At 61.5% G+C, this 115,343-nt stretch carries 99 protein-coding genes, 1 tRNA gene and 7 pseudogenes (2 of these 107 cut by a window edge); 46 read left to right on the top strand and 61 right to left on the bottom strand.

From position 1 onward, the window contains the following. From F758_RS0102340 to F758_RS0102235, 21 genes are all read right to left on the bottom strand, one after another. A protein-coding gene (locus F758_RS0102340) for a putative porin (protein ID WP_024506332.1) crosses the window boundary here: on the bottom strand, window positions 1-231 show its 5' portion. Its footprint begins 1,635 nt before the window's first position; only the first 231 of its 1,866 coding nucleotides appear in the window; it begins with the start codon at window positions 229-231; the stop codon falls past the left edge of the window. A 44-nt stretch (window positions 232-275) separates the two neighbouring features. Beyond that, on the bottom strand, window positions 276-1,076 hold the full coding sequence (locus F758_RS0102335; RefSeq protein ID WP_024506331.1) for a TonB C-terminal domain-containing protein: 801 nt from the start codon (window positions 1,074-1,076) through the stop codon (window positions 276-278). Next, window positions 1,073-1,582: a hypothetical protein gene (locus F758_RS51535; RefSeq protein ID WP_245286396.1), complete on the bottom strand. Its 510-nt coding sequence runs from the start codon at window positions 1,580-1,582 to the stop codon at window positions 1,073-1,075. The genes F758_RS0102335 and F758_RS51535 overlap by 4 nt, the downstream gene beginning before the upstream one ends. Window positions 1,583-1,590: 8 nt before the next feature. After that, the gene (locus F758_RS0102325; protein WP_024506329.1) at window positions 1,591-1,995 is read right to left on the bottom strand and encodes an ExbD/TolR family protein; all 405 of its coding nucleotides are present in this window, start codon (window positions 1,993-1,995) and stop codon (window positions 1,591-1,593) included. Window positions 1,996-1,999: 4 nt separating this feature from the next. Further along, window positions 2,000-4,036 carry a DUF2341 domain-containing protein gene (locus F758_RS0102320; RefSeq protein ID WP_024506328.1) on the bottom strand — a complete coding sequence of 679 codons (2,037 nt, stop codon included), beginning with the start codon at window positions 4,034-4,036 and terminating at the stop codon, window positions 2,000-2,002. Next, entirely contained in the window at window positions 4,036-5,709 is a 1,674-nt protein-coding gene (locus tag F758_RS0102315) for a ShlB/FhaC/HecB family hemolysin secretion/activation protein (RefSeq protein ID WP_024506327.1), read from the bottom strand. The genes F758_RS0102320 and F758_RS0102315 overlap by 1 nt, the downstream gene beginning before the upstream one ends. A 252-nt stretch (window positions 5,710-5,961) precedes the next feature. Beyond that, complete coding sequence (locus F758_RS0102310) at window positions 5,962-6,936, bottom strand: FecR family protein (RefSeq protein WP_084305020.1); 975 nt, start codon at window positions 6,934-6,936, stop codon at window positions 5,962-5,964. A 75-nt stretch (window positions 6,937-7,011) separates the two neighbouring features. After that, window positions 7,012-7,326 carry a hypothetical protein gene (locus F758_RS43165; RefSeq protein WP_035720438.1) on the bottom strand — a complete coding sequence of 105 codons (315 nt, stop codon included), beginning with the start codon at window positions 7,324-7,326 and terminating at the stop codon, window positions 7,012-7,014. A gap of 89 nt (window positions 7,327-7,415) precedes the next feature. Continuing rightward, window positions 7,416-7,958 carry an RNA polymerase sigma factor gene (locus F758_RS0102300; RefSeq protein ID WP_024506324.1) on the bottom strand — a complete coding sequence of 181 codons (543 nt, stop codon included), beginning with the start codon at window positions 7,956-7,958 and terminating at the stop codon, window positions 7,416-7,418. Window positions 7,959-8,116: 158 nt separating this feature from the next. Further along, window positions 8,117-8,839, bottom strand: a complete 723-nt coding sequence (locus tag F758_RS0102295; protein ID WP_024506323.1) for an energy transducer TonB — start codon at window positions 8,837-8,839, stop codon at window positions 8,117-8,119. Continuing rightward, window positions 8,836-9,621 (bottom strand): STN domain-containing protein, encoded by a 786-nt coding sequence (locus F758_RS0102290; RefSeq protein ID WP_245286395.1) that lies wholly within the window; start codon window positions 9,619-9,621, stop codon window positions 8,836-8,838. The genes F758_RS0102295 and F758_RS0102290 overlap by 4 nt, the downstream gene beginning before the upstream one ends. A gap of 142 nt (window positions 9,622-9,763) precedes the next feature. Next, window positions 9,764-10,216: a hypothetical protein gene (locus F758_RS0102280; protein WP_245286394.1), complete on the bottom strand. Its 453-nt coding sequence runs from the start codon at window positions 10,214-10,216 to the stop codon at window positions 9,764-9,766. Between the two features lie 64 nt (window positions 10,217-10,280). Further along, complete coding sequence (locus F758_RS0102275; protein ID WP_245286393.1) at window positions 10,281-10,883, bottom strand: S1 family peptidase; 603 nt, start codon at window positions 10,881-10,883, stop codon at window positions 10,281-10,283. Window positions 10,884-11,209: 326 nt separating this feature from the next. Further along, complete coding sequence (gene rpe, locus F758_RS0102270) at window positions 11,210-11,917, bottom strand: ribulose-phosphate 3-epimerase (RefSeq protein ID WP_024506319.1); 708 nt, start codon at window positions 11,915-11,917, stop codon at window positions 11,210-11,212. Beyond that, window positions 11,914-12,879 (bottom strand): CbbX protein, encoded by a 966-nt coding sequence (gene cbbX / locus F758_RS0102265; RefSeq protein WP_024506318.1) that lies wholly within the window; start codon window positions 12,877-12,879, stop codon window positions 11,914-11,916. The genes rpe and cbbX overlap by 4 nt, the downstream gene beginning before the upstream one ends. Window positions 12,880-13,113: 234 nt before the next feature. Beyond that, a complete protein-coding gene (locus F758_RS0102260; protein ID WP_024506317.1) occupies window positions 13,114-13,524 on the bottom strand; it encodes a ribulose bisphosphate carboxylase small subunit in 411 nt (136 codons plus the stop codon). Between the two features lie 86 nt (window positions 13,525-13,610). Continuing rightward, window positions 13,611-15,071, bottom strand: coding sequence for a form I ribulose bisphosphate carboxylase large subunit (locus F758_RS0102255; RefSeq protein WP_024506316.1), 1,461 nt, complete (start codon window positions 15,069-15,071; stop codon window positions 13,611-13,613). 54 nt (window positions 15,072-15,125) lie between these two features. Further along, on the bottom strand, window positions 15,126-16,211 hold the full coding sequence (fba, locus tag F758_RS0102250; protein ID WP_024506315.1) for a class II fructose-bisphosphate aldolase: 1,086 nt from the start codon (window positions 16,209-16,211) through the stop codon (window positions 15,126-15,128). Window positions 16,212-16,246: 35 nt separating this feature from the next. Beyond that, window positions 16,247-18,271 (bottom strand): transketolase, encoded by a 2,025-nt coding sequence (gene tkt / locus F758_RS0102245; RefSeq protein ID WP_024506314.1) that lies wholly within the window; start codon window positions 18,269-18,271, stop codon window positions 16,247-16,249. A gap of 43 nt (window positions 18,272-18,314) precedes the next feature. Continuing rightward, complete coding sequence (locus F758_RS0102240) at window positions 18,315-19,190, bottom strand: phosphoribulokinase (RefSeq protein WP_024506313.1); 876 nt, start codon at window positions 19,188-19,190, stop codon at window positions 18,315-18,317. Between the two features lie 14 nt (window positions 19,191-19,204). Further along, window positions 19,205-20,242 (bottom strand): class 1 fructose-bisphosphatase, encoded by a 1,038-nt coding sequence (locus F758_RS0102235; RefSeq protein WP_024506312.1) that lies wholly within the window; start codon window positions 20,240-20,242, stop codon window positions 19,205-19,207. A 109-nt stretch (window positions 20,243-20,351) separates the two neighbouring features. On the opposite strand from F758_RS0102235, the gene F758_RS0102230 reads away from it, so the two are divergent. Further along, window positions 20,352-21,311 carry a LysR family transcriptional regulator gene (locus F758_RS0102230; protein ID WP_502689114.1) on the top strand — a complete coding sequence of 320 codons (960 nt, stop codon included), beginning with the start codon at window positions 20,352-20,354 and terminating at the stop codon, window positions 21,309-21,311. 71 nt (window positions 21,312-21,382) lie between these two features. Here the strand turns inward: F758_RS0102230 and F758_RS0102225 are convergent, their stop codons facing one another. Then, window positions 21,383-21,970, bottom strand: a complete 588-nt coding sequence (locus F758_RS0102225) for a DUF3124 domain-containing protein (RefSeq protein ID WP_084305044.1) — start codon at window positions 21,968-21,970, stop codon at window positions 21,383-21,385. 963 nt (window positions 21,971-22,933) lie between these two features. Between F758_RS0102225 and F758_RS0102215 the strand changes: the two genes are divergently transcribed. Then, window positions 22,934-25,495, top strand: coding sequence for an ATP-binding protein (locus tag F758_RS0102215; protein WP_024506309.1), 2,562 nt, complete (start codon window positions 22,934-22,936; stop codon window positions 25,493-25,495). A 123-nt stretch (window positions 25,496-25,618) separates the two neighbouring features. Here F758_RS0102215 and F758_RS0102210 read toward each other — a convergent pair. Then, window positions 25,619-25,828 (bottom strand): annotated as a pseudogene (locus tag F758_RS0102210) (DUF2249 domain-containing protein); the annotation flags it as partial. A 363-nt stretch (window positions 25,829-26,191) separates the two neighbouring features. Here F758_RS0102210 and F758_RS0102205 point away from each other — a divergent pair. After that, complete coding sequence (locus F758_RS0102205; RefSeq protein ID WP_157449822.1) at window positions 26,192-26,422, top strand: hypothetical protein; 231 nt, start codon at window positions 26,192-26,194, stop codon at window positions 26,420-26,422. A gap of 210 nt (window positions 26,423-26,632) precedes the next feature. Here F758_RS0102205 and F758_RS0102200 read toward each other — a convergent pair whose 3' ends face one another. From F758_RS0102200 to F758_RS0102185, 4 genes are all read right to left on the bottom strand, one after another. Then, window positions 26,633-26,896 carry a hypothetical protein gene (locus F758_RS0102200; RefSeq protein WP_024506306.1) on the bottom strand — a complete coding sequence of 88 codons (264 nt, stop codon included), beginning with the start codon at window positions 26,894-26,896 and terminating at the stop codon, window positions 26,633-26,635. A 36-nt stretch (window positions 26,897-26,932) separates the two neighbouring features. Then, on the bottom strand, window positions 26,933-28,033 hold the full coding sequence (locus tag F758_RS0102195) for a glycosyltransferase family 2 protein (RefSeq protein ID WP_024506305.1): 1,101 nt from the start codon (window positions 28,031-28,033) through the stop codon (window positions 26,933-26,935). After that, window positions 28,020-29,090: a glycosyltransferase family 4 protein gene (locus F758_RS0102190; RefSeq protein ID WP_024506304.1), complete on the bottom strand. Its 1,071-nt coding sequence runs from the start codon at window positions 29,088-29,090 to the stop codon at window positions 28,020-28,022. The genes F758_RS0102195 and F758_RS0102190 overlap by 14 nt, the downstream gene beginning before the upstream one ends. 189 nt (window positions 29,091-29,279) lie before the next feature. Then, window positions 29,280-30,317, bottom strand: a complete 1,038-nt coding sequence (locus F758_RS0102185; protein ID WP_245286392.1) for a polysaccharide biosynthesis/export family protein — start codon at window positions 30,315-30,317, stop codon at window positions 29,280-29,282. Window positions 30,318-31,101: 784 nt separating this feature from the next. Between F758_RS0102185 and F758_RS43160 the strand changes: the two genes are divergently transcribed. Next, window positions 31,102-31,377: a hypothetical protein gene (locus tag F758_RS43160; protein WP_024506302.1), complete on the top strand. Its 276-nt coding sequence runs from the start codon at window positions 31,102-31,104 to the stop codon at window positions 31,375-31,377. Window positions 31,378-31,435: 58 nt separating this feature from the next. Here the strand turns inward: F758_RS43160 and F758_RS0102175 are convergent, their stop codons facing one another. The 3 genes from F758_RS0102175 to F758_RS0102165 form a co-directional block, all read right to left on the bottom strand. Next, the gene (locus tag F758_RS0102175; RefSeq protein WP_349542113.1) at window positions 31,436-32,119 is read right to left on the bottom strand and encodes a class I SAM-dependent methyltransferase; all 684 of its coding nucleotides are present in this window, start codon (window positions 32,117-32,119) and stop codon (window positions 31,436-31,438) included. A gap of 45 nt (window positions 32,120-32,164) precedes the next feature. Further along, on the bottom strand, window positions 32,165-33,334 hold the full coding sequence (locus tag F758_RS46275; RefSeq protein ID WP_024506300.1) for a glycosyltransferase family 4 protein: 1,170 nt from the start codon (window positions 33,332-33,334) through the stop codon (window positions 32,165-32,167). Window positions 33,335-33,520: 186 nt separating this feature from the next. Next, entirely contained in the window at window positions 33,521-34,339 is an 819-nt protein-coding gene (locus tag F758_RS0102165) for an FkbM family methyltransferase (protein ID WP_024506299.1), read from the bottom strand. Window positions 34,340-34,654: 315 nt separating this feature from the next. Here F758_RS0102165 and F758_RS0102155 point away from each other — a divergent pair, with 315 nt between their 5' ends. From F758_RS0102155 to galE, 8 genes are all read left to right on the top strand, one after another. Beyond that, the gene (locus F758_RS0102155; RefSeq protein ID WP_349542111.1) at window positions 34,655-36,571 is read left to right on the top strand and encodes a hydrolase; all 1,917 of its coding nucleotides are present in this window, start codon (window positions 34,655-34,657) and stop codon (window positions 36,569-36,571) included. A gap of 172 nt (window positions 36,572-36,743) precedes the next feature. Further along, window positions 36,744-38,150 (top strand): hypothetical protein, encoded by a 1,407-nt coding sequence (locus tag F758_RS0102150; protein ID WP_024506297.1) that lies wholly within the window; start codon window positions 36,744-36,746, stop codon window positions 38,148-38,150. After that, on the top strand, window positions 38,147-40,207 hold the full coding sequence (locus F758_RS0102145) for a glycosyltransferase (RefSeq protein WP_024506296.1): 2,061 nt from the start codon (window positions 38,147-38,149) through the stop codon (window positions 40,205-40,207). Before F758_RS0102150 ends, F758_RS0102145 begins: the two co-directional genes overlap by 4 nt. Window positions 40,208-40,335: 128 nt before the next feature. Further along, on the top strand, window positions 40,336-41,205 hold the full coding sequence (locus F758_RS0102135; protein ID WP_024506295.1) for a glycoside hydrolase family 16 protein: 870 nt from the start codon (window positions 40,336-40,338) through the stop codon (window positions 41,203-41,205). A 38-nt stretch (window positions 41,206-41,243) separates the two neighbouring features. Then, complete coding sequence (locus F758_RS0102130) at window positions 41,244-42,368, top strand: glycosyltransferase (protein ID WP_024506294.1); 1,125 nt, start codon at window positions 41,244-41,246, stop codon at window positions 42,366-42,368. Between the two features lie 333 nt (window positions 42,369-42,701). Next, the gene (locus tag F758_RS0102125) at window positions 42,702-44,963 is read left to right on the top strand and encodes an AAA family ATPase (RefSeq protein WP_024506293.1); all 2,262 of its coding nucleotides are present in this window, start codon (window positions 42,702-42,704) and stop codon (window positions 44,961-44,963) included. A gap of 441 nt (window positions 44,964-45,404) precedes the next feature. Continuing rightward, a complete protein-coding gene (locus F758_RS0102120; protein WP_051386609.1) occupies window positions 45,405-46,076 on the top strand; it encodes a sugar transferase in 672 nt (223 codons plus the stop codon). A 538-nt stretch (window positions 46,077-46,614) separates the two neighbouring features. After that, window positions 46,615-47,610 carry a UDP-glucose 4-epimerase GalE gene (gene galE, locus F758_RS0102110; protein ID WP_024506290.1) on the top strand — a complete coding sequence of 332 codons (996 nt, stop codon included), beginning with the start codon at window positions 46,615-46,617 and terminating at the stop codon, window positions 47,608-47,610. 31 nt (window positions 47,611-47,641) lie between these two features. Here galE and F758_RS0102105 read toward each other — a convergent pair whose 3' ends face one another. Next, entirely contained in the window at window positions 47,642-48,961 is a 1,320-nt protein-coding gene (locus tag F758_RS0102105; RefSeq protein WP_024506289.1) for an NAD(P)-binding protein, read from the bottom strand. A gap of 214 nt (window positions 48,962-49,175) precedes the next feature. Continuing rightward, window positions 49,176-50,129: a glucosamine inositolphosphorylceramide transferase family protein gene (locus tag F758_RS53140; protein ID WP_157449821.1), complete on the bottom strand. Its 954-nt coding sequence runs from the start codon at window positions 50,127-50,129 to the stop codon at window positions 49,176-49,178. A gap of 49 nt (window positions 50,130-50,178) precedes the next feature. Between F758_RS53140 and F758_RS0102095 the strand changes: the two genes are divergently transcribed. The 3 genes from F758_RS0102095 (at window position 50,179) to F758_RS49220 (ending at window position 52,785) form a co-directional block, all read left to right on the top strand. Beyond that, window positions 50,179-51,267: a glycosyltransferase family 4 protein gene (locus F758_RS0102095; RefSeq protein WP_210200093.1), complete on the top strand. Its 1,089-nt coding sequence runs from the start codon at window positions 50,179-50,181 to the stop codon at window positions 51,265-51,267. Between the two features lie 259 nt (window positions 51,268-51,526). Next, window positions 51,527-52,306, top strand: a complete 780-nt coding sequence (locus tag F758_RS0102090) for a TylF/MycF/NovP-related O-methyltransferase (protein WP_245286391.1) — start codon at window positions 51,527-51,529, stop codon at window positions 52,304-52,306. A gap of 302 nt (window positions 52,307-52,608) precedes the next feature. Continuing rightward, window positions 52,609-52,785, top strand: coding sequence for a hypothetical protein (locus F758_RS49220; RefSeq protein ID WP_157449820.1), 177 nt, complete (start codon window positions 52,609-52,611; stop codon window positions 52,783-52,785). Between the two features lie 332 nt (window positions 52,786-53,117). Here F758_RS49220 and F758_RS47310 read toward each other — a convergent pair whose 3' ends face one another. The 6 genes and pseudogenes from F758_RS47310 to F758_RS51530 form a co-directional block, all read right to left on the bottom strand. Next, complete coding sequence (locus F758_RS47310) at window positions 53,118-53,351, bottom strand: DUF3551 domain-containing protein (RefSeq protein WP_084305016.1); 234 nt, start codon at window positions 53,349-53,351, stop codon at window positions 53,118-53,120. Between the two features lie 162 nt (window positions 53,352-53,513). Beyond that, window positions 53,514-53,720, bottom strand: coding sequence for a DUF3551 domain-containing protein (locus F758_RS47305; RefSeq protein ID WP_084305014.1), 207 nt, complete (start codon window positions 53,718-53,720; stop codon window positions 53,514-53,516). Window positions 53,721-54,248: 528 nt separating this feature from the next. Further along, the gene (locus F758_RS0102075) at window positions 54,249-54,884 is read right to left on the bottom strand and encodes a response regulator (protein WP_024506285.1); all 636 of its coding nucleotides are present in this window, start codon (window positions 54,882-54,884) and stop codon (window positions 54,249-54,251) included. Between the two features lie 253 nt (window positions 54,885-55,137). Beyond that, window positions 55,138-55,767: a response regulator gene (locus F758_RS0102070; RefSeq protein ID WP_024506284.1), complete on the bottom strand. Its 630-nt coding sequence runs from the start codon at window positions 55,765-55,767 to the stop codon at window positions 55,138-55,140. A 45-nt stretch (window positions 55,768-55,812) separates the two neighbouring features. Further along, a complete protein-coding gene (locus F758_RS0102065; protein WP_157449819.1) occupies window positions 55,813-56,793 on the bottom strand; it encodes a sensor histidine kinase in 981 nt (326 codons plus the stop codon). A 775-nt stretch (window positions 56,794-57,568) separates the two neighbouring features. Further along, a pseudogene (locus F758_RS51530) lies at window positions 57,569-58,111 on the bottom strand (arginine deiminase family protein); the annotation flags it as partial. Between the two features lie 315 nt (window positions 58,112-58,426). Between F758_RS51530 and F758_RS53135 the strand changes: the two are divergent. From F758_RS53135 to F758_RS0102020, 7 genes and pseudogenes are all read left to right on the top strand, one after another. After that, window positions 58,427-58,837, top strand: a pseudogene (locus tag F758_RS53135) (amino acid permease); the annotation flags it as partial. A gap of 381 nt (window positions 58,838-59,218) precedes the next feature. Further along, window positions 59,219-59,461, top strand: a complete 243-nt coding sequence (locus F758_RS43150) for a hypothetical protein (RefSeq protein WP_035720432.1) — start codon at window positions 59,219-59,221, stop codon at window positions 59,459-59,461. A gap of 350 nt (window positions 59,462-59,811) precedes the next feature. Then, entirely contained in the window at window positions 59,812-60,369 is a 558-nt protein-coding gene (locus F758_RS0102040; RefSeq protein ID WP_024506278.1) for an HdeD family acid-resistance protein, read from the top strand. A gap of 537 nt (window positions 60,370-60,906) precedes the next feature. Continuing rightward, entirely contained in the window at window positions 60,907-61,254 is a 348-nt protein-coding gene (locus F758_RS0102035; protein WP_024506277.1) for an efflux RND transporter permease subunit, read from the top strand. Further along, window positions 61,251-62,321 (top strand): HlyD family secretion protein, encoded by a 1,071-nt coding sequence (locus tag F758_RS0102030; protein ID WP_024506276.1) that lies wholly within the window; start codon window positions 61,251-61,253, stop codon window positions 62,319-62,321. Before F758_RS0102035 ends, F758_RS0102030 begins: the two co-directional genes overlap by 4 nt. Next, window positions 62,318-65,104 (top strand): ribosome-associated ATPase/putative transporter RbbA, encoded by a 2,787-nt coding sequence (rbbA, locus tag F758_RS0102025; protein WP_035720430.1) that lies wholly within the window; start codon window positions 62,318-62,320, stop codon window positions 65,102-65,104. Before F758_RS0102030 ends, rbbA begins: the two co-directional genes overlap by 4 nt. A gap of 2 nt (window positions 65,105-65,106) precedes the next feature. Next, window positions 65,107-66,219: an ABC transporter permease gene (locus F758_RS0102020; protein WP_024506274.1), complete on the top strand. Its 1,113-nt coding sequence runs from the start codon at window positions 65,107-65,109 to the stop codon at window positions 66,217-66,219. 156 nt (window positions 66,220-66,375) lie between these two features. Here the strand turns inward: F758_RS0102020 and F758_RS47290 are convergent, their stop codons facing one another. Then, window positions 66,376-66,747 carry a hypothetical protein gene (locus tag F758_RS47290; protein ID WP_084305012.1) on the bottom strand — a complete coding sequence of 124 codons (372 nt, stop codon included), beginning with the start codon at window positions 66,745-66,747 and terminating at the stop codon, window positions 66,376-66,378. Window positions 66,748-67,042: 295 nt separating this feature from the next. Here F758_RS47290 and F758_RS0102010 point away from each other — a divergent pair, with 295 nt between their 5' ends. Continuing rightward, window positions 67,043-68,326, top strand: a complete 1,284-nt coding sequence (locus tag F758_RS0102010) for a cystathionine gamma-synthase family protein (protein WP_024506273.1) — start codon at window positions 67,043-67,045, stop codon at window positions 68,324-68,326. Window positions 68,327-68,390: 64 nt separating this feature from the next. Here the strand turns inward: F758_RS0102010 and F758_RS0102005 are convergent, their stop codons facing one another. Then, entirely contained in the window at window positions 68,391-69,389 is a 999-nt protein-coding gene (locus F758_RS0102005; RefSeq protein ID WP_198026392.1) for a LacI family DNA-binding transcriptional regulator, read from the bottom strand. Between the two features lie 121 nt (window positions 69,390-69,510). Here F758_RS0102005 and F758_RS0102000 point away from each other — a divergent pair, with 121 nt between their 5' ends. Together F758_RS0102000 and F758_RS0101995 are read left to right on the top strand one after the other, a co-directional pair. Beyond that, on the top strand, window positions 69,511-70,380 hold the full coding sequence (locus tag F758_RS0102000; RefSeq protein ID WP_024506271.1) for a phytanoyl-CoA dioxygenase family protein: 870 nt from the start codon (window positions 69,511-69,513) through the stop codon (window positions 70,378-70,380). 82 nt (window positions 70,381-70,462) lie between these two features. Continuing rightward, window positions 70,463-71,893, top strand: a complete 1,431-nt coding sequence (locus F758_RS0101995) for an MFS transporter (protein WP_024506270.1) — start codon at window positions 70,463-70,465, stop codon at window positions 71,891-71,893. A gap of 221 nt (window positions 71,894-72,114) precedes the next feature. On the opposite strand, the pseudogene F758_RS51525 reads toward F758_RS0101995, so the two are convergent. Beyond that, a pseudogene (locus F758_RS51525) lies at window positions 72,115-72,678 on the bottom strand (class I SAM-dependent methyltransferase); the annotation flags it as partial. Between the two features lie 470 nt (window positions 72,679-73,148). Here F758_RS51525 and F758_RS0101985 point away from each other — a divergent pair. The 4 genes from F758_RS0101985 to F758_RS0101970 all read left to right on the top strand — a co-directional run bounded on the left by F758_RS0101985 (window position 73,149) and on the right by F758_RS0101970 (window position 78,351). Further along, window positions 73,149-74,663: a lipopolysaccharide biosynthesis protein gene (locus tag F758_RS0101985; protein WP_035720428.1), complete on the top strand. Its 1,515-nt coding sequence runs from the start codon at window positions 73,149-73,151 to the stop codon at window positions 74,661-74,663. A gap of 10 nt (window positions 74,664-74,673) precedes the next feature. Then, window positions 74,674-75,729, top strand: a complete 1,056-nt coding sequence (locus F758_RS0101980) for an acyltransferase family protein (protein WP_024506268.1) — start codon at window positions 74,674-74,676, stop codon at window positions 75,727-75,729. Between the two features lie 400 nt (window positions 75,730-76,129). Beyond that, complete coding sequence (locus F758_RS0101975) at window positions 76,130-77,518, top strand: MmgE/PrpD family protein (protein ID WP_024506267.1); 1,389 nt, start codon at window positions 76,130-76,132, stop codon at window positions 77,516-77,518. An 11-nt stretch (window positions 77,519-77,529) separates the two neighbouring features. Continuing rightward, a complete protein-coding gene (locus F758_RS0101970; protein ID WP_024506266.1) occupies window positions 77,530-78,351 on the top strand; it encodes a phosphosulfolactate synthase in 822 nt (273 codons plus the stop codon). Window positions 78,352-78,444: 93 nt separating this feature from the next. Here the strand turns inward: F758_RS0101970 and F758_RS0101965 are convergent, their stop codons facing one another. Beyond that, on the bottom strand, window positions 78,445-79,416 hold the full coding sequence (locus F758_RS0101965) for an amidohydrolase family protein (protein ID WP_024506265.1): 972 nt from the start codon (window positions 79,414-79,416) through the stop codon (window positions 78,445-78,447). 74 nt (window positions 79,417-79,490) lie between these two features. Next, the gene (locus F758_RS0101960) at window positions 79,491-80,435 is read right to left on the bottom strand and encodes a complex I NDUFA9 subunit family protein (RefSeq protein WP_024506264.1); all 945 of its coding nucleotides are present in this window, start codon (window positions 80,433-80,435) and stop codon (window positions 79,491-79,493) included. Window positions 80,436-80,899: 464 nt separating this feature from the next. Here F758_RS0101960 and F758_RS0101950 point away from each other — a divergent pair, with 464 nt between their 5' ends. Next, window positions 80,900-82,135 carry a YeeE/YedE family protein gene (locus tag F758_RS0101950; RefSeq protein WP_024506262.1) on the top strand — a complete coding sequence of 412 codons (1,236 nt, stop codon included), beginning with the start codon at window positions 80,900-80,902 and terminating at the stop codon, window positions 82,133-82,135. Between the two features lie 116 nt (window positions 82,136-82,251). Here the strand turns inward: F758_RS0101950 and F758_RS0101945 are convergent, their stop codons facing one another. Beyond that, a complete protein-coding gene (locus F758_RS0101945; RefSeq protein WP_024506261.1) occupies window positions 82,252-82,965 on the bottom strand; it encodes a dihydrofolate reductase family protein in 714 nt (237 codons plus the stop codon). A gap of 240 nt (window positions 82,966-83,205) precedes the next feature. Further along, window positions 83,206-83,355 (bottom strand): annotated as a pseudogene (locus F758_RS51520) (cupin domain-containing protein); the annotation flags it as partial. Between the two features lie 2 nt (window positions 83,356-83,357). On the opposite strand from F758_RS51520, the pseudogene F758_RS46270 reads away from it, so the two are divergent. Then, a pseudogene (locus tag F758_RS46270) lies at window positions 83,358-84,137 on the top strand (LysR family transcriptional regulator); the annotation flags it as partial. A gap of 196 nt (window positions 84,138-84,333) precedes the next feature. Here F758_RS46270 and F758_RS0101925 read toward each other — a convergent pair. The 4 genes and pseudogenes from F758_RS0101925 to mnmA all read right to left on the bottom strand — a co-directional run bounded on the left by F758_RS0101925 (window position 84,334) and on the right by mnmA (window position 86,775). Next, window positions 84,334-84,410, bottom strand: a tRNA-Met gene (locus F758_RS0101925). A 115-nt stretch (window positions 84,411-84,525) separates the two neighbouring features. After that, window positions 84,526-84,886: pseudogene (locus F758_RS51515) on the bottom strand (hypothetical protein). A gap of 45 nt (window positions 84,887-84,931) precedes the next feature. Beyond that, window positions 84,932-85,570: a class I SAM-dependent methyltransferase gene (locus F758_RS0101920; RefSeq protein ID WP_024506259.1), complete on the bottom strand. Its 639-nt coding sequence runs from the start codon at window positions 85,568-85,570 to the stop codon at window positions 84,932-84,934. A 20-nt stretch (window positions 85,571-85,590) separates the two neighbouring features. Continuing rightward, window positions 85,591-86,775 (bottom strand): tRNA 2-thiouridine(34) synthase MnmA, encoded by a 1,185-nt coding sequence (gene mnmA, locus F758_RS0101915; protein ID WP_024506258.1) that lies wholly within the window; start codon window positions 86,773-86,775, stop codon window positions 85,591-85,593. A 414-nt stretch (window positions 86,776-87,189) separates the two neighbouring features. On the opposite strand from mnmA, the gene F758_RS0101910 reads away from it, so the two are divergent. From F758_RS0101910 to F758_RS0101855, 10 genes are all read left to right on the top strand, one after another. Beyond that, the gene (locus F758_RS0101910; protein WP_051386605.1) at window positions 87,190-88,755 is read left to right on the top strand and encodes a flagellar hook-length control protein FliK; all 1,566 of its coding nucleotides are present in this window, start codon (window positions 87,190-87,192) and stop codon (window positions 88,753-88,755) included. An 11-nt stretch (window positions 88,756-88,766) separates the two neighbouring features. Further along, window positions 88,767-89,471, top strand: coding sequence for a flagellar hook assembly protein FlgD (locus F758_RS0101905; RefSeq protein ID WP_024506256.1), 705 nt, complete (start codon window positions 88,767-88,769; stop codon window positions 89,469-89,471). 197 nt (window positions 89,472-89,668) lie between these two features. Beyond that, window positions 89,669-89,944: a CtrA inhibitor SciP gene (gene sciP / locus F758_RS0101900; protein WP_002714638.1), complete on the top strand. Its 276-nt coding sequence runs from the start codon at window positions 89,669-89,671 to the stop codon at window positions 89,942-89,944. 170 nt (window positions 89,945-90,114) lie between these two features. Further along, window positions 90,115-91,743 carry a flagellar basal-body MS-ring/collar protein FliF gene (gene fliF, locus F758_RS0101895; RefSeq protein ID WP_024506255.1) on the top strand — a complete coding sequence of 543 codons (1,629 nt, stop codon included), beginning with the start codon at window positions 90,115-90,117 and terminating at the stop codon, window positions 91,741-91,743. Window positions 91,744-91,749: 6 nt separating this feature from the next. Continuing rightward, complete coding sequence (gene fliG, locus F758_RS0101890; protein WP_024506254.1) at window positions 91,750-92,829, top strand: flagellar motor switch protein FliG; 1,080 nt, start codon at window positions 91,750-91,752, stop codon at window positions 92,827-92,829. After that, window positions 92,829-93,440, top strand: a complete 612-nt coding sequence (locus F758_RS0101885; protein WP_024506253.1) for a FliH/SctL family protein — start codon at window positions 92,829-92,831, stop codon at window positions 93,438-93,440. Before fliG ends, F758_RS0101885 begins: the two co-directional genes overlap by 1 nt. An 18-nt stretch (window positions 93,441-93,458) precedes the next feature. Beyond that, window positions 93,459-93,809, top strand: coding sequence for a flagellar motor switch protein FliN (gene fliN, locus F758_RS0101880; protein ID WP_024506252.1), 351 nt, complete (start codon window positions 93,459-93,461; stop codon window positions 93,807-93,809). Between the two features lie 111 nt (window positions 93,810-93,920). Beyond that, window positions 93,921-95,300, top strand: a complete 1,380-nt coding sequence (gene flbD, locus F758_RS0101875; protein ID WP_024506251.1) for a sigma-54-dependent transcriptional regulator FlbD — start codon at window positions 93,921-93,923, stop codon at window positions 95,298-95,300. Between the two features lie 1,169 nt (window positions 95,301-96,469). Beyond that, complete coding sequence (locus F758_RS0101860; RefSeq protein ID WP_024506250.1) at window positions 96,470-97,807, top strand: ABC transporter substrate-binding protein; 1,338 nt, start codon at window positions 96,470-96,472, stop codon at window positions 97,805-97,807. A gap of 339 nt (window positions 97,808-98,146) precedes the next feature. Next, complete coding sequence (locus F758_RS0101855; RefSeq protein WP_024506249.1) at window positions 98,147-99,655, top strand: amidohydrolase family protein; 1,509 nt, start codon at window positions 98,147-98,149, stop codon at window positions 99,653-99,655. A 240-nt stretch (window positions 99,656-99,895) separates the two neighbouring features. On the opposite strand, the gene F758_RS0101850 is transcribed toward F758_RS0101855, so the two are convergent. The 9 genes from F758_RS0101850 to F758_RS0101805 all read right to left on the bottom strand — a co-directional run bounded on the left by F758_RS0101850 (window position 99,896) and on the right by F758_RS0101805 (window position 108,584). Further along, the gene (locus F758_RS0101850; protein ID WP_024506248.1) at window positions 99,896-101,065 is read right to left on the bottom strand and encodes a cytochrome P450; all 1,170 of its coding nucleotides are present in this window, start codon (window positions 101,063-101,065) and stop codon (window positions 99,896-99,898) included. A 237-nt stretch (window positions 101,066-101,302) separates the two neighbouring features. Continuing rightward, window positions 101,303-101,461 carry a hypothetical protein gene (locus tag F758_RS49215; RefSeq protein WP_157449817.1) on the bottom strand — a complete coding sequence of 53 codons (159 nt, stop codon included), beginning with the start codon at window positions 101,459-101,461 and terminating at the stop codon, window positions 101,303-101,305. Between the two features lie 106 nt (window positions 101,462-101,567). Beyond that, window positions 101,568-102,146: a flavin reductase family protein gene (locus F758_RS0101835; protein WP_024506246.1), complete on the bottom strand. Its 579-nt coding sequence runs from the start codon at window positions 102,144-102,146 to the stop codon at window positions 101,568-101,570. Between the two features lie 7 nt (window positions 102,147-102,153). Next, complete coding sequence (locus tag F758_RS0101830) at window positions 102,154-103,014, bottom strand: ATP-binding cassette domain-containing protein (protein ID WP_024506245.1); 861 nt, start codon at window positions 103,012-103,014, stop codon at window positions 102,154-102,156. 10 nt (window positions 103,015-103,024) lie between these two features. After that, on the bottom strand, window positions 103,025-103,831 hold the full coding sequence (ssuC, locus tag F758_RS0101825) for an aliphatic sulfonate ABC transporter permease SsuC (RefSeq protein ID WP_024506244.1): 807 nt from the start codon (window positions 103,829-103,831) through the stop codon (window positions 103,025-103,027). Beyond that, window positions 103,828-105,000: an FMNH2-dependent alkanesulfonate monooxygenase gene (ssuD, locus tag F758_RS0101820; RefSeq protein ID WP_024506243.1), complete on the bottom strand. Its 1,173-nt coding sequence runs from the start codon at window positions 104,998-105,000 to the stop codon at window positions 103,828-103,830. Before ssuD ends, ssuC begins: the two co-directional genes overlap by 4 nt. Before the next feature lie 2 nt (window positions 105,001-105,002). Continuing rightward, window positions 105,003-105,956 (bottom strand): sulfonate ABC transporter substrate-binding protein, encoded by a 954-nt coding sequence (locus F758_RS0101815; protein WP_024506242.1) that lies wholly within the window; start codon window positions 105,954-105,956, stop codon window positions 105,003-105,005. Window positions 105,957-105,988: 32 nt separating this feature from the next. Then, window positions 105,989-106,939, bottom strand: a complete 951-nt coding sequence (locus F758_RS0101810; RefSeq protein ID WP_024506241.1) for a sulfonate ABC transporter substrate-binding protein — start codon at window positions 106,937-106,939, stop codon at window positions 105,989-105,991. Window positions 106,940-107,369: 430 nt separating this feature from the next. After that, a complete protein-coding gene (locus F758_RS0101805) occupies window positions 107,370-108,584 on the bottom strand; it encodes an LLM class flavin-dependent oxidoreductase (protein WP_024506240.1) in 1,215 nt (404 codons plus the stop codon). Window positions 108,585-108,773: 189 nt separating this feature from the next. Here F758_RS0101805 and F758_RS0101800 point away from each other — a divergent pair, with 189 nt between their 5' ends. The 5 genes from F758_RS0101800 to F758_RS0101780 all read left to right on the top strand — a co-directional run bounded on the left by F758_RS0101800 (window position 108,774) and on the right by F758_RS0101780 (window position 112,391). Further along, window positions 108,774-109,889 (top strand): ATP-dependent DNA helicase, encoded by a 1,116-nt coding sequence (locus tag F758_RS0101800; RefSeq protein ID WP_024506239.1) that lies wholly within the window; start codon window positions 108,774-108,776, stop codon window positions 109,887-109,889. 302 nt (window positions 109,890-110,191) lie between these two features. Beyond that, entirely contained in the window at window positions 110,192-110,902 is a 711-nt protein-coding gene (gene msrA / locus F758_RS0101795) for a peptide-methionine (S)-S-oxide reductase MsrA (RefSeq protein ID WP_024506238.1), read from the top strand. A gap of 214 nt (window positions 110,903-111,116) precedes the next feature. Next, the gene (msrB, locus tag F758_RS0101790) at window positions 111,117-111,527 is read left to right on the top strand and encodes a peptide-methionine (R)-S-oxide reductase MsrB (RefSeq protein WP_024506237.1); all 411 of its coding nucleotides are present in this window, start codon (window positions 111,117-111,119) and stop codon (window positions 111,525-111,527) included. 196 nt (window positions 111,528-111,723) lie between these two features. Continuing rightward, the gene (locus F758_RS43140; protein WP_084305040.1) at window positions 111,724-111,888 is read left to right on the top strand and encodes a DUF3309 family protein; all 165 of its coding nucleotides are present in this window, start codon (window positions 111,724-111,726) and stop codon (window positions 111,886-111,888) included. A 209-nt stretch (window positions 111,889-112,097) separates the two neighbouring features. After that, complete coding sequence (locus F758_RS0101780) at window positions 112,098-112,391, top strand: hypothetical protein (RefSeq protein WP_024506236.1); 294 nt, start codon at window positions 112,098-112,100, stop codon at window positions 112,389-112,391. A 174-nt stretch (window positions 112,392-112,565) separates the two neighbouring features. Here the strand turns inward: F758_RS0101780 and F758_RS0101775 are convergent, their stop codons facing one another. The 3 genes from F758_RS0101775 to F758_RS0101765 form a co-directional block, all read right to left on the bottom strand. Next, entirely contained in the window at window positions 112,566-113,105 is a 540-nt protein-coding gene (locus F758_RS0101775; protein ID WP_024506235.1) for a DUF4112 domain-containing protein, read from the bottom strand. Between the two features lie 167 nt (window positions 113,106-113,272). Further along, the gene (locus F758_RS0101770; protein ID WP_024506234.1) at window positions 113,273-113,695 is read right to left on the bottom strand and encodes a DUF5413 family protein; all 423 of its coding nucleotides are present in this window, start codon (window positions 113,693-113,695) and stop codon (window positions 113,273-113,275) included. A gap of 53 nt (window positions 113,696-113,748) precedes the next feature. Next, window positions 113,749-115,343: the 3' portion of a hypothetical protein gene (locus F758_RS0101765; RefSeq protein WP_024506233.1), read on the bottom strand. Its footprint extends 16 nt past the window's final position; only the last 1,595 of its 1,611 coding nucleotides appear in the window; its start codon lies beyond the right edge, outside the window; it ends in the stop codon at window positions 113,749-113,751.

Raw genomic sequence — 115,343 nt, 5'->3', positions numbered from 1 at the left:
GTCCTGCTTCAACACGCCTTGCTTGACCAGCAGGTTGACCAGATTGACCGTCGCATTGGGCGAAGTCGGCTTGGTGCTCGACACTTTCGGCCGCTTCGAATCGGCCTGTTTCGCGGGCGCGTCAGGATCCTTCGCGCTTTGGCCTAACGCCGGCGACACGCAGGTGAGTGCACAGAGCGAGACCGCGACCGGAATTGCGCGCCAATCAGCGTCTGCCTTAGTCTTGAACATAGAACCCCCAGTTATCACGACTTGTCTTGTTGGATTGCCCCAGGTCAGCCCTGCCGCCGCGCCGTGACGCGGGTGTTGATCGGCATCGGCATATCTTTCGGCGGCGGCTCGCGCAGCGTGAGGCCAGCGAACACATCGTTGCGGATCACGGCATCCAGTTCGGCATCGCCGGTTGAAGAGACCAACTGGATTTTGCTGACGCGCCCCGAACCGTCGGCCCACAATCGGATCTGCACTTGCATCACCGCATTGCGGGTCTTTGGATTGGCACGCAATGCCGCCTCGATTTGCGTTTGCACCATGGAGGCGTACCAGCCGAAGCGGCTGCCGCCGCCTCCGCCCCCATAGGGACTGCCGCCCGGCTTGCCGCCGAGGTTGAACAGATCACCCGGCCCGACCGCCTTTGCATCGAGCGACAACGGTCCCGGCGGCTCCTCGTTCTTGGCGTCCTTGACCGGTTCGTCCTTCGGCTTTTCGAGCGGCTTGTCTTCCTTGAACTCCTGCTCCGCCATCTTGGGCTGCTCGATCATCTTCTGCTCGGGCGGCGGCGGTGGTGGTGGCGGAGGTGGCGGCGGCACGATGTTGACGATGGTCAGCTCGCGCACTTGGCGTGGTGGCGGCATGTCGTCATGGCCGAAGAAGAAGTAACCGGCACCACCAAATAAAACGGCGAGCACCGCCAACGCGGCGCCGTAACGCAGGTACGAGCGTCGCTCGCGCCCCGCCCGCGGCGGATTTGGCGCCACGCCGGAATCAGGCTCGGCCTGCGGGTTGCCGGGCACGGCCGTTGAGGCGGCGTCGCGGCGCGCCATCAAATGCTCTTGGTCCCTGGCCAAGCGGCTCATGATGCGGCCTCAAGCATTGCAGGCGTGCCGAGCTTCTCGCCGAGATAGTGCAGCACGAAACCGACGACGATATCGAAATCGGCGGTCTTGAGAGACACCGTCGTGCTCGGCGCCGCTTCGATCGCCACATGAAAGCCGGGCCACTCCCGGCAGAATTCCACATAGGCGGCCTGATCGATCGTCAGGCGACACTGCGCGCCGCGGGCGATCGTGAGCAGCAGTGGATCGCCATCCTGGTCGGCGTCGCCAAAGCGGCTGCGCAGAGTATGTGCCAATCTGACCAGCACCGCTTCGCCGCGAATCGGAAACGGGAGCACCGCGGTGCCACACCGTTCTGGAGTATCAGACTGAGCGGAATGACCGAATGCAGCGGATGCGGCATATTCATTGCGACGCCCAACACACGTTGTGCCGAATGCAAGCACAATCTCGCGCAGCCGCGACCACAGGGTCCGGCGGGGCGCGCGAGAATGGAGCGGCAATTGCATGATCTCGGCGGTCGGCATCGGTTCGGTCATTTCACAAGCGGTTTTGTTGCAAGCCCGACCTGGGTGAGACCGATGCGCCCCAGAAGGTCCAGCACATCCATCACGCTCTGGTACTGCGCCTGCGCATCGCCGCGCAGCACGACCGGGAATTCGGGCGTGAGCGCCTTCTGCTGGATCAGCCGCTGTTCGAGCTCGGGCAGGGTGACTGGAATGGTGTCCAGGAAGATCTTGCCGTCGTTGGCAACCGTGATCGCCTTGGTGGTCTGAGTTGCGAGGCTCGGTGCGGCGGATGCCTTGGGCAAGTTGACCTTCTGGCCTTGCACGGTTGCCGTGGTCATGATGATGAAGATCACCAAGAGCACATAGGCGAGGTCCAACATCGGCGTGATGTTGATGTCGTCATACGGCTTGGCTTCGCTCTGGATCTGCATCGCGCTACTCCGCCGCCATCTGATGCGGCATCGGATCCGGCCGATCGGCGGAGTAGTACTCGGCCATCTTCGTCACGAACTCGTCGACGAAGACCTGAATGTCGGAGGTCAGGTCCTTGATGCGGGAGATCAGGTAGTTGTAGCCGAACAGCGCCGGGATAGCGACGCCGAGGCCCGCGACGGTGGCGACCAGCGCGGCCGCGATGCCCGGGGCGATGGCGTTGACGTTGACGTCCCCGCTGGCCGCAATCGCCGCGAAGGTGATCATGACGCCCACCACGGTGCCGAGCAGGCCGAGAAACGGGCCGCCGGAGATCGCGATCGTCAGGACCACCATGAGGCGGTTGAGGCGCTGCATCTCCTTGACCACGCCGCTGTCGAGCGCGGCGCGGATGGCTGCGATCGAAGCGGCCGAGAGCACCAGCGGCCGTCCGCCGCGTCCATCGAAGCGGTGGCGCAGTTCGGCGGCGCCGATGTGATAGATGCGGTAGAGCGAGGAAGCGCGCATCATCTTGGCATCTGCCTCGGTCAGTCGTCCGCCAAGAGTTGAAACCTCGTCCGCATCGCCGCGATCAAGCATGGTGAGATCGGCCGCGATCTCGCGAAAACCCTTCATGAATTGCGCGTTCGCCTTCGCCTGCTTGTTCAGGTAAGAGGCCTTGTCGACCATCACGACCCAGCTAATCGCGGCCATGACGAGGAGCAGGCCGATGACCACCCAGCCGTCGAGGGTGACCGATTTCAGGATCACCGCGAAATAGCCCGACAGCCAGCTCGCGGTTTCCTCATCGACGCTGAAGGACATCAGCTTCGAGGATTCGGGGCCTTGTTCGAGGGCAGCGAACCTGATGAAGCCCGCCGGACGCGCGGCCTTGCTGATCTGCAGTTCATCGACGTCGCCGACGTAGCCGGCCATCTGCGCCGCAGCGGGGGCAGCAGCCGCCGCATCGGGCGCGGGCGCAGGGCTGGCGCCCCCGTCCGCGGCCGCCGCCCCGGGGCTGTCAGGTTGGGCGGCCGCGGCAGGCGCCGTCGCCGGCGAGGTCGGGGCAGCGCTGGAGGTCGACGTGTCCCCCCCGACCAATGCGACAGTGTTGAGCGCGGGTATGGCTGCATTCAGCGACGCACAAGGCGCGCCGTCGAGATAGACCGTGATCTGCCCGTTGCTCGCGAGCACAGCGAGATGATGCCATCCATTCGGCGCGACCGGTGCACCGGCCCCGCTCCGCTGCACGCTGCCCGCATTGGTGACCTCGACGAACGGAGCGCCGTTGTCGAGCCCGATCACGAGGGCATTGGCGCCATCACGGCGGCTGTAGAGGGCCGCATTGGGCTGCAGCGCCGCCGGCTTGATCCAGGCGGACCAGGTGAGGGCGGAATTGTCGGCAAGCGCGAGCGACGGCGAGCCGGGCAAGGTCAGCGGCTTGGTCCCATCCAGACGCAACCCGGTGCCGATCAGCGCGCCTTCAGCCGGCTGTCCCGCACTTTGCGCATTGTTGGTCCATACCGAAGAGTCGAGGGCCGGCGTGCCCCGCTCGTTGAAGTGATAGACCAGCAGCATGTCGGGATCATACGTTCCCTTCGCGTCAGCGACGGACACCGCTTTCTTGTTGCCGTAGTACAGCCAGATGTCTGTCTTGGCGCCCGGCGCAAGATTGGGGACCGCGACCCAGACCAGGCCCTCCGCGAGCAGCGGGTCGTAGCGTTCGATGTGAAATTTCAACGGCGTCTTGTCGTCGCCAGCCACGAAGCGCAGATCGCTGCCGTCATCCTTGGTGGCAGCGAAGCGAAAATTGCCGGCATGCAGCCGCACCAGCACGGCCGTGCTACCGATCTGATCCGTGATGTTGCCGCCGGCGGCGCTGGTATCGATGGTGATCTTCTTGCGAAGCTGCCACTCGTCGTTCCACCAGGCCTTTGCCGGCGACGGCGACAACATCGTCGCGGCCACAAGCCCGAACAGCAAGCCAGATACAACCCTTGCAGTCTTCCGTCGAAGCGAGGCGCGGCACGCGCGCAACACGATATCCCAGCCCATTGTCATCAGAATTCACCCCAGATCCGGAAATTCACGCGCGGGTTGTTGGCGCGGGTATAAGCTTGGCTGATCATCGGCAGCGAGCCGACGACCATGCCGTTGACGTGATCAAAGAACTTGAAGCGCGTGCCGAGCCCGTAGCTCCACTCCTCGAAGTGCGACACCTGATCGGGAAGAGGCTTAAGCACTGTCGCCTGGCCCGCATCAGTGAATACGAAGAAGCGCCATTCGTTGAAGGGGTTGAAACGCGGCGCTCCCTGGCCGGTCTCATTCTTGAGATTCTTCTGCAGGATGTCGCCGACGTCGGGGCTGCGCAGCTCAATCGTGCCGGCCACGCCGTTATCACCGAGCACTTCGGATTCCAGATAGCCGCGAACGGTGTCGAGACCGCCGAGGCTGAACTGCTCGCTCGATACCAGCGGCCCGTCGGCCAACTGGCCCTGCACCTTGCCGTAGAGCTGGACGCCTTCGGGCAGTTCCTGGGTATGTGAAACGTCGAGGTTGAAGTGCGTGAAGTTGGGCGAGGCGTTGAAGCGCTTGTTATCGAATTCCTGGAGCGAGCTGCTAGGCGTCCGCAGATTGTAGGTGAGCGACGCGTTCATTTGCGTTGTTGATTTGTCGAGCTGAAACGTCGCACTGTAGCTCGCGACCATCGGGTAGTAGGTGACCGGCGACGAGAAACCGTCGGTGCCCAGGCTGACCGTCTGATCAAAATGCTTGAAATCGGCGCCGATCGAGAGCGTATGGAACAGGTGATCGCGCGTCGGCAGCGTGATGACCGCACGCTCGCCGACGATCTCGCCGGGGCCGACCACGTTGGTGCCGCCGACGGTCGCGACGCTGCTGTCCGATTTCACGCCGTAGGTCAGGAAACTCAGCCAATCGACGCCAGGCACGCGCGCCAGATAAGAGGCGGAAAAGACCTCGGCATCCTTCCGCCGCTCCGGTGCGACCTGGTAGGTGAAGCTGAAGGAGTGCCCGAGTTGCCAGAGATTGTCGTAATGCACCGTTCCAACGATGCGCTCAGCCGTGGTGCTCGGCGACTGCCGATTGTTGACTTCGAGGCTGCCATGAATGGGCGCAGTGTCCTCGACGTTGAGATCAACGTCGACCGTCCCCGGGGTCACGCCGGCGTGCAGTGCCGGGGTCACCCGGCGGTCGGGCCACTGATTGAGCGAGACGATGTCCTTCGTGACATCGCCGAAATTGGGCACAGTCCCCTCTTTCAGCGAAGGCGCGCCCTGCTTGATTTTGTCGAGATCGAAATAACGCGAGTTCTTGACTCGCAGCCGGCCAACCTTCAGCTCCGTCACCTTGAGGATCACCGTGCCGCCGGCCACGTTCTGTTGCGGCACCGCGACGCTGACCGTTTGGAGACCCTTGTCGTGATAGGCTTTTTCGAGGGCCGCGCGAGCCTTCTCGACATCATCAGCGCTCCTGTTGGGGCCGAGGAATGGATAGATCGCCTTCTCGATCTCGATCTGCGGTAGCGCGTCCGCTCCCTGCACCGCGAAATCGTCGATATCGAAATGTTGGGCCGGAGCAGCCTTTGTCGACGCGCCGCTTTTCTGGGCAGGGGCAGCCGGCTTTTGCGTATCCGCCGTATCCGCCGCAGGAGTAGCGGCTTCGGCAACCCGCTTTGCGGCAGCCGGAGCGGTCGCCGCGAGACAGCCCATCATGGTCGCCGCAGCCAGATGCAGCGAAGGCCGGTTTTGACGCCGCGGATTACTGTTATTGCCAGTTCGAATTCGCACTTGCAGTCGCTCGTTTTCGCAGGGCGCGCGCAAGCACGGCAGGAACGCCGCCTTCGCGTGGCCTCATTCCAAAGACGACCGGCAGGGTGCTAACCCGCAAAATTTTTTTGCAGGACGCGGAAAAATTTAATGGCCTTTTAGGAAGTTGCTGGAACGCGGGCGCATCGCCCCTGCCGCTCAGCTCAGGAGTACGACGCCGCCCGGCAGGTGGGTGATCCTGGCGCCAAAGAGCTGCTCGACCTGGCCGACGAAATTATCGAGCTTATCGAGCTGAAAAGTGCCGTTGACGAGCCGGCTCTTGAGATCGGAGCTGGTGATGATGATTTTTCCAGGCCGGTAGCGATTGATCTCGTCGACAACGCTGGCCAGCGGACGATCGCGAAAGATCAATAGCCCCGTCTGCCATGCCGAGACCTGGCCGACGTCGACGGCTCTCGAGGGCTGTAATCCGGCATCCGAATAGCTGACTTGTTGCTTCGGCTGAAGCTGCACGGACTTGCCGCCCTGCTCGACGGACACTATGCCGGCGATGCAGGTAACCGAGACGACCCGATCGAAACACCGCGCGTTGAAGCTGGCCTGGGAGGCCGTCATCTGGCCCGTCCCAGCCAGCATCACCAGCGGCTTCGACGAAGAGGTCTTCGCGGCGACCGAAGCCTCCCCTGAGATCAGCTCGATCCGGGTCTCATTCGGCACGGGCCGCAAGGCGATGCTGGTTTGCGTGTTCAATTCCAGCGAGATGTCGGGCGTCACCAGGACCTTGCGCTGCTCGCCCTTCCCAGTCCGGTAGTCGGCCGACAACTCCTCGAACGAAGGCCACAGCCCAAGTGGAGGCCGCACGATGACGTAGCCGGCCGCTGCGGCAACCGCTCCGGTCAGGATGGCGCGACGCGCGAGCAGTCGGGGAGTGCGCTGGACCAGCACCGCACCGCGGGCCTGCTCGGCCTTGAGCTCTTGCGCCGCGGTCCCCGCATGACGGTAAAGCCGCGCCGCCGCCCTGAAAGCCTCCTCATGCGCCTCGCTTTGCTGGCGCCAGCGTTGCAGCGCGTCCAGATCAGCCTGCGTGGGCGCGCCGGTCTTGAGCCGCACGATCCAGCCGAGCGCTTCCTCGATCAGCGGATCGCGCGCCGATGTAGGGGGCATGATCATCATTGAATGCTCATTGCCTTATGCGCCAAACGAAAGCCCCGCGCCGAGGAGTGCATGAGGATTGGACCGACGATCGTGTCAATTCGGGATATCAATTGCAGGCAGCCGCTGCCCAACGGCCGCAGCGGGCGGCGCCGACAAGATATCTTCCGGTTCGCCGCGCTTCACCTCAAGGACCAAATTGATGGTTGCGCTTTTGCTGCCCATAGCAATTGCCTTCCCGATATCGCCGCAATCTATGTTGCCGCTCCATTCAAATGCCTGCAGAGCCTCCACGCCCGTCGAGTCATCGCAAGCCCTCTTCTGATAGACGATCGAACGCTGCTGATCCCGCAGAAAAACCCCTACACCAGTGGAAAAATCCAGCACGACTTGAGCCGCGACTTCGGCCAAACAGCCTGCGTCGCGGTCCTTGCCTGGGATCGGCCGCAAGGCCGGCAGACGCGGAGCCAGACCGCCACGTCGCCTCGTCGCCAATTTGGCTATGAACGGGGGCGCGGGCCCCCAAGCCGGCGGATCAATTTGTAATCAAGACAATCCGCACAATGGTTCAGTGCCAGCTTCAGGTCGCTCTCGACGGTGCGGAGGCTGACGCCGAGGCGCGCGGCGACCTGCTGCGCCGACTGCCCCTCCACTGAGATGCTGTACAGAACCTCGCGCGGGCGCGCCGGCAGCCCGGCAAGCGCCCGCTTGAAGGCTTCGATCTCGGAGCGCGCCTCGACGACCCGGGCCGGGTCCGGCTTTTCATCGGAGATGTCGAGCAACGCATCGACTTCCGCGGGGCTCACGCGGCGGTTTTGCGCCTTCCGGCGGTCCTTTGCGATGTTGATCGCGATCCGGAAAATGTAGTCGGCCGGGCTGCGGACCGGCGCAGCGTCCGTTACCCGATCAAGCCGCAGGAACGTCTCGTGCAGCGCCTCGTAGGCGAAATCCGACGACCCTAAGCGCCTGGTCAGCTTCCTGACGAGATTCCCGTAGTTCTCGACAAGCTGGCCGCGCAATCGCACGCGGTTGATATCAGCCACGTCTTGCTAACCCCCACACGCCGTCCCCGCGAAGCTTAGGCCTCGTCCCCCGGACGGATTTGTTCGTAACCAGCGTGCACAACACATTTATGACGGTACGCTGCAACCGCGAAATATGCCACGGCGCGGTCGTGAGCCGTATCAGTGTCGGGCAGGCCTCAGGACGGTTCGAACACCAGCGTGGTTTCGACAGTCAATGGATCCGGCAGGTCGGAGGGAACGGCGGGCAGCGGTTGCGCTCGCCAGATCGTATCGACGGCTTCCTTATCAAAGATCGGCTGTCCCGAACTGCTTCTGACCCAGACTCCGAGAACCGTCCCATCCCGTCGCATCGAGAATATCGTATCGACCGCTCCGTAGAGCCGGTCGCGGCGAGCCGCCCTGGGATAACGCTGATAGCGCGCGACGTGGCGCAGCAGGTCCTGCCTGAACTTGATGGCGGCGACATTGGGCGGACCATCGGACGGGACCGAACGACTGATCACCGCCGGAGCTTCCGCGGCAGCGGGCGCCGAGGGCACCGGCGTGACGGCGGCATCCTCGGCGGGCTTGTCCGGCTGGTCCGCCGCATCATCGGTTCGCGCGGCAACGCGCGCGATACTGGGCGGCGAGATTTCCGATACCGGAACGGGCTCGGGGCCCGGACGCGGCAGCAGACGGACCTGAACCATCGAAGCCTGATCGTGCCCGGATCGGCCCGACGGCATCTGCCATTTGATCCAATAAATCCCGCCAACGAAGAGCATGGTGACGATAATCGGCGCGAGCAGCAGACGAAGCACCTCGCCCCAGGCCCAGGCGCTGGGATCATCAGGATAAAAAGGTGAGGCTGTCGAGATCACCCGGGCGGCCTGCTCTCCGCCGGGCTCGCCGGATTTCATTGTGCGGACCTCACGACAATGGCCACCCGCACAGGCTGCGGCATGTTGGCCGGCGCCGGACGGCTGATGACAACACCGCGCAGCGCCGCCGCCACAGCGGCGTCGCGATCCGCATCGCCTGTCGACTGGAAGAGCTGGGTGCGCTGAATGGTCCGCGACGGATCGATCCAGAGATCGAGAACGGCCCGATAGGTCCCCCCGCGGGTCCTGGCGTTCTTCTGCAGTGCTCTTTGAATATCGGCCTGAATGCTCTCGCTATAATCGCGCAGCGAGCTTCGGTCATCTTCCTCACCGCTCGCACGCACGTGGAGTGTACCCAGCGACAGGTCCGCGCTGGCAAACGGGCTCGCTGGAGGGATGTCCCGCTCGGAGACCCGGGGCGCAAGCGTAATGGCATCCGGCCGCGTGTAACGGACACTCAGGTCGGTGCCGGTCAGCAGCCGGTTCAGCGCCTCTTCGCGCGTGAAGCTTCCGTCCACCGCAATCGACCGCTGGCCGGCGGCGGCGCGGCTTTCGTAGAGAACCTGCACGCCGGCTTGCTCGCCATAGCTTTGCAGCGCGTTCGCCAAGGGCTGCGAGGGGATGTGGAACACAATCGGCGCGGGGCCTTCGATTGGCTGGCGCTCCTGCGCGGCCGCCGCGTATGCTCCGGCGATCGCCAGCGCAGCACAGGCGCCGATCAGCCGTCGCCGCTTCCGGTCGTGGCTCTCCCGGGCGATTCGGACGGGATCCCCGCCGAGACAACCACCTGGACCATATATCAATGTGTCGACCGTCGTCATCATCGCGCGTGGATGGCTTGGCCGGCGATCATTATCGGATCGAAAGACCGGATGGAAGAGACCTCCAGAGCACGCGCCCGCCGCGGCGCACCGACGCGATCGTCGCGCGAGGGATGACCATCGAGCGAGGCACACACACTGCTCACTTCTTGAGATTGAGCGAGAAGCGCAGGTTGAGAGGCTGCAACATTTCGGGCGGCGGTGCTTCGCCGATATTGCCGCGGGTGAGAATGGTCCGCAGATCGGCGTCTGCCTGCGCGTCCGTCAGCGGCGCGAACGAGACCCGCTCCACCGTGCCGTCCGGATTGAGCCAGGCTTTGACGACCATCGAAGGCGGCAGGCCATCTTCCTGCCCGGCGTGCTCCTTGACGTAAGCGCGAAAGCGATTTGCCACCTGGTCGTCGGCCCCGATCCAGCTCTCGAAGCGATACTGCACGAGCTTGGCAAATTGCGCCCAGGATGGTGGCGCCTTGCCCGGTTCACGGTAATCGAGGCTTTGCCCAAGTGCGCTGACCGAAGCGAGCCCGCACAGGCACAGCAGCAAAATTCTCAGCGCCGCTGCCGATTTTTGCGGCAGCATCAATGAACCAAACACGAACATCTCAGGAAGGGCCCCGCCTATACCGCCTCACGGCGATGATATCAGCCAGATTGCCTGCTCAATTTTGCAGACAAGTGACACGCGCCGAAATCGAAGCGGCGCGGTTGGCGCGCGGCGAGCTGCCGGCCATCTGCGGCCTGTCATCCTCCGCGAAACGGATGCCGTTACTGGCAAGGAACGCCTTGGCCTCGGCCGCGCCGACCGCCAGGACGCGGTTGACTCCCGTGCGCCGGCTGATCACGCCCTCAACCAGGCCGCGGCTATCAAGCACGGGCGCGCCGCTGGCGCCGAATGTGGCGTCGGAATCGATCGCGATGTAGCCGCTTTCACCTCCGCCGGAACTCGGGCTGATAGTGGCATTGCCGAGCATCCCGCCATGGCTCAGCATCTGCGGCAGCCTGTCGTAGGCGGATACGAACACCATCTCGTTCGCGGCCGTCGTGACGGTGCGAGGAAAGGTGGCAGAAAGTCCGAGCGTCTTGGGCACTTTGATCAAGCCCAGATCGACGCGGTCGGAAAGTGCGACGACGCGAGCCGCAACCCCCCGTCCCTCCTTGGTGACGACGACGCGCGTGCAATCGTCGACCGCGTGTCGCACCGTCAGGAGCGCGCCAGAATCATCGACAAAGAAGGCCGTGCCGCTCTTTTCGCGACGAACCATGTCCGGCTCCGGCGGACGCGACAGCGGCTGGGGCGCCATCCGCTCATGATTTTGCGCGGGCATCCAGAGTTGCGCTTGGGCCGGTGCGCCAAACGCCGCCAAGGCAGCCAAAATGTGGACGATTCGAACCATGGCACGCGTTGCATACGAATAGCTCGGATTGGTCAAACCATTTGTTGTGACCAGCGCGTGACACATATGCGACAAGCGGCTGGTCAATACGGGGCTCTCAGGCGCGGAGTAAATAAAGGCTTAGCGCCCACGACTGAGGGACCGCAGCCGCCGACGAGCGGCTCGTCGGCGCCAAACCTCGCTGAGCGAGCGAGTCAGCCTGCAGCGGAACGGAGGCGCGCGGCCGGGGCGCGACCGACTTTCGCAGCATTTCGGATGGCAGCGATGTTGTTCGCGTAGTCCAATCCGCCATGCCCACGAAAAACGGCGGATCCGGCGACCAGGACGTCCGCCCCGGCCGCGACCGCGGAGGCCGCGTTATCCGGAGTGATGCCGCCGTCGACCTCAAGATGAATCGGCCTGTCGCCGATCATGTTGCGGATGCGAGCGATCTTCTCGATTTGCGAGCCGAGGAAGGATTGCCCGCCAAAACCGGGGTTGACGGTCATCACCAAAATGAGGTCGACACGATCGATCACATATTGGATCGCACTTTCCGGCGTCGCCGGACACAGGCTGACGCCGGCCTTCTTCCCCATCGCCCGGATGCTCTGCAGCGAGCGGTCGAGATGCGGACCGGCCTCGGCATGCACCGTGATGATGTCGGCGCCCGCCTTCGCAAACACCTCCAGATATGGCTCGACCGGCGCGATCATCAGGTGCACGTCTAATGGCTTCGCCGTCAGCGGACGAATGGCCTTGATGACATCGGCGCCGAAGCTGATGTTCGGCACGAAATGTCCATCCATGACATCGCAATGGATCCAATCTGCGCCGGCCGCGGCAGCAGCCGCGACTTCCTCGCCAAGCCGGGCAAAGTCAGCGGCGAGAAGCGAGGGAGAGATCACGATGTCGTCAGTCATTGCGGGGCGCTCGTCCCATCCGTCCGCACTTCAGCAGCGGGAAACGCGAAGACGCGGCTTGCCAGAATATCGGAGGCATCAATCGTCTCGAGATCTGCAACGCTTAGCATTCGATCGAGATCCGAGACCAGGCGATCGGCTTGGCGAAGGCGAATGCGGTCGACGGCGTTGCGGATCGAGCGCGCGTTCGAGAAGAAGGGCTGTTGGCTGCGCAAGGCAATGTACTTGACAAAGGCCTCGCGCGCCGCAGCGCTGAAGCGATAGCCGCGTTCCTGCAACATCAACTCCGATATCGCGAGCAATTCCTGCTCGGAATAGTCGGGGAACTCGATGTGATGCGCGATTCGCGAACGGAAGCCCGGATTGCTCGCGAAAAAGCTCGTCATCCGCTCGCCATAGCCGGCAAGAATGACGACAAGATCGTCGCGCTGGTTCTCCATCACCTGCAGCAGGATCTCGATCGCCTCCTGACCGTAGTCTCGCTCATTGTCGGGGCGATGCAGGTAATAGGCCTCGTCGATGAACAGCACGCCGCCCATCGCCTTCTTGAGAATCTCCTTCGTCTTCGGCGCGGTATGACCGATATATTGGCCGACGAGGTCATCGCGGGTCACGGAGATCACATGCCCGCGCCGCACAAAGGCGAGGCCGTGCAGGATCTTGGCCATCCGCAAGGCAACGGTCGTCTTGCCGGTTCCTGGATTGCCGGTGAACGACATGTGCAGCGTGGGCGGCGAGGCGACCAGACCCGCCTGCTGCCGGATCCGCTCAATCAGCAGCAGCGATGCGATCTGGCGCACTCTGCTCTTGACCGGCTTCAGCCCGATCAGCTCGCGATCGAGTTCGCGGAGCGTTGCGGTGATGCCGGCCGCTTCGGCTTCCTTTCTTAGATCGAAGCTCGACGGGAACGGCGCCTTGGCCGGGTCCTCGTCCGAGCTTGGCTGATGCGGGCGATCAAGCATTGGCACCTCGAAAAGAAGAGCTCCGCCGCAAGCGGCGAAGCAGTTGGTCCGCGGAGGAGCAAGGGGAGCAAACTCCGATCCGACGGAATTCAAATTCCTGGATCGCGATCCGGAATCGCATCATGATCTCATCTCGTTGCTTGAGCATGCTGCGTGCAAACGCTTCGCGCTTGTTAGCTAGGGGAAAACCGGCTTCCGCTTGTGCTTGCCGGCTCTCCGCCTCCGGATCTTGCCCTAGGACAAGGCGTCCTGCTGGGCCGGGCGGCGCTTGGTTGTGTAACGCAGCCCCCGTCCAGCAACCTCTTGCCGCGACAATTCGAACTGCGCCTCCTTCGGCGGTCGATTGACCAGGAAAGAGATCCGAACCGACTCCCAACCATGGCTCGCATCAAAGCCGCTGAGGCGGATGTAACGGTCGCCATAGACCTTACGGCATTCGGCGAGCTCCATCATGACGCCGGCCGCATCCGCCAGATCAAACATCGGCAACCCCCACATTTCCCAATAGGTGTTGCGCGGATGCGGATCGTCGGTGAACTCGATATTCACCGCCCAGCCGTTCGCCAGGCAATACTGTACCTGCTTGTAGATCTGATCGTCGGTCAGATCGGGCAGAAATGAGAAGCAGCCTTGGGTCAATCTCATCTTGTCTCTCCTTTATCTGAGCATGAGCTTTTCGGAAAACCACTACACGCTTTGCGCTGACGCGGCCTCCGGGTCCGGATCATGCTCTAGACCGCAGCGAGGACCTGCGGCACGAAGTCCGGCGTATCGGTCGATTGATAGTTGAACGTCACATCCTTCCAGACCTCGAGCGCCGCTTTTAGCGGCGTGCAGCTCGCAGCCGCCTTGGCGAGGATCTCGGGGCCTTCGTGGACGTAGTCGCGCCCCTCATTGCGAGCGAGGATTATCGCCTCCAACGCCACGCGATTGGCGGTCGCGCCCGCTGCAATGCCCATGGGATGGCCGATGGTGCCGCCGCCGAACTGCAGCACGACGTCTTCGCCCAACAGATCCAAAAGCTGGTGCATCTGTCCGGCATGAATACCGCCCGATGCCACCGGCATCAGCTTGTTCAGGCTCGCCCAGGACTGGTCGAAGAACAGGCCATGCTCCAGCTTCATCGGATTGAAGTCCTCGCGGCAGACGTCGTAATAGCCGCGCGTGGTGTTCGGATCGCCTTCCAGCTTGCCGACCACCGTGCCGGCATGAATATGATCAACGCCCGCGAGCCGCATCCACTTCGCGATGACGCGGAACGACACACCGTGCGATTTCTGCCGCGTATAGGTCGAGTGGCCCGCGCGATGCAGATGCAGGATCATGTCGTTACGGCGCGCCCATTTGGCCATCGACTGGATCGCGGTGTATCCGATCACGAGATCGATCATGATCACCACCGAGCCGAGTTCCTTGGCGAATTCCGCGCGCTCGTACATGTCCTCCATCGTCGCACCGGTCACGTTGAGATAGGTGCCCTTGACCTCGCCGGACGCCGCCTGCGCGCGGTTGACGGCCTCCATGCAATACAGGAAGCGGTCGCGCCAATGCATGAAGGGCTGCGAGTTGATGTTCTCGTCATCCTTGGTGAAGTCGAGTCCGCCTTTCAGCGCCTCGTAGACAACGCGGCCGTAGTTGCGGCCCGAAAGCCCGAGCTTCGGCTTGACGGTGGCACCGAGCAGCGGGCGGCCGAATTTGTCGAGCCGCTCCCGTTCGACCACGATGCCGGTGGCCGGCCCCTGGAAGGTTTTGACGTAGGCGACCGGCAGCCGCATGTCTTCGAGCCGTAGCGCCTTCAGCGGCTTGAAGCCGAAGACGTTACCGATGATCGAGGCCGACAGATTGGCGATCGACCCCGGCTCGAACAAATCGAGATCGTAGGCGATATAGGCGAAATATTGACCCGGCGTACCCGGCACTTCGTCGACGCGGTAGCACTTGGCGCGATACTTTTCGCATGCGGTGAGGCGATCGGTCCACACCACCGTCCAAGTCGCGGTCGAGGATTCGCCGGCAACGGCCGCCGCAGCCTCGATCGGGTCGACGCCCTCCTGCGGAGTCACCCGGAACAGCGCGATGACGTCGGTGTCCTTGGGGACATAATCGGGCTCCCAATAGCCCATGCGCTTGTATTCCATGACGCCGGACCGATAGCGCTCTTTGCCGCGTAACGTGCCTGTATGTGCGTTCATGCTGCTCTCCTAAGGTTCTGGGGTCCCGGTTCGGCTCACTCTTCGACGTGCTGGTCAGGCCGCGGCTGACGCCAGGCTGTCGATGCGCGGGTCCAGCTCGCCCGCCCGATAGCGCAGCGCCATTTCGCTCATGGGGATGACCTTGAGCTTGCCGGCGTTGCCCGCGGCGCCGAACTGCTCAAGCCGCTCGCGGCAGAGGTCGCGCATCGCATCCATTGCCGGTTTGAGGAATTTCCGCGGATCGAACTCGGCGCGGTTCTGCTCGGCGACCTTGCGGAATACGGCCGTCATCGCCAGGCGGCAATCGGTATCGATATTGACCTTGCGCACGCCGCTCTTGATGCCGCGGACGATCTCTTCGACGGGCACGCCCCAGGTCTGCGGCATCTGCCCGCCGAATTCGTTGAACATATCCTGCAGCGCCTGCGGCACGGACGATGATCCATGCATCACCAGATGGGTGTTCGGGAGGCGCCGGTGAATTTCCTCGACCACGCGCATCGCCAGGATCGCACCATCAGGCTTGCGGCTGAATTTGTAGGCGCCATGCGATGTCCCCATCGCGATCGCCAGCGCATCTACCTTGGTGGCGCGGACGAAATCGACGGCCTGGTCGGGATCGGTCAGGAGCTGATCATGGCTCACCTTGCCCTCGACGCCGTGGCCATCCTCCTGCTCGCCGCCGCCATGTTCCAGCGAGCCGAGCACGCCGAGCTCGCCTTCGACCGAGGCGCCGACCCAATGAGCGAGATCGACGACACGCCCGGTGATCGCGACGTTGTAGTCGTAATCGGCCGCCGTCTTCGCGTCGGCTTTCAGCGACCCGTCCATCATGACGGAGGTGAAGCCGTGCGCGATCGCGCTCGCGCAGGTCGCCTCGTCGTTACCGTGGTCCTGATGCATGCAGAGCGGAATATCGGGATACATTCGCTCCAGCGCGTCGATCATGTGCGAGAGCATAAGGTCACCGGCATAGCTGCGTGCACCACGGGAGGCCTGGATGATGACCGGCGCATCCACCGCGGCTGCGGCCTGCATGATCGCGAGCCCCTGCTCCATATTGTTGATGTTGAACGCCGGCACCGCGTAGCCGCGATCGGCCGCGTGATCGAGCAGTTGTCGAAGGGTAATGCGTGCCACAGGTTTCTCCGTTCAATGATGTTTCATTGCGGCGGTTACTGTCGGCCTTGGCGCCGCGCAATCGTGCGTCGCGCGGCCTCTGCAACCGCGTCGGCCGTGATGTTGAATTCGCGGTAGAGAACAGGCGCCGGCGCCGAAGCTCCGAAGCCGGTCATGCCAACATATTCGCCGCCAGCGCCGATCCAGCGCGCCCAGTCACCTGCGACCGCGGCTTCGACACCGACCCGCGGCGCCGAACCCAGGACCAGCGCGCGGTAATCGGCCGGCTGCTCATCGAACAGCGCGAAACAGGGCGCGGACACCACCGCCGCGCGGATGTGTTCGGTCGCGAGCAGACGGGCCGCATCGAGCGCAATCGCCACCTCCGATCCCGTCGCGATCAAGGTGACGTCACGGCCGCCCTCGGGGGCGACAACGAGATAGGCGCCTCGTGCGACCCTGTTCTTGCCGCGCGCGTCACTGCGGAAGGTGGGCAAAGCCTGGCGTGACAGACAAAGCACCGACGGGCGATCGATCGCCTGCAAGGCGCAGTCCCACGCTTCCAGCGTTTCCACCGCGTCGGCGGGCCTGAAGACAAGCAGGTTCGGAATCACCCGCAGTGCCGCCAGATGCTCGACCGGCTGATGCGTCGGCCCATCTTCGCCGAGCCCGATGGAATCATGAGTCATGACATGAATGACACGGATGCGCATCAAGGCCGCGAGGCGGATCGCCGGCCGGCTGTAATCGGAGAAGGCGAGGAACGTGCCGCCGTAGGGAATGAAGCCACCGTGCAACGCAATCCCGTTCATCGCCGCAGCCATGCCGTGCTCGCGAATGCCATAGTGGACGTAATCGCCGGCGAACTGGCCGGGACGCACCGGATGTTGCGCCTTGCTCTGGGTGAGGTTCGAATGCGTCAGATCGGCCGACCCGCCGATCAGGCCGGGGATCGTCGACGCGATGCTCTCGAGGACGAGCTGGGATGCCTGGCGCGTCGCGAGTTTCGGACGCTCTGTCGCCAACCGGTCACGCAACTTCACGAGCGCGCGCTCATAGGCACAAGGCAGGCTCGCTGCCCGTCGCTGCTCAAAGCGTTCCCGCTCCGCAGAATCCATCCGCGCGCAACGATCGAGCCAGGCAAGCCGTGCGGATCGGCCGCGTTGGCCAATCATCCGCCAGGCATCGGCGATGGCCTGCGGGACAATGAAGGGCGGGTGATCCCAGCCCAGTTGCTTTCGGGCGGCCGCCGTCTGCTCGGCACCGAGCGGAGCGCCATGAACCTTCTCCGTGCCCTGGCGGCCGGGCGCGCCGTAGCCGATGATGGTGCGGCAGGCGATGAGCGAAGGCTGTGCCGTCTTGCGTTCTTCGGCAATCGCCTGCGCGATCGCTTCCGGGTCATGCCCCTCGACCCGGCGCACCGACCAGCCCGACGCGGCAAAGCGCTTGAGCTGGTCATCCGAGGTGGCAAGCGACGTCGGGCCATCGATGGAAATGCCGTTGTCGTCGAAGAGCACGATCAGCCGGCTCAATTGCAGATGGCCGGCGAGCGAAATTGCTTCCTGGCTGAGCCCTTCCATCAGGCAGCCGTCGCCGGCGATCACATAGGTGAAGTGATCGACAAGATCGTCGCCGTGTCGCGCGTTCGCCAGACGCTCGGCGAGCGCCATGCCGACCGCGGTCGCAATTCCCTGCCCGAGCGGGCCTGTGGTGGTCTCCACACCCGACGTATGGCCATATTCGGGATGGCCCGGAGTCTTCGAGCCCCACTGGCGGAACGAGCGGATATCGTCCAGGCTGACGTCACCGCCGGTCAGATGCAGCAGCGCGTAGAGCAGCATCGAGCCGTGGCCGGCAGAGAGTACAAAACGGTCACGGTCCGGCCAGGTCGGATGCGCGGCATCGAACTTCAGAAAGCGCGAGAACAAAACGGTGGCGACATCAGCCATGCCCATCGGCATGCCGGGATGCCCCGACTGAGATTTCTCGATTGCGTCGACCGCAAGAAAGCGCACCGCATTGGCGAGATCGCGATGGGTGACCGCATTCAGGTCAGCTTCGGCATGAACCGAGATGTTCATGACACCTCCCTTTGTCTCTTGTTTTCGGAATACCAGCGGCCCATCACTTCAGGCTTTTCTTGCGTTCCATCAGCTGCATGATCAGCGGCGTCAGGATCAGTTGCATCGCCAGATCGAGCTTCGAGCCGTGACAGACGATCGAGTTTGCGCGCGACATGAAGCTGTTCGGCAACATCGCAAGCAGATAGGGAAAATCGATTCCCCGCGGGTTCTTGAAGCGGATCACCACCATCGATTCGTCGGGCGTCGGGATCCACCGCGCGATGAAGGGGTTCGACGTATCCACGGTGGGGACGCGCTGGAAGTTGATGTCGGTCTCGGTGAATTGCGGACAGATGTAATGGATATAGTCCGGCATGCGCCGCAGGATCGTGTCGGTGACTGCCTCGGTCGAATAGCCGCGCGCGCTGCGATCGCGATGCAGCTTTTGGATCCATTCCAGATTGATGACGGGGACGACGCCGATCTTCAGATCGGCATAGCGCGCGACATTGACCTTGTCCGTGACGACGGCGCCATGCAGCCCTTCATAGAACAACAGGTCCGAATTCTCAGGCAGCCGCTTCCAAGTGGTGAAGGTGCCGGGGGGAACGCCATGAAGCGCGGCCTCCTGCTCGTCGTGAACATAATGGCGCGTGATCGCGGTACCCGTTTCGCCGTATTCACGAAACGCCTGCTCGAGCTCCTCGAACAGATTGGTCTGCGGGCTGAAATGGCTGAAATGCCTGTTGCCGCGTTCCGCCTCTTGGGCCATTTGAACGCGCATCTCGGCACGGTCGTAGCGGTGAAAGGCATCGCCTTCGATATAGACGGCGTTGACCTTCTCGCGATGGAAGATCTGCTCGAAAGTGCGCTTGACCGAAGTCGTGCCCGCGCCGGAGGAGCCTGTGATCGAGATGATCGGATGCTTTCTGGACATCGCGCGCTCCTTCTTTAGAGGCGGAAGAAGCCGCGCCGCGCGAACAGGGGCGCAGTGGTGCTCGCTATGAGCAGGGGATCGCAATGCAGCTCCTCGATTCGGCGCACGTCGTGCGAGGCACCCATCATCAGGGGCACGCGCTGATGCAGGCTCTGTGCCGAAAGATCGAGGATACGCTGATAGCCTGTGGAAGCCAGGCCGCCCGCCTGCTCGATAATGAAGCCGATCGGGTGCGCTTCGTAGACCAGCCGCAGCCGGCCATCGCCGTAACCGGGCCGTGCGTCGGAAGGATAGAGAAACACCCCGCCCCGCGTCAGGATCCGGAACGTCTCGGCGACCAGCGATCCGATCCAGCGCATGTTGAGGTCGCGATTGGCGGGGCCGTCGACCCCGGCGAGGCATTCATCGACGAAGGTCCGCACCGGCGCATCCCAATGCCGCCGGTTCGAGGCATTGATGGCAAACTCCTCCGCGTGCGTTGATATCTGTAGGCCAACGCGCACCAGGCGGAAGCAGGCTGCGGCGCGATCCAGCGTAAACACGTCGACGCCTTCGCCGACGCTCAGAACCAGCGACGTCTGAGGTCCGTAGGTGACGAAGCCGGCCGCGACCTGCGCGGTGCCGGGCTGGCGGAAGCAGCCGGCAAGATCGTCAGGTGTGGGCAGGATCGAAAAGATCGTGCCGACCGTCATGTTGATGTCGATGTTGGATGAGCCGTCGAGCGGATCGATCGCGACGCAAATCCTTCCCTGGGGATCGCAGATTTCCGCTTCGCGCGCCTCCTCGGAGGCCAGCGCTGCGATCGGAATTCTGCCGAGGCAGCGGCGGATGATGGCATCCGCCCGGATGTCGAGATGCCGCTGCAGATCGCCGTCGCTGTTGCGGCCGGTGGCAACACCCAAGATCCCCGCCAACTGGCCCTTGCCGGTCAGGTCCGCGATTTCCACCGCAGCCGACGCAACCGCATCAATCGCCCCGGCGACAGCAAGCGCAAGCGGCCCGGTTTCCGCGTAGCGCTGAAGATAGTCCTCAAGCGTGCGTTGCCCTGTCATTTGCGTCCATCCCTCGCCGCCGCTGCCGTTGCTCCCGACTTGGGTCGGCGCGGTCAGAGCCTGCACACAGAAATTGACAGAAGGCATGAAATAAGGAAAATTTCTAATTATGATAAAGGCCAGAGATTTTTCTTATAATGCCGGCCGGCTCCGGCACTTGACCATCCGGCAATTGCGGGCGCTGGCGGCCCTTTCAGCCCGCGGCAGCGTCACCGCGGCATCGGAGCAGCTCGGCTTGACCCAGCCGGCAGTAACCCAGCAACTTCGTCAACTTCAGGGGCTCGCCGGGCTGCCGCTGGTGCAACGGACCGGGGACGGTATGCTGCTGACGGCTGCGGGGCGGGAAGTGCTGGCGCTCGCCGGGCGGATCGAAGCCGCCATCATGGATTGCCAGGGTGCGCTTGACCTGCTCGCGGGCCGGACCGGCGGCGTGGTCTCCATCGGCGCCGTCAGCACCGCCAAATATTTCGTGCCGCATGCGATCGCCGCCTTCTCCAAGCGCTACCCCAAGATCGAAATCAAACTGACAATCGGCAACCGTGAAGAAATCCGCGCGGCGATGCATGGCTACGATCTCGACTTCGCGGTGATGGGTCGGCCGCCGGCCGACATCAGCGTCGATGTCAGACAGCTCGGCAAGAACCCGCACATCATCGTCGCACGCAAGGGACACTGGTTGGAGAAGGACCGCGGCCTCAACCTGACCGATCTCGTGCACGAGACCTTTCTCACCCGCGAGCAAGGGTCGGGCACACGGATCCTGATGGAGGGTCTATTTCAGAAGTCCGATCTCGAGCCGACGATCGGCATGGAAATGAGCAGCAACGAAACCATCAAGCAGGCGGTGATGGCCGGGCTTGGCATCGCGTTCATTTCCGCGCACACGGTCGCCAATGAATTGGTCGATGAGCGCCTCGTCATGCTCGACGTCGCAGGGCTTCCGATCGTGCGTCAGTGGTACGTGATCCGCCGCAGCGACAAGGTGTTGCTGCCGCCCGCGCAGGCAATGTTCGACTTCATGGGATCGGAGGGAGCGAATTATCTGCCCGAGGTCCCGCTCACGCAGTGACCGTATTCTCTGCGGCCGGTCAGCCGAAGCGGCGACAGAATCGCCGTCAACTCGCATACGATTCGCGTTGACTAATTCTTCCCGATCGTCCTGGCGGGCCGCCCCTGACTGATGAACGCATAATGCGCATTGCCGACCCCGCCGACCATCAATGCCTCGACCACGGGCTCGGCGATCTCGCCTGCGGCGGCCCAATCGACAATGAAGTTTGCGCCAGTCCCGCCGCGCACGTCATTGGTAGGAACGAAAATCTCGACCGTCGCCAGCGGTTTCAGCGCCACCGGGGCCTTCAAATAGGTCTGAACCATTTTTCCCGCAGTATCGAAATAGTCGATGCGTTTGACGATCAATGGCTTGGTTTCGGACGCGTTGTGCACACTCAGAGTGACGGAGAAGTCGACCCGCAGCTTGCCCTCGCTCATTGAGACACTGGAATAGGCCGGCACATAAAATCCGCCCGATACCGACAGGTTTTCGTTCGGAACCGCAGTCAACGAGCTAGCGAACTTCTGTTCGATCTCGGCTCCGCCCTGCTCCGCCGCCGACGCCAGCGGGTGCGTCAGGCATACGATGAGTGCGACGGCGAATCGATTGCGGTACGCTGTTCGTTTGCGACCGCCGGGCTTATCGTTGGGGCACCCGCTACGGGCATCCTTCATGCATGCGGTCGTTCGCGACATCGCTCTCTGCATCCTTCCTACGGAAAACTGGCCGTCGGGCCCTCTTCCCGACCACTCATTCCCAACTACCTTATCGCTCGCTTTTGTGTTGGTCCATTCGGAGCCGGTTGGGTCAGATCACGGAATTGAACCACCGTCGTCTGCGCGGATTGCTCGAGACCAGTGCCTCGCTTGATCTCGGCGGCGTGCACCTGCCCCCAACCGACATCCGTTGTCTATCGACGCGGCGGCGCCCCTTCTGGAAGCGCGCCGCGCGTGTCGGCTCTCTCCGCACATAGTTGCGGCTATCGATTACAATTGTAACCTCATTTTCCAGCAACTGTGATTATCCGGTAACTGAGATGCAGGAACGTCTCTTGCGTCAAACTTACTGGGATTGCGATCTTGCCCAAACCTCTATCTTTTCTATCCGCTCCGCCCTTCCCATTGAGCTTACGAGCGAGGCTGCGTTCGAACATCTCGCCCGCACCTGCAATCAGCAGGTCACATGAAGCCGGCCGCCCGCGCGAACCGTTGGACGAGACCGCAGATCAATGCGATGGACGACTTGACGACCACAAATTCAAGAGAGCTGTCGCCGGCTTGGAGAAACTCGACGACCAGACGCTTCGGAAGCTCGGCATTCCCAATCGATTCCAAATCGAGCACGTTGTCCGCTTCTGCCTGGATTGCTGAGTCTGGTGATCAAAGGATCTGTTCGGCAGTTCCCGTCAGAACCGATCAAGATGGACTTGTTGCGAGAGTTGTCACGCCGAAGCCGCCGATTGGCAGAGCCGCCTCCTCTTCGGATCGAAAGAGAAAGGCGCAAGATGACGCCAGTCCTCGCATGATTTGGCGGCGCTTGTAACGAGCCGCTTCGCATAGCGGCCGTTACCGACCATCTCAACAACATGGCAGGCTCAACTTGCCGGCCTGTGGATCTTTAATCCTGGAAGACGAGCCTTGGCCCTACTCTCGCGCCTATTCCTGTTGGTGGCGGTCGCGCTGGTGCCAACGATCGCTATCCAATTGTATAACGAATTTGACTTCTCCCGCTCTCGTCAAATCGAAGTGCAGGAAGAGGCGACCGGTCTCGCCAAGATTGCTGCGGCACAACAGGAGGAGATAGTCCAGGGAATTCACCAGGTCCTGATTGCGCTTTCGGAGCTGCCCGCGATCAAGACAAGGCAGCCCGAAGCATGCAGTTCATATCTTTCAACGATCAAGCGGAGCTTTCCAGCCTTTCTCACCTTTGTGGCCGTCGACATGAACGGCGCTGCCTTTTGCGCCACCCATGGCGAGGTCGTGAATGTCGCCGGCCGCACCTATTTTGCCAAGGCTACGCGAACCGGAAAGTTCACAGTCGGGGAATTTTCGATCGGACTGTCGACGGGTCGTCAAGTCATTCAATTCGCCTTACCATTCTATGGCGACCAAGGCGGCATGGCGGGGATCATCATAGCGACCCTTAGCCTCGATTGGCTCGGCCAATTCATCGCCCAGATGGATGTCCCGCCGGGCACGGCGATGGCTATCGCTGACCGGAACGGCACCTATCTTGCGCGCCATCCCAATGGCGATCGATTCGTTGGTCGGAAAATGCCCCTGGAACGGTACCCACGCGGCGAGCACTGGAGCACAAATGACACCCGCGACATCGATGGCGTAGAGCGGATCGTGGGCCACGCCGCTTTGCCAGATGAATCGGGAGGGCTCCTTGTCAGTGTCGCCCTCGACAAGGCACAAGCATTCGCGAGTATCCATCGCCGCACGCGCCGCGGCATCCTGTTGATCGCCTTGAGTACGTCGCTGGCGCTGATGTTGACGTGGTTGGGCGCCCGCCGGTTTATTCGTCACCCGCTGCAATTATTGGCCAATGCCGCGGATCGATGGCGGCTCGGAGATTATACCCCTCGCGTGCAGATCCAGGACAATCGCTCGGAAATTGCCGCAGTGGCTCATGCCTTCAATTCCATGGCCGATGCGCTCGAGCAGCGCGAACGCGAGCTGTCCGGCGCCAAGGAGGCGGCCGAGGAAGCCGCGGCCCGGATCACGACGATATTTGAGAGCACGGCGGATTGCGTGCTCATCCTCGATCGAGACTGGCACATCACTTATCTCAACGAGCATGCGAAGGCGCATTTTGCCGACGAACGCAACCTCGTCGGCATGGATTTCTGGCAAGCGCTTTCGGATTTCATCGAAGGCGACCTCTCCGATCGACTTCGCGAGGCAATGTCGGAACAGCACCTGGCCCGCTTTGAAATATTCTGCCATTACCGGGCGCAATGGTACGAAGTTAATGCATTCCCTTCCGGCGAAGGCCTCGCCGTCCAATTCCGCGACATCACCGAACAAAGGCACGCTATCAAGGCACGCCGGCAGATGGAGGATCAGCTTCATCAGAGCCAAAAGATGGAAGCTGTCGGCCAGCTCACGGGAGGCGTGGCCCACGACTTCAACAATCTGCTGATGGTGATCACCGGAAATCTCGAACTCATCGAGGAACGTGCGGGAGATAACGACAGCATCCGGCAGCTTGCGGCCTCGGCGCGGAATGCCGCTTATCGAGGCGCAAGCCTGACCACGCAGTTGCTCGCTTTTTCCCGCCGACAGAAACTGAATCCGAAGCCGATCTATGTGGGACATCTCGTTCGAGACTTTCAGGAGCTGATCCGTCGTGCCCTCGGAGAAAGCTGCGAGCTCAAGCTGATCATCGACGACCAATTATGGCCGTGCCAAGTTGACCCCGCCCAGCTCGAGACTGCCCTCCTCAATCTGATCTTGAATGGGCGCGATGCCATGCCAAACGGCGGTACGCTGCAGATCGAAGCACGAAACGTCCATATGGAGGAAAATGCCGTGACCGGCATTGCGTCGGGGTCGTACGTCAGGATCTCGGTCAGTGACACTGGCTGCGGAATGTCTCCTGAAACCCTGGATCGCGTATTTGAGCCTTTCTTCACCACAAAGGACATCGGCAGCGGGACCGGACTTGGTCTCAGCATGGTCTATGGATTTGTCCGACAATCCTGCGGCCATGTCGCAATCGAGAGCGCGCTCGGAGCGGGGACTACGGTCAGCCTCTACCTGCCCAGATCCTCCCAAACGCCCGACACGGAGACAGAGATTGCCCCAAGCCAGGACGCACCGCCAGGGTCGGGGCGGGTGCTCGTGGTCGAGGATGATGACGATGTCCTGGACGTCACATCTGCGATGTTGCGCAAGCTTGGCTATCAGGTTCTTTGCGCCCGTAATGGCATTGACGCCATCCGGCTGCTCAAGGACGACAAGAAATTCGATCTCCTGTTCACCGACGTCGTCATGCCCCAGGGAATCAACGGCGTTGAACTTGCACGGGAAGCGAAGCGATTATGCGCCGGCATCAAGATCCTGCTCACCTCCGGGAATGCGGCAGATGTACTCGCGCGATACGGCGCGGTGGACGAGTTTACAATCATCGGCAAGCCCTTCCGCCGCGCCGAGCTGGCACACTACCTCCAACTGGTGATGCATGACGCGTGACGACCGACACGCCGTCAATCAAATCGACACGTCGTAGACGAAGCAAGGTCAACAATATTGTGGCCGAGCTCAGGATCGATCACGACCCGCAGTGCCTCCCTCACCCGCGCAGCGAGATTCTCGTCATTGGTCGTCATGTGCGCACACCCTGACGGTCAGTTCGTAGCTATCTCCTCCAGGCACCAAGCCGCCGCGCCATCGATGCCCGCGTTTGGTGAGCTCCCGAAACAGGAAGATCGGTTCGCGCCGTAGCAGGGCGACGAGCGTTTGTCCCGGCGCCAATTTCTCGACGGCGGCGAGGATCCTGACCATCGGTTCAGGTGGACCGAGCTCGCCCGGCGGCGACGATTGGCCCAAGACCGACGAAGAAGATGCGATTGCAAAAGTCAGTCCCAACAGCAGTGCGGGGACCGATACCGAACGCAGGCGAGATATAGCAGCCGCACGTTGCCTGAGCCCCTCCCGGTCGCCGTCCCGATCCTTTGCACGCCACGGGCGGCACTAAAACTCCATCGTCGGGGCGGCAGCGACGCTGCTTTCCTGTCGCCATGACGAGCTTACCGATCACGCCAGACCGTAATTGCCCAATATAACGATTTGACGACAACGCAATTCAACGACTGGGCCACAATCGCGCCCCACGAAAAGCTAAATCATAAATGTATATTCATTTTCCGAAAATTGGGGGACGTCACAATGCGCCACGAGCAGCAGCCGCTTGCGTTTGTCCAAGACGCAGCCGATTTCAGAATCAACTTCCAGATGACGAGTGGCGGTGCGCGGCATGCCTGCAGCGTCATCATTCGGGCAAGCAGCAAGGCGGGGGCAGCGACCATCTTTCAGGAGAACTGGTCGGCAATCGAGAAACTTGCTCGGGAAAATCTGCTGGCCAGTGCCGAGAAGGCAATCAGGTTGCAAGTGGAGTAGAGGCGCTTATCGGTTAGCGACGAGTCATGGACCGCGCGTCGGGATTTATCCTGGATTCAACGCGCGAAAAATCCTCGGTGTCATCAAATCCAGCTTTCATTGGCGCCTGGCCACCCCGTGCACTGGGTTGCCGTGCGCTGGGTCGAGTTCAAGCTCGCGGCCCGGCGGACGCGCAGCATTTGCTCGAGCCGTCGGCAGTCTTATTCCGGATCAACCGCAAACCAGAACCAGCCGGCGCCGGATCCCGCGCGGCGTTTCGACACGCTCCGTCCGCAAGCAGCCCGGGTAAACTGCGAGGTTGTAGTGGAACGGCACGGAATCGAAATAGCCGTGGATGGGACAGAGGTCGGCAAGGTCCGGGCCGCATGGGGTCAGCGGATACAGCCGTGAACGCGCCAGCGCTGACGAAGATGCCCCGCTGAGGACAACCGCCGCAACGGCGGCGGCAACTGCGATCCGAAACGTTTTTGACATGCCCCGTCCCTTTGTTTGCTCACGGCAATTGCGCAGCTATCGCCTGGCTGGCGCACGGAAACGAAAGAACTCCCTGGCGAAGCCCAGCGCAGACCGCTCTCCACTCTTCGATCGATAGGCGAGCAACGTTTTCGCCGCCTCGCTCGGCAGCACCGAGCCCAGCACGAAGAAGACCATCATAGCAAGCTTTACCCTGAGGGAATAGGGTTCGGCCGCGAGCCCGGCGAGCAACATAGGCAGGACCGTCACGCGCGGCCGATGACCGGATACGATATCGAGGCAGAACTTGCGCTCGCGATAATAGAATGCGTCGCGGCACTGTACGAGCTGACGCCCGGGCGCAAGCCGCTGCACAACGCGCCGCAGATGCTCCGTCCGCACCACAAACCGGTTGATGTCGCGTTCAAGTATTGCCGCCGTCGGAATCTGACCGAAGCGTGAATCGTTGCGGCCGTGGACGCGATAATATCCCAGTTCCTCAGACAGGCTTACAACGTCTCCGAACAGAGGTGCGGCAAATAGGATAATGCCGTCCACCGCTTTGTCATAGTCCACTTCTCGCAACAATTCGCAGACGTCGCGACGAAGGACGTTCCCTGAGGTTGGAGGGGTCTTGTAGACGCCGCGCCTGAGCACCTCGTCCAGCAGGCCCTCGCGATCCCGGAATGCGTCCAGCGAGGAAAATGCTCCCATTGGACGATCATCGGCATCGATCAACGTAAGTGCGAACTGAATCTTCGCGACCCGCTCGTCCAGTTTATCGATCAGCGTAGCAAGCGAACCGGGCTTCAACTCATCGTCCGCGTCGAGGAATAGTACGAATGGCGCCTGCGTCCGCTCAAGGCCATAGATGCAAGCGCCCAACTGGCCTCGATTATCGATCCGGAACGCTCTGGCGCCGGAGCGTCCAATCGCCTGCCACGAGCCGTCGGTTGACCCGTCATCGACGACAACAAGTTCGCAGTCGTCGCGCTTCTGATCCAGCACGCTATTGATCGCCCGCCCGACAAAGGCCTCGTAATTGTAGCAGGTGATGATGACGGCGAGCTTCGCAGCGTCGCGGCTGGCGCTTTCCGAACGGCCCCGCCGGATCTCAGGCTCTGGTCCGATCACTTCGCTGGTTTCAGGCGCGTCCATGGATTTGGCGAGACGCCTCCTCATAAATATCGAGCGTCCGACGGGCAACGCGCTCGATGGTCAGATAGTCCAGATTGAACTGGCTCTTGCTCCTCCACTCCGTAAGCGTATCCGCGTTCTCGATCAGTGAGCCCAGCGCCTGCGCGAGCGCGGCCGGATTCCGGGACGGAACCAGAATGCCAGCCTTGCCGTGCTCCAGCAACTCGGGAATTCCATCGACATTGGTGGCGACGATCGCGCAGCCGGCTTCGCGTGCCTCCGACAACACCAGAGGGGCGGGGTCGGCGTGAGACGGCAGCACGAAAATATCTGCGCCGAGCAGAAACGGAAAAGGATCGTCCTGAGCGCCCATGAAAGTCACGGCCTGAGCGCAACCTAAGGAGTTCACTTGGGCCATATATTCCTCGCGGTGCGGACCATCGCCCAGGACATATAAGCGGGCCGCTGGGTGGCTCTTATAGAGCAGGTCGAACGCGGCAAAGAGATCCGGCAGACCCTTCCGCGGATGCTGGCCGCCGACAAAGATGATCGATGGGGACTGAAGGGGGCGCGGAGCACGATCTTTCCCTTCGAAGCGGGCCGCACCGATGGTTCCGTTCAGAACCACGCGGATGCGGGATTTGTCGATCCCGCGCTTTTGCATGGACTCGCCGACGGCTGCGCTCACGGTGATAACCCGCGTGCCAAGACCCATCAGGATCGCGCTCTTCTCGAATTCGTTATGAACCGTCGTCACCAGAGGGATGCCAAGCAGTTTGCATACCGGCCAGGCCAACACGGCGCTCGTCATCATATGGGCATGCACGACCTCTGCACGCCAGCGGCGCGCCGACCGATACAGCGTCGCGACTGACTTCAAGAGCTCCGTCGGCCGGCGCTCATGGCTCACCAACATCGTCTCGACATTGTTGGCCGCAAGCAGTTCGTCAAAGTCGCCGCCGCCGCTTGCGATCGCGACCTGATGGCCCAGCTTGGACTGGGCGCATGCCAGATCGACGGCCGCATGGACATGTCCATTCAGACGTCGCGTGTGGTTGAGCAGCTGCAAAATACGCATGACGAGCCCGCCGCACCGAAATGGCCAAGGATAGGAATGTCCCATCCATCTTCGCAAGCCCGATCTTTGGCGCGATGCATTTGCCGTTAGCAAACGCAGAACGCCATTTCCGGGCAGCGGCTTCCGACCGTCAGAAAAAGATCAGGCCGGAAGCCTAGTCGCGCCCGATGCTTTCGAGCCTAACGACCTCTAGTTAAGCGGCGTAGCGATTTCATGCACCGCGGAGTTAACATTCCGCACGGTCGTCGTCGTATTGTTTATGAGCGTCAGCAATTTGTAGTAATCCACGACCCGGGCATTGGCGACATACATCACGTCTTTCGTTCGCATCTGGAAGCCAGACGCAAGCAGCATTCCGGATGGGTCACGCAAATTGAGCCGGTAGATCGTCGGTATTCTGTCGTAGATGAAACGCGTGGTATCGACGCCGAGCTTGTTCAGGAACGGACGGTCCTCGTACCTGTAGACGTAGACCTCGCTCGGGTCGGACTGCTGATCGTTAAGTCCGCCCGACTTACCCAGCGCCTGGGCAAGCGTCAGCGTTTCAACATCGAACGGGATTTCGGAATTGAAGCCAAAAACGTTCTGATTCAATGCGCCCAGCGCGGTGAAGGTCGGCGATTCACGCGTAACAAAGACCACATCCCTCGCACGGACAAAAATGTTCTCGCTCGGATCGTGGACAACGCGGCTCAACAGGACCTTTGCACGCCTGCCGTCCCGCTGCAGGGTGACGTAACTTTCGATCGCCTCGAACTTCGGGCCGCCTGCACGCGCAATCACCTGCAGCAAGCGCTCGCCCGAGCTGTTCAGCGGCAACGCGCCCGGTGCGTTCACGTCGCCCAGAACGCTGACGATGTTTGAATGCTGCTGGTTCAGGCTGACGACCACTTGCGGTTCGATCGCGCGGTTGCGCAAGCGCTCGACGATAGTGTCCTGGATGGCAGGTATCGTGCGTCCTGCCGCAGGGATCGATCCCGCGTAGGGGACGTGAATATTGCCTTCCTGATCGACCTCTTGGACCGGCACGTCGACGAAATTGCCCGGGCGCGCACCTGACGCCGTCCCGGGAGTGAACAAGCCGCCGGGCTGAGCCTCAAAGATTGAAATATTTAGGAAATCGCCGACGCCGACCACCTGAAGCTGCTTGGGCCGCCTGTCGCTAAAAGTTCCCTTGAAGGTCACGAGGTTCGGCTGGGATAGAAAGCCGATCGTATCAGCACTCACGTCGACCAAGGCGTAAGGCAGCGAGGCCGTGGACCTGATCCCAGCGGTCGCGTTTGCATTAACATCGTCGCTTCGCGGGCCGGTTCCCGGCAACAGCGAGCAGGCGGGCAAAGAGCCCGCGAGAATAATAGCTAAGAATCGGACACTCAGTCCTTTGGCCATCAAATAAATCTCGCCACAACTACTACTCATCCTGGGTTCCATTGCCCGAATACAAACGCAAATCACGGGTCAACGGACTCTCAGGTCGAAAAAACCTGAGATTCACCATGGGATTACAAAGCTGATCCCTTCCGAAACCCTTAAAGGCTGAGTCCCCTCCGCGATAAAGTTACAGATACACGCCCTCGACCGGAAGCGAAGTGAGGCGGGTGGATGGTCTTTCTGCGGCTCCGTTGCATCTAAACCACAGGCGAGCCGGCACACCGCACAGAAAATAGGCAGTCCGCCCATTTGACGTCAGAGCGTCCAGCCTTCGGACGCCGGAGCATCGTTGCTATCGGATTGCAGGCTCAAATTTACCCAGCGCTGAAGGTCGTCGGGGGGATGATTTCCACCATTTCACATCGCCGATCCCAAAAAATGCGCTGTCCTCTCGTTGGCAGGTGTGATTCACTGTGGCCGACGATGTCATTTTTTGGGGCAAATTGCGGCAGGGCGCCGCTTCAGGCGTTGCCCCCAAACCGGAGGGCGTTCATCTTCGGTCGGTATTATGTTATTCTCATTCTTCTTCGCGTTCGAGACTTGATGTGGGCGCCGTTTTGGTGCCGACGAAGGAGCGGGAATGGAATACGCCGCAGGTGCATTGGCAGTTTTCGGAGCGATCCTCGGTCTCAGATTCCGGTTTCGCGTCTTACTGCCGTTCGTGATGCTGCTTTTCCTGGCTTGCGTGCTGTTCTCCTTCGCCCGTGGCCTCGGTTGGCTCGAGACATTGCTGATAATTCTCGTCTCGGAGGCCATCTTGCAGGGTTGTTATTTCGGCGGACTGCTGATCCGCCGCGGCTTCAAATTCGCTCAACGCAAGCTGCCGCGGTCCTGGTCGGAAAGAGTCCGGCTCTAGTTGATGCCCGCCCGGCGCTCGTGCTGTCAGTCCATGACACGGCTTCGGCGTTTCGCCGTTACTTCGCAACAACCATCAGCGAGTAACCCCCGAGCAGCCGCACGGCCAGATCGGGCTCAAGTGCGAACATCAGGCGCCGCGGCAACCGCATCAGACGGCTTGTAAAAGCCTGGTTCGGCAATTCCAGACGGCTTGCCGTATAGCAATGATCGACGATCGTATACCCGCAATCTTCCAGCGTCGCCAACGCCGATTGCTTGAAGAAATAGTGGATGTGCCCCACGTTGCGCCTGAGCTCAGCAATAGGCCAAGCGCGCAAGATCGACTGCGCGGAAAGATCCAGGGGGATGTGAAATATCTTGAACGTCGCGATCGGCTGCAGCTTTTTGATGAACGATATGTAGTCCTCAACGTGCTCGATCACGTCGATAACAAGAAGGAGATCGAAGTTTACGTCAGTCTCGGCCAAGAGATCCTTCAAATAAAACTTCGTATTCGGCGTCTCTTTCCGCATTGCCCGATCGAACGCCGCCGGAGAAATTTCATAACCTGACAGACGGGCGGCGGGGAACGCCTTTTCAAGGTTCAGCAGGATCTCGCCGGTGCCACAGCCTACCTCGCAGATCCGTTCGTGCGGAAGGCTATTGCGCTTGATCATCCGCTCGATATGACCGGCTTTCCAGGGCGAGTCTTCCTCATGCCAGGTCGGATTTTTCTCCGCATAGGCCTCGCCCTCGTACATCTCCTTCATCTCTCGTCCTCTTCGGTAAGCCGAAACTCAACTCGATCATTTACAAGCATGATGCTCAAGAACGGATTGTCGGAGCGACTCCGCCAGTTCTGAATAGAGTATCCGCGTGTCGTAGCGGCTTCGCACGGTTTCTACCGCGGCCTCTCCCAGCCGCTCCCGATGCGCCCACGCATCCAGGATTCCGGCGGCCAATGCCTTGACGTCGCCGACCGGGACAAGCCTGCCATTTGTACCGTCCGTGACGAGTTGTTCGAACGCTCGAATCCGGCTGAGCACCACCGCTGCGCCGCACGCCATCGCCTCCAACACCGCCAAAGCCACGGCTTCGTTGGAGGAAGGCATGGCGTATACGCCGCAGCGACGAAGAAGATCGCGTACCTCCGAGCGTCCCAGGAATCCATGAAATCTCACGCGGCCCGCCAAATGCAGGTCGGTCGCGAGCCGCTGCAGCATGTCTTTATCGGGTCCGGTCCCGACGATATCCAGGCTCCACTCCTCCGGCAGTTCGGCCATCGCCCGGATCAGGTCACTGGTACGCTTCTGCTTGTTTGTTAGTCGCGCCACCGTGAGGACGGTCTTGCCGCGCTTTGCCGCGGAATCCGGAAAAAACTCCGAGACGTCGCATCCGTTAGGCTGCAGCTTCGGCCGCCCTCCATACCGATGGACGATGCGGCATTCATCCTCGGTTTGGCCGTAGCAAAGCCCTGCTCTGCTAAACGCGCTCCGCTTGAAGAGCTTCACAACGCGATCCGACAGACCGCCGTGATCGGCGCCGACCACAGGCACTCCGACGCGATGCACGAGATGGTCAAACCTCCCGCTCCAATACTCCTGGATGTAGAGCAGATCGATCTTGTCCGCGATCATCGCCTCGCGAAGAGGTCGCATGAACGCGATGGTGTTGAGGCGCTCTTCCGCGTACAAAGACCATCGCGTGAGCCGGCTCAGCCGCTTCACCCATACCTGTTCGATCAGCCTGTAGGAGGGATGGAGCGGAAGAAAGCGAACCGCAACTCCGGCGTCTGTCTCATGCCTTCCGCTTTCGCGCAGCGCGGGAATGTAGATGATCGGCGTAACGCCGTTCTCAAGCAGACCTCGGGCGTAGTACCAGGCCCAATCGTTTCGATAGCTCGCCAGATAGCTTGACCGCGTCTGGCCTTGAATCCCGCCGAAGAAACCCTCGAACGAGCCGCAGCTCAACAGCATCGCTACTTTGAGGGATTCTCTTCCGGTATCCGCCGGTACGTCTGCCAATCGAGCCAAAGAATGCATCACTCTTCCTTTGGTGGAAGCCCTCAATCATGAGAGCCAATTCGGAAAAAGAACTTCCGCCGACCTCGTCTTCAAATCGAAATGCGCTCGCGCACTGCCTGAAATGCCATCGGGCTCGTTTCAAATATTCCCATCGGACAACCGGCGCTCGGAGCGCACATACCAACCGTCCCATTGCGAAAACTCCTCAAACACGCGTTGGTATCCCTGGCGGACCAACAGAGCGGCAATGGCGGCTTCGGTTTTCCTATTCTGCTCGACAGAAATCAGCTCGATGACATGGCGCGAGAAATCAAAGCTCTGCAAAATATCGTATTCGCTTCCCTCGGTGTCGATCGACATATAGTCGATCCTGGTGGGAGCATGATGGTCCAAGAGTAGCTGGTTGAGCGATACGGTCTCGACCTCGATCTCTGCTCCGCCGGAACGCACTTCCGCAAAATGGTCTCCGCCAGCAAATTCCGCTACTCCGCTTAGCTCGGGGTCGACGGCATCCGTGGTCAAGAATCGAACTTTCTTGCCCGACGTCGAACTTACGCAGCGATGATCGATAGCCGAATTGCGGTTCTCAGCAAGTGCCGAGTGCCAAAACGGATTGGGCTCCGCCAGAATGCCTTGCCAGCCGTATTCTTTCTCGAGCAACCACGTATTGCTGTTCACATATCCGTTCGTAGCCCCGAACTCGACAAAGAAGCCCCCTCGTCTTTCGCCGAGTTCATAAGCCACCCACAAATCCTGCAGGATTTGCGATCGCGATTGATGGCGGTTCAGGAAGCAATAAGCAAGGAACCGAAACTGCTCCATCTGACTGAAGCGTTCGGTTTCGACTCGCTTCAGGCGGATCGAATTGAAAAGCATTCTGCGCAGAGAGGTGCTCTCCGCGGCCTTATGGGCTCCATAAGCAAGAGCGGAAATGCCGCGCTTCGTGAGCTGGAGCATTCCTAATCTCCCCGGTCGAGCCAGTCTCGGGAGAGACCGGCATGACACTGACGTGACAATTAAGTATAGGCTTGGTGCAATTTCCCAGTGGCCGCAAAGACCTATGCGGCTGGCACGCAAAATGCTATTAGAACAGCCGGAACTAGGCAATCGGTCATTTTTGATTTCTATAGGCTTGGGGTTAATTCTCAGGTGTTCGGAAGAAAGGAAAAGCAAGCGCACATCTGAGTGGAGAATTGTAAGTCATAGGAGAGTGGAGCTTCCGCGGCTACCATGACACTCGATAGATTTTCTGATTTGGCGGTTGGAGCTGATTTGATCTCCACCGACGTATTTGACACACTTTTGCTACGCCGGATTCGTTCAGAGCGCTCACGAATTGCGCGAGGTGAGCGTCTATTCGGCAAGCTGCTCGCTTCTCGCGGCTGGCGAATTGATCATGACCTGCTCATAAGCGCCAGACTGGATGCTCAGCGGCTTGCATTTCGAGCACTGGATATTCGTGGAGCGGGCGAGGTGCGGCTGACCGACATCATTGTCCGGCAATTGCATGTGCTGGGCCTCCCCAGCTCATTGCTCGACGAACGCCTGAACATTGAGCTGCAGGTTGAGAAAGCCTCTCTCGTCGCCAATAGACCACTGGCTGCGATCTTGCGCGCGCGCCGTCACGCCGGCGCAAAGATCATCGCGGTCAGTGACACCACGCTTTCCGCCCAGGCGCTTGCGGAACTCATACGGCACTTCCACGGGCCGAACCTGATCGACCGCGTCTACAGCAGCGCCGATCACGGGCGCACCAAGCGAGATGGCGACCTGTTCCTCACGGTGGCGGAGATGGAGAACACGCGCTTCGACAGGATCCTGCATATCGGCGATGATCTGCGAGCCGACGTGCGGACGCCATCAAACCACGGGATTTCCGTCGTTCACCTGCCTCGTCCTCCTCATCTTCGCTACGGACGAATGGCGGATGCGGCGCTCGCCGAAGCCCGACGTATCGGGGCACGACGAGCACGCGTTGCGAGAGCTGCTATTCCCAAGTTGGAGAACGCATTCGATTTCGGAAAGTTCGTTCTCGGACCGATCGTAACGCAGTTCTGCCTGCGTATTTGGCTATACGCCGCGCAGGTCGAGACGTGCGACCGGGCAAGCCTGCTGTTCTGTGCGAGAGGCGGGATCGGGATAAGGGAGGTCTTCGAACGCGTATTGGCAAGACTCGGTTTGCCTCTTTCGATCGCACGCGAAAACGTCATGATCTCGCGGCTGATCGCCGCCCGCGCCGCGCTGCTGGTCCAGAGCAGATCGGCACTTGAAGAGCTGGGGCGCGAATTTAGAGGAGGCTCGTTTGCGGACGTCGCAAAGGCCTTGGGTGGGAGAACGTATCAACTTTCGCCGGAATGGCAGCAGCCGTTCGCGGCGAATCGCTTCGCAATGCTGCTGTTCGGCAGGTCGGGGAGCGAGGTACTAGCTGACATTGAGCAGCAGAACGCATTATTCGTTCGGCATTTTGCCAAGCTCCGTGGTGACGCCGCGCGCATCGTGTTATGCGATACCGGCCTTTACGGCAGTACACAACGACTGCTGGCCCATGCCTTCCCGGCGCTCAGGATCGAGACGATTCAGTTCGCCCGCGCAAATTACAAAGGCCACGGTGAAGAGCACTTCCCGAAAGTCGCCGGCCTCTTGGTCGAGCAGAACTATTACAGTCCCTTCGATGTGCATTCATGCGTTTTGCGCTATTGGCATCTGATCGAAAGCTTGTTCGAGCCGAAAATTCCGTCTGTGCGTACCTTCGCGGAGGGCGGACCGAACACGGTGACAGCCAACTGCGGCGAGATCGGATACGGTTCAATTGATCCCAGCCGGGGCAATAGTCTTCTCTCCGGCGCCCTCAGCTACGTTGACAGTCTTGCGATCGGTGGCGGCACCATCGCTTTGCGGGACGCGGAAGCGGCTTGGTTCTGCCTGAAAAGGGCTATCACGCGACCGACACCTGACGAGTTGCGATGCTTGGAAGTTGGCGGCCGGTCCGTCGATTTTGGCCGCTCCGATATGCTTCGCGTCCTGTCGGTGGCATCGCCGAGGTCGTGGCTGAGCAGGCTGGCATCGGTGCGAACCCAATTGTGGCGCGAGGGCGCCATAGCGCGCGAATTTCCCGTGCTGAGATACGCTCTCCTGCCAATGCTCGAGTCTGCTTATTCCCTGCGGGGAATGTTCGCCCGCCAACGTTAACGGACACGCAGGTGGAGCGGTCTTGTGCGAATTGGAAGCAAGTTCAAATCTGTATGTCCCCTGCTTTTCGTAGCACGGCCAGCACAGCGAAGCCGTATTCCGCGGCCAATGATGATCAAATGAGACGATCACGATTGCACGGGTTGAGACGAGAACTCGCGGAGCATGTCCGATGGGTATAGAGCCGATCGGGTTCCTGACGATCTTGGTCGGCCTGCTGGCGATGCGGCTGGGATATCGCGCCGCGTTTGTCAGCGTGATCGTTGCTGCTTTGTTTGGGGCCGCTGCGGCCATTCTGATCGGCGGAGCAAACATACAGCCGGCACATCTGCTTCTGGGCTTTGCGATCGCCTCAATGCTCGCGCGGCCGTCCGAAACCGCTGCCGCGGTTGCCGCCGTGCGCGCCGGCCAACCGGGCTTCTGGCTCTTGTGCCTGGTGGTCTATGGAGTGGCGAGTGCGATCATGATCCCGCGTCTGCTCGCAGGCGGTCCGCAGATCGTCCCGTTGGGAACCTCGGAATATGCCAACACCGGCACGACGGTGCCCCTTGGCCCGGTGTCCAGCAACTTTACCCAATCCGTCTACATGATCGCCGATCTCATTTGTTTCGCACTGACGGTCGCGATCGCATCTACGCAGGCCGGCTTTCGCACGGTGACTTCCGCGGTACTGGCCTTTGCCGCGGGAAACGTTCTGCTCGCAGTGCTGGACATCGGCACCTACACGACAGGGACACAGGCCCTGTTGGATTTCATTCGTAACGCCCAGTACACGCTTCACCTGGATGACGAGGTTTACGGCTTGAAACGCATTGTCGGCTCCTATCCGGAAGCATCCGCCTTTGCCCGCGCGACGCTCGGCGCGCTTGCCTTCACCGGCACGCTGTGGCTCTGCGGCAGATATTCGCCATGGACCGGTCCTCTCGCCGTGGCCTCGCTGGTCCTCGTCGTGCTCTCTACATCATCAACCGGGCTTGCAGGCACGCCCGTGGTCGTCCTGATGCTGTACCTGACGTTGATGCTGCGTGGCGGCTTTCACCCAAGCCGTCCGCTCAGCTCGGCCGTCGCGCTGTGCGCGCCAATTGTCATTGCCGCCGTGACGCTTGCCGTGCTTCTCAACGACGCGGCCGCGGAAACGATACGCAGCTATTTCGATCTGTTGATCTTCAGTAAATCGTCGTCGGATTCCGGTATCGAGCGCAGCTCCTGGAATGCTTATGCGATCCAGAATTTTTTTGATTCGCTCGGGATCGGTGTCGGGCTCGGCACCGTACGCACGTCAAGCTTTCCTGTCGCGCTCATATCGAGCGTTGGCGTCCTTGGAACCGCTTTTTACCTGCTCTTTATCGCATCAGCACTGCTGCGACGACGAGGCGTACCAGGATCGTTCCCTGCGGACGTTCGCATGGCTGCCCGCAATGCCTGCTTGGCGCTCATCATCGGAGATACTCTCGCGGCCCCGAGTATCGAACAGGGGCTGCTGTTCTATGTCCTTGCCGGGCTCGCTTGCGCCGAACCCGAGCGCGAATTTCAGGAGATCGAAGTGGCGGCCCATCGACCAGTAGGATTAAGAGCATGAGCTCCCCGGTAAGCTTCGGCGTGAACGGCCGCTATTTGACCCAACCGGTGACGGGCGTTCAGCGCTACGCAATGAACGTGATTGCGGCCATGAACGAAGCCCTTGCCGATACTGCCGAGCAAGTGCCAATCATTGCGCCCGTTTCGGCCCGCGATCCGGGACTGCCGGCCATGCCGCTCATCACCGCGAGGCCGCTGAACGGGCACCTCTGGGAGCAGCTCGTGCTTCCTGCACGGTGGCCGGGACGTCTGCTCAACCTCTGCAATACGGCGCCGGCCATCAAGGCGGATCAGGTCGTCTGTATCCACGACACCAACGTCTTTGCGGCACCCGAAAGCTACGGAACGGCCTTTCGTACGACATACCGTCTGCTACAGCCGCTGCTTGCGCGGCGAGCGGCGAGGATCACAACGGTCTCGGCCGATTCCGCTCGCCAGATCGCGCGGCATCTGCCGATCCGCGCCGCGGACATCGTCGTTCTTCCCGACGGCCACGAACATGCCCTTGCCTGGGATCCGTCGCTTGCACGCGCGGCGCCCTCGATCGTGTCAGAAGCGGGACGCCGCTTCGTATTCGCGCTGGGGTCGCGGGCTCGGCACAAGAACCTGCAGTTGGTTCTCGACATCGCTCCCGAGCTTGCCGCGATGGGGCTTGACGTGATCGTTGCGGGCGGAGGCGCCGGCATCTACGCCGCGGAGAAACTGTCCGCTGCACCGACGGTGAAGATGCTGGGCTATGTCACGGACCACGACATAGCCTACCTGATGGATCACGCGCTTTGTCTGCTGTTTCCCTCCTGGACCGAGGGATTCGGGCTTCCGATCGTCGAGGCGATGGCGCGGGGCTGCCCCGTCGTCTCGTCCGACCGTGCAAGCATGGCCGAAGTCTGCGGGGACGCGACCCTTCTGGCCGCCCCAGACGATCCCGCCAACTGGGTCGGCCAGGTCCGCCGGCTCGCAACATCGACAGAGCTGCAGAACGATCTCGCCGGGCGCGGCCGCGAGCGAGTCCAAAGGTTCTCCTGGAATAAGACCGCTGCGGGATATCTCGACCTCATGCGTGCGCCAAGAACCTATCGTCCACCGCAGGTCGCTGAAGATCGGCCTTTGCCCAGCATCGCCGTGGTGATCGCAACGCGGGGGCGCGGCGAGATCGTTACAGCCACGCTCACTCACCTGCTCAAGACCCAGACGTTGAAACCGGCTGCCGTCATCCTGTCATGCGTCCTCCCGGAAGATGCGGGCACCGCCGCCGATCTGCCCGGCGTCACCGTTGTGCTGGGGGCACCCGGGCTTCCGACCCAACGAAACACCGGATTGGCCGCGCTAAAATCTTCAGTGGACCTCGTGGCCTTCTTTGACGATGATTTCGTGGCCGACGCCCGTTGGCTGGAGGCTGCCGCGCGAGCCTTTCGCGACGAACCGGATGTGGCCGGTTTCACCGGACATGTTGTCGCCGACGGCATCCTCGGACCGGGTCTAAGCTTTGAAGATGCACTGGAAATTCTTGCGACCGAGAGGCATCCGGCCTCTCCATCTCGGATCGAGCCCTTCAGTCCGTATGGCTGCAACATGGCTTTCCGTCTATCCGCCATTGCCGGGCTACGATTCGACGAGCGGCTCGTGCTGTACGGCTGGCAGGAGGATCGCGACTTCGGGGGGTCTGTCGCAAAGCGCGGCGGAAGGCTCATCAAATGCGCGAGCGCGCGCGGAGTCCATATGGGAGTGAAAGGCGGAAGGGTCGCAGGAGATCGGCTCGGTTACTCGCAAATCGTGAACCCGATTTACCTGCTGCGCAAGGGCACGATGACCGGCGCACAGGTCGCAAGGCACATCTTCGGGAATGTGGCCAAAAATCTGATGCGCGCGCCCAAGCCCGAGCCCTTCATTGATCGACGGGGTCGGCTCAGAGGAAATCTCCGAGGATTCGCCGACGTGCTGAGGGGGCATATTGAACCGGAGCGCGCGGCCGCAATCATGCCTGTCGCTCGAGAGAAACGGAAATCTGCCCGGACCGCGCTGTCACCATCGGAAAGCAGAGGCGATGGTGTCAGCTAGGATCGCTGATGGATCTTGGGATCCGCCTCAACGGCCATGTCGAGGCAATAGGAGCGGGCAAGCGAGAGATGGCTCGCGCCGATCCAGCGCTCGGCCATGTCATACCCAGTTCTCATGAGGAGCGTCGGATGAACAGCTCGATCCTCGGAATACACGCGTGCCTCGTTGCGTTGAGCATTTCAGTCGCGCATGCGGCTCAAGCCGAGCCCCCCCGATCCTGCCAGCTTCATCCTGTGCTGCTTGAGGATTTCAACGACTTCAGCATCGCATCCAGCCGGATCGGTCCCGCGCGATGGACAGCCCACACGCCTTGGGGTGGCGATTTCGGCGATGCGAGGTTCGCGGATCCGGGACTGGGAGGACCGTTCAAGGTTGAGAACGGAATGCTCTCAATCACGGCTTGGAAAGATCGGGAGGGCCGGTGGACGTCCGGCCTGATCGCCGCGGCCGATGCTTCCGGCGCGGGCAGCGGGACACGTTACGGCTATTTCGAAGCGCGGATGAAGATGCCGCCAGGCCCTGGCACGTGGCCTGCATTCTGGCTCGCCGCGCTGAAGCCCGCGAACGTTTCTGACGGCAACGTCGAAATCGACGTCATCGAATATTATGGGCAGTTCACGTCCGTTTATCAGTCCGTCCTGCACATTTGGTACAAGGACCCGCAAAAGCACCGCGGCAATGCCGAGAAGATCGCCGTGCCGGACGGCTCATTGGTGCAAGACTTTCACACATATGGTGTCGATATCTCGCCGCAGGCGATCGTGTTCTTTCTCGACCGCAAGCCTGTCTGGAGCCAGCCAACGCCTCCCGAACTCGATGGACCGCTCTACCCCCTGGTAAATCTCGCGCTTGGAAGCGGCTGGCCGATCGACAAGACACCCAACCCCTCCACGCTGCTCGTCGACTATGTCCATGTCTACGGGCGCGACGCCGGCCCTCCGGAAGGGTGTCCTCCGGGGCCCACTGTTTTGCCGCCGGATGTCCCGAACAAACACTAACTCTTTCGGACCGAGGCCATACGCATGAAAGCAATGCTATGAAAGTCGCCATCGTTCATTACTGGCTCGTCGGCATGCGAGGCGGCGAGAAGGTGATCGAAGCTCTCTGCGAAATGTACCCGCAGGCGGACATCTACACGCATGTCTATGTTCCGGAGATGGTCTCGGAACGGATCCGCCGTCATCGCATCATTCCCACCTTCATCAATCGACTGCCGCGCGCTGCGCGTATGTACAAGACCTATCTGCCCCTGATGCCGCTGGCTCTCGAGCAGCTTGATCTCCGCGACTACGATCTCATCATCAGCAGTGAATCAGGCCCGGCCAAAGGCATCATTGCCCCATCTAGCGCGGTCCATGTCTGCTATTGCCACACGCCCATGCGCTACATCTGGAACATGTATCACGACTACCGAGCAGGTGCTGGCCTCTTGGCGCGATGCATGATGCCCACCCTCACGCATTACCTGCGGATGTGGGATGTCGCTTCGGCCGCGCGCGTCGACAGCTTCGTGGCGAACTCCGCCACCGTCGCGGACCGCATCCGCCGCTACTACGGCGCTGCCTCGACGGTTATTTACCCCCCGGTCGATACGGAAGCGTTCTCGACAGCGGCCTCATCCGAAATCGGCGACTACTATCTCATGGCTGGCGAGCTGGTTTCCTACAAGCGACCAGACCTTGCCGTGCAGGCCTTCAATGAACTCAAAATGAAGCTCGTTGTGATCGGAGGCGGCGAAATGCTCGGCGAGCTGCACCGCCTCGCAGGTCCGACCGTTTCGGTATTGGGACCGCAACCGTTTGACGTGCTCAAGGAGCACTATGCCCGATGCCGCGCGCTGATCTTCCCCGGTGAGGAAGACTTTGGAATGGTGCCGGTCGAGGCGATGGCGAGCGGACGTCCTGTTGTTGCGTTCGGACGCGGAGGTGCGAAGGAGACGGTGGCAAAAGGCCACACAGGCGTATTCTTCGAAAAACAAACGGTCGAGGCAGTGATACAAGCCGTCAGGAGCCTCGCTCACATGGATATCAACTCCGAAAGGATAGCAGCCCACGCCAGACAATTCGGCCGCGAACAATTCTTTCGCAAGATGCGCATCCACATCGATTCCCTGCTGGCCCAACGGTCGGATGCCGCCGAGCCGAAGCTGGCCAGGATCTGACCGGTCGAATGACACCAGAGAGGACCAATTGAGCCCCATTTCCGGTCATGTGCGCGAGTACTTCTTGAGCAGAGCCGCCGCAAATATGTGCTCAGTCAGGCTGGACCACCAAGCCTTGTCGGGTCTGGGCCGAATTCGTAATCTTGTACAAGGTCTTGCAGCAATCTAAGGTTCTTCGCTGATTGATCTTGGCGGATCGACCAAAGGGTGAATTCGCGCTATCGTCTGACATCCTGCCGTCAAATTGGACCGTAAGATACCGCTGACGGTCATCGAAAGTATGTTAGGCTTATTGACTTATACTTGTTTATAAACTCGAGTTGAGGGCCGTGCATGAACATTGCCGGTGGGTTTCGATCCTTTACAGCCGCTGCCGACGCGCCCGATCTCGGAACACGATCTCTCGTGCATCTGCGCGATTTCCTAAGCCGCGAATGGCGAGTCATCGCGCTGGCGACCGCTTTGTCCTTGGCTGTCGGCGCAGCCTACGTCGCGACCGCACCGCGCAAATACACCGCGCAAACGGACATGATCATCGACACCAAGAAGATTACTTGGACCCACAGTGACATGTCCGCGGAAACACGCACTGTCGATGATGCCACCGTGGAAACCGAACTGGAGACGACCAGATCTGAAAGAGTCGCCAATGCTGTCGTTCGCCAGCTTAATCTGACCAAAGATCCGGAGTTCGTCGGGCCTGGGCACGGAATCAAGGCCCGCATTCTCGCCCTGTTCAGGCGCGGTCCCGAGCAGACGCCATCAAGCGACGAGCTCACGCGGCGCGCACTTTCCGTGATCAAGGAAAATCTGCGCGTGACCCGATTGGGGCGCAGTTACGTCGAGCAGATTGCGTACACATCCCTCGATCCGGAAAAGGCCGCCAAGATCGCGAACACGTTTGCAGAGGCCTACATCGAGGACCAGTTGCAAGCGAAGTATGAACAGACCCGGCGGGCGAGTGAATGGCTCGAGAAACGGATCGGCGAGCTCCGCCAGCAGGCCAGCGACGCGTACAAGGCGGTTCAGGACTTCAAGGCCGAGAACAGCATCATCATCGGCGTGGACGGCAAGCTGGCAAGCGACGTCGAGTTGGACCAGCTTGGGATTGCCCTGGCCAAGGCTCGTGCCGACACCAGCCAGGCCAGAGCAAAGCTCGAGCGCATCCAACGTGTTCTCGAGCAGCGCCCAAACAATACCGATGACTTCAGCATTCCCGACCCGGTCGTCACGGATGCGTTGAGCAGCCCCGTCATCACAAAGCTGCGTCAGCAATTCCTCGATGACCAGAACAAGCAGGCGGAATGGAGCGCCAAGTATGGCGCCAATCACATTGCGGTCAAAAATCTGCGCGCGGAAATGGCCGCGCTGCAGAACTCGATCTGGGACGAGATTTCTCGCATAGCGGAGAGCTACAAGAGCGAGCTCCAGATCGCCAAGAGCCAGGAAGAAGCCATCGACAAGCGGATGCTCGAGGTCTTCCAGAAGTCCGGCGCGACGAGGCAGGCACAGGTCCGTCTGCGCGAGCTGGAAACCGGTGCCAATACCTATCGCGGAATCTACGAGACGTTCCTGTCGAGATTCACGCAATCCGTGCAGCAGCAGTCATTTCCTTCGACTGAAGCCCGCGTGGTGACCGATGCGCCTGTTCCGCGCGCCCCGAGTTCGCCAAAGATCGCCATAACTCTCGCGTTTGCGGCCCTCTGCGGACTGGGCTTAGGGGTGATGTCTGCGATCGCCCGCGAGCAACTGCTCAACCGCCAGATTCACACCCGCGATCAACTGGAAAAACTGCTCGGCACGAGCTGCCTCGCGGTCTTGCCGGCGATAAACAAGCCGATCGGCAAAGCCTGGGGCAAAAATTCGAACGCACTTACCCAGATCAGCGAGGCCCCGCCATTCTCGGCGACCGCTGAAGCCTTGCGGTACATCAAGGTCGCTATTGATCTTCACCCGACTGGAGCCAAGGTCATAGGCATCACATCGGCGCTTCCCGGTGAGGGCAAAACGACAATCGCGGCTGCGTTTGCGGCTTTCCTGGCAAAGGCAGGCGCGCGCACTCTGCTGATCGACGCCGACTTGCGCAGATCGTCCCTATCTCGCGTGCTCGGCCATAATGAGGGACCGGGACTGATCAACATCATCGGGGATGGCTTGGACTTCGCAGATGTCGTAATCGCAGATCCGAAGTTCAAGTTCGACGTATTGCCGTCTCCCAGCGCACTCAGGGCTCCCAACAGCGCCGATACGCTGAATGCGCCGGCCATGAGGAACCTGCTGAAAAAGGCTGCCGGTTACTATGACTATGTCATTTGCGACCTGCCCTCAGTCCTGCCCGTCGTAGACGTCAAGGCAACTGCACATCTTTTCGACGCGTTCGTTCTGGTCGTGGAATGGGGCAACACATCCACCAATGAGATACTGAACGCGGTACGCTCGTCTCCGCTCGTCTCCGAACGCCTGCTGGGGGCTGTTCTTAACAAGGCCGACGAGACGTTCATGCACCGCTTCGAGGGCCATTCAGACCGGCGCTACGCCTACTACATGGAAGAGGTGACTGGCGCAGATGAAATAAGCGCCACTGCCCGCAATTAACGATAATCTGGTGCTCTCGACCTGGCCCCTCGCGGTCATCGGCTGGCCCTTGCGCGGCGAGAACCACGTCTGGATCGCAGCACCCAACTGCAAATTGTGGCCTCTCAACGCCTCACGGAATATTTATGCGGCCGCACACTGAAGTTTTTGGCAGTGCGCCAATATGGACCGCCCCGGACGCCTTCAAATTAAGCAAATTGGCTGGAGGCACGACAGAATCATGACGCAGCCAATTCAACATTATGTCGAATTCCTGGTGGGATTAACATACGTGATGCTTTCGGTTGCACTGATCGGAAAACCGCGGTCGCTTGCCAAAAATTTAAACTTGTGTAAATTGTGCACCGCGCACTAACCTGTAATTGAGGAAGACGTTGAAAATTTTTTGGCGTGCTGGGCGGGGCGTAAATTAGTTTGTGATTTTGCCTGTGGAGTACCGCTATGGCCGATTTGGTCGATACTCGTGGCATATTGCGTTTTATTTCGGCGGATACGCCACATCCGATTGGTTCAGTACCGAAGAGATTGATTGATATTGTTTTGGCGCTGTTAGGAATTTTTTTATTGGCGCCACTCTTGGTGATTTGTTTCGCTGCCACGGTCCTCTCTTCTCCGGGGCCCGCACTCTTTCGTCATCGCCGTATCGGCTTCAACGGCAAGACTTTCGAGTGCCTGAAATTCCGGACAATGCGACCGGACGCGGCTGAACGCCTGCAGCGGCTGCTCGATTCCGATCCAACCGCCGCCGCCGAGTGGGAAGCGAGTCATAAGCTGCGCTGCGATCCGCGTGTCACGATGATCGGAGCGTTGTTGCGGAAATCGAGCCTCGATGAACTGCCGCAGCTCTTCAATGTCCTGCGCGGTGACATGAGCATTATCGGTCCCCGTCCCGTTACCGAAGAAGAGCTGGCTCGCTATGCGGGCGCGGTCTCGGCCTATCTCGCCTGTCGACCTGGAATCACGGGACTTTGGCAGGTCAGCGGCCGCAGCACGACCACGTATGCCAAGCGTGTCGAGTATGACACGTTCTATGCGGAGAACTGGTCCCTCGCCCTCGACACCAAAATCCTGGTCGTCACGATCCCCGCCTTATTCTCCGACGGCGCCTATTGATCGGCTCCGTCATGCTCAATTACGTCAAAGGAGGAACGGGGTTGAACACCTCTGGTCAAAGCCGCGCGCTCGCGCACTCGCATATGCAAGCGCAACCGAGTGCAAGAGACTCCAAATCTTCGTCTAGACCGAACGATCAAAAGATCATCATGTATCTGCTGGCCGGCCTTATCGTGTCTGCGATGGTAAGCTGGCTCGGATTCATAGGCTGGGGCCTTGTCGTAGTGCTTAAACGGCTGCTGGCTTTCTGAGCTGAGAGCCATTCGTCAAGGGAGAGAAACTAACGATGAGCGTCCATTCTCCATCTAGCGGTCGCGCAGCTTTCGAGCCAATTTGTTCGAACTGCAAGACCGTGGCGGTGACGTTCGACTGCGCCGAAGGAGCATTGGACGATACTCCTGTCTTTTGCGGCAATTGCGGTCGCTTACGCGGGCTGATCGGCGCCATCAGAAGATTGGCTCATCAGCCCACAGCTCAAGTTGGCTCACGGCGCTGAAACGAGCTGATGTCTAGTCAGATCCGCCTTGAGGTCTAAAGCATGTCTGGACAACCCGCTGTCCTTGTAACCGGAGGAGCCGGATACATCGGAGCGCACGCGTGCAAAGCGCTCGCAGAGGCCGGCTTTTCCCCTGTCTGCTACGACAGCCTCGAAACCGGACACCGCGAGTTCGTGCGTTGGGGCACCTTCGTACACGGCGACATCCGCGATCAGGCAAAGGTCAGGGAAACTCTGCGGCAGCACCAAATCGTGGCGGTGATGCACTTCGCGGCCTTCAGCCTCGTCGGCGAATCGGTCGCCGATCCGCAAAAATACTATCAGAACAACCTTGCCGGTACGCTGACGCTGCTGGCCGCGATGCGTGAGGCTGGCTGCAACCGACTGGTCGTGTCGAGCACGGGGGCCGTCTATGGAGAGGTCCCGAGCGGCCTGGTAAGCGAAGCGCGGGAATGTAAACCGATCAATCCTTATGGCGCCTCGAAATGGATGGTCGAGCGGCTCCTCGCTGATTACCGGTCTGCTTACGACCTGACTGCGTTCTGCCTGCGCTATTTCAACGCATGCGGCGCCGACGAGTCCGGCTCGATCGGAGAACGCCGAAAGTCGGAGACTCATTTGATCCCTCGCGCCATGATGGCGCTCCAAGGGCACCTAGCCGACTTCGCGATATTCGGTGACGACTACCCGACGCCGGACGGCACCGCGATCCGTGACTACATTCACGTCACAGATCTCGCCGATGCTCATGTGAGTGCGCTACGGCTTCTGCTCAAAGGCCACAAGGGAGGCAGCTTCAATCTGGGGACCGGATCTGGCTTCTCGGTCCGGCAAGTGCTGGCAGCGATTGCCGCAGAGACTGGCCGGGAGGTGCCGCGGACCATTATGCCACGTCGCCCCGGTGATCCGGCCGAACTCGTCGCTGATCCGTCGCGCGCGCGCAGAACGCTCGACTTCTTGCCCGCTCGCTCAGATCTGAGAACCATCGTGCGCTCCGCCTGGGCCTGGCACCAAAAGGCCCATCCGCGCATAAGCTGAATAAAATTGGCTGTGGCCGGGCCCGACAAACCTATTGGGACGAACAGTTGCCACTGCGGAGTGCGGCTTCGGCCTTTACCGTCGAATCGCGCGCGGTCGGCTGATAATCAAAGCCGCCTTGACGACCGATTGACTCGATCCCGAACGCGCGCAGTGCGGCGATAGCTTTTCGTGCACGGTCATCGGCATTCTTCGTGTAAATCGGATAAGCATTCCCGAGCGTGTGAGAGCCCTCGAGTTGCAGATCCCCCGCAAACAAGCCGTTCCTGGCAACATGCTCTCTGAAGTCGCGCTCCGCTTCGGCCACATCGCCGCCTACGCCATCGGCGTTGACCTCCACAGCAAAGAATTCCCGGCCGCGGCACCTTCCGTAAAAATCCGAATGAACGGTCAGACGCTTCCACGCCCCTTGATTTGAAAAATTGTACAAGATCGATTGGTTGAAGCCACGTGCGCCTGAAAAGCTGTAAAACAGGCTTATCAGCGTCACCGTATGAAGGTCATCTTCCGGTGCAATTCCGCAAAGCCTCTGGGTACTGGTGAGAGGAATGGTGGATATAAGGCGCCTGCACGCAACTTCACGATTCCCGGCTACGATGGTGAAATGCTCATCTTCCTTTCGAATGCGATCGAGCTTAGTGCCAAGGAGGAATTTCGCTCCTCGCCCCTCCAGCCGCTCCATCGCGCGTTGATAAAGATAAGCAAATCCCTCTCTTGGCCGGGCAAGCTGCCGATTGGTCGGAGGGCTGGGAGGAGACATCAATTTTCGGACAAGGTTCCGCAGAGTTGCGTGCTCCTTGATCCATAGCATGCGCTTTTCGGCGAATTTTATATCGACTTTCTCGGCGGGAACCCCATAGAAGCGGTCCACATAATGTTCGAGTCCAGAGCGATCAAACAACCTGGCTCCGATCCAGAAGGTCGCAAAATCCTTCGCGTTGGCCATTTGACTAGGAATTAATCGGGCAAGAAGGACGGAAGATAGTATGCGGAACCACTCTACTGGTCCGGCAAGGAAAAGATCATCCCTGATTGAGATGGGATAGTGAGTAACGATCCCGTATGGAGTGAGCCGGCCCCAGGACGGGCTTATCGGAACGTAGAGCGGCAGCAGCTCGGGAAAATGTGCCAATAACGGCGAGTCATCCTGGAAAATGTAGCTGCCAACATCGAATGTATAGTCACCAATTTGGCAGTCGATGTGATTTCCGCCGCAGTGAGAGTACTCGTCGACCACGAGTACATTCTGAGCTCCCTGTTGAAGTAAAATAGAGGTCGCGACAAGACCGCTGATCCCAGCGCCCAAGACGATTGCATCGAAGCGATCGAGGTTAACGCTGTCAGCGATCATGGCGCTAGGATGCATCCTCCCCAGGGAGATCGTTTGGCTCGAAAGCGAAGATGGCGAACAACTAAAGTAGGAACGAGCAAGAATTTTAGGATGAAAACCGGTTGATGAATACTACTTTGTGATCCGCGGCCGACGCAAGCTAACATGCTCGGGAAAAGCCAGCCCTTTCGGCACCGACGACCTCGCATTGGCTTCCCTGCTCTAGTTCCGTATTTCACTCGCCCGCCCCATCTTCAGTCAAATGTGCAGCCTGTCCGATAACTCCATATTTGCGCAAGGCAATCGCTGAACCATCGATGCACTCGAGCGAGCCCGCTCGGCTAAGAGTGTGCAACCGCCAGCCTGGCCAATGACGATCAGGCCTGATCACCCGTTCGACGACCTGCTCAAATCCGTCGTCATCAATACGGCTGACCCTGGCAAGCCCGAGCGCCGCGCCGTAGCGCTGCTCGCAATCCTGGACCACTCGCCACAGCACTCCGTTTCGGAGTACCGCCGGTCCCGCCGAGCGGGCGGATTTGCCATCAATCAGCACTGGGTTTCCGACATGAGGTAGCCAGGGGCCGAAGAGAGAATTTGCTCGAAAGAGATGCAGGGCATCAGAAACCGCTCTTCCGCCGCTCGCCACCGTCGTGAACAGCCAGAACCGGTCGTCGACTTGTACGATGATGCTATCGCTGGCCTCGATGCCCGTTACGAGGTCGGCTTCCTTGACCCATCGTGACGGAAAGCCATCAGCCCTGTATAGCGATATTGTGCGGTTTTCCGAGCTTTCCGGCAGCATCCAGAGCGCCTTCTGGTGTTGGAATACGTATGGAAACGAAAGGTGCCACGGCTCTCTCAAGACGGGCACGATCTCACCCACCGGTCCGCCGGCATCGAATGCCACCGCTGAAATCTGTCCCTTGCCTCGCCGATGATCAAAATCCTCAAAAAAGAGGCAGGTCTTGCCTTCCCATGTTGCGGGAAAGGGATCGGCAAAAAAACGAAACGGCTCGTTGCGCAAGACACTCCAGGCCGTGCCGCCAAGGTTTCCGCGGCTCNAGACATCATCGTCGTCCGCAACAAAACGCCAGCCGATGCGCCAATGTGGAGAGTAGAAAATGCGACGAAAAATCGACCGTCCGGCCGCTTTCGCCAAGTGAGGAAGCAGGCTTCCAATCGACATAAATTTCACCAAAATGGTGGATCTGGAGATATTATAGTTTTCGGACCGTTTGATTAATCAAGCTATTTCCAGCCATGCGATGAAAGTCGTTCATATTGCTCCGCACTTTAATAACTGCGGCAATGGCGTCGTGAACGTAGCCGTCGATCTCGCCTGCATGCAATCGCGGATCGGGATCGATGTCGTGTTTGTAGGGGCGGGCGGTTCCTTCCGTGAGTTGCTTACGCGGGAGGGAGTGACCGTTCATTCGATCGAGGTGAGTTCAAAACGACACCTTCTCTCGACGTACCGCAACTTGCGCCGTGTAGTCGGCGAGTTCGATCCCGACATCGTGCACGCTCATATGATCCCGGGCGCGCTGTTTGCTTATGTTCTCAAACGCGGCGCCCGCTTCAAGCTCATTACGAGCGTGCACAATTCCGGACGTTTTGGTACGCCGCTGATGTCGGTTGGAGACATCTCGATTTGCGCCAGCAACTATCTTGCTGCCGAAATGCGTGCGCGCGGAATACCTTCGCGGAAGATCCGTGTCGTGCTCAACGGACCTTTGGGATCGCCGCGCGAATCTTCGTCCTCCAGGGACGTCACCCTCAAGCGTCCGGCAGTGATCACGATCGCAGAATTGGTGACCTTCAAGGGTCTCGGTGACTTAATTGCGGCCTTTTCTATCGTGGCCGCCAAGTCGCGCGACGCCCATCTTTACATCGTGGGGGCCGGCCCCGAACGCTCCAAATTCGAGCGTCAGGCGCTCGCGAGTTCTTGTGCGGACCGCATCACATTTTGCGGTTCAATCGCGGATCCAGCATCCCACCTTCGAAGCGCGGACATATTTGTTCTGGCATCTCACCGTGAGGGTTTCGGCCTGGTGCTAGCAGAGGCACGACAAGCGGGCTGCGCAATCATCGCGACCCGAACGGGAGGAATTCCGGAGGTCCTGGACCGCGGCTCGGCAGGCATTCTGGTCCCTGCGCATTCTCCGGCTCACTTGGCCGAGGCATTGACCCATCTGATTGAAGACGCCGATCTGCGGCAGACCTGGCGTGCCAACGCCAGCCGCAATCTTGAATGGCTCGCATGTCTACGGGCCGCCAAAGAGACGCTTTCCGTCTACAATGAGGCCTGTGGCGTATCGGCCTGACCTGCTCGCCGGTTTACGCAATCTGCGTGTTGCGGCGATCAAGACCGTTTCCGGGGAGCGACTGTCTCCTGGGACTTACCGCCCGCGGCAACGCCATACTCCATCGGATAGCTGTGGTCACAATGATTTCGTCCGCGTCTGATTTAATTAGATGTCGGCGTGTGGACGGCCAGTTCCGCCGCTAACTACCATAAGTTGATGATCTGATCAGATTCTCTTATGCTAATATGCGGATGCCATTGCCCTTCGGGAAATAGCCATGGTGGACAATTTTTTCATCGTCAGAGATTTCGACTGGCAAGTGCGGAGATCGTCTCACCTTGACCGAGCGCTGAATATCGCGGCAAAGCCGTTTGGCATGAGAGCCGACACTGCAGGATGCATCGATCGGCTCATCCGGAGATTTACCGGGCTCTCATTCGCCGCCACGCGATCGGGCGTGTCGACAAACGTTGAGCAGCGCATCAACATGTACCATCTCGTTTCGCAAACGCTGGCCTACAACGTCGAAGGAGACCTGGTCGAGATCGGCTGCAACGAAGGACAGTCCTCTGTTCTAATCGCGAAGGTCCTGCGAAGCTTTCATTCCGATAAGAAGCTTCATGTGTATGATAGCTTCGAGGGACTTCCCGCCACCAAACTCGTCGATGGCCACTCGTACAAGCAGGGTGATCTGGCAACATCCGAAGACGTTCTTCGCAAGCACTTCAACCTGCACGGGCTCGAATTGCCGACGATACACAAAGGATGGTTCGACCAAACTCTCCCAGCCGGGCTGCCGGAAAAGATAAGCTTCGCATACCTGGATGGAGACCTCTATGATTCCATCATGATCAGTCTAAAGCATGTCTATCCGCGATTGAGCGCCGGCGCCGTTTGTTTGATCGACGATTATTGTGACACGGCAATCAACCCCGATGGCTGGAATCACCTGCCAGGGGTGAAAAAAGCTTGCGATGAATTCCTGAGAAATAAGCCGGAGCAGATCTGCTACGTTTATTCTGGTGCCTTCACGCACGGATTTTTCCGCAAGCTCTGACCTTGCCGTGCCGAAAGCCCGCTGACTGTTTGACGCTGGAGCCCAGAACCGATCGCCTCGCACCGAATCAGGCACGCGACGTCCACTGCCTAGGCTGATCACGCGCCGACGTCGACTGCCAATCCCGCCCTCGAGAGCGGAGCTCCCGCATGATCCACCGCTTCGCCTGCAGCTCGGCGTCCGCGCATCCGGGGAGATCTTCGCACCTTCGATCTTCCAGGACTTTGTGATCCCGATCACAGGCTACTCAAAGCAATCAATATACACTCCTTCCATTCGATACTGGCTTCCAGGAAACCGAGATGGATGATGATTTTTGCCGGGAACGGGCGAGGACCGTCCGCGCCCTTGCCGAAAATGCCGATCCCCTGATCAAGAAGCGCCTTCTTGATTTGGCCAGACATTACGAACGGCGCATTGCGATCGGCAGAAACACCATCAGCGCTGATGACAAGGCCACGAACCCGGACCAACGATGATGATTGCGGACGAATGGTTTGGGCTCGGTTCGCGGACCATTCGGCATCCTGAGGCTCCAGCGTCCGGGTAGGCGTAGTCGCCCGAGGCGCATATTACGGCATCTGGCCGGGCTTAGCTTCCAGACGACATCTCGGGCGTCCAGTCTCGGCAGCCGGATGCTCGGTCCAATCTCACGTCTCTAACGCGGCCGGCGAGTGACGGCAAAGCCAGCGATGGTCCCACCTCTGCGGAGGGACAAGGGTGCTGTTGCGGCGCGCTCCACGGATCGGATGCGAACGACAGCCACGGGTTAAGCACCCGTCCCGCTGATGACAAGGACCGCGGAATTCGATTACTCGCGGCCCCGCTGCTGGCGCGCGAACGCGTGGCGCGGATTGATCCCGCAGTAAGAAGACGTGCCGGAGGCGGCTGCCCTGCACTGCTGCAGGGTCGAGAACTGGCAATTACCAGGATAACCCCAGTGGCTGCCTCGGAGGCAGTAGCGCGCCGCGACTGCGGGCGAGACGGATCCGACCGTGGCCAAAACCAAAGAGACGGAGATGACAGCGAGTGGAATTCTGCGCATCGAAACTGCTCCTGCTTGTGGTCTCGAGGTTAGATTGCTGATAGCCGAGACATTCCTTGCGATCTGGATCAGCGGCCTTTCAATTGCGGCCGTACGTGTACTTTCGCGATGGTTCTAAACGACTGCGGGGGCCATGCTCACCTGTTGTGATGTGCAAAAGAATCACCGCATCGACTGATGTCGGCGGACACAAGTACCAGCTCGTCCGCTAATGGACGCGCGGCATTGTTCCTCGGTGGCGTACATACAATGGAGAACCCCTTTGTGTCGCGCGCACCACTGCCGCTCTTGAGCATTCCCCGATGTCGGCAGGATCGTGACGCCCAGCATCACCACAATCCCAGTTGCCAGCAAGATCAATATTCGCATCTTCGTTCCTCCCTGATCAAAGTGATCAATCAGAGCCGGGCTTTGGCTAGCCCGCGCATTCGCCAGGCGGCCTCCTCACGTTCGCGCAGCGCCCCGGCCGGGCGGCCCACCATCATCGCGGCCCATCGCAAACAGCGGAATTCTTTGCTCGGCGGCGGGGTCTCCCTCCGGCACTTCAACTGCGGGCGCTCAGCAATATTTCACTTAGTCGCCCTCCTGAGGGACGGACAATGCACCTTTCCGGAACTCGGGATATCGGGTAATTGCCTGATCAACGATGGGGAATCTCCTAAAGCGCGATGGGATTAGCTGAATAGCTATCGCGCTTTGGGTTCTTGTTTGAGCATGATCTTTTCGGAAAATCGCTTCACACTTTTTTCGGATCATCCTCTAGACTACTGCCTACGGCATCGGAGGACCTGCTTGCACACACGCGGTCGAGCGGCCGCGAAGGCATCGCCCTCAAGAAGCCATAAGATTGTCGCGTTCGGCGAACGAACTCCGGTGCCTGCGCAGATGCTGCGCGCGTTAGGGCGCGATCAACTTCTTACGGATGGCATAGCGTACGAGTTCGGCGGTCGACGAGATCCCGAGCTTGCGCATGACCGCTGCGCGATGTGTCTCCACCGTCTTCACGCTGAGATTCAAAATGGAGCTGATGGACCTGTTGGTATGCCCCTCCGCGATGAGCTGAACGACGTTCTGCTCCCGCAATGTGAGGAGCATTTTGGATTTGTTCTGCTTGTTCTGCTGATAGTCGTGAAGCAATTTCTCCAGCAATGCGCTGGTAAAGTACGGCCGGTGACCGAGCAGTTCCTCAATCGCGGAAATAAGATGCTTCTTGGCGTCCGATTTGAACAGAAATCCACGAACTCCGGCCAGAATGGCTTCGGTCAGAATCTCCTCATTTTCATGCATTGTTAGAATGAGTACTTCCGTGCGCGGACGAAGCGAGCTGATGCGACGACTGACTTCCAAGCCGTTCATGACAGGCATCGAATAGTCAATGATCGCGACATCCGGCTTGGTTTCCAGCGCCAGCGCAACGGTCTGCTCACCGTCGATGGCTTCTCCAGCAACAACCCAGTTGGTATGACTTTCGACGATCGCGCGAAGTCCGGAGCGCACGACTTCATGATCGTCCGCGATCAAGATGCGTTTCACGGCGCCGTTCCTGAAATGCTTTGCCCATAGGGGGTCGGGGCGACAACCGGTAGCAAGACCGGCTTGATCATACTGATCAGCCTCCGAACAGTTATCCTGTCAAACCCCTATAATTCGGAGTGAATTTACCCACGCTTGCCTCGCGAGCCGCCCGTTCGCAACAAGCAGCTGCGACGGCAGCCAACGCTCAATTCACCGATCCCCCTCGTAGCCGCTCGGCCTCTAGCCGATCAGCTCCGGTTCGGCCATGTTGTCATGCTTCCACCAGTTTGGCGCGAACCGCATATCGAACCAGACCGGCAGTCGAATTCAGGTCCAGCTTGCGCATCGCCGAGGCCCGGTGCGCTTCCGTCGTCTTAACGCTGAGATTCAGGATCGCGCTGATGCTCTTGTTGCTGTAGCCCTCAGCGACTAGTTTGACGACAAGTTGCTCGCGCGGCGAGAGCGCTTGGTGACCATTTCTGGCTCTGCTCGATCCGGCATTTACCTCGCCCGAGAACCTGCCGCTCCAGAACGGCTTATGCGCCAATAGCGACTCAACCGCTCCCAGCAACAGCCTGTTCGCATCCGATTTCACCAGGAATGCCCGGGCGCCAGCCTGAAACGCCTGCTGTGCAAGCAGGCTGGAGTTGTGCACCGTGAAGATCAGGACCTCGGTGTGCAACGGATATTCCCTGATCCGCCGCGCGACTTCCACTCCCGTCATGCGGGGCATGGAGAAATCCACGATCGCGACGTCGGGGCGATTTTCGATTGCCGCCGAAAGCGCTTTGGTCCCGTCGTTCGCCTCGGCAACCACCGACCAGTCCACATGTTGCTCTAGAACCGCTCGCAATCCCGTCCGCACGGCTTCATGATCATCGGCGATAAGAATCCGCTTCATCGCGGGACTCTCCCACTCGTTGCGCGCAGCGTAGCGCCCTCGCGCTCAACTTCCTTGCATCAGGACGTGGTGTGCTCCGTTCTGACGAACACGGCTTTTCGGTCGGCTGCGTGGTGTTCTCGCAGGTTCATCCGGAAACACGGCGCATAATGTGGTCCCCGGACGTCCCGCCTCCGGTGCGGATTGAATCTCAAGCCAGCCTCCCAGTTGCTGCAGCCTGACTTGCATGGCTGGAATGCCCACGCCGGGCGGCATCGCTCTGGTGCCGCATCGCGCCCGGCCAACTGGCATTCCGCGCCCGTTGTCACTTATTCTCAACTGAAAATGGCCGCACTTCAATTCGATCTTGATTTCGACCTCCGTTGCTTTGGCGTGTCGAAAGACGTTCGTGAGCGCCTCTTGAACAACTCGCAGCAACGAGTGCTGCTTCTCGTAACACAGCCGATCAATCTCGGATGAAATCTCAGTCGTGACTTTCAAGGATGTGCGCGCCGCGAAGCCGCCGGCATATTGTTCGATCGCTGCCTTCGCCCCGTCAGCTGTCAGGTCCTGGGGGTGTAGCAGATAAGCAAAAGCTCTAATTTCCTTAAGTGCCTGATCAATCGACGCGTCAATTTCGTCGCAAAGCTTGTCCGCACCGGCCGGGGCACGCAAAATGGGACGAATCCGCATGACGCTTAGGCTGGCAGCGATCAAGTGTTGACAAGTTGAATCGTGAAGGTCGGATGCGATCCGCTGCTGTATACCCTGCTGAATTGATAGCAACCTTCCGTCCATGTCTGGACGGGCCTCCGACTCGCAGTCACGGCCACCTTCGCTTAATCTCCGGTGGCAGCCAATCAACCTGACAATCTTGCCTGTAACGGCATCGTAGACGGGACTCACGACTGTCTCGATAGTTCGGAGCGGATGGCCAAAGGAGAGGCGCTGCCGGATTCGGACTTCGATACCTTTCGCACGACAGGCGTCGAGGATGTCACGGATCGACTTCGCATCCTCGCTGGCCAGACACTCGCCGATTTCCATCTCGCGGATATCTTCGGACGAAATTCCGAGCAGAGTTTCGAAAGCTGGGTTTATGGCTTCGTAGACAAATCGCCCTCGGGATAGCGGGCACACGGCAAAGAGACAATCCGTAGCGTGTTTCCAATAAAGCCGGTCGCTCGCTTCACACGGACCAATGCCTGCACACTGTTGGACATTGATTCGATTGGGTCCGCGAGCGGAAGAGCTGCGTGGCTTCACGGCGTGCCCCCTTTCTCTTGTGACTTTGTACACATCGCGGGGCCGGCAACAACTATACACCCTAAGGTAGTTTCACACCAACACAAATTGGCCGCAGTATAAATCACAGATTGTACTTAGGGTCGGGTTGCGCGCCGGCCCCATCGGCGTACCAGGCATGTTCTCGACCGTCATCGCTCTCACGAGCGGCGAGCCGCGGCACGCCGGATTTGTGACGGCCACAATCTGTTAGATCATGATCCAGAGTTCCACCGGAAGTTCCCGGGGCCGGATAGCTGTTCCCTTCAGTTCCGCCCAACCGCGAAGTTCAATCCGGGCACTTGCTACGCGGCCGACAGCCATTCCGCTGGAACAGGCGGCGGAGGCTCGGCTGGAGGCTCCCAGCTAGGGCAAGCAGTTCTCGTGGGCGACGAAGACGCCACCAGTTCTCGGATACATGCGCAGTGCGCGTGCTGGTCCGAGCCGGGACAACGCGGCTAGCGGCTGCTCCCGCCGCTCGTCTTGGATCTACTCTTTCCCTTCGCAGTTGGAGCAGGCTGCTGGATCGGCTGGATGGCTCATCGATCCGGCCGAGGCCGACCCGGTTGAGAACGATCTGATTATCGAGTATCCACTTCCTGGCTTCGGAAATCGCGACAGTGTCCGTGAGCAGGTTGTGCATTTCGACAACCTCGATGCCGCGATCGCGCGTCTTCTGCATGAAATCGAGATGATCGCGCTTGGCGTTATCGACCCACAACACGTCGTCGAAGAGCAGAGTATCGCAGTTGGAAGGCGTCACCCAATAGGACACGTTGCCTATGCAGCTTCCGATCCAATAGCCAAACGCTGAAAGAAAACCGCGATAATCGCCGAATCTCGCTTCGCATAGGCGTAAACGCTAGCATCCAGATCAGGCTCTCATTCGGCTAAGGCCTGAAACACTCGTGCCAGGGTGTACATGCCTCCGACGGCGAGGCACCAGGGCGAAGATGGCTCCGAAAGGACCGGTTGCGATGCCGAACGTGCGAGGCAATGAGAAGATGCCGGAGCCGACCATGGATCCGACCACCATCCTAATCAGCGCAAACAGCGAAAGTTTTTGGATCGGGAACGCCATTCCCCGCATATCACCAGACATTCACTCGACTACCGGCGGCGGAGACATTCTTTCGCTTGCTCTACCAGTTCGCAGGTCATCTAATCGCAACGACCTTTCGCATGACCAAGCCGCCACTCGTGGCGGACATTCCCTGCGTGCTCCGAGCATGGCACGGTCCGCACCGTGCGATTTGCTGCCGCTACTTCCTACAGACAAACCCGGATGTCCGAGCAGGAAAGCCGCCGATAAGCTTTGCCTTGATCGGGACGCGGGCATCCCGCGTCCGCGCCTTTGCTGGTCCCGCGATCGCTTGCGGGAAGATCTTGAGCTGCGATGGCACCGATATCGAATGGATTTGATCCAAAGCTCTCGCGAGCAGCGCTGGTGATCGGGTCGATGATCGGCTCCGGCATCTTTGCGCTGCCGGCTTCGTTCGGGCGTGCGACGGGGGCGCTGGGCGCCGTCATCGCCTGGGCTATCGCGGGTATCGGCATGCTGATGTTGGCACTCATGTTTCAGACGCTGTCTCGCCGCAAGCCCGACCCGGATGCGGGCATCTATGCGTATGCCAGGGCCGGGTTCGGAGACTATTTGGGCTTTGCCTCCGCGGCGGGCTACTGGATCGGCTGTTGCCTTGCCGACGTCGCCCGTCTCATTCTGATCAAGGCCACGCTGGGACAGTGCTTTCCGATCTTCGGCGACGGCACGACGCCAACCGCAATTGCGGCGGCATCTGCGCTTCTACGGCTTGAAACTGGCATGGACAGGCGAGACTTACGCGGTCAACCAGCGGGCTCGCAGGATCGAATGGATCCGCTCGGCGATGGCGACAATTTACACCGCCGGCATGATTTACGCGGGTGGCCTCAAATTTCTTCTGTCCGCGATCCTGTATGCACCCGGAACATTGCTGTTCCTGCTCGCGAAACGCGAACGGAAGCAGCGGATATTCAAGCCTATCGAGGCTGGTGTGTTTGCCGCGATCTTGATCGCGGCGTGTGCCGGAGTCTACGGCCTCGCGATCGGAGCCATTTCAATTTGATCGCTGGGCAGCATCGCAAGGAAACAGCGATTTGGAAGCTGCGAATTGAAGCCGGGAATAGTTGTTAACCGAAGGAGGAAAGAGTGAAGATCAACGCTGTAGGCGGCGCTCTCATTGCGGCGGTACTGCTGCTGGTCGCGGCGCTCTCACCCAAGTCCGTGGCGCAGACGAATGACGCCAACGTCTCCGCGCCGAAGAGCGCCGCTCCTGCTGCCAATACGCCCAACACCAACACGGCCTTGCCCAAACACCGGTACTGGCGTTTTCGTGGCGGAAAACATCCGCACTATGGCAGTCGGCGAGTTCGTACCTACACCGCGAGGTGAAAAGTCACGCAGCCGCCGATCGAGCGCGATCGGGATCAATCTGTTGGCAGGGTGACCAATCTGCTCCTTTGGGAAACAGCCGTGCGATGATGTCAACTCCCGGCCATGGAGCGTTCCGAAGCGGGCCGCGTTTAGTCCGTCCGAACAGATGCAATGTGGCCGCCCTGCCTCCCGACAGATGAGCGGCGGCGCTCCGCGCCCCGATCGGAACATTCCTCCCTTTCGCTCAGGGTTTCGCCTGATGTCGTTCTCGAACGTCGAAGGCTACCATCCAGGAAGTTCCTTCGAAGCTCCCAGGGTATTTCGCCGAGACCCGTGCAATCGTTATCGCGCGCATTCGGGAGGACTGCATGACGGTCTACGGCACCAGCTCCAGCCTTCAGACCCTGCGTCCGCCGCCACTCTGGATCTGTAGCCTTCTTGGCATCGTCATGATCGCCGCCGGCATCTTTGCGCTCAGCGACGTGACGTTCGCGACCATGATCAGCGTCAAGTTGATCGGACTTACGGTCATCGCCGCAGGCGCGTTCGAGATTGTTCATGCGTTCTGGAGCAAAGGATGGGGCGGGTTCGTCTGGCAGATACTTCTGGGCACGATCTATCTGGCTTTTGGGCTGGTGCTGCTAAGCGAGCCGACCGCAGGCGCACTGATATTGACCTCTCTGCTCGCGGCGCTGCTGCTGGCGTCGGGCATCATCCGAGGCGTCCTCAGTTTCGCCTACTGGCGGCAAGGCGGATGGATGATGCTGATCTCCGGCGCGTTCGGCGTGCTCGCCGGTCTTTTGATTTTGTTCGGAATCCCGGACATCGGCCTCTGGGCCCTGGGATTTGTGCTTGGCGTCGATCTGCTTTTTCATGGGGTCGCATGGCTGCTATACGCGTTTCAATCGGTGCGAGGAACTGTGTGAGTGAGGAGGAAATCATGAACGCACAAAGTCGTCGCGCTTTCCTTCGTCTCATCCCCGGTGTCGTCGCTACTGCAGCTATAGGCGCCTCAAGCGTCAGTCTCATTGACAGTGCAGAGGCAATGCCCGCCGCGCCTGATCTGCAGGAAATCGAAAAATCGTCGCCGCCCGCTACGCAAGCGCAGTGGGGACCCCGACGTCCGGGTTGGCGCCGACCACCACCGCGAACTCGCCGCAGGCGGCGCTGGGTTTGCTGGTGGCATCGCGGCCGCCGGCGTTGCGGATGGCGGTGATGAGCAGGCGTTTCGCATGAGATCATATGAGAACAAGAGCCCGGCGGATCAAACGGCCGGCCTCCGCTCCAACACTACGCGCGACCGAGGGCCGCCTTGGTGTATCGAAATCGGGCTGAGGCCTTTCGGGAAACGCTGACCTTGTGGGCATCAGCCGTGCAAGGAGCGAGAGATGTATCTAACTGGAATATCGGCCTGCTACCAGCTCCAGGCGCTAAAAGCACAACATCCGGCGAACGGCAGCGGGATGACCGACGCGCTGATAAGTGCAGCCAAGGCTGATCCACGGCTTGTGCGTGTCTGTAACTTGTTCACCGCTACCAGCCGCTCCGTCTATCTTGATATCGATCGCCGCAAGAGGCCGGCGATAGGCTTGACGATCAGTCGCATTTTCGGCGCGCTGCAAGCGACGCTTGGCTGCGTCCATGGCAAGAAGTTCAATCTCGACTGCCGCACCTGGCGGGTCAATGTTCGGGGCAACGCGTTCGATCCCAGCGCGTTTGCCAATGAGCGAATACGCGAGCTGGTGAAGGCGCGTTTCAAGGCAGCCGGACGGCCTGACCCATGTGTCGATGACCCGAAATCTAAACGATGACGACGAGCCGAAAACGCTGGCTGACCGCCCTCCTCGTGCTGGTTCTTGCAGCAGGCGGTTATTTCGCCTGGCAGAAACTCGGCGGAGGCAATCTCCCACCGGGAATTGCCAGTGGCAACGGCCGCATCGAGGCGACTGAAATCGATATTGCGAGCAAGACGGCGGGACGCATTCAGGACATCCTGGTCAGGGAGGGTGATTTCGTCACTGCAGGACAAATCCTGGCGCGCATGGATACGGCGCAGTTGAACGCTCAACTCCGTCAGGCCAAGGCGCAGCTGCGCCGCGCCAGCATCGGCATCGATACGGCCAAGAGCGTGGTGACCCAGCGAGAGGCCGAGAAGAAATCCGCCGTTGCCGTGATCACGCAGCGCAATGCCGAACTGGATACCGCGGAGCGGAAATTCCAGCGTTCGTCTCAGTTGATAAGGACAAACGCGGTTTCGCAACAGACGTTCGATGACGATCGGGCGGCTGCCGAGGGTGCGACGGCCGCAGTGGCTGCGGCAGAGGCGCAGCTTGCGGCGTCGGAGGCGGCCATCAGCTCTGCCCAGGCACAGGTGGTCGATGCACAGGCGGCGGTCGATGCGGCGAAGGCCACCATCGAGAGCATCGAAGCCGACATTAACGACAGCACTTTGAGGGCGCCGCGCGACGGGCGTGTGCAATTCCGCGTGGCACAGCCGGGGGAGGTGCTCGCCGCCGGCGGACGCGTGCTCAACATGGTTGATCTCGGCGACGTCTACATGACTTTCTTCCTGCCGACAGCTCAGGCGGGGCGCGTTGCGATCGGTGCGGACGTCCGCATCATCCTGGATGCCGCGCCGCAATGGGTCATTCCCGCCAAAGCGAGCTTCGTCGCCAACGTTGCGCAATTCACGCCGAAGACGGTGGAAACGGAAGACGAACGTCAGAAGCTCATGTTCCGCATCAGGGCACATATCTCGCCGGATTTGCTGCAGAGATACATCGAACAGGTCAAAACCGGCCTTCCCGGCCGGGCTTTCGTGCGGATCGACTCGAATGCCGAGTGGCCGGCGTTTCTGACCGAGAAGCTGGTCAAATGAAACGAGCGCCGACCGCAGATGGCTCTCACCGTCCTGCGCCCGTGGTGCACCTGGAAGCGGTGGGGCTGTCGTACGGCAAGACGCGCGCGCTGGATGCCATCACGCTCGATATCCCAGGCGAACGCATGGTCGGGCTGATCGGACCTGATGGCGTCGGCAAGTCCAGCCTGCTGTCCCTCATCGCCGGCGCCCGTGCGGTTCAGGAAGGGCGGGTCCATGTGCTCGGCGGCGATATGGCCGACGCCGCGCACCGCAGGCTGACCTGTCCGCAGATCGCCTATATGCCGCAAGGACTCGGCAAGAATCTCTATCCGACATTGTCCGTCTTCGAGAATGCCGATTTCTTTGGCCGTCTGTTCGGCCAGGGCAGGCACGAGCGCGAACAGCGCATCGATCAACTTCTGCAGGGCACGGGGCTTGCGCCGTTCGCCGGTCGACCGGCCGGCAAGCTCTCGGGGGGCATGAAGCAGAAGCTCAGCCTTTGCTGCGCGCTGATCCATGATCCCGACCTGCTGATCCTGGACGAGCCGACGACCGGTGTCGACCCGCTCTCGCGCCGCCAATTCTGGGAACTGATCGACGTGATCCGCGGCAGCCATCCCGGCATGAGTGTCATCGTCGCTACCGCCTATATGGAGGAAGCAGCTCGCTTCGACTGGCTGGTCGCAATGGACGAAGGTCGCGTGCTCGCGACGGGCACGCCCTCGGACTTGCTGCGGCAGACGGGTATGACCAACCTCGATGCCGCTTTTATCGGCCTGCTTCCGGAGGAGCAGCGCCGGGGCCACAGGGAGGTGGTGATCCCGCCTCGCCCAGGCGGACGCGCCGATGACGTGGCCATCGAAGCCGAGCAACTCACCGTAAGGTTCGGCGATTTTACCGCGGTCGACAATGTGAGTTTCCGCATTTCCCGCGGCGAGATCTTCGGCTTTCTCGGCTCCAACGGTTGCGGCAAGACCACGACCATGAAGGTGCTGACCGGGCTGTTGCCCGCCAGCGAAGGCACCGCAAGATTGTTTGGTCACGAGGTCGATCCCAAGGACATGGATGTGCGGCGCCGCGTCGGCTACATGTCGCAGGCCTTCTCGCTCTATTCCGAGTTGACAATCCGGCAGAACCTTGACCTGCATGCGCGCCTGTTTCGGCTCGCCCCCGACACGATCGAAGGTCGGGTCCAGGAGATGGCGCAGCGGTTCGACCTCGCAGATTCCATGCATATGCTGCCCGATGCACTGCCGCTTGGCGTCCGCCAGCGCCTTTCGCTGGCGGTAGCGATGATCCATGCGCCCGACATCTTGATCCTCGACGAGCCCACGTCCGGCGTCGATCCGGTGGCACGCGACGGCTTCTGGCAGAGCCTGTCCGACCTCTCCCGCAAGGACAATGTCACGATCTTCGTGTCGACACATTTCATGAACGAGGCCGAGCGCTGCGACCGTATCTCGCTCATGCACGCGGGCAAGGTGCTTGTGAGCGATGTACCGGAGAGACTTGCCGAACAGCGCGGCGACGGTAGCCTCGAAGAAGCCTTCGTCGCCTATCTGCAAGATGCCATCGGCGCGACGGATACCAAGCCACCGAGCGCCGCACCGGCGGCACCAATCGAGGTTGAGCCGCACGGCAACGAAGGCGCGGCACACGGCCGGCTCATGCGCTTCTTCGACCTGCGGCGCATGTTCGCCTATACCCATCGGGAAGCGCTCGAGCTGCGACGCGATCCGATCCGGGCCACGCTGGCCATTCTCGGCAGCCTCATCATGATGTTTGTGCTGGGCTACGGCCTCAATATGGATGTCGAGAATCTTTCGTTCGCCGTCATGGATCACGACGACACGACGATAAGCCGCGACTACATCCTGCAGATATCCGGATCGCGCTATTTCACGGAACTGCCCCCGATTACCAATTATGACGATCTCGATCGCCGCATGCGCAGCGGCGAACTCAGTCTCGCGCTAGAGATTCCGCCGGGGTTCGCGCGCGATGCGGCACACGGTCGCAACGTTCGGATCGGCGCGTGGATCGATGGTGCGATGCCCTCGCGCGCGGAAACCGTGAGGAGTTACGTGCAGGCGATGCACGCAACCTGGCTGGCGCAGCGTGCCCGGCAGCTCTACGGCAATGCCGCGACCACAGGCGATTTCCAGCTCGAGGTCCGTTTCCGCTACAACCCGGATCTGAAGAGCATCGTAGCCATGGCTCCCGCCGTCATCCCGGTGCTCCTGCTGATCATACCGGCGATATTGGCGACGCTGAGCGTCGTGCGGGAGAAGGAATTGGGATCGATCATCAATTTCTACGTGACGCCCGTGACACGGCTGGAGTTTCTGGTCGGCAAGCAGATTCCGTATGCGGCGCTCGCCATGCTGAATTTCTTCCTGTTGACCGCCTTCGCCGTATTCGTCTTCCGCGTCCCGTTCACCGGCAGCTTCTTCGCCTTTACAGCCGCTGCGCTCCTCTATGTCATTATTACCACCGCGATGGGACTCGTGATCTCGGCGTTCATAAGCAGTCAGATCGCCGCGATCTTCGCGACCGCGCTCCTGACCATGATCCCGGCCACCCAATATTCGGGGCTGGTCGATCCGGTGTCGTCCCTTCAGGGAGCCGGTGCCTTCATTGGACGAATCTACCCGACCGCTCATTTCGTCACGATCACGCGCGGCACCTTCTCGAAGGGGCTCGACTTCGGCGACCTGACGGGACCCTTTGTTGCGCTGCTCGTGACCGTCCCGGTGCTACTTGGTCTCGGCGTGGCGCTATTGAGGAAACAGGCGAGATAGCCATGCGTACCGCCAACATCCTTCAGCTCGGCATCAAGGAATTGTGGGGCCTTTTGCGCAATCCGATGATGCTGATCCTGATCGTCTATGCCTTCACGGTCTCGATATATACGGCGTCCAGCGCACAGCCAGAGACCTTGAATCGGGCCGCGCTCGCTATCGTCGACGAGGACAAGTCGCCAGCCTCGACGCGCATCATCACCGCGTTCAATCCGCCATATTTCACGATACCGCGCCTGATTTCGCAGTCGGAGGTGAACCCCCGCATGGATGCGGGACTCGACACCTTCGCGCTCAACATTCCGCCGAATTTTCAACGCGACCTGCTGGCCAGGAGATCGCCGGCCATCCAGCTAAACGTGGATGCGACCCGCATGTCGCAGGCCTTCACCGGGAGCGGCTATATCCAGACGATCGTGGGCGACGAGGTCAGCGAATTTCTCGCTCGCTATCGCTCAGCGGCCCCTCCCCCCATCGACCTGGCGCTGCGGGCACGCTTCAACCCCGAGCTCAACAAGGGTTGGTTCGGCGCGATCAACAACGTGATCTCCTCCGTCACGATGCTGTCGATCATTCTGACCGGAGCCGCGCTCATTCGCGAGCGGGAGTATGGCACCATCGAACACCTGCTCGTGATGCCGGTGACGCCATTCGAGATCATGGCGAGCAAGATCTGGTCGATGGGTCTTGTGGTTTTGCTGGCCGCCAGCGTGTCGCTGGTGTTCATCGTGCAGGGACTGTTGTCGGTCCCGATTGGAGGCTCGGTCCCGTTGTTCCTGTTCGGTACGGCACTCTATCTCTTCGCCACGACCAGCATGGGCATTTTCCTGGCCACGGTTGGTGGAACCATGCCGCAGTTCGGCCTTCTGCTGATGCTCGTCCTGATGCCGCTGCAGATGCTGTCGGGGGCCACGACGCCACGGGAGAGCATGCCCGAGATCATCCAGAACATCATGCTCGCGGCGCCGAACACCCACTTCGTCATTCTTGCGCAAGCCGTGCTGTTCCGTGGCGCCGGGCTGGCCGTCGTCTGGCCGCAGATCGGCGCGCTACTGGTGATAGGCGCGATTCTGTTCTTTTTCTCTCTTCGACGCTTCCGAGATTTCTTGAGATAACGGGAGCAATGGCGGCCACGCACGAACGGCCGATCCCGTTCGTGCCATGGACAAGTCCGGGTCTGGCCGCGATCGGCGATCGACGCCGCCGTCGCATCGTTGGCCTGCATCAAGGTCGTAACCGTCGAAGCGCCTGCGCTGGCGTGATCTGATGTCTCACCAACAGACGTTTACTGGGACAACGCGCCAACCCCAGCCGGTCCAGACCTGACGCCATTGTGTGCACCCACCGCCCCACCCCCAGCCCGGTCCCCAGCCCCAGCCCGGTCCCCAAGCGGCGGCGCTGGCAAGACCCAAACCCAGGCCTATGCCCGCGGCCGCGAACGCCGGACCACGCCAACCCCAGCCACCGCCGCGCCAGCCTCCGCCCCAGCCGCCACCCCGCCAACCGCCCCCGGCGAACCCGCCGTGGAAGCCGCCGCCACGAAAACCACCACCGCCGAACCCGCCCCGCGCAGAGGCGTCGGCGGAAACAAGCGTAGTACCCAGAGTTGCGACGACCAATGCAATCAGCATTTTCCTGAGCATGAAGACCTCCGTTCGTTGAAGAGATAATTGATGAAGAAGAGATAATTGATGAAGGACCCGTCATGGTCCCTCCGATTGCCGGACAGGATCATCGTTGGAACATCATTCTGTGCGGTGCGAGCCGCATTGTCTTCGGGATTATTCCCCATCTTTGCTAAGGTGATCGCCCTAAGGCGCCGTCGAAATGGTGAGGCAGGCGCTCGATGCGTCCCATCTATCGCCCTTGACCGGCATCGCCATCGCGGAAGAGTCCTCGCGCAGGGCAAGCATCCGAATTCATACAGTGAGACAGGCCATGGTGAAACCGTTCCCGTCGAAGACCCACATCGGCAATCACATGCTGCATCCCGAAACGCTGATGCTCGGCTACGGCTATGATCCGCAACTATCGGAAGGAGCCATCAAGCCACCGGTCTTCCTGACATCGACCTTCGTCTTCAGGTCCGCCGAAGACGGTCAGGACTTTTTCGATTTCGTCTCGGGCCGGCGAGAGCCTCCGGAAGGGATGGGTGCGGGCCTGGTTTATTCGCGGTTCAATCACCCCAACAGCGAGATCGTCGAGGACCGGCTCTCTGTGTACGAGCGCGCCGAGAGTTGTGCGCTGTTCTCATCCGGCATGTCGGCGATCGCGACGACGATCCTCGCGTTCGTACGGCCCGGCGACGTCATTTTGCACTCTCAACCGCTTTATGGCGGAACAGAAACTCTGCTTGCGAACACGCTTGCGGGCCTCTCCATCGGCGCCGTGGGCTTTACCGACGGCATCGACGAAACCGCGGTCCGCCTGGCGGCGGAGGATGCCGTGCGCAAAGGGCGGGTCGCGATGATCTTCATTGAAACGCCGGCCAATCCAACCAACGGCCTCGTCGATATCGCAATGATCCGCCGCGTCGCCGATATGATCGGGCGGTCCCAGGGACACGCTCCGATCGTCGCGTGCGACAACACGCTGCTTGGGCCGGTATTTCAGCGACCAATTGAACACGGCGCGGATATTTCGTTGTACTCGCTGACCAAATATGTGGGCGGTCATTCAGACCTGATCGCGGGTGCTGTGCTCGGTTCAAAAACGATCATCAAGACCATCAAGGCGTTGCGAGGCGCCATTGGCACCCAACTGGACCCCCACTCCTGCTGGATGATCAGCCGGTCGCTCGAGACTCTGGGACTGCGCATGGAAAAAGCCGACACAAATGCGCGGATCGTCGCAGATTACCTGCGCGACCATGTCAAAGTCGCCAAAGTGCATTATCTTGGCCATCACGAAGACACCTCCCCGGCGGGACGTCTGTTCGCGAGGCAATGTACTGCCGCGGGCTCAACGTTCTCGTTCGACATCGTTGGCGGACAGGCGGCCGCATTCAAATTCCTGAACGCGCTGCAAATCTTCAAGCTCGCAGTGAGCCTGGGCGGCACCGAGTCGCTTGCGAGCCTGCCGGCAAGCATGACGCACTCCGGCGTTCCCGCAGACATTCGCCAGAAGATAGGCGTCCTCGACTCAACGATCCGGCTATCGATCGGGATAGAACATCCGTCCGATTTGATCGCGGATATCGCGCAGGCCTTGAACGAGGCATAATTGGACCCGTGCGTCAGCCGAGTTGGAGGAGCCGACCGATGCTACGGCACTTGGTGCTTGCGTATTAGCCGCTGTCGCGCAAGACCAGCTCGAAGCCAAGATCGACTTTCCGCTCTCCGCCGCGTTCAAGTGTGAGCGTTGCCGCCGTTCGGCCGATCGCATCTCCATGGACGCTGATCGTGCTTAGCGCCGGCGAGAACAGCCGGCCCATTTCAAGGTCACCAAGACCGATGACCGCAACCGGCTGCTGCGACGCCGGACCGTCGCACAACAGGCCGGCCTTCCGCAAGCCCGCCATAAAGCCGATGGCATGGGCATCGTTGGCGGCGAACACCGCGTCGACATCGGGCAGACGCGCATGAGCCGCCACGCTGCCCGAGGCGTTGCGATCCAGGATCAAGCGGCGCGGCTCTGGCAGACCGCTGGCCACGATCTCGTCCCAGAATCCGAGCCAGCGCCGCGTCGCGCGCGGATCGTCGCCGCCGATGAAGGCGAGCTGCTTGCGCCCCTGCGCGATCAGGTGCTTTGCGACGGCAACGCCGGCCTTGTAATTGTCGAAGCCGGCAACGGCGTCGATCGGAGCTGCCGGCAGATCCCACGTCTCGACGATCGGAATACGCGCGTGGCGCAACAGGCGATTGCCTTCCTCCGTCGCGGGGGAGCCGACCATGATGATTGCCTCCGGCCGCCGCGACAGCAGCGCCGCCAGCATGCGGTCCTCGCGCGCGGCGTCGTAGCGCGACTGCGCAAGGATCACGGAGAAGCCAAGCGGCTCGAGCTTGTCGGAGAGTCCCTGCACCGTGTCGGCGAAGATGGAGTTGGCGATTGTGGGCACCAGCACCCCGACCGAATTGGTCCTCGAACTCGCGAGGGCGCCCGCAACCAGGTTCGGGACATAGCCGAGCTCCCGCATCGCCTCCTCGACGCGAGCGCGGGTTTCGGGCGCCACCAAATCCGGCACCCGCAGCACGCGGCTGACCGTGATCGAAGAGACGCCGGCTCGCTTGCCGACCGCTGAAAGCGTTGGAGGGACGGGCGCAGTGCTTGTCTCAGTCTTGGGCACTTCGGAACTCATGGCGCGAAAGCTTGCACGATTCCAGCTTGCTTATCCGCTATGTTAGCGCTAACATACGCAATGTTAGCGCTAACATTAACACAATTGCTAATGCTAAGGGAGAAGCTGCATGATTTCGGACGACTTGGTTCAGGCCTATAGGCGCGATGGGGTGATCGTCGTCCCCGACGTGCTTGACAGGGACACGCTCGAAAGGGTGCGTGCCGTTCTCGCCGAACTGGTCGCCGGCGCGGCCGAAGTCACCGAGCACACCGACGTCTACGACCTCGAGCCCAGCCACACGCCGGAGAACCCGCGGGTCCGCCGCATCAAGGCGCCGCATAAGGTGCATCCGATTTTCGATGAGATCGTCCGCAGCCCGGTCGTGATCTCGATCCTCACCAAGCTGATCGGCCCCGGGCTGCGCCTGCATGGCTCGAAGCTGAACATGAAATCCGCGCAATATGGCTCGCCGGTCGAGTGGCATCAGGACTGGGCTTTCTATCCACACACCAATGACGATGTGCTCGCGATCGGCGTGCTGCTCGACGATTGCGATCTTGAGAATGGCCCGATGCTGGTGACGCCGGGTACCCACACCCGCGAGGTGTGGAACCATCATGGCGACGACGGCTGCTTCGCGGGCTTGATCGATCCCGATCTGATCCAGGACGAGATCAAGCGCGCGGTGCCCTGCATGGGTAAGGCGGGCAGCATGTCATTCCACCACGTGCGGGCGCTCCATGGCTCCGCAACGAACACGTCGAACAGGCCGCGCAATCTCCTGTTTTACGAAGTCGCCGCCAGCGACGCCTGGCCGCTGATGGGCGTGAAGGATTTTGCCGAATTCGACAGCCGCCTGCTCGCAGGGCCTTCAGTGATCACTCCGCGGCTCGCCAACGTGCCGGTGCGGATGCCTCTTCCTCCGGCGAAGCGACAAGGCTCAATTTACGAGACCCAGTCGGCGGCGAAGAAGTCCTACTTTACGCGTGCCGCGTAACCAAAACGACGATGCCCGCGGGTGACGCCGCGGGCATTACTGCTTTCAAGACAACATAACAAACAACATTCCGGGGAAACGAATGACCAAGATGGCAACCGGCGGAGCCGGTAAATCGCGCTTGCGTGTGATCCTTGCTGCGAGCATCGGATCAGCGCTCGAATGGTACGACTTCTTCCTCTACGGAACGGCCGCGGCGCTGGTGTTCGGCGATCTCTTCTTTCCGAAGAGCGATCCAGTTGTCGGCACTCTGCTATCGTTTCTCACTTTTGGCGTCGGCTTCGTGGTCCGGCCGCTCGGCGGTCTTCTGTTCGGGATCCTTGGCGATCGCTATGGCCGCAAGCCGGTGCTAGTCGCAACCCTTCTGATGATCGGCATTGGCACCACCGCGATCGGTTTGCTGCCGACTTACACACAGATCGGCGTCTGGGCGCCGATCCTGCTGGTCGCGATGCGCGTCATCCAGGGCATTGGCGCCGGCGCCGAATATGGCGGCGCGGTGATCTATCTCGTCGAGAATGCGCCGCCGAGGCACCGCGGCTTCTGGGGCGGCTTCGCGCCACTTGGCGTCTCGGTCGGCAATCTGCTCGCCGCCGGTGCTTTCGCCCTGGTGACGATGCTGCCGCGCCAAGACCTGATGGACTGGGGCTGGCGCCTGCCCTTCCTGGCGAGCTTCCTGTTGATTCTCGTCGGCATCTTCGTCCGCCTGCGCGTGAGCGAAACGCCGATCTATACCGAGGCCGTTGTCGCGCGCGGCAAGGTGGAGAGCAATCCGGCGATGGAGGCGCTGCGTCAGCACCCGCGCAACTTCCTGGTCGTGCTGGGCGCGCGCATGGCCGAGAATGGGCTCGGCTACTTCTTCCCTGTGTTCGGCCTGAGCTATGTCATCAGCACGGTGGGCGTGCCGAAATCGGATGCGCTGAGCGCATTGATGCTGGCATTCACGATCGAGCTGTTCGCCATTCTCGGTTTTGCCGCCTTGTCGGACCGGATCGGGCGAAGGCCGGTCTACATGTTCGGCGCGCTCGCGGGTCTCGCACTGGCGTTTCCGTTCTTCTGGATGGTCGGCACCAAGCAGTGGATCATGATAGCGCTCGCCTTCATCCTCGCCCGTGCCGTGGTGACGGCGGCGATGTTCGGGCCGCAGGCGGCCTACTTCGCCGAGCTGTTCCCGCCGCAGCGCCGCTTCGCCGGCTTCGCCTTTGCGCGCGAACTCGGCTCACTGCTTTCGGGCGGCCCCGCGCCGTTCGTGGCGACCGCGCTGGTGGCGGCCTACGGAGCGTGGTGGCCGGTCGCCTGCTACGCAATGTTCCTTGCCGCTTGCACGGTGGCAGCGATCTGGATCGGGCCGGAGACCTATCAGGAGAACATCGCCTCCGATTCCGCCGGTGACGAACTGCCCGCAGTCACGGCCGGGGCCAGTTCCGCGTCCTGCAGCTCGGCGATGTCTGGCCGTTCACACCGGTCTAACCGGACCCACAGGGAAGCCCCAAGTTTTTCGCGATTTCTGTAGGCGTGGCGCCAAGCCGACAACCGAGTGGGGATGAACAGTGCTGCGAGAGCCGCCTCCATCAGCCGCCGTGTTCGGCCGCGCGGCAGACTTCGAATTCGAGCTATGATGCCGTCCGGATCTAGCTGGGTGCGCCGGATATGGCTGTAGGAAATGTCGTGCGACAGGAATTCACCCCAGCTTAACGGCTCAAGTTCGGCTGATTGGGCCATCAAACCGTTGCGTCGGCAAACCGCCTCGAAGGCCTGTGGCGTCCACCGGCCGATATGATTGGGCGGAAGGTCCGGGACGGACCGGTTTGCTTCCTGGTATTCAATTCGAGCTTGGTTCGGCACGGCGCAAAATGCCGAACCACCCGCTTTCAGTAACGAGCGGATTCGACCGAACAACTCGTCGAGACCGTCAAGATGCTCGACGATCTGGAACAGAAAAATGAAATCGAAGGACGCGCGATAACCGTCCAAGGCCTTATCCCGGAGATCGACCGAAAGCGCCTGATATCCCTTACCTCTCAGGATCGGAATTGATTTTTCATTGTACTCAAGCGCTATCACGTCCTCTGCGCGAACGAGGCTGGGACAGATCAGATCGAGGAAGTATCCATTCCCGGCGCCCACCTCCAGCACCTTTGCCCCGGGTCTGTTCAGACGCTCGACCTCAGCTGCGGTACGCGCAAATTCCCATTTGGACCTGGGGTAAACTCCTGCGGCTCCGGTGAAGTTATAGAACTCTGCGTTTCCAGCCACGAAAGGCCAAGCAAATCCAAAGCCGCAATCCCTGCAGCTCATGATATGGCAGGTTTGCCCGCCCCACAGGGAGGTTACGCACGCAAAGATCCGTTCGTGGCTCTCGGCATCCGCGCGCTCTGGTGCGAAGAACTGAGCTGCTTCGCGAGCGGAGACTGTTCGCAACGATGCCAGCGACCGCGACTTGCACGCCGGGCATTCGGGTTCGTCGCGATCTGTCCCGAATGCATGCTGGCCGGTCAATGCCTCAGGCGACGAGCAAGTGATACCCTCAACCACTTTGGGCTCCAATAAAGAACCCGGTTGTTCACCAGATGGCCGGGTCTGATTCGACTATCGCCATACCGCCGCCGGCGAAAGCAGATACTTTCCCTTTAGTTAACATCTGGATTAACCAATCTCTGCCATATCGTCGTTGCCGCTGCTCTTTTCCTGCTAATCCGGTCCTATCGAATAGAGCCACAGCCGCTGCATTTCGTCCCGCCGGCTAGCGAAGAAGACAAGCACCGACGATGACCGCCGCCGCAAGACCCACAGACGTTATGGCAGTCGCTTCCCGCTGGGCCGTGTCCAGCGTCGCCGTTCAGTTCGCAAAGTCGTTGCTGCTGCTGGGATCACAGGTCGTCCTTGCTCGCCTGCTTGGCCCAGCCGACTTTGGCATTGTCGCCATGTGCGCGCCGATTTTCGGCCTGTGCTGCTTATTCAACGATCTCGGCCTTTCGCAAGCAGTGATACAGAGCCCATCCTTGAGCGTGGATGACAGCAACAACATTTTTTGGATCAATTTCGCGCTCGGCTGCGTCCTGGCCTTGGTGCTGCTGTTGCTTGCTCCGGCCCTTGCCAGCTTTTACAACGATCACAGGGTCGCCGAGGTGCTGGCTGCACTCTCACTGGTAATCGTTGTCAACAGCCTGTCTTTTCAACAAGTGGCATTGATGCACAGGCGCATGCAAACGGTTCCGATCCTGCTCATCGATATCGCGCCGGTTCTCGCAAACGCCATCGCCTCAATCTCTGCAGCGCAGCTGAATTTCGGTTATTGGGCGATCGTCATCGGACAAATGGTGCATGCCCTTACTGCCGGCTTGCTCGCTTGGACCTTGTCACCGTTTCGTCCGGCGCGGCCGCATGCGCTGGCCAAAGCGCTGCCCCTCATGAGGTTCGGCGCGCATCTTACGGGACTCTCAATCGCCTCGTTCGCGGCGACGAGTCTCAGTCCGCTCCTCATCGGCCGATTATTCGGAGCGCAGCAGGTCGGGCTGTTCGACAGGGGCTACAAGCTTGTCAGCATGTCATCCGTCCAGTTCCTCACTCCACTTTCCCGGATTGCGGAGACATCGTTGGCTCGGCTGTACGCCGACCTTAACCAGTACCGCCAGGCGCATCTTCAATTTTCGGAGGCACTCATTCTCTTTCTCACGCCCGGCCTCGTGTGCCTCGCGTTCATGTCCGATTACGCCGTCCAGGTGCTGTACGGCAGCGAGTGGATCGCCGCTTCGGACATCGTAAGATGGTTTTCGGTGGCGGGCTTGCTGGCTCCTGCGGGAACGGCGGCGTCGTGGTTGTTTGTAAGCCAGGGCCGCACGGACCAGATGCTTCGTTATGGTCTCGTTGGACAGGTCCTGTCGGTGCTGTCCCTTGTGCTCGGTTTGCTTTGGGGTCCGGTAGGGGTGGCGGTGTCGGCGGCGATCTTTTCGATCCCGATACATGGCTTGACCCTGTGGGGCGCAACTCGCCACGGACCGGTTTCATTGTCGCACTTTCTCAACATGCTGTTTCCTATTGGCCTCTCCATCATTGTGTCGGCGGCGCTCCTCTATGGAGCGTCGTACCAAGTTCACCGACTCGCGCTGCATCCGTTGATCGCGCTGACCATCGGCTTGCTGACGGCTTATTCGGGTGCTGGTCTCGCTTTATGCGCCACTCGGCCTGGCCGCAGAATAATCAGGAATGCTCAACGAGCAGCACAGATGATCAGGCCAGGCACATTGAGTGCGAGGCAATCAAGCCGCCATGCAACCGTGTAGGCGCAGTTCCATGAAATCGGGCGACCTGAGGCCGGCGGCAGATGCCACGCGGACGAGATGGATCGATTTCGCGCGCGGCATCGGCATAATCCTGGTGGTGTATGGTCACGTCCTGGGCGGACTGGTGCGCGCAAATGTTTTTCCTGATGGGCCAGCCGCGCAGTGGATGGACTACACGCTCTATACCTTCCACATGCCACTGTTCTTCTTTCTTGCTGGATTGAACGTGCAGCACAGCCTTCGGCGCGGCGCGCGATCTTTCCTGGAGGGTAAGGCATGGACGATTGCCTATCCATATGTGCTGTGGTCGCTCGTCCAGGGCGGCACGACCATGCTGCTGTCGCGTGATGCCAATATCCCGATCCTCCCGAGCGATCTTGCCGCGATCTGGTATCGCCCGATCGCACAGTTCTGGTTTCTTTACGCGCTGATGATCTGCCACGTAATGGCGGCCCTTGTCCCCTCACGGAAGGCGATGATCGCGATCGCGTTCATCGCCCTTGCGGTGTTCCTGCTGCTGCCGGTCCAGGCAGGTCTGCCGCTCACATTGCATCACTTCGTTTTTTATGTCGCCGGGCTTTACGGCGCGGGCGCCACCGCGGCCTGGCGACCTTCTGGCTGGTCCGTGCTGGCACTCATCGTGCTCGCCTTCGCAGGCGCGGTGGCGCTGGGTGGCTATCTGTCGGACATGGATGCCAATGGGCTGGCGTCGCTGCCGGCCTGTATGCTTGGAATTGGCGGAACCCTGGCCCTCTGCAAATTGCTCGATGACAAGCGTTACCGCTGGCTTGCTGTGATAGGCGTAACGTCGATGACGATCTACGTACTCCACATCCTTGCGGGCTCGGGCATGCGCATCGTCATGCTCAAGCTGCATGTGCCGCCGCAGCCCTGGGCTTACCTGTTCGCCGGCACCGCTGCCGGCGTCATCCTTCCGTTGGTGGCGCATGCGGTGCTGGCGCGACTGCATCTGCTTACAGCCTTGGGCCTAGCGCCATTGGTGAAGGGCAAACCTGCTGCCGTCGCGGCGACCCAAGCTCCAACATCCGCTCGAACTCCGGCCTGAGCCGCGATGAGATCAGGTGAGCTACTGGCCCGTGGTGGCGAGGGCTGCCATCGTGTGGGCTGGCGCGGCGACCTTTGACGGACCGGACAAGACGAACATGAGCGATCATTAGCCGACCGAGTGCAGGAAGGTACGTAGGCGCGGAAGGATTCCTTGTGTTGGCACGGAAAACGATACTCGGCGCGTGAAACCTTCAGCCATGCCCCACATTTACGCTGGAGGATGTAGGTCGCCCGCTCGAAAAATCCTGTACCGCATACGGTACGGCCACCTTGGCTCGCGTTCCGACCTGATTTTCTGATCAGCGATCACTTGAGCGGCAGGTGGCATCCAATGGTCGTAAAGCGGTTTGACCCGCAGAGCCCGACACCAGATTGCGACTGGCTGGACAGGGTGGTTTATGACCGAAGTATTGGAACTTGCGAGGTTTGTGGAACGTGCCCGGCTCGGGGACTTGAGTGAGCCGGCGCTGGAGCAATTGAAGGTCCGTGTTCTGGATACGGTCGGGGTGGCCATCGGGGCCCTGAGCGCTCCGCCGGTCGCAGCGATCCGCAACCTCGTCGACGAGCTTGGCGGCTGCCCTCATTCGACGCTCATTGGCGGCGGCCGCACCGCGCCGGACCGCGCCGCGTTCTACAATGGCGCTCTCAGCCGTTACCTCGATTTCATGGACAGCTATATCGCTCCCGGTGAGACGTGCCATCCATCCGACAATCTCGGCGCCGTCCTGGCGACGTCCGAGATGCGTGGGGCGAGCGGGGCCGAATTTCTCACCGCGCTCGCGGTCGCCTACCAGATTCACATCCGATTGAGCGACCTCGCTCCGGTCCGCGAAAAGGGCTTTGACCATACCACGCAAGGGGCGTACGCGGCCGCTGCGGGCGCGGCCAAGGCGCTTGGTCTGCCGCGCGCGCAGATCGCGCACGCGATCGCCATCAGCGGTACGGCCAACAATGCGCTGCGGGTCACGCGCACGGGCGCCCTGTCCAATTGGAAGGGACTCGCCTATCCGAATGTCGCGATGTCGGCGACACACGCCGCGCTGCTCGCGAGCCGAGGCGTCACGGGGCCCGAAGCTGTGTTCGAGGGCGTCAACGGATTTAAAGAGGTGATCGCCGGCCCCTTCGAGATCGACTGGCGAGAGGAGAATCTGGAAGGCGTGCGACGAAGCGACGTGAAGCAGCACAATGCCGAGATCCACGCCCAATCGGCAATCGACGCGGCGCTCGACATACATGCTCGCCCGGGCTTTGACGCGTCCGCTGTCGCTGCAATACGGCTCAAGACGTTTGCGGTAGCTCATCGCATCATTGGCGGCGGACAAGAGGGTGACAAGCGAATCGTCCGAACCAAGGAGGAGGCAGATCACAGTCTGCCCTACGTGCTGGCCATCGCGCTGATCGACGGGGAAGTGCAGCCGGCGCAATTCGCACCCGAACGGATCGCTGCCGACGATGTCCAGAGATTGCTCCGCAAGGTGACGGTCACGCCCGATCCAGGCCTTTCGGCGCAATTCCCGCAGCGGCTTCCTGCCGAGCTCGAAGTGGAGCGGCAGGACGGGATTGTGCTTCGCGCGCGGCGGGACGATTATCACGGCTTTCATACCAGACCCTTCGATTGGGCCACGGCGCGCAGCAAGTTCGATCGCGTGACGTCCGCCTTTACATACCCCTCCGAACGCGACGCATTGGCCGAGGTCATCGCAACGCTGGAAGCGCGTCCGGTTGCCGCCCTCGCATCGCTTCTCGGCACTATCCAATTGCCGGCCGTAGGAGGCGAGCATATCTGAGGAGAACTCCGATGGCAGAAACAACGTTTTCCTTTATTCCCCGCGCTGCGCGTCCGGACAAGCCGCGCAGGATCGGCCTCACTGAGATCCGTGGTCCCTACTATAGCGCCTACGGTCCGCGCCATCTCGAAGACTTGCTGGAAACCGTTGGCTTCTGGATCGACGGTCTGAAGTTTGCCGGCGGATCCTTTGCCCTGATGCCACCGGCTGCAGTCAAGGGCATCAACAAGATCGCGCACGATCATGATATCTACGTCTCCACCGGCGGCTGGATCGAGAACGTGCTGCGCTTCGGAGCGGATGCTGTCGATCGCTATATCGGGGAAGCAAAGGCGCTCCAGTTCGATGTGATCGAACTGTCGGCCGGCTTCATCAGCTTGCCGACCGATGCCCTGCTGCGCCTCATCGAGAAGGTCAAGGCGGCAGGGCTGAAGGCCAAGCCCGAGCTCGGGATTCAGTTCGGCGCCGGCGGCGCGACCGCGGCCGAGGAGCTGGAGAGCGAGGGGACCAAGGATGTGGGCTGGCTCATCGCGCAGGCAAGGCGGACCATCGACGCCGGAGCCGATATGATCATGATCGAAAGCGAGGGTATTACCGAGAACGTCAGGAGCTGGCGTACCGATGTGGTGGCGAGAATCGTCGACCAGCTGGGGCTCGAGAAGGTCATGTTCGAAGCTGCGGAGCCCGCGGTGTTCGAATGGTACGTCAAGAACTATGGCAACAACATCAACCTTTTCGTCGACCACAGCCAGATTGTGCAGCTTGAGGCACTGCGTTCGGGCATCTGGGGCACCAAGAGCACCTGGGGTCGAATTCAGAACCTGCCAGGTTGACGGAGCGGACGGATTTGGTTTCCTGCGCACCGCATTTCGCCGGCTCGAAATCTCGACACAAATCCCGACATAAATGATGGATCGTATGCACGCTCAGAGCCTGAACAGCTTCTCGGCGTTGCCATGCGCGATCCGCGCACGGTCGGCCGCAGAAACTGGAATCTGTTCCAGAAACGCGCGGGCCTTTGCCATCGAGCCATAAGGATAGTCGGCCGAGAACATGATGCGGCTGACCCCGACCTCGAGCAGCAGATCGAGAAATGTCGGCGGAAAGTTAAAGCCGGCAAAGGTGTAGTGCAGATTCTCGCGCAGATATTCGCTGACCTGGCGCTTGAGCCGAGTTAGCTCGATCGGCATCACATCGACCCGTTGCATGAAGAACGGCAGGCCCTCGCCCATATGGCCGATCACGATCTGCAGCTTGGGGAAGCGGTCGAATACGCCGCCCAGCACCATGCGCAGCACATGCACCGCAGTTTCGATGTGCCAGCCGAAACCTGGGCCCGCGAGCATCTCGGTGACGAGCGGCGCGAAGCCGCCGAACGAGGCATCGATCACCGGCTTCGGCGGCCTGGTTGGATGGAGATAGATCGGCGCGCCGAGCGATTCGGCGGCCTCCAGCACCGGCCAAAAAAATTTGTCGTCGAGGTAGCGTCCGCGCTGATGGCCGTTAATCACGGCACCGGCGAAGGCCTGGTGGCTGAAACGGCGTTCGAGCTCTTTGGCGGCCTGATCGGGGACTGCAATCGGCAGCGCAGCGAAGCCGGACAGTCTTGTCGGTCGCGTGGCAATCGCTTCGGCCAGGGCATCATTGGCCTCGCGCGCGAGCACCACCGCCTCGGCGGCCTCCAATTGCTCGACACCCGGTGCGGTCAGCGAGACGACCTGCATGTCGATGCCGGCGGCATCCATCTGGGCGATCCGCCCGTCGCCGATGTCGCACAAGTCGCGCATCAGCCGCTCGGCACGGCTGCCGACCTGGCGCGCCTGTTCCCTGAGGTCGCGGCCGGGGCCGTCCAGAAAGCCCGGCGTCGCGAAATGCTCTTCAAGCGTGATGGTGCGCATGGCCTCGATGCTCCGATGTCGCGGGATGACGCTGATGCTTGATGCGAATGGTGGCGATTTTCCGGAAGCTCTCCCTAAACAATTCGCCCGAGGCGTGCGTCTCGTCTCAACAAAAGCTTTTGGACCGTTTCCTCGATCGAATGTGGCGTCATCCCAAGCTCGGCAAATCCAGCGATCTCGGGCGACGCAACGGTGTCGATCTGCATGAGCTCAACCTGATTACGGGCGAGGAGTGGGCGCGGAAGCATCTCCGAAAGCCAAGCCAGAGCGTGCCAAGCAGCAAACGGAATCGGAACAAGGACAGGCGAGAGGCCGGCCTCGCGCGCAACAGTCCTGAGTAATTCCTGGTAAGAGTAGACGCGAGGGCCACCAAGCTCGAATAGTCTCGAACGCGTTTCGGCTCGCAGAAAGAGCTGAGTAATCGCTTCCGCGACATCTTCCGCATCGACTGGCTGCAACCTGGTCAGGCCCCGGCCGAACATTGGATAGATCGGAAGCTTACCAAGGAGTTCGAGGATGGTCGCGACGAACGCGTCATCCTCTCCGAACATGACCGCCGGACGGACTAGAATAGCGTCCTCGAATGCGGCCCGAACCGCTAATTCCCCTTCGCCTCGCATTCGGATGTACCGCGATGACGAGCGGCTATTGGCGCCAATTCCCGAAACATGAACGAGCCGCTGGACCCCGGCCAGCCGAGCCTGAGCGGCTACCCGTCGCGCGGAATCGACATGAATGGAATGGAAAGCCACTCGCCCCTGCTCGACGTAAAGGCTGACCGCATTCACCGTCCCGTAAGCGCCGGCAAGCGCATCGGCGACTGACCGCTCGTGCTGGATGTCGGCTTGAGCAAATTGGAGGTGAGAATCATCAGAGCCAAACGAGCGCTGCGCTTGATCTGCATGCCTGGACACAATCCGAACGCGAAATTCGCTGGAGCGCAGGTGCCGAACGACGCGACGTCCAAGGAAGCCAGTTCCCCCGAACACGGCAATCGTGCGATTGGTCGCTGCTAGCATGATTCAAATTGACCGCTACACGTCGGAGCTTCTCAGGCCCAAAGAACGAACCGAGACCTGGAGGCGTCGACCGCTGATCGCCGCATCAACTTCCGCGAAGGGTGAGGTGTTCCCCAGGTACCACGTTCCAGAACCCGGCGTTAGGGCACACCGCCGCTTCCTTCGTCTGCCGGGAGCTTGCTGGTTAGCTGAGGGAGCATCCGGCTTCTGGATCAACACCAGGCTACAGCAAGACTGGCCCCACGGGACCGGATCGGACTCGTTTCGGAAATTGAGAGGGGTGCTGGAGCCTGACAACGGATGCGCGCCATTCCTTGCCATTCTATTCTTGCTCCCGATCAAAGGATGCACGTTTCACCGGCAGCAATCTAAAGGGAATGAAGTTCTTTTCTGATCGCGTCCAGTTGCGGTCGACAGGACTGTCTCTAGATCGTGGTCGCCACCCTTAAATTCTTGGGACTTTGATGACCGACCTCTCCGTCGACGCAAGACTGCTCGCGCCCGATCACCCACGCATTTCAGAGCCGAATTCAATTAACAAGGCCGTAGTGATGGTCGGGCTGGGTGCTCTGGCATCAGGCGCTGTTGCTCTTGCAGATGCCTACTCTTGGCGGCTGGGGGCACTGTTCGTGTTGGGCGGGTTTCTTGGACTTGTCCTTTATCACGCACTATTCGGCTTTACCTCGGCATGGCGGGTCTTCATCGCCGATGGGCGCGGCGCAGGGCTGCGCGCACAGATGCTCATGCTCGCGATCGCGGTCGTGCTGTTCTTTCCAACGCTCGCGCATGGATCACTGTTCGGACAAGCTGTCCACGGCGAGTATGGCGCTGTTGGAGCGTCGGTTCTCGTCGGTGCTTTCCTGTTCGGTATCGGCATGCAACTCGGTGGAGGCTGCGCATCGGGAACTCTTTACACCGCCGGTGGCGGCAACATGCGGATGTTCGTCACGCTTGGCTTTTTCATCATAGGTTCCGCTATTGGCGCGTTGCATCTGCCCTGGTGGTCGGCGCAGCCGAACATCGGCTCCATTTCGCTTATTGAGACGCTTGGCTGGGGACCAGCGCTCGCGATCAGTCTGGCGGTCTTTGGCGCGATCGCGATCGCCACCTGGGTGATCGAGAAACGCCGACACGGCACACTGCTGACTAGTGCTGCACCAAGCCATCGCGGCTGGCGGCGCGCACTGCGTGGGCCGTGGCCACTCGCCGCAGGTGCCGTCGCTCTCGCACTGGGCAACTTCGCGACGCTCTATCTTGCTGGAAGGCCGTGGGGAGTGACCTCGGCGTTCGCGCTATGGGGCTCGAAGTTATTCGCGCTGACGGGAGCCGATGTCGCATCCTGGGGTTATTGGCAGAACCCAGCCCGATCGGCGGCACTGCATCAGAGCATATTCCGCGATGTGACGTCAGTGATGGACTTCGGGATCATCCTGGGCGCGCTCACGGCGGCTGGCATCGCCGGAAAGTTTGCGCCGAGCTGGCGCATCCCGGCGCGCTCACTCCTGTGCGCTGTTGTCGGTGGCCTCCTGCTTGGCTACGGCGCGCGCCTCGCCTACGGCTGCAACATCGGCGCCTACTTCAGCGGCATCGCCTCGGGAAGCCTGCACGGCTGGCTGTGGTTAGCGGCAGCGTTCGCCGGCAGCATTCTCGGGACGCGATTGCGTCCGCTGTTCGGGTTGTCGGTTGAGCGAAGTGGATAGATAGCGGCCGCTTCGCCGAAACGACCTTTGACTCCGCCGAACAGCGAGACGCCGATAAGCGCCTCAGCGCCGACGGACTATCGCGCGATGAACGAGCGCGAGACGGCTACTGGAGCCTATTGACCGGCCGCTTGGGATGGCGCGTTTTCGATCCGGTATCTGAGGAGCACTACACCACCCTCCAGAGCTTGGTTGCTCTCCAACATCATGGCGGAAACTGGAGCTCGTTGATCCGCCTCCCCCTCTGTGGAATCGAATAGGCTTGGTGCGCCCTTCGCGCCGTCCACGGCGGGACAGAGGAGCAGATTGAGTTCGTCGACCAGTCCCGCACGCAGAAAGGCTCCGTTCGTTCCGCCTCCGCCTTCGAGGAGCAGGCGCTTCACGCCGAGTTCGCGATTGAGAATGTCCAGCGTGAGCGAAAGGTCGAGTTGGGATTTTCCGGCAAAGACATAGGACACGCCCTCGCCGCGCAGAGCCGCCAGGTGCGCGTCCGGCACCGACTCGGAAAGGACGACCACAATCGGATCGCCGCCGATATCAGAACGGCCCCAAGCGATCTTGCCGTGCGCGTCGAGCACGACACCGTAGGCCCTGGCGTCGCGCCGTGCGAACCAGGGCCCTCGCGGAAAGGTTTCCTTCGCCGAAGCGGGATAAGGCTTGCCCTTCGCAAACTCCTGGCCGGTGACGCGGCCGATGAGCCAGGCGTCGCCGGCGAGCTCTTCGTGCGCGCGCTCGAATACATCTCCGGCCGCGCCCTTGGGACGCCAGCGGCTTGGGAGCGTTCGACCGTCCACGCTGCAAGCCATAAGGCAAATGACATGCGGTTTCATGCGAACTCCTTCGAAACTCGGAATCTATGCGCCGGGCCGTTACACTCGATATCGCTTCGTGCCGACCTTCTCAACCAGGGGCCGAGGCTCCTTTAGCCTCTGTTCGTTGAAGCGAGCTTCTTAGCCGTCGCTTAGGCAGCGCTCGCCATCGATCACCATGGCATGGCCGACAACGAAAGCGACCGCATCCGAGCAAGGGCTCGGGCCAGCGTGCCTGGCCATCGCGCCGAGCAACCTTGATTACTTCCGGTATTGCTCGTCGCTGACCTTCTCCATCCAGTCCACGTTCTTGCCCCCTAGCGATTCTTGGATTGCGATGTGGGTCATAGCTGTAGTCGGCGAAGCGCCGTGCCAATGCTTCATTCCCGGCGGAAACCACACGACGTCGCCTCGTCCGCAACCTCGAAGAGCGCATCGGCGTGAGGCTTCTGAATCGCACGACGCGTAGCGTCACCCCAACTCAGGCCGGAGAACGGCTGTTCCTGAAGATCGGTCCGAAGATCGAGGAGATGGACGCCGAGCTGGCGGCCCTGAGCGAACTGCGGGAGAAGCCCGCCGGCACGATCCGGATCACGGCGACGGAATACGCGGCTCAAGCCATCCTCATGCCGGGCCTTGCGAAGATTCTTCCGAGCTACCCCGACATCAAGGTCGAAGTGCTGATCGACTACGGCCTCACGAACATCGTCGCCGCCCAGTACGATGCGGGGATCCGTCCCGGCGAATTGGTCGCGAAGGACATGATTGCCGTGAGAGTGGGGCCCAACCTTCGCATGGCTGTCGTCGGCGCAGCGTCTTATTTCGAGGGCCGCAAGAGGCCTCGCAACCCACGGGACCTGACAGAACACAACTGCATCAACCTGCGCCTTCCTACGCACGGCGGCAGTTTGTACGCGTGGGAGTTCGAGAAGAACGGGCGCGATCTCCACGTCCGTGTCGATGGGCAACTGGTTTTCAACGGGGCCGGCGCGCTGCTCGACGCCGCGCTGAAGGGTTTCGGTCTAGCCTATCTGATGGAAGCCCACGTTCAGCCTTACCTCTCGCAAGGCCGCCTTATACGGGTGCTGGCGGACTGGTGTCCGCCGTTCTCTGGGTACCACCTGTACTACCCGAGCCGGCGGCAGCCCTCGCCCGCTTTCTCGCTCCTGGTCGATGCTCTTCGCTACAAGGGACGTGACTCGGGCAAGCTTGCGATGTGGCCGCCGCGTCGTGGCCATTACAGCAGCAGCGACAGGCGGACCGAAAGATGGATCGGCCCGAACGGCAGCTTTTCGCTGTTCTCATCGACCAATGCAATTCGCACCGACCGCTACCATCCGGGACACAAAATCGTAGGGATCGTAGTCGGCATAGAAAAATCGGGAGCGGTGGTAGCGGGGGAGGGACTCGAACCCCCGACCCCAGGATTATGATTCCCGTGCTCTAACCAGCTGAGCTACCCCGCCACGGCACACGCGCGCGAGACGAAGAGCCGCGGGCGCGAACGCGCCGCATATAAGGAGCACGTCTCGCGCCTGTCAAGCAAGCCGCGCCGGTTCTTTAAGCTATTGCAACGCCGTCTTATTTTGGCTGCACATTGGGATTGCCGCCGGGGCTGCCGGGCGGCGGGATCACGGGTGTTGTGCCAGCTTCGGGCGGCGGCGCCCGCATTTGGGGATCGACGCCCGCCGGCGGGCACAATACCCCGTTGGATTTGGCAAGCTTGTCGCCAAGCGCCTCATTCGCCTGGCCAACTGTTTTCCCCTCCGTCGCGTTCGGGCCGTGATCCGGAGTGGTTTTGGCGGTCGGCGCGCACTCAGTCCCCTGCGGTTGGAGGGGCGGTCTCCGCCATCGGGGTTGAAGGTGCAGGCGGCGCTTGCGCGTGTGCCGCAGCAAGAGCCGCCAGCATTGTCGAAAGAATCAGGGTCGGTTTCAACTGCATGCAGCGAAAACACACCCCACAGGCGGAGGTTCCGGTTCCCAATCATTACGTTTTGCGGTAACGGATCAGGGAAAAATGCCCGAGCGGAGGCATCGCGCGACGCTCGGTCAGAGCGACCCCGCCGTGTTTTTGTGCCCAGTTGACCAGGCGCTGCCAGGGAAACTCCGGTCGCCAGCCGAGCCGGCGCGCGAGCGGCGCAAATGCAAGCTCGAACGCACGGCGCGGCCCGCTCTCCGCGCCAATGTGATTGACCAAAATCAGTTCGCCGCCGGGCTTTAACACGCGAACGAAGTCATCGAGCGTTGCTTCGGGATCGGGTACCGCAGTGATGACGTATTGCGCCACCACCGCGTCGAAGGAACCATCCTTGAACGCCAAGTTCTTGGCGTCCATCACCGCGAGCAATTCGACATTGCCAAGACCGAGCGCGCGCACGCGGTTTTGCGCCTTGCGCAGCATCGGTTCCGAAATATCGACGCCGCAGATCCGGGTCGTACGCGAATAATCCGACAGCGAAAGGCCCGTCCCAACGCCGACATCAAGGATGCGTCCGCCGATGCGATCTGCCACCGCAATGGTGGATTGGCGGCCCTGATCGAAGACCTTGCCGAACACCAGATCGTAAACCGGTGCCCAGCGCTCGTAGGCCTTTTCGACCCCTGCGCGGTCGATGTCGGAAGCCATCCCCCCTGCGCCCCGAACGCTTACCCGCGTATCGCTTCGACCAACGGCCGCGCAGCACCTGTGGCCACGCGCTTGGCCGCCGCGCTCTGAATGAAACCGCCGCCGAGCACGCGCGCCTGTCCCGCCGCTGCATCATAGAACACGCAGGCCTGCCCCGGCGACACGCCCTCTTCGCCCACGACCAGCTCGACCTCATAATGCCCGCTTGAGCCCCGCAGCCAGGCCGGCTGCGGCGCACGCGTCGATCGCACCCGGACGTAAATCTCAAGCCCGCCCGCAACGGCGGCATCGAGATCACCGTCGCCGATCCAATTCACGTCGCGAAGCTGGATGCGGTCCATCCGCAACGCCTCGCGCGGACCAACCACGACGCGCCGGCTCGCGGCATCGAGCCGCACGACATAAAGCGGGCTTCCGGCCGCGATCCCCAGCCCCTTGCGCTGGCCGACGGTGAAATGCGCAATGCCCTGGTGACGGCCGAGCACACGGCCGTCGACGTCGACGATGTCGCCGGGCTCCATCGCATTCGGCCGCAGGCGGCTGATGATATCGGTATAGCGCCCGGTCGGAACAAAGCAGATGTCCTGGCTGTCGTGCTTGTCGGCAACCGAAAGGCCAAAGCGCCGCGCCAGCTCACGCGTCTGCTGCTTTGTCATGTCGCCGAGCGGGAAGCGCAAATATTCCAACTGCTCCCGTGTCGTGGCGAACAAGAAATAGCTCTGGTCGCGATCGGCATCGGCGGCACAGACCAGCGCGCGCGATCCGTCGGCAAGCCGCCGCGAGGCGACATAATGGCCGGTCGCCAGCGCCGCCGCGCCAAGCTCGCGCGCCGTCTTGAGCAGGTCGCGAAACTTGATTGCACGATTGCACTCGATGCAGGGGACCGGTGTTTCGCCCGAAGCGTAGCTTGCAGCGAAATTGTCGATCACCGATTCGCGGAAGCGGTCTTCATAATCGAGCACGTAATGCGGAATGCCGATCCGCTCGGCCACGTCGCGGGCGTCGTGGATGTCTTGGCCGGCGCAGCAGGCGCCCTTGCGGTGCGTGGCCGCGCCATGGTCGTAAAGCTGCAGCGTGATGCCGACAACGTCATAGCCCTCCGCCTTCAACAACGCAGCCGTCGTCGAGGAGTCCACGCCGCCGGACATGGCGACAACGACCCTCGTGTCCTGCGGACGACCTTCGAGATCGAGACTGTTGAGCATCGGTGCGGTCACATTAACGATCGCGATAAAGCCGGCGGCCGACCACGATCAAAAAAGCCATAGTGCGAACAAAGCCCGTTTTACGGTCGGGGAGCCTCCCGGGCGGTTCCGAACAAAGGGTTTGAAACGGAAACGACTGGCAAGGCCAGTCTTTAATATAGGCCGTATTCCCGTGAGGCAATCACAGCCAGGGGCTGACCGCGGCAATTCTTGCCGACAGGCAGAAAAGACGGGGATCCCGCCTGCAAGGCGATCCGCTAAACATTTGAAGAGACAGCGGATTTTGTGCCCCCTTGGCTGGCCCGCTCCTTGCTAACTCCTAAGACGGAGTTTCATGACAAGAGGCTGGTCGTGGTAAGCGTTACGTCAGATGTTGCCGCCAGCGCGTCCTATGCAAGCGCGCCCCCAAAATCCATGCGACAAGAGCCTTCGCTGCCGGGCGACAGCTTTGCGGCGCTGATCGAGGCCAATGCGCCGGCCAACTATTTCAGCGCGCCGTCCGCGGGCCCGGATCCAGCCAATATGCCCTCCTCCAGCAGCGCGCGGACGCAGACAAACGACGCGGCATCGTCTGATCCGGCGAGTAGCAGTCGAGCACCGTCCCCCGCAGCATCCACCAACACCGATAACAGTTCCGCGCCGGACCGCGGCGCCAGCTCCGCGAATGCGAACGGCGCAGGCAAGGCCAACGCGGCTGGGGAGGCGAAATCGGGAGACGGTAAAACCGACAAGTCCAAGTCGAACGGCAAGTCGAGTGACAAGTCGTCGACCGACAGTACCGCAAGCAGCGATTCCACCGCGACGGCAATCTCAAACGGAATTCCGGCCAACGCCCCGACCCCGGTCGCCACCGCCGTCACCAGTCCGACACCGGCCGACGGCTCCGCCGCGCCCGCGCCAACGGGCGAATCGGGCGCTCCGCTTGCGATCGCTGCCGCAGCCATTGCCGCCAGCACCTCTCCCGCAGGTGGCCCCGCCGCCGCGAACGGCGGCCAAGCCAAAGCTGATCCGGCAACCGCCACCGGCACCGCTGCCACGGCTGGCGTGGTATCCGCAGCAAAGGGGCAGTCCCAAGTTGCCGCGCTGACCACCGCCGGTCAGGATGCAACGTCGGATGAAGCCGCAACGCCGGACGCGTTGGCGGCTGCCGCGGCCGCCGCCGGATCGGCGCCAGGCTCCGTTAACGCGACCTCACTCAAAACTCCGGCCAGCGGAGCGGCGAAGGCCCCGGCAACGACGGGCTTAAATCCAACAGATGCAGGCACCTCCCCGTCAACGGCGGCCAACGGCAATGCCGCATCGCAAGCCGCGGTCGCAGCCAAGCAGGATGCGCCTCCCGCGCTCACCGATGCGTTGAAGGGCGACAAGACCGACGGCGGACCCTCGGCCGCGGCCTCGCCGACAGCTCACGATCGACAGGCGATCACCACCGCTCAGCCTCAACCCGCCACGCCCGATCCGAGCATCCAGGCGGCGACGCTGCCGACGCAAGTGCCCAGCGCCTCACTGCTGGCCGCGACCAGCACGCCGACCGTGACTGCGGCGACCGGCGCACCGGTGCCGGTGAGCGGGCTGGCGGTCGAGATCGCTGCATCCGTTCAAAGCGGCAAAACCCGTTTCGAAGTGCGGCTCGATCCGGCGGATCTCGGCCGCATCGACGTGCGCATCGACGTCAATCGCGGCGGCCAGGTAACCTCGCATCTGATTGTCGAGAAACCGGAGACGCTCTCGATGCTGCAACAGGACTCGCGGCAATTGCAGCAGGCGTTGAACGACGCCGGCTTGAAGACCGGCAACGGCGGGCTGCAGTTCAGCCTGCGCGATCAATCCTCGTCCGGCCAGAACAACGGCAACCAGCAGATGCCCGGCAATGCGCAGCGGTTGGTCGTCAACGATGAGAACACACTGCCCGCAGCGGTTGCGGGCCAATCCTACGGCCGCATGCTCGGGCTGAGCGGCGGTGTGGATATCAGAGTCTGAGGAGACGCAAGATGGCAACAGCAGGCGCGGCAGTTAGCGGGAGCAAGGTCGTTTCAGGAACGACCCAGCCTCCGGCCTCTTCATCCTCCTCGAGCTCGACGCTGGGCTCGAGTGCTAACCAGACCATTGCCGGAAACTTCCAGACCTTTCTGACACTGCTGACCACCCAGCTCCAGAACCAGAACCCGCTCGATCCGCTGGACACCAACCAGTTCACGCAGCAGCTCGTCCAGTTCGCCGGCGTCGAACAGCAGCTCAAGACCAATGATTCGCTGAGCAGTCTGGTCACGCTGCAGCAGACGGCGCAATCGACCCAGGCGCTGACCTTTGTGGGCAAGACCGCGACCGTGAACGGCAGCACCACGGCGCTGTCGAACTCACAGGCGACCTGGGCCCTGAACATTCCCAGCAATTGCAACCTGCAGATCTCGATCGCCAACAAGGCCGGGCAGACCGTGTTCAGCGGGGCCTATACGGCGACCGCCGGCAACAACCAGCCCTTTAGCTGGAACGGCAAGGCCAACGACGGTTCGCAAATGCCCGATGGCCAGTACACGCTGACCGCGACCGCCACCGACATCTCGGGCAATTCGGTCGGCGTCAGTACGCTGATCCAGGGCGTGGTGACCTCAGTCGATCTCACGCAGACACCGCCCTTGCTGTCGATCAACGGCCAGAACTACACCGTCAGCCAAATCAAGAGCATCCTCAACTAACGCCGCCGCCCGCCCGCGCAACGAGAGGAGAAAGTTACCAATTGGTTTACACGTCCTCCCGCCGCGACGCGCAAAGAGCGGGTTCCAGGCCTGTCAAAGGAGAATCTTATTGAACCCTTGGGCTTAGCCAAATTTTAAGCCGCTGAGCGTAGCTTTGTTGCGGTGAGTTTCAGTGGTTAAGAGTTTGTGAGTACGCCATGACAGAACCCCATCGCCCGAGGGTGAAATACGTCATCGGGCCTGACGGCAGCCCGCTTACGATTGCGGATCTGCCCGCGCCCGGGACGAAACGGTGGGTCATTCGCCGTAAAGCCGAGGTCGTTGCCGCCGTCCGTGGCGGCCTGCTCTCCCTTGAAGAGGCCTGCAGCCGCTACACGCTGACGGTCGACGAATTTCTCTCCTGGCAGTTCTCGATCGACCAGCACGGTCTTGCGGGGTTGCGCACCACCCGGATCCAGCAATATCGCCAATGAGCTGAAAACGGACCAGACCCAGTTTGATAAAAATCGGCCTCGCTTTGCGAGGCCAATTTTTTTCATGACCGAACAAGTTCGATACTCCCCTTAACCTTCGTTAACCATATCGAAACCATACCCTAGGCAATAATTGCCCAGTTTCGACAGGTGGCGAATCTGGGGTAGCTGTGCAGGGGCTTGTAGACTTCCTTAAAGGTCTGGGTGCCGCGCGTTTGATGGCGATGGTAGCGGTTACTGCCGCGCTGATCGGCTTCTTCGCGTTTGTCATCATGCGGGTCACCACGCCGCAGATGACCACCCTCTTCAGCGATCTCAGCCTGGAGGACTCCTCCAGCATCATCAAGGACCTGGAGCGCCAGGGCATCGCCTATGAGCTGCGCAACGAGGGCAGCGTCATTCTGGTGCCGAAGGACAAGGTCACGCGGCTGCGCATGAAGCTCGCCGAAGGCGGCCTGCCCAAGGGCGGCGGCGTCGGCTACGAGATCTTCGACAAGTCGGACGCGCTCGGCACCACCAGCTTCGTGCAGAACATCAACCACCTGCGCGCGCTCGAGGGCGAACTCGCCCGCACCATCTCCTCCATCGATCGCATCCAGGCCGCGCGCGTCCACCTCGTGCTGCCGGAACGGCCGCTGTTCTCGCGCGAGACGCCCGAACCCACCGCCTCCATCGTGGTGCGGGTGCGCGGGAGCCTCGAGCCGCAGCAGATTCGCGCCATCCGTCATCTGGTCGCCTCCTCGGTCAGCGGGCTGAAGCCGCAGCGGGTCTCGATCGTCGACGAATCGGGCCAGCTGCTGGCCGACGGCGCGGCAACAGATATTGATCAGCAGGTCGGTGACGAGCGGCGCGCCGCCTTCGAGAAGCGCATGCGCAAGCAGGTCGAGGACATCGTGTCCTCGGTGGTCGGAGCGGGTCGCGCCCGCGTCCAGCTCTCGGCGGATTTCGACTACAACAAGATTACCCAAACCTCCGACAAGTTCGATCCTGAAGGGCGAGTGCTGCGCTCCAGCCAGACGCGGGAAGAATCCTCCCTGACCGCCGACAACAACGGCCAGGTCACGGTCGGCAATGAACTTCCGGGCGCGCAGCAGAACAACAATCAGCAGACCGCGCGCGACCAGAGCAAGAAGACCGAGGAAACCAACAATTACGAGATTTCCCGCACCACCAAGACCGAGGTGACCGAGGCCGGACGCGTCAACCGCATCTCGGTCGCGGTGCTGGTCGACGGGAGCTACGGCAAGAACGAAAAGGGCGAGCTGGTCTACAAGGAGCGCAGCAAGGAAGAGCTCGACCGCATCGCGGCGCTGGTGCGCTCGGCGATCGGTTTCGACCAGAAGCGCGGCGATCAGGTCGAGGTCGTCAACCTGAAGTTCGCAGAGGGACCCGCGGTGGCTCCGATCGAAGGCCCCACCGGTCTGCTCGGTATGCTGCAATTCACCAAGGATGACGTCATGTACGTCATCGAGCTCGGCGTCATGATGCTGCTTGGCCTTGTGGTGCTGTTCATGGTGGTGCGGCCGCTGGTCAAGCGCATCATCGCCTCCGAAGAGGTCGCAGCGCTCGCTCCGCCGGCCCCGGCGCTGGCCGAACCCGCCCCGGCCCAAGCTCCGCAGGCCCCCGCAGGACAAGCGCTGCTTCCCGGCAACAACAACACCGCCCAACTCATCGACGTCGCCCAGGTCCAGGGTCAGCTCCACGCCCAATCCGTGCATCGCGTCGGTGAGCTGGCCGACCGCAATCCCAACGAAACCGTCGCCATTATCCGTCAATGGCTGAACGAACCCGCTGAATAATCCGTCATGGCTGTTCCACAGACTGCAAACAACAACGACATCACGAGCGTCATCGCGAGCCTGGCGCAGCGCCAGGCCGGCAGGCAGCGGGCGAAGATCCCCGGCCCGAGGCGGGCGGCCATGCTGATGCTGGCACTGGGCGAGCAATATGGCGGCAAGATCTGGCAGATGCTCGACGATGACGAGGTGCGCGAACTGTCGATCGTGATGTCGACGCTCGGCACCGTGGAAGCCGAAACCGTGGAGGATATGCTGCTCGAGTTCGTCTCGCGCATGTCGGCATCCGGGGCGCTGATGGGCAATTTCGATGCCACCGAACGCCTGCTGCAGCAATACCTGCCGCCTGACCGGGTGTCCGGCATCATGGACGAGATCCGCGGTCCCGCGGGCCGCAACATGTGGGAAAAGCTCTCCAACGTTCAAGAAGAAGTCCTCGCCAACTATCTGAAGAACGAATATCCGCAGACCATCGCTGTCGTGCTGTCCAAGCTGAAGCCGGAACATGCCGCCCGCGTGCTCGCCATTCTACCCGAGGACATGGCGCTCGACGTGGTCGGACGCATGCTGAAGATGGAAGCGGTGCAGAAGGAAGTGATCGAGCGCGTCGAGCAGACGCTGCGGGTCGAGTTCATGTCCAACCTCTCGCAGACCCGCCGCCGCGACGCGCATGAGGTGATGGCCGAGATCTTCAACAATTTCGATCGCCAGACCGAAACCCGCTTCATCACCGCGCTCGAGGAAGAAAACCGCGAGTCAGCCGAGCGCATCAAGGCGCTGATGTTCACCTTCGACGACCTCGTCAAGCTCGACTCCGGCTCGGCGCAGACGTTGATGCGCCATGTCGACAAGGAGAAGCTCGGTGTCGCGCTGAAGAGCGCGAACGAAGAGGTCCGCGGCTTCTTCCTGAGCAACATGTCCTCGCGCGCCGGCAAGATGCTGCTCGACGACATGGCCGCGATGGGACCGGTCCGCCTGCGCGACGTCGACGAGGCGCAGGCACTGCTCGTCAATCTCGCCAAGGATCTCGCGGCCAAGGGCGAGATCATGCTGACCAAGAACCGAGCCGACGACGAACTGGTGTATTGATGGCTGCGCCCGCAAAATTCCTGTTCGATACCGATTTCTCCGCGCCCGACCGGCGCGAGCGCGCCGCCACCGCCGCCGAGGTGGCCCAAAAGGTCGCCGCCGCCGAAGCGCGCGCCTATCGCGACGGCTTCGATGCAGGCCAGCGCGAGGCCAAGGCCGAGAGCGACCGCCGTTCCGCCCTCGCGCTGGAGGAAATCAAGATCGCGCTGCAGGGAATCGCCGCGGGCTTTGCCGGCGTCGAGGCGCGGATGGAGACCGAGGCGGTCGATGTCGCGGTCGCGGTCGCGCGCAAGCTCTGCGGCGAACTGATCGCCGCCGAGCCGCTCGGGGAGATCGAAGGCCTGGTGCGGGATTGCTTTGCCCATCTGGTGTCGACCCCGCATCTCGTGGTGCGCATCAATGACGGGCTTTACGAATCGGCGCATGAGCGCATCGAGAAGATGGCCAAGCAGAGCGGCTTCCAGGGGCGCCTCGTCATTCTCGCCGAACCCGAGATCGCGAGCGGCGATTGCCGGATCGAATGGGCCGACGGGGGCGTGGTGCTGGAGCGCGCGGCGATCGACGCGAAGATCAGTGAACTTGTCGGACGCTACATAGCGTCCAGGAAATAGGGAGGCGGGGATTAGATTATGAGTGACACCGATACACAGGTCCCGTTGCCTGATCTGAATGCGGCGGAGGCGCCGCCCACCGGGGACGTGGCCTATAACGAAGACGAGCAGGCGGCGCGCATTGCCGCCGATCTCGAAGCCGTCTTCGACGTGCCGGTGCAGGTCTCCGCGGTGCTCGGCCGCTCGAAGATGGAGGTCGGCGAGCTCCTCAAGCTCGGACCGGGTACCGTGCTCGAGCTCGACCGCCGGGTCGGCGAGGCGATCGACATTTATGTCAACAATCGCCTCGTCGCACGCGGCGAAGTGGTGCTGGTGGAAGACAAGCTCGGGGTAACCATGACGGAGATCATCAAGGCCGAGCGCGGCTGACCCGGGCCGGAAAGTCGGGTTCCGGGAAAGACGCGCTCGACTGCGATGACACAGTTTCTTCGATAACGCTCGCGCCGTGGACGGCGCAGACAGACGCACAAGGAGATCGACATGCGGCTTCTTATTGTTGGCACGTTGAAAGGCCAGCTCACCGCGGCCACCAAGATCGCCATGGAGAACGGCGCGACCGTCACCCATGCCGAAGACAACGAGCAGGCGATGCGGGTGCTGCGCGGCGGCAAGGGCGCCGACCTCCTCCTGGTGGATGTCGGTCTCGACATCCGCGACCTGGTCATGCGGCTCGAGGCCGAGCATATCCATGTCCCGATCGTCGCCTGCGGCATCACCAACGACGCCCGCGCCGCGGTTGCGGCGATCCATGCCGGCGCCAAGGAATACATCCCGCTGCCGCCCGATTCCGAACTGATCGCGGCGATCCTGGCGGCTGTCGCCAACGATTCCCGCGATCTGGTCTATCGCGACGAGGCGATGGCCAAGGTGATCAAGCTTGCGCAGCAGATCGCGGGCTCCGAAGCCTCGGTGATGATCACCGGCGAGTCCGGCACCGGCAAGGAGGTGCTGGCGCGCTATGTCCACTCCCGCTCCTCCCGCGCCAAGAAGCCGTTCATCTCCATCAACTGCGCGGCTATTCCCGAACACCTCCTGGAATCGGAGTTGTTCGGCCATGAGAAAGGCGCCTTCACCGGCGCGGTGGCGCGGCGCATCGGCAAATTCGAGGAGGCAAACGGCGGCACGCTGCTGCTCGACGAGATTTCCGAGATGGACGTGCGCCTGCAATCGAAGCTGTTGCGCGCCATCCAGGAGCGCGTGATCGATCGCGTCGGCGGCACGCGGCCGGTGCCGGTCGACATCCGCATCATCGCGACCTCCAACCGCAATCTTGCGGACGCGGTGCGCGAGGGCACCTTCCGCGAGGACCTGCTGTTCCGCCTCAATGTCGTCAACCTGAAGATCCCGCCCTTGCGGGAGCGGCCGGCCGATATCCTCGAGCTCGCGCAGCATTTCGCCAAGAAATACGCGCAGGCCAACGGCGTAGCCGTGCGCGCGCTTTCGGCGGAGGCGCGGCGGGTCCTGACCACCAACCGCTGGCCGGGCAACGTCCGCGAGCTGGAAAACACCATGCATCGCGCGGTGCTGATGGCGCAGGGCGACGAGATCGGGCCCGACGCCATTCTGACACCGGACGGCGACCGGCTCGACATCGCTAAGACCGCGCCGGCGGTTGCGCACGCAACGCTCGCCGCCGAGCAGGTCACCCGCGCCCTGGTCGGACGCACGGTCGCCGATGTCGAGCGCGATCTGATCCTGGAAACGCTGAAGCATTGCCTCGGCAACCGCACCCACGCGGCCAATATTCTCGGCATCTCGATCCGTACCCTGCGCAACAAACTCAACGAATATGCCGACGGCGGCCTCCCGATCCCGCCGCCCGGCGCCGGCGAGTATGCACGCATGCCGAACGCGATGTGACCACTGACAGGCTCGCTCCACGCTCCGATGCCCGGCCTCGTGCCGGGCATCGGCGTTTTGGGAGCCTATCTCGGGCATCCGGGCCTCATGGTTCGAGACGGCGCTCACGCGCCTCCTCGCCATGAGGGTCTCATGGGCGTTAGGTGTGCCGCGCATCACGACCTCATCCTGAGGAGCGGCCGTGAGGCCGCGTCTCGAAGGATGGGCCACGAGTGACGCTGCGGCCATGACTCCACACTCCCGCGACGCGATGCGCCCGAGCTTTGGTTTCGACCACCCTCTTCGAAAATCAGAGGGCGCAGGGAAGGCCGGGTGCTGGCTGCACCCATGGTCACCGCGCGGAAAAGTGCGCGAGAAGCGCGCGTTGACCGACAGGTTCAGCCGAGACAACCCGGCCTTCCCTGCGCAGTGGTTTACGGCTTACTTCGGGCTCTCCCCGGTGAACCAGACTTTGTTGTCACCGTCGTCAGCGCGATGGATAAGCATCGTCGCCAACTTAGCGCCAGCCTCGGGGCGCCAGGACCACACGACTTCGCCGTCCGCATCGATGCCGTTCGTCTGGCGGCACCAACGCGTCCACCGCATCCCGCCTCGCGTTCCGTGACGATCGCGATCCGCCCCTCATATCGAGGCGGGACGGCGCTAAGGAGCCACCAATTTCGGAAAAACGGAAGCAGAATATTTTAGCATGCGCATCTGGACGACCCAAATCGGCTTGAATGGCCTCAGCAAATTCGATTTTTCGCGCAGCGCATTTTGAACGTCCGAATGCCTGAACAACGGGCGACCAGAGAGAAAGGGCGCCTGATTTTGCCCGTCGGGCGACTCACGTTGCGAGTGTTTGAGTGCGCTCCTCCGGCGCGATTACGGGTTGTCCGCCATGGGTCGGAGAGCGAACGGGCAAGCCTATTGCACCGAGGCACGTGGAGACGTGAGTTGCGACAGTATGGCTGCCACATTACATCGCTTGCGCTATCACAATTTTGAGCGTTGAGTTCAAACACCGCTACCGCAGGTGTCCTGCAGCGTATGGTGCCGTTTTTCGCGCAATCAATTCTTTTCCGATTGCATGAACTCGATCTCGATGGCCACGCGCTCTTTTCAGCGCAGTGCTGATGGAGGCCAAGAACCAAGAACAAGCCGACAAATAGATCAGCAGGAGGGAGCAAATGTCACGAAAGCTGTCTCGACGACAATTCGTAGCTGCTACCGCCGCGACATCCGCAGCGCTCATCGCCGCGCCTTATGTGCGCAGCGCCCACGCAGGCGGCAGATTGTCGATAGGCTTCTGGGATCACTGGGTCCCCGGCGCCAACAAGGCTCTGACCGAACTCGTGAAGGAATGGGCCGAAAATGAAAAAGTCGAGGCTCAGATCGACTACATCACGAGCCAGGGCAATAAACTCCTCCTGACCATCTCTGCCGAAGCGCAAGCGAGAACCGGCCACGATATTCTGACTATGCCGGCATGGAATCCGCATTCCAACGCCGAACTGCTCGAGCCGCTCAACGAGATCATGGAGACGGTCATCGCTCAGAACGGCCAGGTGAACAACACGGTCCAGTATCTCGGCCAAGCCAGCGGTGCCTGGCTCGGCGTTCCCGCTTGTTTCGGCAGCCAGATCAAGGGGCCCTGCTCGCGTATCGATCTGATGAAGACATACGCCAATATCGACGTGCAGGCGATGTATCCGGCGGGCAGCCCGCCCAAGGCTGCCGATTGGACCCTGGAAACGTTCCTGAAGGCAGCGGAAGGCTGTTACAAGGGCGGTTTCCCATTCGGCATTGGTCTCGGCCAGACTGCCGACAGCGTCGATACCGCCGGCGCCGTCTTCCAATCGTTTGGCGCCGAACTCGTCGATGCAAGGGGCGACCTCACGGTGAAGACCGACGCCGTTCGGCAGGCACTCGATTTCTACAAGAAGCTGATCCCCTTCCTTCCCGCGGATGTCGCGGCGTGGGACGACGCTTCCAACAACAAGTGGCTGATTTCCGGCAAGGGCGCGCTGATCATGAACCCGCCGAGCGCCTGGGCCGTCGCCAAGCGCGATGCACCGCAAGTCGCCGCGCAATGCTGGACCCACGGCTTCCCGGCCGGTCCCGCCGGCCGCTTCGCGCCCTATGTGCCTTTCTTCTGGACCATCTGGGCATTCTCGAAGAACAAAGACGCCGCCAAGAGCCTGCTCAGGCATCTGTCGCAGCCGTCATCGATCGAGAAGCTGGTGATCGCCAGCGGCGGCTATGACCTGCCGGCCTACAATAAGCTCACGACGTTGAAGGTCTGGGCGGAAGCGGAGCCACCGAAGGGCACGCTCTTCCATTACCCGAACCCTTATAACCATCAGAAGCTGTCGATTGCCGCCGCGCCGGCCCCGCCGAAGATCGCGCAGCAAATCTACACGCAGGCGACATTGACCAAGATGGTGTTGCGCCATGCGAAAGGCGAGCCCATGGAGAGCACGCTCGCCTGGGCGGAAGGCGAGTGTGAAGGATTCATGCGGAGCTGAGGACGGGACGGTTAGAGCAGTCGCCGAACCGAGCGAATCGAGGCACGCGCGCCCAGCCTGCGCGTCATTGCGAGCGCAAGCGAAGCAATCCAGATTCTCTCCGAGAGATGCAGTCTGGATTGCTTCGGCCTACGCGCAAAGGCGCGTCGGCGGGACTCAAGGCCTCGCCATAGCTCGCATAGCGAGCGGCGGCGGGTCGCCGCTGTCGCTCCTGGCAATGACGGGCTTGGGCGCTCGTCCGGGCCCTGCAACTTGATGGGAGGATGCGCTGGCGGGTCTTCGATAGATCGCACAGGGCGCACGCGCGCAACGATCAGCACTTGTCAAGGGAGGAAAACGATGAGCACCTGGCTGAGTGAACGAGAACAGCGCCTCGTCGCGGGGGCCGAGACGGCATCGGCGGCAACGCCGATTCCGACCCAGATCGTCTCCAACGGAGAGTATCTGCCGCCGCCGCAGAGCGCCACGCAGAAGAAGGTCGAAGCGCGGATCAACGAACTCGCCGACGTGAATGCCAGGCGGCTCGGCTTGAGCCGTCGGCAGTTCCTGCACACGAGCTGCGGCATGGCGGCGGCGTTCCTCGCCATGAACGACATCTACGGTAATGTCTTCCAGGTCGCGCCGGCCGAGGCGCGCGAGCCCGAGCTCATGCTGGCCCGGGCGCAAAGCCTCGCCAACCAGTTCATCTTCGACGTGCAGACCCATTTCGTGCGCGACGACTTCGAGCACAAGGAGCTGTTGGGACTGGCCAAGTTCGCGAGCGAGCACTGGAATCCGGTCATGAAGCAGGAGGGCGTCTCCTCGCTCGCCCGCTACAAGTTCCAGAACTACGTGAAAGAGATCTACTACGACAGTGATACCAACATGGCGCTCCTCAGCGGCGCGCCATTCGACGACCCGAGCTGGTGGCTCCTGTCCAACGAGCAGATCGTCAAGGCGCGCGAGCTGATCAACGGCTTCGCCGGCTCACGGCGCCTGCTGGCGCACACCGTCATCACTCCCAAGCAGCCCGGCTGGATGGAGGAGGTCGACAAGGCGATCGAAGTCTACAAGCCGGATTCCTGGAAGTCCTACACGATCGGCGACCCGCTGGCGCCTTCGAAATTTCCGTGGCGGCTCGACGACGAGCAGGTGATGTATCCGTTCTACGAGAAAGCGGTGAAGGCCGGCATCAACACGCTGTGCATCCACAAGGGACTGCTGCCGCCCGACTACGAGAAGTCGTTCGCCGGAGTGTGGGAATATGCAACAGCGTGGGACATTGGCAAGGCCGCCAAGGATTGGCCGCAGATGAACTTCGTGATCTATCACTCGGCGCTGCGACCGTTCCTGGAGCTGCCAGACCAGGCATGGGCGGAATTCGAGCAGACCGGCCGCATCCAGTGGGCCACGGATCTTGCGGAGATCCCGCAAAAGTTCGGCGTCACCAATGTCTATGCCGAGCTCGGCACGTCCTTTGCCAACTCGGCGGTGGCGCATCCGAAGTTCTGCGCCGCACTCGTGGGCACGCTGATCAAGGGCATGGGCGTCGACCACGTCATGTGGGGCACCGACTCCGTTTGGTACGGCTCGCCGCAGTGGCAGATCGAGGCGCTGCGCCGGCTCGAAATCCCTGATGATATGCAGAAGAAGTACGGATTTGCGCCGCTCGGCGATGCCAACAGCGCCACCAAGCAACTGATCTTCGCCGGCAACGCGACCAGGTTCTACAACATCAAGCTGAGGGCAGCCGACAACACCAAGATGCCGGCCTTTTCCGAGGACCGCCTCGCGACGCTCAAGAACGAGTACGCGCGCGCGGCCAACGAGCCCTCGAACCTGCGCTACGGCTACGTCCGTGCGGCCTAGGGCGCGGTGGGATTAGCTTCAATCGCCATCGCGCTTTTGATTCTTCCCCGCCGTCATTGCGAGGAGCGAAAGCGACGAAGCAATTCGGACTTTCTCCGCGGAGAAAGTCTGGATTGCTTTGCTTGCGCTCGCAATGACGGCGGAGGCTGGGAACGATGGAATTTGGTTGAATCGTCAGCACTGAAGCAAAGTGCTGCGCCGGAGGAGCGCGCAAGCTTTGCCGGCGCGCTCGACGCGCGCTCACCTGTCCCACGTCACCGGCAGATTGAGCAGGCCGCGGAAGGCCCAGCCGCCGATCCTGATCGGGTCACTATTGACGATGCGCAAATTCTTCAGCCGGGAGAAGACCGTGGGCAGCGCCACGTCGGCGATCATTGCACGCGAGGCCCAGGCGCCGGCACAGAAATGCGGGCCCGCGCCGAAGGCGACGCTCTTGCTGGCATCGCGGCGCAGGTCGAACCGGTCGGCGTGCGCAAAGTGCTTCTCGTCGCGGTTGGCCGAGCCGAACATCAGAAACACACGCTCCTCCGGCTGGAAGGCGGCATCGCGGATCGTCCATGGCTTGGCGATGCGGCGCGGCGACATGCCGATCGGCGAGATCCAGCGGGCATATTCCTCGAACGCCTGCAGCCACGACACGCGCCCGTCGCGGATCAGCGCGAGCTGATCGGGATGGGTCAGCAGCGCCCATACCGTGCCGGCGATGGCATCGCGCGGTTCGTTCTGGCCGCCGCTGATGGCGAGCTTGATGTTGGCGCGCACGCTCTCCATCGGCATGCCCGCGGCGACCATCACGGAGAGCAGGCTGTGGTCCGGCGCCTCGCGCAATATGGGCAGCATGTCATCGATCGCGGCATCAATGCCTGATGTCGCCGCATGGCAGCGCGCCTCCACCGCGGGATCGCCAATGTAGTTGGCGATGCCGTCGATCATGCCTTGCGACCATGCGTTCATGTCCTGAAACCGCATATTGGTAAGGCCCGTGATCGACTTCAGGCACTCGGCGGAGAAGGGAAGCGCGAAATCACGAACGAAGTCGATCGGACCTGCCGGATCGAGCGCATCGACAATGCGATCGGCATGGGCCCGAAACTGCGTCATCCAATTTGCCCTGACCGCCTTCGGCGAAACCGCGGGGAAGAAGATGTTTCGCTCAGTCATATGCGCGTCCCCGTCCTTGCGCATCATGTTCTGGCCCATCAGGCGGTTCATCAACCCGCCCGGCTGGTCCGAGCTGAACACGTCGATTTTCTTCTCGGACACGAAGATGTCGTCGCGGCTGCACAGGAGCGTGCTGCCAAGTTGCGGCACGAAGGCGATCGGCGCCTCCTTGCGCATCTGCGCCGGTGCCGGATAAGGATCATCCCAGAATGCGGCAACATCAATGTCGAAGCGGGGAGCGGTGCTCACGGTCGGCCCTCATGAATAGCGCCGGGCACCTTAAGTCTTCGTGAGCCGCGCGTCTGGCCGCCCGATCGCGAGCACGGCAGGTGTAGTGCCGGCGGCTATCGCCTCCTGCAAAGCCCCGTGAGGCTTCATGGCGCTCTCCCACGCTTCTCTTTTCGTCCTCAAAGCATAGCAGCCTTGTGGCCGCTGAGGGAAGTCACGCCCCGACCACGATCCGGGCGAATATGCCGCGCGGCCGGATCACGAATAGCTTGGCGCGTCGGGATTCCGGAAAATGTGAATGGGAGCGCCTGGCTCGAGCTGACGCCCGGTCAAGACGGCATAGGCGTAGAGCGCGAGATAAAGTATCGCGAGCGTGCCGACGACGTAAAATGCCCAAGTCGCAATGCGCTTCATCATCTCCACCGGGAGTTCATGAGGCGCTTTTAGAGGGCGGATTGACGAAAGGCTAGAGCCGGCTCATCTCTCCCCCACGAGGAGAGGCGAACCGAACGCATATCTGCCGCTAGCTCTTGCCCAGTCGCGGCGCGGGGATGCTCACTTCGGCAAGCTTGGCGATGTCCTCGTCGCGGTCGATCGCAACGTAATCGCCGTGCCAATAGGCGAGCGCCGAGCCTCGCGGGGCGACCTGCAGGTCACGCACGCGCCCGATGACGATCCCGTGGGAATGCCGCTCAATGATGTCCTCAACCTCGCAGTCGAGCGCCGCCAGTGCTCCGACCAACAGGGGCGCGCCCGGCGCGCGCGCCACCCATCGGGCGCCGGCGAAACGTTCCGCGCCTTTCAGACCGCCTTTGCCGGAAAATCGCTCGGCAATGTCGGTTTGATCGGCTGCGAGGATATTGACGCCGAAGAAGCCGTACCGCTTGAGCAGCGGCCATGACGAGGCCGCACGGTTGACGGCAACGATCAGCGAAGGCGGATCGACCGACAGCGAGGACACCGAGGTAACGGTCATGCCGGTCACGTCCGCTCCCTGCCCGACCGTGATCACGCTGACTCCTCCCACGAGATGGCGCATCGCGGTGCGGAAATCGTGCGCGTGGACCTCGCGGTCGAGCTTGATGATTTGGGCAGAGCTCATCGCATTCTCACAAGACAGACTGATCCTCTGCGGACTGTTCATCGCCGCTTTTTTTGAGCAGCTCGCGCAGGATCGAGCCCTCGAGCCGTGCCAGATCGGCAGAGCCGCGTTGCCGCGGCCGGTGCATGTTTACGTCGATATCATGCGCGATCCGCCCGTCCTCGATCACCAGCACGCGATCGGCGAGCGCCACCGCCTCCGAGACGTCGTGCGTCACTAGGATCGCGGTAAAGCCCTGGTCGCGCCAGACCCGCTCCAGCAGCCGCTGCATCGAGATGCGCGTCAGCGCATCGAGGGCGCCGAGCGGCTCGTCGAAAGCGAGCACGCGCGGATCACCGACCAGCGCCCGGGCCAACGCGACACGCTGCTTCTGGCCGCCGGACAGCACCGCAGGCCACTGGCCACCCTTCTCCGCGAGCCCCACTTCGGCGAGCGCCTGTTCCGCCCGCGCTTGCGCGGCGGCCGTTTTGCGTTCGCGCCCGAGGCCGACCTCGACATTGGCGAGCACCCGTGCCCAGGGCAACAGCCGCGGCTCCTGGAACATCACCCGAATCTCTTCGCGCCGCGCGGCCTCACCGAAGCTGATGGTGCCGGCGTCGATTTTCTCCAGCCCCGCGATCAGCCGCAGCAGCGTGCTCTTGCCGCAGCCGCTGCGGCCGACAATGGCGACGAACTGCCCGGCGGGAATATGCACGTCGATGCCGCGCAGCACCTCATGATCGCCGAATGACTTGCGCAAGCCGCGGATGGTCAGGGGCAGACCGCGCCGCGAGCCATGCGGCGGGTGCCGCAGGACTCTCGCCTGCTCGACCAGATCGGTGCGATCCAAGGGTTCAGCGGGAGCGCGAAATTGTAGAGCTTCCTGCATGGGGACTTTCTCAATGTTTCTGGAAGGCCGGATGCCAGGACAGCGTCAAGCGCTCGAGCAGGCGCGAGGCGCTGTCGGCGAGCTTGCCGAGAGCCGCGTAGATCAGGATGCTCAGCACGACGACGTCGATCTGCATGAACTCGCGCGCCTGCATCGCCATGTAGCCGAGTCCTGAGGAGGCGGCGATGGTTTCCGCCACGATCAGGGTCAGCCACATGATGCCGAGTGCGAAGCGGATGCCGACGAAGATCGAGGGCAGCGCGCCCGGGAAGATCACGCGGGTGAACAATTCGCGATCCGACATGCCGTAGATGCGCCCCATCTCGATGAGCTGCGGATCGACGGTGCGGATGCCGTGCAGCGTGTTGATGTAGATCGGGAAGAAGACGCCGAGCGCGACCAGGAATATCTTCGCCGTCTCGTCGATGCCGAACCAGAGGATCACGAGCGGGATCAACGCCAGATGCGGCACGTTGCGCACCATCTGCAAGGTCGTGTCGCTCAATTTGCTCGAGAGCTGCGAGAGGCCGTTCGCCAGCCCAAAGGCAAAGCCGATGCCGCCGCCGATCACAAAGCCGATGGCCGCGCGCCAGAAGCTGACCCAGATGTTGGTCGCGAGCTCGCCGGAGCGCGCGAGCTTCCATCCCGCCAAGGCCACATCGCTCGGGGCCGGCAGCACGCGGGTCGGCACGAGGCCGGCACTGCACGCCGCCTGCCAAATGACGAGAATCGCCAGCGGCACGATCCATTGAACAAAACCGTCAGCGCGCGGCAGCCTGAGTGCGCGCACGCGCGGGAGACTGTCGATCAGGCTCATGACTGCGATGCCCCTACAGCCGGCCGGTACTCGTTGCCGATAGTCTCGCCGAACGGACCGGTGTTGACACGAAGCGGCGTGACATTGCCGCCCTCCTCCAGGGCGAGCCGTGGGAACACCAATTCCGCGAAACGATAGGCCTCCTCCAGATGCGGATAGCCGGACAGGATGAAAGTATCGATGCCGATGTCTTGATACTCCCTGATCCGCGCCGCGACCGTCTCGGCATCGCCCACCAGCGCGGTACCGGCTCCGCCGCGCACGAGCCCGACGCCGGCCCAAAGGTTCGGGCTGATCTCGAGCTTGTCGCGCCGGCCGCCGTGCAATTGCGCCATGCGTTGCTGGCCGACCGAATCCATCCGCGAGAAGATCTTCTGCGCGGATGCGATCGTCTCGTCGGTGACATATTTGATCAGGTCGTCCGCGGCCGCCCAGGCTTCCGCATTGGTTTCGCGCACGATCACATGCAGGCGAATGCCGAAAGAGAGCTTGCGTCCGCGGTTCTCCGCCACGGCCTTCACCCGGGCGATCTTGTCCGCAACCTGCGCCGGCGGCTCGCCCCAGGTCAGGTATTTGTCGACCGTATCGACCGCGACATCGATGCCGGCGTCGGACGATCCGCCAAAATAAAGCGGCGGGCGCGGCGACTGCAGCGGATGGAACAACAGCCGCCCATCCTGGATGCGGATGTGCTTGCCTTCGAAATTGACCGTTTGGCCTGCGAGCAGGTCACCATAGACCTGCAGGAATTCGCGGGTGACCGCGTAGCGTTCGTCATGCGCAAGAAAGATGCCGTCGCCCTTGTTCTCGACGGGATCACCCCCGGTGACGACGTTGATCAGAAGCCGCCCGTTGGAGATGCGGTCGAGCGTTGCGGTCATTCGCGCCGCAACGCTTGGCGATTGCAGCCCCGGCCGGACCGCCACGAGATAGCGCAGGCGCTCGGTGAATGGCGCGACCGCGGAGGCGACGATCCAGGAATCCTCGCAGCTTCGCCCCGTCGGCAGCAGCACGCCGTAATAGCCGAGTTGGTCCGCCGCCTGGGCGATCTGGCGCAGATAGTTGAAGTTGACCTCGCGGCCGCCGCTCGTGGTACCAAGATAGCGGCCATCGCCGTGGGTCGGGAGAAACCAGAGGATGTTGGCCTTGGAAGGCTTTTGGGCAGGCATAATCATGAACCTTGCTTACGCTGAAGATCGGAAACGGTGACGGGCTTGGGCAGCAGGCCGAGCGCGACAAAGGTATCGGCGATGCGCTGCTGGCTTGCGATCACCTCGTCATTGATCGGCCGGATGCCGTAGGATTCGCGCCGGAGCGACGTCGCGAGCACCGGTGCCGGCAAACCGACCGACGGGCTCAATTGCGCTGCGACTTCGTCGATATGGTTCTTGGTCCAGTCGTCGGCCTCGTTGAGCGCCTCGAGCAGGACGTCGACGGCCCTGGCGTTCTCGGCGAGGAATTTCTTCGACGAAAAATAGAACTGATGATTGGCGACGAGGCCTGTCCCATCGGCGAGGATTCGCGCGCCGGTGGAGGCTTCGGCCGCGGCCTCATAGGGATCCCAGATCACCCATGCATCGACGGAGCCGCGCGTGAACGCGGCCAGCGCGTCCGCCGGCGCCAGAAACACCGGTTGGATGTCGGTGTATTTAAGGCCGGCATGCTCCAGCGCCTTGACCAGGAGATAATGAACGTTCGAGCCCTTGTTCAGCGCGACCTTCTTGCCGCGAAGATAGGCAACCGATTTCAGGCTCGAATCCTTCGGCACCAGGATCGCCTCGCCTCGCGGCGCCGGCGGATCATAAGCGAGGTAGACCAGCGGCGCGCCGGCAGCCTGGGCGAAGATCGGCGGCGTCTCGCCGGCGATCCCGAAATCGATCGAGCCGACATTGAGCGCTTCAAGCAGCGGCGGGCCGGACGGAAACTCGGTCCACGACACCTGGTAGCCGAGCGGCCTGAGCTTCTCTTCCAGAGTGCCGCGCCCTTTCAGAAGCACCAGCTTGCCGTATTTCTGGTAGCCGATGCGAACGAGCTTGTCCTCACCGTAGGACGCGCTGACGGTTGCCGCGACAAGGCTCACCGAGAGCACGGCGCGCGTGATCCAACGTTTTACGAAGCGCTTCATGATGCTGCCTTGCGTTGCTGTGGGGCTGGCGATCACGTCTGCTGATTGCGCCAGACAATGTCGCGTACCGCGATCTGCCGCGGAATCAGGCCGAGCTTGAAGAAGCGGTCGGCGACGCCCTGCTGGGTTGCGATGATATCGTCGGTCATCGGTCCGATCGCGAAGGACGACCGATTGGCCGCGACGGTCTGGATGTCGAGCGGAATGCCCGTCACGGCGCTCAGGCTCCTCGCCACGTGCTCGCGATGCGCTTCCGCCCATCCGGCGGTCGAGGCGGTCACATCTATGATCTGCTGCAGGATCAAGCTGTGCTTGTTCGCGAAGTCGCGATTGGCGATATAGAAGGAATTGGTCTTGGTGATCTCGCGTGCATTGACGAGGATGCGCCCCTGCTGCCGGGTCTCGCCAATCGCGAAATAGGGATCCCAGATCGCCCAAGCGTCAATACTGCTATTGGCGAAGGCGGGCCCGGCCTCGGGGGGCGCCAGATAGACCGGCGTGATATCGCCATAGGTCAAGCCGGCTTTTTCCAGCGTCTGCACTACGATGTTGTGCGCACTCGACCCCTTGGTGAAGCCGATGCGCTTGCCTTTCAAATCGGCGATCGTGCGGATAGGGGAATCCTTGGGGACGAGGATGCCCTGGCCATTGGTGATCGGCTGGCCCGCGGCATAGACGATGGCCGCACCCGCGGCCTGGGCGAAGACCGGCGGGGAATCGCCGACCGCACCGTAATCGATGCTGCCGACATTCATGGCCTCCATCATCGGCGGCCCCGACGAAAATTCGACCCATTTCACCGCGATGCCTTGCGGGGCAAAATGTCCTTCCAAGGTCGCGCGCTCACGCGCAATGACCAGCACACCATTCTTCTGATAGCCGATACGAATCTCCTTCGGGCCCGCATCAGCGCTCGCGCGCGCCGAAAATGCGCTTGCGACCGCGGTTCCCAATGCGAGTTGAAGAAAGTCCCGACGCTTCATCACCATCTCCGACGCGCATGCGCGTATTCGCATGCGATGTCCGAAAATGATGGTGCGGGCGCGAAAAGCTGTCGAGCGGCGCGCAAAAATAACGATGCCCGCACTCTCGTACGGGCAGCCGGCATCGCGTTTGTTTTCGCAAGGTGAGCGCGTGCAGGCAAAATCTTTCACCACGCAAATGTGAAGGCGGGTGCGGGATCAAGCTTCCGAGAGCACGATGGCGTTTGCTCGAACGGACTCTGAGGTTGATCCGTCACCCTGCGGGGCTCGCGAAAGCGAGCCTCGAAGGGCGACGGCTCGGATGGCTGCCAGCGGGGCCGTCCATCCTTCGGGGCTCACTGCGTTCGCGCCTCCAGCGACAAACGGCCTAGCCGTTTGCGCGGGGATGACGGGTCTAGATCAACTTCGCTTGGCTTCAAGTAGCCAAGCGCTACCCTCCCACCGCGATCTTCGGCGGTTGCGGCGCGACGTTCAGCGCGAGTTTACCATAGCGATCGGTGAACGCCTCGGTATCGATCTCCTCGAGCTGAAGTTCGCCGCTCAGCACGGCTTGTTTCCAGGCGTCGTGCTCGGGATCGCTCTTGAACTCGGGCATCACCTCCCTGGCGAACAGATCCAGCGATTCGCAGATGTGCTCATGGCTGTTCTTTCCGGCCTGGTTGAGCAGGATCACCTGGTCGATGTGCGAGGTGCGAAAGCGGCGCAGCTTCTTCGCGATCGTCTCGGGCGAGCCGATCAGACCGCCGCGCAACGCCTGCTCCTGCGCCTGCGGATTATCGCGCTTCCACTTGTTGTACTCGTCCCACATGTTCACCGTGCCCGGCGCCGGGCGCTGCCGGTTCTGCGCGGCGCCATAGTAGCGCAGCGCGAACTGGAAGAAGGTCGCGCCATCGGCACGCCGGCGCGCTTCCTCGTCGGTCTTCGCGCACATGAAGAACGACACCAGCGCCATGTTCGGATTGATCTCGTAATCCGCGAGCTTCGTCAGCCGTTTCGTGATCGCGTTGTAATAGGCATGGACCCAGGCGTGCGCCGCATCCGCGCTGACGAACTGGAAGCCGAGCGCGCCAAAGCCGCATCGCCCGGCGCGCTCGATCGTCGGCAGTTGCGAGCAGGCCATCCACAGCGGCGGGTGCGGCTTCTGCACCGGCTTCGGCACCACGTTGCGCAGGGGGATGTCGAAATACTTGCCGTGATGCTCGCTTCCGCCCTCCCTGAACATGGGAAAGATCGCGGTCACGGCTTCCTCGAACACCTCGCGCTTGATCTCCATGTCGCGACCGAACGGTTCGAGCTCGGTGATGGAGGCGCTTTCGCCCATGCCGAATTCGCACCGCCCGCGGCTTAGGAGGTCAAGCACGGCGACGCGCTCTGCAACACGCGCCGGATGGTTGGTGGTGAGCTGGAAGATGCCGTGGCCGAGCCGGATGTTTTGCGTGCGCTGGCTTGCGGCGGCGAGAAAGGATTCCGGCGACGGCGAGTGCGAGTATTCCTCGAGGAAATGATGCTCGACCACCCAGGCATAGTCATAGCCGAGCCGGTCGGCGGTCTCGAGCTGCGTCAGCGCGTCCTGATAAAGTTTGAGTTCGTCGCCCGCGGACCAGGGCCGCGGCAATTGCAGCTCGTAGAAGATGCCGAACTTCATGACCGGTTTCTCCCGCACGTCTTTATTGTTATGCGCAGAAGTGTAGCGGAGGGCGGTGACAAGTCCAGCCGACGCCACGTCCGCCCAATTCCGCATCGTGGAAGATGCTTGCGCCGGCTGCCGAAATCACTAGGTTGCGGCTCGCGACTGGATTACAGCTTCGATCGCCCGCTCCCGTTCAAAAGACCCATGCCGACCTTCACCCCGCATCAGGATGCCGCGCTGAAAGCCGTCGCCGATTGGCTGAAGGCGAAACCGGGCCGTGCCGGCACGCCGCAGGTCTTTCGTCTGTTCGGCTTTGCCGGAACCGGCAAGACCACGCTGGCGCGTCATATCGCTGAAGGGGTCGACGGCGAGGTGAAATTCGCGGCCTTCACCGGCAAGGCCGCGCTGGTGATGCGCAACAAGGGCTGCGAAGGCGCCTCCACCATTCACTCGCTGATCTATCGCGCGCGCGAAAGCGGCGAGGAGCAGCCGAGCTTCGAGCTCTGGGACGATGCGCCGGCCTCCAAAGCAAGGCTGATCGTGATCGACGAATGCTCCATGGTCGACGCCGATCTGGGCCGGGATCTGTTATCGTTCGATTGTCCGCTGCTCGTGCTCGGAGACCCCGCGCAATTGCCGCCGATACAGGGCGGCGGCTTCTTCACGGATGCCGAGCCGGACGCCATGTTGACCGAGGTGCATCGCCAGGCGCAGGACGATCCGATCGTGCGGATGTCGATGGATGTGCGCGAGGGCCGCTCGCTCGAATTCGGCAGCTTTGGCGACAGCGAGGTGGTGTCACGCAAGGAGCTCGATCCCGAGCGGGTGATGGAAGCCGACCAGGTGCTGGTCGGGCGCAACAACACGCGCCGCGCGTACAACATGCGGATGCGGCAGCGCCAGAACATCGAAGACAAGTTTCCCGTAGCCGGCGACAAGCTGGTCTGCCTGCGCAACAACCGCAAGAAGGGGCTGTTCAATGGCGGGCTGTGGCGGGTGAAGTCGCGCACGACACCGCGCGCGACCTCCAAGATCCTGACCATGCGGGTGATGCCGGACGAAGAGTTCGGCCACAAGGTGACGAAAGTCTCGGTGCGCCAGGATTGCTTCGAGGGCGGCATCGAGACAATCCCGTGGGAGCAGCGCAAGCCCTATGACGAGTTCGATTACGGCTATGTGCTCACCGTGCACAAGTCACAGGGCTCGCAGTGGAACGACGTGGTGCTGTTCGACGAGAGTTTTGCCTTCCAGGACAGCCGCGCGCGCTGGCTCTATACGGGGATCACGCGGGCGGCCAAGCGGCTGAGCGTGGTGGTGTGACGCGCACCGTCATTCCCGGGCGCGTGTTAGCGCGAAGCTTAGGCGCAATTGCGCGGCGGGGACTCTCGGGATTCTCGGATGTGCAATTGCACATCCGAGTTCGGTGCTTACGCACCGCCCCAGAATGACAGCAGCAGGAATTCGAAGCTCCTCCGTTCACGCAGTCGTGTCCGCGCCCCTGTAACGAGACGCCTCCGGCCTCGTATTTTGGCTGACTGGGGAGCCAGTCGGCGGTTGTGAGAGCCACGGGCTCGGCTAAACTGCCGACGGATCCTCAAACCTTGGCCCTAAGAGGATACGCCATGCGGACAAGCTCATTCACTCGTCTTTCGCTTTGCGGCGCGATCGGCGCGCTGGCGATCACCGCCTTCGTCCTCTCCCCTGCGCTTGCCGCTGAAGACGCGGTGGTGATTCCCGCCCCCGCGACCGACTTGCCGGCCTCCGAGGGCGTTCAGAGCGTCGTGCTGTCGGGCGGCTGCTTCTGGGGCGTGCAGGGCGTGTTCCAGCACACCAAGGGCGTGGTCAGCGCGGTCTCCGGCTATGCCGGCGGCAGCAAGGCGAATGCCCAGTATGACTTGGTCTCGACCGGCACGACCGGGCATGCCGAATCGGTCCAGGTCAAGTACGACCCGAGAGAGATCTCCTATGGCAAGATCCTGCAGATATTCTTCTCGGTCGTGCATGATCCGACCCAGCTCAACCGCCAGGGCCCGGACACTGGCAGCCAATATCGTTCGGCAATCTTCACCACCACGGATGCGCAGAAGAAGGTGGCCGAGGCCTATATCGCCCAGCTCGATGCCGCCAAGGTCTATCCAAAGCCCATCGTGACCAAGATCGGAGCGCTGCAGGGTTTCTATCCGGCCGAGGCGTATCACCAGGACTACCTGACACTGCACCCGAACCAGCCCTATATCGCCTATAACGACTTACCGAAGATCGAGAACCTGAAGAGGATCTTTGCCGAGAACTATCAGGAGAAGCCCACGCTGGTGCGCAGCGTTTCCAACTAGCTCTCGCCGAACGGGCTCCCAACCATCACCCCCCCCCCGCGCAAACGGCTTTGCCGTTTGTCGCGGAAGGTACCGTCACGTAGCGGCCTCGTAGGGCGACGGCCCGGGTGGTTGCAGCGGGGCGTTCATCCTTCGAGACGGCGCTCACGCGCCTCCTCAGGATCACGGGTTGGCGGATGGCGCTCGCTTCGACTTGTTTAGATCAGGAGATTCCATGTCCGACACCAAAACCTCAGAAAAAATCATCAAGAGCGAAGAGCAATGGCGGCGCGAGCTGACGCCGATGCAGTACGCGGTGCTGCGCGAGAAGGCGACCGAGCGGCCGTTTTCGGGTGAATATGAGCATGAACATCGACCGGGCACCTATATCTGCGCCGGTTGCGGCCAGACGCTGTTCGAATCCGACGCCAAGTTCGATTCCGGCTGCGGCTGGCCGAGCTTTACTCAGCCCGCTGCCGAGAGCCATGTCGACGAGGAAACCGATTACAGTCACGGCATGGTCCGCACCGAAGTGCTGTGCTCGAAGTGCAGCGGGCATCTCGGCCATGTCTTCAATGACGGCCCTGGCCCGACCGGCCTGCGTTACTGCATTAATTCAGCCGCGCTGAAATTGAAGCCGCGCTAATCGCGCGGCCACCACCTTTACCTTCACCTCTCGCCACTCGAGAGGTGAAGTCGGATCGCGCGGCGAGACGAAATCCCAGACAGCCTTCCCGTCTTCGGTTCCGCTTGGAACCGCGTGCGGGAATGTGCTTTGCTGCCACAATTCGCTGGGCGCGCACGGCGGACGAGCGGATTCGGTCGCCGGACGGGAGGGCCCGATGTCCCTTGGATTGATCCTGATCATCTTGGTCGTCATCTACCTGGTCGGTGGCATCAGCGGCCGCTTTGGCGGGTATGGCTATGGCATGGGTCATTCCGGAATTGGGCTCGGCACGGTTGTTTTGGTCGTGCTTGTCGCCCTGTTGTTGCTGGGCAAGCTATAATCCCGGCTAAGATACTGACATTTCCTGCACATTTCTGATCCAGGTCACCGGAGTGCGATTCATTTCTTGGTCTTTCTGGATTCGCAATTCTGTCAAGAAAGCCTATATTAGGAGCCGAAACGACACGCGCGGTGCGCCGCTGGTCGCGGCTTGACCGCCATTCATCCCCAACCGCTCCGAGCGCCAAAAAGATCAAGAGGTCCTCGACCATGCGTCCTATGCGTCCGTTCAACTTCAACACCGCCGCCGAACTTTTTCCCGCTGCGATCCGCAAGAAGAAACGGGCTGGCTTCACCTATCGTCGCTTCGGCACCGCGGCAGAAGCTGTTCGCTTTGCGATGGAGGAATTGCCGGCGGATTCGTTGAACGGTGCCTACCTGCAGGTCGAGGAAGCGCGCTTCGACCAGAGCGGCATCCGCTCGCTCTATGAGAGCGACGCATTCCCGCTGCCGCGCCGCAAGCGTGCTGCCGCCTCCGCCGACGGCGACAAGGACGCCGCGTAAGAGCAACCAGTTTGCACCACGCCCTCGGACTGATGTCCGGGGGCGTTTTTCTTTTGGGGCCCTGTCATCTCTGCATCACCGCCACCCCCCCGCGCAAACGGCTTTGCCTTTGTCGCTGACGCCGCTGCGCGGCTTCTCACGATGACGGGACAAAATCGGCGCTAGTCTAACGCCTCAATGAGGCTGCCGCTCGAGCCAGCGGCGCAGCAGCCGCGCATTGCGCATATTGGCGCGGAACAGCACGTCGAAGGCATCGCCGGCCACCGGGACGGTACCGACCACGCCCTGGATGGCGACATTGCCCAGCATCCGCGCGGTGATGTGCCAGGGCGCGCCCAGCGCTCGCGCCTCGCGCACCAGCCATAGCGATAGCGCGGTCGCGATGATATCGCCGACCACCGGGATCAGGCCGATGATGCCGTCGATGCCGTAGCGGACCTTGGTCCCGGGCAGGATGAAGGCGACGTCGAGCAGCTTTGCGATCGCCTCCAGCCGCGCCAGGCGCTGCTCACGCGACAAATTGCCGAACGGATTGGCGGTCGAGAAATCGAACCGGAACTCGCGAAATCCGTCGCGCAGCGATTCCGGCGGAATCTCCTGTCCCTCCTGGTCGATGATCGGGCCGCGCGCCTCGGCTTCCGTGAAGGTTGCGCGCGAGGTCCGCTGCGATGTCCCATGGCGTCGGGCATGAATGTCACGGTCGTGGATGGTCATGGAATTGTAACGCATTGCTGTTGCCGGGGTTGCCTACCGGAGCGCGCGCAAGCTGCTGACATTGGGGGCATGATCCGGAAAAGTGGAAACCGGTTTTCCGAAAAGATCATGCTCAAACAAAGAGATGAGATCATGATCCGATTCCGTCTAATCGGATCATGATCTACTCACGCGGAAGCGACCGCTTCTTGATCATCGGCAAATTTATAGGCCAGCGCGGACGAGATCGTCGCGGGAATGAAACCGACCAGGCCATACATGATGAACTGCAGCAGGCCGGAGTCGGGACCGCGCGAGCCGTACATCAATTCCGCGGCCACAAAGCCGATCAAGCCCACGAGAAGCACGCGCAGAGCCGGTCTGATCCGCTTGACGTGCCAGAGAATGTCGTCGACTGCACCCAGCATCAGCGACGGCAGGATACCGAACAGGTAACTGAATTGCAGCGACTTGAAGAACACCGCGATGAGCTTGCCCACCTCGGCGTAACCTGCCTGATGCAGGTAGCCGGACATCAGCGTGGTGGTCAGCAAAAGCCAGAACCCGCCGAAGAACGGACCGACCAACGCGAAGATCACATAGCGCTTCATGCTCGCCTCTGGCGCCTCTCATAGCCGGACGGCGCGAAGCGTTGACCTCGCGCTCACTCTCCCCATGCCGCAAAGGCATCATTGAAGGCGCGCTCGCCGGGCGGGCCTTTTTCGATCGCGATGATGGCGCGGCGCTGGTTGGTGTAGACCAGCGGCACGTCGAACCAGGAGCGCTCCTTCAAGAGCTGGACATTGCGCGAGCGGTCGGCATCGACATTGGACAGGCCGACCAGGAAGAAGCCGTCGGTGACCTTCACCGCAAGGCCCGCGAGCGGCGTGCCGCGCGCCTGCTCATTGGACTTCATCAGAATGCCGGGCACATTGGAAACGCCGCCGCCCGAAAAGTCCGGCGGCAGGATGAAGGTGAGCTCGGCCGTGTGGCTCGCCGGCAAGGACGAATCGGTGTTGCGGCGGAACGACATCGTCATCTTGAACTTGCGGTCGGGTACTTCGATGTCCGCGCGCACGGCGAGGTCGCCGGGCTGACTGCCGGACGCCTTGATCGGCTCGGTGCGCCAGACCACCGTGCCGACATATTGCTTGCCCTTGGGATCGGACGGATCCTCGTCATAGAGCACGACGCGCTGCGCCACCGGCGCAACCGCCTGCTCAGTTGAAGGCTGACCGACGCGATCGGTGATCTTCGGCTTGACCGCCGGCGCGGAGGTGTCCTTCGCCGTTTCGGCGGTTTGCGTGGGGGAGGACTTCAGCAGCCCGCTCACCATGGTCACCGCGGACTTGCCCCACAGGATTCCCGCGCCGACCAGGATCAGCACGATGCCGATGGCGATCGCCGTCTTGAACGGGAACATGGAGCCGGCGCGGACGCGCTTTGGTTCTGCGTCGGCGCCGCCACGCGCGCGCGCGGGCCCGTAGCGATCAGCGTCCTCCGCCGACTCGTCATAGGGATAGGGAGGCTCCTCTTCGCCGCCGCGATCGTCCATGCTGGGCTCGATGCGGTCGAACTCCGATGAGGGCGAGGGCACGTTGGCGTAGGTCTTACGCGCGGCGCGGCTGGCCTGCGCGGCGGCGCGGCCGAGATCATCGACGTCGGCGGTGATATCGCGGAAACCGCGCACGCCCGGCTGGTTGGCGCCGTTGTCGGCGCCACGGCGCGGTGCTGCGCCCGCCCGCTCTCGCAGCGGCTGCACTTGAGCATCTGGCGATGGCGGTTGCGACCGGCCGGGAATCGGCGGTGGCGGCGGCGCCTCGGCGCGTCCGCTGCGGGGCCGCTGCTGGTCTGGCGCCCCGGCGCGCTCCTCTAGCCCGAGCGGCGGCCGGTCGTTGCGCGCCGACGGCGGCGGTGGCGCGGCCGGACGCGGCCGTGCCGCGTTTGGCGCGCCTGGCGCGGGTGCGCCGGCTTGCGGCACCTCCGCGGCGGAGCGCCCGTTGCTACGGCGCGATGGATCGGCGGGACGCGAGGTGACGCCGCGCGCCGCATCGCGGGCACGCTGGGCGGCCTCGGACTCCACCTTGCGCACCGCCTCTTCCAGCGACAGCCGCTCGCGGGTGATCTCCGATTCGCTGAGCGGCGGCTCAACGCTGCGTAGCTGCGCGATCAGGGCGGCGCGGGCCCGCTCGTATAGCGCGCGACGGCTCTCGCCGGGGGCATTGGGGTCCAATCCGGCAACGGCACGGGCGATGAGCG

The sequence above is a fragment of the Bradyrhizobium sp. ARR65 genome (assembly GCF_000472385.1).
Lineage (GTDB): Bacteria > Pseudomonadota > Alphaproteobacteria > Rhizobiales > Xanthobacteraceae > Bradyrhizobium.
Note: the sequence above shows the minus strand (reverse complement) of the source record. Positions and strands in the feature narration are given on the sequence as shown.

What these genes read in the sequence shown, in the direction of transcription:
- F758_RS0101805 (WP_024506240.1), bottom strand. Translation starts at nt 108,584, where the DNA reads ATGAAGTTCGGCATCTTCTACGAGCTGCAATTGCCGCGGCCCTGGTCC.
- F758_RS47305 (WP_084305014.1), bottom strand. Translation starts at nt 53,720, where the DNA reads ATGCGAATATTGATCTTGCTGGCAACTGGGATTGTGGTGATGCTGGGC.
- F758_RS0102105 (WP_024506289.1), bottom strand. Translation starts at nt 48,961, where the DNA reads ATGATCGCTGACAGCGTTAACCTCGATCGCTTCGATGCAATCGTCTTG.
- F758_RS0102190 (WP_024506304.1), bottom strand. Translation starts at nt 29,090, where the DNA reads ATGCGTATTTTGCAGCTGCTCAACCACACGCGACGTCTGAATGGACAT.
- F758_RS0102165 (WP_024506299.1), bottom strand. Translation starts at nt 34,339, where the DNA reads ATGCTCCAGCTCACGAAGCGCGGCATTTCCGCTCTTGCTTATGGAGCC.
- F758_RS0102335 (WP_024506331.1), bottom strand. Translation starts at nt 1,076, where the DNA reads ATGAGCCGCTTGGCCAGGGACCAAGAGCATTTGATGGCGCGCCGCGAC.
- F758_RS0102240 (WP_024506313.1), bottom strand. Translation starts at nt 19,190, where the DNA reads ATGTCCAGAAAGCATCCGATCATCTCGATCACAGGCTCCTCCGGCGCG.
- F758_RS0102125 (WP_024506293.1), top strand. Translation starts at nt 42,702, where the DNA reads ATGAACATTGCCGGTGGGTTTCGATCCTTTACAGCCGCTGCCGACGCG.
- F758_RS0101965 (WP_024506265.1), bottom strand. Translation starts at nt 79,416, where the DNA reads ATGCGCACCATCACGCTTGAAGAGCATTTCGCGACGCCGGGCTTTCTG.
- F758_RS0101945 (WP_024506261.1), bottom strand. Translation starts at nt 82,965, where the DNA reads ATGAAACCGCATGTCATTTGCCTTATGGCTTGCAGCGTGGACGGTCGA.
- ssuC (WP_024506244.1), bottom strand. Translation starts at nt 103,831, where the DNA reads ATGAGCCTGATCGACAGTCTCCCGCGCGTGCGCGCACTCAGGCTGCCG.
- F758_RS0102175 (WP_349542113.1), bottom strand. Translation starts at nt 32,119, where the DNA reads ATGTACGAGGGCGAGGCCTATGCGGAGAAAAATCCGACCTGGCATGAG.
- F758_RS0101970 (WP_024506266.1), top strand. Translation starts at nt 77,530, where the DNA reads ATGGCAGAAACAACGTTTTCCTTTATTCCCCGCGCTGCGCGTCCGGAC.
- F758_RS0101885 (WP_024506253.1), top strand. Translation starts at nt 92,829, where the DNA reads ATGGCTGCGCCCGCAAAATTCCTGTTCGATACCGATTTCTCCGCGCCC.
- F758_RS0102200 (WP_024506306.1), bottom strand. Translation starts at nt 26,896, where the DNA reads ATGTCAAAAACGTTTCGGATCGCAGTTGCCGCCGCCGTTGCGGCGGTT.
- cbbX (WP_024506318.1), bottom strand. Translation starts at nt 12,879, where the DNA reads ATGCTTGATCGCCCGCATCAGCCAAGCTCGGACGAGGACCCGGCCAAG.
- F758_RS0102315 (WP_024506327.1), bottom strand. Translation starts at nt 5,709, where the DNA reads ATGATGGGCTGTCTCGCGGCGACCGCTCCGGCTGCCGCAAAGCGGGTT.
- F758_RS0102145 (WP_024506296.1), top strand. Translation starts at nt 38,147, where the DNA reads ATGAGCTCCCCGGTAAGCTTCGGCGTGAACGGCCGCTATTTGACCCAA.
- F758_RS0102260 (WP_024506317.1), bottom strand. Translation starts at nt 13,524, where the DNA reads ATGAGATTGACCCAAGGCTGCTTCTCATTTCTGCCCGATCTGACCGAC.
- F758_RS0102225 (WP_084305044.1), bottom strand. Translation starts at nt 21,970, where the DNA reads ATGAAGGATGCCCGTAGCGGGTGCCCCAACGATAAGCCCGGCGGTCGC.
- F758_RS47290 (WP_084305012.1), bottom strand. Translation starts at nt 66,747, where the DNA reads ATGCTCAGGAAAATGCTGATTGCATTGGTCGTCGCAACTCTGGGTACT.
- F758_RS0102255 (WP_024506316.1), bottom strand. Translation starts at nt 15,071, where the DNA reads ATGAACGCACATACAGGCACGTTACGCGGCAAAGAGCGCTATCGGTCC.
- F758_RS0102150 (WP_024506297.1), top strand. Translation starts at nt 36,744, where the DNA reads ATGGGTATAGAGCCGATCGGGTTCCTGACGATCTTGGTCGGCCTGCTG.
- F758_RS0101775 (WP_024506235.1), bottom strand. Translation starts at nt 113,105, where the DNA reads ATGACCATCCACGACCGTGACATTCATGCCCGACGCCATGGGACATCG.
- F758_RS0102035 (WP_024506277.1), top strand. Translation starts at nt 60,907, where the DNA reads ATGACCGACGCGCTGATAAGTGCAGCCAAGGCTGATCCACGGCTTGTG.
- F758_RS0102230 (WP_502689114.1), top strand. Translation starts at nt 20,352, where the DNA reads ATGATAAAGGCCAGAGATTTTTCTTATAATGCCGGCCGGCTCCGGCAC.
- F758_RS0102040 (WP_024506278.1), top strand. Translation starts at nt 59,812, where the DNA reads ATGACGGTCTACGGCACCAGCTCCAGCCTTCAGACCCTGCGTCCGCCG.
- F758_RS51535 (WP_245286396.1), bottom strand. Translation starts at nt 1,582, where the DNA reads ATGCCGACCGCCGAGATCATGCAATTGCCGCTCCATTCTCGCGCGCCC.
- F758_RS0101800 (WP_024506239.1), top strand. Translation starts at nt 108,774, where the DNA reads ATGCCGACCTTCACCCCGCATCAGGATGCCGCGCTGAAAGCCGTCGCC.
- F758_RS49215 (WP_157449817.1), bottom strand. Translation starts at nt 101,461, where the DNA reads ATGATGAAGCGCATTGCGACTTGGGCATTTTACGTCGTCGGCACGCTC.
- F758_RS0102020 (WP_024506274.1), top strand. Translation starts at nt 65,107, where the DNA reads ATGCGTACCGCCAACATCCTTCAGCTCGGCATCAAGGAATTGTGGGGC.
- msrA (WP_024506238.1), top strand. Translation starts at nt 110,192, where the DNA reads ATGCGGACAAGCTCATTCACTCGTCTTTCGCTTTGCGGCGCGATCGGC.
- ssuD (WP_024506243.1), bottom strand. Translation starts at nt 105,000, where the DNA reads ATGCCTGCCCAAAAGCCTTCCAAGGCCAACATCCTCTGGTTTCTCCCG.
- F758_RS0102090 (WP_245286391.1), top strand. Translation starts at nt 51,527, where the DNA reads ATGGTGGACAATTTTTTCATCGTCAGAGATTTCGACTGGCAAGTGCGG.
- F758_RS0102310 (WP_084305020.1), bottom strand. Translation starts at nt 6,936, where the DNA reads ATGATGATCATGCCCCCTACATCGGCGCGCGATCCGCTGATCGAGGAA.
- F758_RS0102130 (WP_024506294.1), top strand. Translation starts at nt 41,244, where the DNA reads ATGAAAGTCGCCATCGTTCATTACTGGCTCGTCGGCATGCGAGGCGGC.
- F758_RS0102290 (WP_245286395.1), bottom strand. Translation starts at nt 9,621, where the DNA reads ATGACGACGGTCGACACATTGATATATGGTCCAGGTGGTTGTCTCGGC.
- F758_RS0101780 (WP_024506236.1), top strand. Translation starts at nt 112,098, where the DNA reads ATGCGTCCTATGCGTCCGTTCAACTTCAACACCGCCGCCGAACTTTTT.
- F758_RS0102320 (WP_024506328.1), bottom strand. Translation starts at nt 4,036, where the DNA reads ATGACAATGGGCTGGGATATCGTGTTGCGCGCGTGCCGCGCCTCGCTT.
- F758_RS0101995 (WP_024506270.1), top strand. Translation starts at nt 70,463, where the DNA reads ATGACCAAGATGGCAACCGGCGGAGCCGGTAAATCGCGCTTGCGTGTG.
- F758_RS0102205 (WP_157449822.1), top strand. Translation starts at nt 26,192, where the DNA reads ATGCGCCACGAGCAGCAGCCGCTTGCGTTTGTCCAAGACGCAGCCGAT.
- F758_RS0101815 (WP_024506242.1), bottom strand. Translation starts at nt 105,956, where the DNA reads ATGAAGCGCTTCGTAAAACGTTGGATCACGCGCGCCGTGCTCTCGGTG.
- F758_RS43140 (WP_084305040.1), top strand. Translation starts at nt 111,724, where the DNA reads ATGTCCCTTGGATTGATCCTGATCATCTTGGTCGTCATCTACCTGGTC.
- msrB (WP_024506237.1), top strand. Translation starts at nt 111,117, where the DNA reads ATGTCCGACACCAAAACCTCAGAAAAAATCATCAAGAGCGAAGAGCAA.
- galE (WP_024506290.1), top strand. Translation starts at nt 46,615, where the DNA reads ATGTCTGGACAACCCGCTGTCCTTGTAACCGGAGGAGCCGGATACATC.
- F758_RS0101835 (WP_024506246.1), bottom strand. Translation starts at nt 102,146, where the DNA reads ATGAGCTCTGCCCAAATCATCAAGCTCGACCGCGAGGTCCACGCGCAC.
- F758_RS0101980 (WP_024506268.1), top strand. Translation starts at nt 74,674, where the DNA reads ATGAAATCGGGCGACCTGAGGCCGGCGGCAGATGCCACGCGGACGAGA.
- F758_RS0101810 (WP_024506241.1), bottom strand. Translation starts at nt 106,939, where the DNA reads ATGAAGCGTCGGGACTTTCTTCAACTCGCATTGGGAACCGCGGTCGCA.
- F758_RS0101830 (WP_024506245.1), bottom strand. Translation starts at nt 103,014, where the DNA reads ATGCAGGAAGCTCTACAATTTCGCGCTCCCGCTGAACCCTTGGATCGC.
- F758_RS49220 (WP_157449820.1), top strand. Translation starts at nt 52,609, where the DNA reads ATGGATGATGATTTTTGCCGGGAACGGGCGAGGACCGTCCGCGCCCTT.
- F758_RS0101855 (WP_024506249.1), top strand. Translation starts at nt 98,147, where the DNA reads ATGAGCACCTGGCTGAGTGAACGAGAACAGCGCCTCGTCGCGGGGGCC.
- F758_RS0102295 (WP_024506323.1), bottom strand. Translation starts at nt 8,839, where the DNA reads ATGAAATCCGGCGAGCCCGGCGGAGAGCAGGCCGCCCGGGTGATCTCG.
- F758_RS0102000 (WP_024506271.1), top strand. Translation starts at nt 69,511, where the DNA reads ATGATTTCGGACGACTTGGTTCAGGCCTATAGGCGCGATGGGGTGATC.
- F758_RS0102275 (WP_245286393.1), bottom strand. Translation starts at nt 10,883, where the DNA reads ATGGTTCGTCGCGAAAAGAGCGGCACGGCCTTCTTTGTCGATGATTCT.
- rpe (WP_024506319.1), bottom strand. Translation starts at nt 11,917, where the DNA reads ATGACTGACGACATCGTGATCTCTCCCTCGCTTCTCGCCGCTGACTTT.
- F758_RS0102010 (WP_024506273.1), top strand. Translation starts at nt 67,043, where the DNA reads ATGGTGAAACCGTTCCCGTCGAAGACCCACATCGGCAATCACATGCTG.
- F758_RS0101920 (WP_024506259.1), bottom strand. Translation starts at nt 85,570, where the DNA reads ATGGCTTCCGACATCGACCGCGCAGGGGTCGAAAAGGCCTACGAGCGC.
- F758_RS0102195 (WP_024506305.1), bottom strand. Translation starts at nt 28,033, where the DNA reads ATGGACGCGCCTGAAACCAGCGAAGTGATCGGACCAGAGCCTGAGATC.
- rbbA (WP_035720430.1), top strand. Translation starts at nt 62,318, where the DNA reads ATGAAACGAGCGCCGACCGCAGATGGCTCTCACCGTCCTGCGCCCGTG.
- fliN (WP_024506252.1), top strand. Translation starts at nt 93,459, where the DNA reads ATGAGTGACACCGATACACAGGTCCCGTTGCCTGATCTGAATGCGGCG.
- F758_RS43160 (WP_024506302.1), top strand. Translation starts at nt 31,102, where the DNA reads ATGGAATACGCCGCAGGTGCATTGGCAGTTTTCGGAGCGATCCTCGGT.
- F758_RS0101770 (WP_024506234.1), bottom strand. Translation starts at nt 113,695, where the DNA reads ATGAAGCGCTATGTGATCTTCGCGTTGGTCGGTCCGTTCTTCGGCGGG.
- fliG (WP_024506254.1), top strand. Translation starts at nt 91,750, where the DNA reads ATGGCTGTTCCACAGACTGCAAACAACAACGACATCACGAGCGTCATC.
- F758_RS46275 (WP_024506300.1), bottom strand. Translation starts at nt 33,334, where the DNA reads ATGCTGTTGAGCTGCGGCTCGTTCGAGGGTTTCTTCGGCGGGATTCAA.
- F758_RS0101975 (WP_024506267.1), top strand. Translation starts at nt 76,130, where the DNA reads ATGACCGAAGTATTGGAACTTGCGAGGTTTGTGGAACGTGCCCGGCTC.
- sciP (WP_002714638.1), top strand. Translation starts at nt 89,669, where the DNA reads ATGACAGAACCCCATCGCCCGAGGGTGAAATACGTCATCGGGCCTGAC.
- F758_RS47310 (WP_084305016.1), bottom strand. Translation starts at nt 53,351, where the DNA reads ATGCGCAGAATTCCACTCGCTGTCATCTCCGTCTCTTTGGTTTTGGCC.
- F758_RS0102065 (WP_157449819.1), bottom strand. Translation starts at nt 56,793, where the DNA reads ATGGAAATCGGCGAGTGTCTGGCCAGCGAGGATGCGAAGTCGATCCGT.
- F758_RS0101910 (WP_051386605.1), top strand. Translation starts at nt 87,190, where the DNA reads ATGCGACAAGAGCCTTCGCTGCCGGGCGACAGCTTTGCGGCGCTGATC.
- mnmA (WP_024506258.1), bottom strand. Translation starts at nt 86,775, where the DNA reads ATGCTCAACAGTCTCGATCTCGAAGGTCGTCCGCAGGACACGAGGGTC.
- F758_RS0101950 (WP_024506262.1), top strand. Translation starts at nt 80,900, where the DNA reads ATGACCGACCTCTCCGTCGACGCAAGACTGCTCGCGCCCGATCACCCA.
- F758_RS0102135 (WP_024506295.1), top strand. Translation starts at nt 40,336, where the DNA reads ATGAACAGCTCGATCCTCGGAATACACGCGTGCCTCGTTGCGTTGAGC.
- F758_RS0101960 (WP_024506264.1), bottom strand. Translation starts at nt 80,435, where the DNA reads ATGCTAGCAGCGACCAATCGCACGATTGCCGTGTTCGGGGGAACTGGC.
- F758_RS0101905 (WP_024506256.1), top strand. Translation starts at nt 88,767, where the DNA reads ATGGCAACAGCAGGCGCGGCAGTTAGCGGGAGCAAGGTCGTTTCAGGA.
- tkt (WP_024506314.1), bottom strand. Translation starts at nt 18,271, where the DNA reads ATGAACATCTCGGTTCATGCCGAAGCTGACCTGAATGCGGTCACCCAT.
- F758_RS0102030 (WP_024506276.1), top strand. Translation starts at nt 61,251, where the DNA reads ATGACGACGAGCCGAAAACGCTGGCTGACCGCCCTCCTCGTGCTGGTT.
- F758_RS0101860 (WP_024506250.1), top strand. Translation starts at nt 96,470, where the DNA reads ATGTCACGAAAGCTGTCTCGACGACAATTCGTAGCTGCTACCGCCGCG.
- F758_RS0102070 (WP_024506284.1), bottom strand. Translation starts at nt 55,767, where the DNA reads ATGAAGCGGATTCTTATCGCCGATGATCATGAAGCCGTGCGGACGGGA.
- F758_RS0102120 (WP_051386609.1), top strand. Translation starts at nt 45,405, where the DNA reads ATGGCCGATTTGGTCGATACTCGTGGCATATTGCGTTTTATTTCGGCG.
- F758_RS0102325 (WP_024506329.1), bottom strand. Translation starts at nt 1,995, where the DNA reads ATGCAGATCCAGAGCGAAGCCAAGCCGTATGACGACATCAACATCACG.
- F758_RS0101985 (WP_035720428.1), top strand. Translation starts at nt 73,149, where the DNA reads ATGACCGCCGCCGCAAGACCCACAGACGTTATGGCAGTCGCTTCCCGC.
- F758_RS0102235 (WP_024506312.1), bottom strand. Translation starts at nt 20,242, where the DNA reads ATGACAGGGCAACGCACGCTTGAGGACTATCTTCAGCGCTACGCGGAA.
- flbD (WP_024506251.1), top strand. Translation starts at nt 93,921, where the DNA reads ATGCGGCTTCTTATTGTTGGCACGTTGAAAGGCCAGCTCACCGCGGCC.